This is a genomic window from Reyranella aquatilis (assembly GCF_020880995.1).
GTDB lineage: Bacteria > Pseudomonadota > Alphaproteobacteria > Reyranellales > Reyranellaceae > Reyranella > Reyranella aquatilis.
Genome location: NZ_JAJISD010000014.1, coordinates 1 through 107,925, shown reverse-complemented (window position 1 = coordinate 107,925; position 107,925 = coordinate 1). Strand labels below are relative to the sequence as shown.

The following is a 107,925-nucleotide window of genomic DNA, read 5'->3' as shown; positions in this document are numbered from 1 at the left end:
CTGTTCACGACAGCATCGGTCGGCACCGCCAAGGGACAGGCTGTCTTTTCAGGCGCGGTGAACGATGTCGCGCAGCAAGTTATCCGAGGCAATCGGCGCTTCCAGACAAACTTCTGTAGGTCCGTCGCTGACCCGTGTCTTCAAGCGGCGGATTACTGCACGTGGGCGCTTCAGAGGAAATGGGAGAAGGGCGACACGCGCTCATACGACCTGATCAAGGACCGCATAATCCACGAAGTGGATATGTGGTCGCACGGTACGGTGAAGTACTACTGAAAATGAAGTGCCGCCTACAATCCACGCTATCCAGTTAAGGAAGCGCCCGAGGGGGCTTATCGCGAGGTGAAGGCGGCATGGGGATAGTGCACGAGTTTCATTCAGGTTGCACGGCCTATATATAAGTCGTTCCGCCGCAGGTGCCGTCGCCAAGCAGCAATCGAAACGACCGCTTCAACTTCGGCCGCGCTCGGCTCCCTCAGCCCGAGCGCGAGGGAGGGACTCAGCACCGCATCTCGAGGCATATGCGATTGCCCTGCATTGGCCTTGGGGGAGCCGCTGCGGTGCAGCCGATCGCCGCGCCGTCAGACGGACGGGTCCATCGCGGTCCAGCGCAGGCCGGCGGCGTAGCGCCACGCCATGTGTCCGTCGTCGTCCAGCGCGAACAGGTTCAGCCAGCCCTTGTCGAACAGCGTGCGCACCGCATCGTGACGCGCAAGAACGCCCTCGATCGCCTCGCGTGGCGCCTCGATGCAGACCGACAGGCGCAGCGGCTCGTGCGCCGGGGTCTCGCCGTCATGTACCGACTGCCAGGGCAGGCCGGCGCGCAGCAGCCCGCCATTGCCCTCGATCACGCCAATGCCGCCGGTGACGTTGTGCAACAGCTTGTTGCCGCCGCCGAACGCGTCCGGCGCCACGGTCGAACCGTAGTATTGCAGGCTGATCCAGCTCGCCACGACGACCGGCGCGGTGAGGATCAGCTCCAGCACGCCGAAGCCCGCATCCTGCTGCCAGTCGTAGTCGTGCAGGAAGGCGCGGCCGGCCAGCGAGCGGCCGCCGGTGCGCGTCCGCGGCGCGGCGATGAAGGCGCTGCAGCCCGCCAGCCCCCATTCGGGCCGCGTCTCGGACCAGTCGTTGCCGCGCCGGGCGACGGCCGCCGCGCTGCCGGCCCGCGGCAGCCGCAGCGCGCGTTCGGTCCGCGTCAGCGTGCCCGCCGCCTCGAACCAGGCCCGCGCCTGCGCCATGTCGGCGCGATGCGCCGCCGACGGCGCATCGTCGTACAACGTGACGGTGTCCGCGGTCGTGTCGTGCAGCGCGCCGACGAATAGCGTGTCGTCGGGCACCGCGCGGCCGCGCGCGGCGAGGCCCGACCGCACGCCGCGGTCGTTCAGCAGCGCGGCCAGCAGCCGCGCATTCACTTCGCCGGAATAGCCGCCGCAGGCGCCGCATTGCAGGGCGCTGGCATGCGGATTGTTGACCAGCCGCGCCCCGTGCCCCGCCAGCACGACCAGCCGCGCGAAGGGCGGCGCGAGCGACATCGCGCCCAGGATCTTCTCCGCCGCGTCGATGCGCGCCGCGAGGTCGGGCGGCTGCCCGTCGTCGTGGGCATGCCCATGATCGTGCCCGTGATCGTGCCCGTGATCGTGACCGTGCGGTTGCGCGGGCACGAGGCGCGGGGCGGGTTCTTCGGGCGTCGCGCCGACGCGGCCGAGCGAATCGCTCAGGATCCGCCCGACATGCAGCGGTCCCGTCGCCTCGACGAAGGCGAAGGAGGAGACGGCGGCGAGCTTGAAGCGGCCCCAGGCCCGCTTGGCCCGCGCGGCGATGCGCGCCGAGCGGTCGGCTTCTGCGTCGGCATCGCTGCCGGCGGCGGAATGAAGCGCCGGCGTCAGCAGCACCGGCAGCCGCAGTTCCTCGACGTCGGAGGCGAAGCGCCGATGCGCGGTGGCGACGCCGAAGAAGCCCGCGAAGCCAAGCGTGCGGATGCCCGGATCGAGACTCTCCAGCGCGCGCCGGAACGGTTCGGAGCGCACGTCGATGCAGAACGCCGCCTGCAGCGACGGCCGCGCATCGGGCGAAGTGGAGGATGCCGGCGCGGGCGCGGCCAAGGTCGCGGCCAGCGCGCGCTGCGCGGCCCGTTCGGCCGCTTCCTGCAGGATCGAGTCGATCACCAGGTCGGCGGAAGGCGCGACCGGCGCGGCATGGGCCGCGACGGTCTCCGCCCAGCGCGCCGCGATCGCCGGGGCGTACCGCGCAAACAGCGCTTCCTCCCAGACCAGCCGGATCGCCAGCAGGTCGGTCGTCGTGGCATCGCTGCCGCCGGCCAGCTCGGCCTGCCACCGCTTGTAGCGCGCATACTGGGCCCAGCCGCCGAGGCTCATCAGCAGCCGGTGGAAGTAGGTTTCGAGTGCGGCGTCGGCGAGGCCGAGCCGTTCGCTTGCCCGCGCGATCAGCCGCAGCGGATTGACCGGCACTTCCGAGACGTGCAGCGCGAAGCCCGGCAGGCCCGCGATCTCGGGCGACAGGTCGTGCGTGGCCACCGCGCGCCACGCGGCATAGGCGCCCCGCGCATTGCGCGGCGCGGCCCACAGCGCCTGGCCCTCGTCGAAATGGCCGGCCGCCCAGGCGCCCAGCCGTTCGGCGATCAGGCCCGGCCAGTCGATGCCCGACACCCCGGCCGCGAGATCGGCGACGGTCGGCAGCGCGACCGGCGGCGGCACGTCGTGCTCGACCGCCTGCTTCAACGCGGCGAGGTCGGTCGGCCGGAGGTCCGGCGGTGCGTTCGACCAGGCCGCGAGGAGATCGGCCTCGGTGATCGCGCCGGCGGCGATCTTCGCGCGATACGTTGCCCGCGGCGGAGTGACGGCGGCGCCGGCCACCCGCGCGAGCCGCGCGCCGGCGGTGGCGAGATCCTCGCCGCTCTGGCCGAGGAACGGATTGACCGCGACGCTCGAGGCGAGCGGCCAGGCCGGCGGGATCGCCAGCGCCGCGCGATCGGCTGCCGTTGCGATGCGCTCGAATGCGTTGTCGTTGCCGTTGGCGGGAGCCGGCAGGGGAGCGTCGGTGGCAAGGGGCAGGGTGGCGGTCGACATGGCGTGAACTCCGGGTGTGGGGGCTGCGGTGCGGGCGTCAGGTCCGGGAGGGCGTGCTGCCGGTTGGCGGGCGATCGGTGCGCCAGGCGCCGATGATCCGGTCGAACAGCGCGCTGGCGTAGAAGCCGTTGGAGAGATGGACGCGCAGGCCGGCGGCGGCGGGGTGGTAGGCCCACAGCGGGAACATCGCCTGCACGATGGCCACCAGGCCGAAGCTCGCGACCGCCAGCACCAGCAGCCCCGCTTCGAGCGGCCCCGGCGCGGGCGTGACCGGCAGCACGCCCTGGGTGACGAACACCGCGGCCGCGTGCAGCGCGAAGTAGCCGAACGAGGTCGCGAGCGCATAGACCGCGGTGCGCCGCGTCAGCGCGCGCGGGGCGGCGTCGGCGAAGCCCTGCGCCAGCATGTAGGCCACGCCGAAGATCAGGATGGCGCCCAGCACCGCGGCCTGCGGCGACTTGTGGGTGAGGCCGAAGGCCAGACCCACCACCACGTAGATCGCGAGGGCGGCCCCGAAGGCCCGCGCCACGGCGGCGGCGTCGGGCACCGCCACGGGGCCCGGCCGCCGGATCGCCGCGACCCGCTCGACCGCCCCGCCCGCGGCCAGGAAGGCGTGCGCCTTGTAGAGCGAGTGCGCCACGATGTGCAGCAGCGCGAGCGGGAACAGCGCCAGGCCGCATTGCAGGATCATGAAGCCCATCTGCGCCACGGTGGACCAGGCGAGCGAGGTCTTCACCGCGGGCTGGGTCAGCATCACCAGGCTGCCGAACAGGGCGGTGAAGCCACCGACGACGACCAGCACGGCGAGCGCGCCGGGCGCCAGCAGCATCACGTCGGCGAAGCGGATCAGCAGGAAGCCGCCGGCATTGATCACGCCGGCATGCAGCAGCGCGGAGACCGGCGTCGGCGTCTCCATCACCTCGGTCAGCCAGCCGTGGCTGGGGAACTGCGCCGACTTCAGCAGCGCCGCGAGCGCGAGCAGGCAGGCCGCCGCCACGGCGAGCCCGCCGCCGTCGCCCTGCCGGGCCGCCGCCAGGATCGAGCCGATGTCACCGGTGCCGTAGGCCAGCGCCAGCAGCAGCGCGGCGGCACCCAGCGCCACGTCGCCCAGCCGCGCGGTCACGAACTTCTTGCGCGCCGCCCGCTGCGCCGCCGGCCGCTCGGGATAGAACAGCAGCAGCCGGTGCAGCAGCAGGCTGGTGGCGATCCACGCCGCGACCAGTTGCACTAGATGGTTCGCCGCGACCAGGCACAGCACGGCGGCCAGCGTCAGGCACAGCCAGCCGGTGAACGGGCCCTGCCGCGCCTCGCCGTCGAGATAGGTGCCGGCGAAGCGCACGACGATCCAGCCGACGAACGTCACCAGCAGCAGCATGATGGCGCTCAGCGCATCGAGCCGCATCGAGGGGCCGAGCCGGCCGGGGCCGAGCACGATCAGCGCCACCGTCAGCGCCAGCGCGGCCGCCAGCGCCAGCAGCGCCGCGACCTCCGCGAGGCGCGGCAGGTGCGGCGGCCGGCGGCGCCCGCCCTGCGCGAAGCCCAGGCACGCGACGGCCAGCAGCGGCACGAACAGCGGCAGCAGGATCAGCAGGACGGGGAGGGGCAGGAGCGGGAAGGCGGGCGGCACGGTCGGTCCCTTCGAGGCGCGGAGCGGGGTGTGGATCTGTCGGCGCTCTAGGTAGGGCCGCGGGCGGCTCCTGAAAAATTCATTGTTCCGTCGTTATCGTTCGCTTTAAGTGAACGATATGCGGGACCTCAACTTCAACCACCTGCGCTACTTCTGGGTGGTCGCCCACGAGGGCAATCTCACGCGCGCGGCGGAGCGGCTGAACCTGTCGCAATCGGCGCTTTCGGCGCAGATCCAGAAGCTCGAGCGCCAGATGGGCCATCCGCTGTTCGATCGCGTCGGCCGCCGGCTGGTGCTGACCGAGGCCGGCCAGATCGCGCTCGACTTCGCCGACACGGTGTTCGAACAGGGCGAGGAACTGCTCAGCACGCTGCGCGGCCAGCCGGCGGCCAGCCGCCCGGTGCTGCGGGTCGGCGCGCTCACGACGCTCTCGCGCAACTTCCAGCTCGAGTTCCTGCGGCCGCTGGTCGGCCGGCCCGACGTCGAGCTGATCGTGCGATCGGGTACGATGCGCGACCTGCTGGCGCAACTGGAGGCGCACGAGATCGACGTGGTGCTGGCCAACAGCGCCGCGCCGCGCGATGCGCGTTCGTTGCTGCGCAACCATCTGCTGGCCGAGCAGCCGGTCAGCCTGGTCGGCCGCCCGCGCCCGAAGTCGGCGCGCCGCTTCCGCTTCCCCGACGACCTGCACACCGAGCCATTGCTCCTGCCCAGTCTCGACAGCGACATCCGCGTGGCCTTCGATCGCATCCTCGAACGCGCCGGCATCCGCCCCGTGATCCTGGCGGAAGTCGACGACATGGCGATGCTGCGTCTGCTGGCCCGCGAGCGCGAAGGCGTGACGCTGGTGCCGCCGATCGTCGTGCGCGACGAGCTGAAATCGCGAGTCCTCGTCGAGCATTGCCGCATCGCCGGCGTCACGGAAAATTTCTACGCCATCGTGATGAAGCGCCGCTTCCCCAACCAACTGCTGGTCGACGTGCTGAACGCCGGCCGTTCCGGCGCGCCGAAGCCCACGAAGGCGCGACGGTCACCGACAGGCTGAGGCGGCCCGGTCATTCCTCTCCTGGTCGAGCGGCCGCCCACCTCATTTTGATCGCGGCCCTCAGGGCGCGGAACCGCCGCGATCGTCCCGTTCCTTGAAGCGCGGGATACAGGGCGAGTCGCGCTTCGCGAGCTCCTCGGCCAGCATCCGTTCCGCGAAGCGCCGTTGCGCTGCGTCGAGCTGCTCACCGGCAAGCTGCTTGCGGAGGTTCTCGATGTTCTTCTGACGGACGAAGTCCTGCATGTCGTGCCCCCTCGGCAGGAATGCAGTCGCATTACGCCGCCCGCTTCGTCGCAAGATCAACCGCAAGGAGCAGGGTCAGGCGGTTGTGTCCGGTTACGCACACGACGCCGCGCCTCAGCGCAGGATGCGCAGCGAGTCCATGAAGGCGGTCACGGTGAGATCGTCGCGGTCCTCGACGCGGGTCGCGGCCAGCATTTCGTAGAGCCGGCCCCCCATCGCGTAGACGCGCATCGCGATCGTGTGCGGGCCGTAACCGCGATTGGAATTGACGGTCATGGAGAAGGCGACGCCCTGCGCCGGCCCGCTCCGCACGTCACGGCTATCGGCAAGGAAGGAGTTGGGATATCGCGCCGCCAGGGCACGCTGTGCCTCGCGCATGTCGATCTGCTTCGTCGAGCCGGGCGGTGGATCCACGACCGCCAAGCTGATCACGTTGAACTGGCCGACCGCGTCCTTCCACATGTAGCTGTACTGCAGCATGGTGCCGCCGTCGGGCCGCGGCGAGGTCTTCGTGGTGTATCCCCGCGGCAGGTCGATCGAGTAGCGACCGTCGTCGCCGGTCACGCGTTCCATCGGCGCGGGTTGGGCGCGGACGGCGCCAGGCGTGAAGAGGGGCGCAAGGGCTGCGAACCCCACGCCGGCGAAAGTGCGTCTTGCGAGTGGCATGGTCTAGTTCCGGTGCCGGGACGTTAGACCGCCGTTCGCCGGATTGTCGAGAGGTTCGCCGCGTGCTCGCGTGCCGGTTGCGTCAGCTGCCGAACGCCGCGCCCAGCGTGCCGATCAGACCGGCGATCACCAGGAGATAGGCGAACGTCCCGAAGAGAAGCTGGCGCGAGCTGTCGTCCATGGCCGGTAGATCCTCAATCGTATTGCTGTGCCAATCGCTTCGTCGTGAACGACGCAGACTCCGCCGCGTTGCCACGCCGCTGCGCGGGCGCGGCCGGATGCGCTGGGCCTGTGGCCGCCGTGCCACAGCACCGGGGGACGGTAATGGGCGCGTTTGCCGCGCCCGGCGCAAAGCCCTAGGGTCTTCCGCACTGGCGCGTCCGCTCGCGCAAACCGGCGCGCGCCTCCCGGCCGCGGACGCGTCGCCCGAGGAGGGACCGCCATGACCGTCAAACCCATCATCCTGGAAGCCAGCGAGGAAGTTACGCTGCGCCGCGTCGCCTTCGGCGAATCGCCCGAGCGCACGCTGCGGCGCGAGGACATGGTGCGGCTGCGCGGCCTGCGCCTCGTCACCGACGGCAAGGATGGACCCTGCCTGACCGCCAGCGGCCGCGCCCATTTCGAGACCCTGGCCAAGCCGGTCGGCGCGGAGCGCGCGCCCGGCAGCTTCCAGGCCGAGATCGAGCGGATCCGCCGCATGGGGCCGCGCGAGGCATGATCGCGGCGACCCGCTACCGGCTCGACGTGACGCGCGGCCGCGGCGACCGGCCGTTCGGCTGGCGGGTGCTGCGCCGCGACGATGCCGTCGAGGTCGAGCGGTCGACCGAGACCTTCGGCTCGGGTCCCGAGGCGATGGCCCAGGGCGTCCGCCGCGCCATCGCCTGGGAGAGCGGCAGCCCCGGGTGAAAACGGGCCGCTGAGCGTCGCTCCTTGGGCGCTGCCATCACCCGGCGGGCGTGGATAAATTTTTTGCGGCCGCCAGCTTGAAGCCCTTTGAGGTTCGCCTAGATCGTTTTTCGGCGGCGCTGAAAGCGTGCCGCCCGGCGGTCGCCCTGCGGGGGACCGCTTCGCAAACCCATCGCTCAGGAGTGGAGGATGAACATGCGCACGACTTTCGATTTCTCGCCCTTTTACCGCGACACGGTCGGCTTCGACCGGGTGTTCCACATGCTCGATTCGGCGGTCAGCCAGGGCTCGCAGGGCTATCCGCCCTACAATATCGAGAAGGCGGGTGACGACAGCTACCGCATCGTCATGGCGGTCGCGGGCTTCGGCGAGGCCGAACTCAACATCACCCAGAAGGAAGACGAGCTTCTGGTGACCGGCAAGGCCCAGCCAGGCGCGGAGGAGAAGCAGTATCTCTATCGCGGCATCGCTGCGCGCGAGTTCGAGCGCCGCTTCCAGCTCGCCGACCACGTCAAGGTGGTGGGCGCGGGCCTCGCGAACGGTCTGCTGACCATCGAGCTGCGCCGCGAGATCCCCGAGGAGAAGAAGGCGCGCGCGATCCGAATCGAGACCGGCTCCGCGCCGCGCATTACCAAGCAGTAGGCCAGGCGTAGACAAGGGCGAAGGCCCACGTTGGGGGAGGGGCGTCCGTCGCGCCGACGCGACGGTCGCCTCCTCCGGACCGCGGTGCTTCGCCGGACACCCGGTCGCCCACACTCATCGTCGCTACACTCATTGTCGATTGTCGAAAGGAGGTTCGTCATGATCGCGAGGTCGGCAGCCTACCGGCCCGATTATTCGCCCGACCAGGTGCCCTCGACGGCATCGGTCCATCACGCCCCCGTTCTTCCGGCCCCGTTCGCCAAGACGCTCACGATCGACCAGCCGCCGCGCGGCCGGGTGCTGATCGTCGAGGACGAGATCCCGGTCGCCCTGGATCTCCAGAAGGCGCTGCGCGACGCCGGCTATCGCATCGTCGGTCCCGCCGGCAGCCAGGGCGAGGTCGAGCGGCTGGTGCGGCGCGGCCTGCTCGACGCGGCCGTGATCGACGCGGACAGCCGCGCTGCCATGCCGTTCGCCGTCGCCGACTGGCTGGCCGCCGAGGAGGTGCCGTTCGCCTTCATCGTCGGCGAGGGGACCGAACTGCCGCGCGAGCATGCGCTCCGTCCGCAGGTTACGCGGCCGGTCTCGCCCCAGGCGCTGATCGACACGGTCGAACAGATGATCGACGGCGATCCCGCAGCGATGCCGGTGCCGGCCGCCCGGTGGCCGCGTCTCTTCCCGCCGCTCTGACACGTGCCCCGCGCCCGCCGGACCCACCCGCGGGCGCGGGTTTCGGCTGGAAGAGAGCGCGCCGAGGCTCCCTTGAGGCCTGGATAATTGCAGTCGGCGGCCGGCAACGGCCGGCGTTTGCCGCCGACTCGAAAATACTCCGCTACCGCGCCCGTGAGCGCTCGCCCTCGCAATGCCGAGCGTCTAGGTTCCGCCGTGTCCTCCCTCCGGCGCGCGTGATTGCATGTCGACATCGAACACCGATGCACCTTCTCTCAGCCGCGTGACGCGGCCTGCTCCCAAGCGGCTGCGCATCCTGATCGTCGATGGCGACGAGACCTCGCTCGAGAAGGCGCGGCAGGCGTTGCAGACGGTGCTGACCGCCAAGCTGAAGTATGCCGCCACCGCCGCGGCGGCCAGTGCCTTGGTCGCGTCCGAGCGCTTCGATCTGGTGGTCGTCGATGCCGCGGTGACGGGCGGCTTCGCGCTGCTCAAGGAGATCAAGGATCGTCACCGCTGGGTCGCCACCCTGGTGGTGAGCGACGACCAGAGCCCGTCCTTCATGCGTCAGATCGTGAAGTGCCAGATCGACGGGCTGCTGTTCCGGCCGCTCTCGCGCGAGGAGTTCGTCGAGCAGGTCATGCTGCTGGCCTTTGCCGTCTCCGCCCGCCGCAAGCGCCAGCAGAAGCGGGTGCTGGCGATCGGCGCGCATCCCGACGACGTCGAGATCGGCTGCGGCGGGGCGCTGGCCAAGCACCATGCCGCGGGCGACCTGTTGCACATCCTCACGCTGTCGCGCGGCTCGGCCGGCGGCGACATCAATGTGCGCACTGTCGAGGCGCGGCACGCCGCCTCGCTGCTGGGCGCGGAACTGCACATGGGCACGCTGGTGGACACCCGGATCACCGACGGGCGCGAGACGGTCGCGCTGATCGAGGAGGTCATCCGCCAGATGCAGCCGACCCACGTCTATACCCACTGCAACGAGGACACGCATCAGGACCATCGCGCGGTCCATGCCGCGACTCTGGTGGCGGCGCACGACGTGCCGAACGTCTATTGCTATCAGTCGCCGTCCGCCACGGTCGACTTCAAGCCGCAGCGCTTCGTCGACATCACCGACTTCATCGGCGCCAAGCTGCAGGCGATCGACGTCTACGGCAGCCAGACCGAGCGCATGGCGGCGCTGGAGCCGGATGCCATCGTCTCGACGGCGCGCTACTGGGGCCGCTTCGCCGGCCAGATCCTCGCCGAGCCGTTGCGCGTCGTGCGCCAGAGCGACAGCGAGGATGGCCGGGCGTTCGACAAGGCCGGCCTCGGGCGCGTGTCGCTGCGCAAGCAGGCCTAGGCGAGCGCCGTCAGGTCGCGGGCGGTGTGCCCGGCGTGCTGGCGGCGTTGAGCAGCTGGGACACCGCCGTCAGCACCTGCGAGGGCGCGAACGGCTTGGTGATCAGGATGGAGTTGGGCACGCCGAGCGCAGACCAATCGACGCCTTCGGTCCCGGTCATGTAGACGACCGGCATCTCGGGCCGCAGCTGTCGCGCGTGCCGCGCGACGTCCCAGCCGGTGACGTCGCCGCCCAGCATGATGTCGGTGACGACGGCACGGAGGTTCTCGCCCTGGTCGTCGAGGGCCGAAATGGCTTCTTCGCCGGTGGCAACGAGGAAGACGTCGAACCCGCCCTCCTCGAATGTGTCCTGCAGGATATTGCGAATCTCGGCCTCATCCTCGGCGATCAGCACGAGGACCGACGTCTTCTCCATTATCCATACTCCCGAAGCCGATGCTCCGGAAAATCCGGACACCCCGCGGGGCTCGCCCACCTGAGCTCAACGAAACGACGCTATGTTTGTTCCCGCACCTATGGAGAGTGCGACGGGATCGACATCGACGGCGCGGTCCTGATCACTGACGATCGATAGCGACAGGGATTGCCGGCCGGCGACGGCAATCCCCCGCCCGATCTTCATCGTTCGACATGTTCGGGCATCTTCTTCAGCTCGGCCTTCGTCCACCCAGTTACCGCGTGCACTGTCCCGGCTTCGTCGCGCATGAAGTCGAGGCCTGTGAGTGGAACACCGACCGGCTTCGCCCCCAGCCCGAGGAATCCACCGACGTCGATCACGACCAGTGCAGACGGGCCGGTTCCATGAACATGGCCGACGCTGCCGATCTTCTCGTCGCCCGGACCGTAGATCGTCGCGTCGGCGAGGTTGTCCGGCGTGAGTTCGCCCGGCGTCAGACGTACATGCCTGCTGTGATCCATAAGCCTGTTCCTTTCTTCGAGTGTCCGCTCTCCCAACCAGCCCCGCAGGCCGTCGTTCCCGGATTTGCCCGAAGCTTCTGCCGGATGCTTGGCACGCCGACAGAGGAGGAATAGGGTACCGCTCTGCATCGGGCGGCGCGTTCTCGCCCCGCGTGTCGACGCTGAGGCGTTCGGGTCATGAGGCTGCTTCTCGCCCTTATCCTGGTACTCCTGCCGGCGGCGGCCTTCGCCCAGGTATTCCACGCAGCCGACAGCAATCTTCCCGATCACCCGACCGTGCAGGGGATCGATGCCCTGGACCGGGTCCTGCGCGAGCGTACCGGCGGCCGGCTTTCGATCGACATCACATCGGGAACCACCCATTCGGAAAGCTTCATGGTGGCGCAGATGCGGCTCGGCCGTCTCGACATGGCGCGGGTGAGCCTCAATGCGTTGAATGGCGTGGTGCCGCTCAGCGTCATCTCGACGCTTCCCTTCATGTTCGAATCCCGGGCCCAGAAGTGGCAGGTGCTCGACGGCGCCTACGGTCAGGCGCTGTTCGCCTCTCTCGAGTCCGCGGGCCTGGTCGGTCTCGGCTTGTACGATAGCGGGGCCTACTCGTTCTTTGCCCGCACCGGCTTCGTGCTCGGCCCGGGCGATCTCAAGGGCAAACGCATGCGCTTCCAGAAGGGCGACACGTCGGAGGCGATGTTCCGGCGGATGGGCGTGGAGCCCGTCATCGCGCCTTCGCCGGCGCTGCCCACGCTGCTGGCGACGGGCGCCGTCGACGTGGCCGAGGGAAGTCTGCCCGACTACCTGACCGCCAATCACTGGACACTCGCACCCTGGTTCACGGTCAGCCGGCACATCGAGCCGCCGTCGATCCTCGTCATGTCGCTCGGTGCATGGCGGTCGCTGTCCCCGCAGGACCAGGACCTGCTGCGCGATGCCGCGCGCCAGTCGCAGGCGGCGCAGCGTGCGCTGATGGCACGCCACGAGGCGGAGGCCGAGGCGCGGGTGCTCCAGACGGGCGCCAAGCTGTCGCTCGGCTTCGATCGCCAGTCGTTCAAGCGCGCCTTTGCGCCGCTTTATTCGCTGGTCGTCCGCGATCCCGCGCAGATCGCGTGGCTGCGTCGCCTCGCCGACGCTGCGGACCCCGGGCCGGCGAAGTAGGGGACGGGGACCGGCGGAGCCGGAGAATCATCCGGCTCGATGCTTCGACAGGGTCGCTACCGCCCGTGGTCGCCCAACAGGTTGGCGGGGCGCATCATGAGGAAGGCGACGAGCGTAAGGAGGATCAGCACGCCGATGCTGGCGAAGGCGAGGCCCCAGGCCATCGGGGACATGCCGCCGGCGAGGTCGAGGGTCCAGCCGATGATGAGGGGGCCGACGAAGCCGCCCGCGTAACCCAGTGTCGAATGGACGGCGAGGGTGGCGCCGCGGCGTGCAGGCTCGGCGTTGCCGGCGGCGCCTGCCGTGACCGACGAGGAATCGAGCCACACGACCATGCCGTAGGCGATCAGCAGGCCGACCGCGAGCCAGTAGCTGGTCGAACCGGCGAAGCCCACGATGGCGGCGAAGCCGATCGAGAGGATCATCGCGGTGGCGACCAGGCGGCGGCGTCCGAAACGGATCGAGGCCTCGTTGCCCGCGATGCTCGCCAGCGTGCCGAGCAGCGCCAGCACCGTCACGACGAGGGCAGGCGACAGAGTCTCGTCCTTAAGGCCTGTATGGGTGGCGACGAAGGCGAGGAAGGCGACGCCCCAGCCGCGCAGCGCGCTCATCTCGAGCGTATGCACGCAGTAGACGACCGAGTAGGCGAACGAGGAGCTGTTGCGGATCACAGGCCGGAAGTCGAACAGGCCGCCACCCGATGCGGGCTTGGCCGGTGTCTGCTGGCTGGTCGCGGGACGCGCACGACGTGACGGTACGACTGAGGCCACCATCAGCCAGGCGATGAAGGCGGTGGCGGCCGAAAACACGAAGGCCAGGCGCCAGCCGAACTGGTCGGCCAGCACATCGCCCAGCAGGTAGGAGACCGCGCCCGAGATGCCGATGCTCGCGGCGTGTCCGGTAACGGCACGCGACATGAGCTTCGGTGTCACCTGGTCGGCCAGCAGCTTGAGCCCCGTCATATAGGTGCCGGCCCAGCCCAGCCCGGCCAGCGCACGCGTGGCCATCGCCGACCAGAAGCCGTCGGCCGTCAGGCCGAAAAGAAGGTGCCCCAGCACGGTGCAGGCGACACCGAACAGGTAGATGCGCTTGGCGTCGACACGGTCGGTGAGCGTCACCAGCACCGGCACCGAGACCATGTAGGCGCCGAAGAAGATGGCGGTGATCCAGCCGGCCTCGCTGTTGGTCAGTCGCCAGTTCTCCATCATCTGCGGCAGGAGCGCGGGCCAGAAGCCGGCGCCGAGCTGCACGAATATCTGCGCCGCGCAGACGACGGCGACGAGCCGCGCACCGGAGACCAGTGCGGGCGTTGCGGGAGCGGGGTTGTCAGCTGGCATGAGACACCATGTGAGGAGTCGGTCGCCTGATGAGGCAGAGTGCCAGCATGGCCGAGAGGCTGAGCAGCGACGATACGACCAGCACTCCGGCACCAAGATGATCGAGCAGCAGCGCGAAGGCGAGGGGCGCGCCGGCCGAGAGGAAGCGCGAGGGGGCGCCGAGGATGCCGAGGCGATAGCCGTAGTTGGCCGGGCCGTAGAGCGAGAGCGGCACGGTCCCGCGCGCGATGGTGAGGATGCCGTTGCCCGAGCCGTGCAGCACCGCGAAGGCGCTGGCGGCGACGCCGCCGCCTGCCGCGAGGATGACGGCCGCACCGACGGGATGCGTCACGCAGGCCAGTCGCGCCGTCGTCAGAGGGTGGAAGCGGCCGAGCGGTCCGGCTTCGAGCAGGCGCGCGGCGACCTGCGCCGGTCCGATCAGCACGCCCGCGGCGATCGCCTGTGTGGGCGAGGCGCCCGCCGCTTCGAGGATGCGCGGGAAGTGTGCGGCCATGCCGGCCGACACGATCCAGACGGCGGAGAAGGCGAAGGCCAGCAGGATCATCGTGCGGTCGAGCGGCACGACTTCGCTTGCCGTTGCCTTGCCCGGCTGGCCGGCCGCAGCTGCCGCCGGGCGCGGCAGCATCCAGTAGTTGAGCGGCAGGCCAACGAAGAGGTGTACCGCCGCCCACAGGAGACAGGTCTCGCGCCATCCCAGCGTCGTGGCACCCCAGGCGGTGAGCGGCCAGCCGATGGTGCTGGCGAAGCCCGCGATCAGGGTGATGCCGGTGATCGGCTTGCGCGCCTCCATGCCATAGAGGCGACCGAGCGCGGCGAAGGCGGCGTCGTAGAGGCCGAGCCCCATCCCGACGCCGAGGACGATCCATGCCGCGACCAGCAGTGCGAGGGAATGTGCGGCGGCAAGGAGGCAGAGCCCGGTCGCGAACAGCACGCTCGATGCCGCCAGCACGCCATTGCCGCCGGCGCGATCAATCGCCCGACCGACGCGCGGGCCCAGCAGGGCCGACAGGATAAGGGAGGCCGAGAAGGTGCCGAACAGCCAATTGGTCGATACGCCGGTATCGCCCGCGATCCTGTCCGCGATGATCGCGGGCAGGTAGTAGCTCGAGGCCCAGGCCAGGGTCTGCGTCGATCCCAGGACGACGACCGTCAGGAACCGACTGTCACGCATCGAGGAGCGGCGCGATCACGCGACCTTGGGGCCGCAGCAACCCGTCGCCTGTGCGGCGGGCTTGGTGAGCGTGCCACAGCTCGACGAGGCTGCAGGCGAGGGCGCGGCACAGCCGGAGGTCGCCACGGGGCCGCAGCAGCCCGCTGCTGCGGCGGCAGTGCCCGCAAGTGCGGATGTGAGCGAGGCTGGGGCGCCGTTGCACACGCCGGTTTCCGGCAGGACCAGTTCGACCTTGCGGGCCGCCTCGTGGTCGCCCGCGATCTCGGCGGCAATCGAGCGGACCTGCTCGTAGCCCGTCATTGCCAGGAAGGTGGGCGCGCGGCCGTAGGACTTCATGCCGGCGAAGTAGAAGCCGGCCTCGGGCTGGGCGAGTTCGCGCGCGCCGTGGGGGCGCACGCTGCCGCAGCTGTGCTCGTTGGGATCGATCAGAGGCGCCAGCGCCGGCGGGCATTCGAGCGCGGGATCGAGGGACAGCCGGATCTCGCGCAGGAAGTCGAGGTCGGGCCGGAAGCCGGTCGAGACCACGAGCTCGTCGACCGCGACGTGACGGCCCGGGCAGCCGGCGGCCGCGACGACGATGCGATCGCCCTCGCGTGCGATGCGATTCACGCGGAAGCCGCTCTCGGTCTGGATGCGTCCGCTCGTCACGAGGTTGGCGAAGGCGATGCCCAGCGCACCGCGCGCCGACAGCTGGTCGGCCGCGCCACCGCCGAACGACTTTTCCGGAGACTCGCCGCGCAGCAGCCAGACGATCTCGGTCGCGGGGACTTCGTCCTTCAGCCGGGCGAGGTCGATCAGCATACCGACGGCGGAATGGCCGGCGCCCAGCACGGCCACGCAGCGGCCGGCATAGCGCGCTCGGTCGCGGCCCAGCACGTCGGGCATGCCGTAGGCGATACGGTCTTGCGCCTCGCGCTCGCCGATGGCGGGCAGGCCGTTGGCGCCGGCGGGGTTGGGCGAGAACCAGGTACCCGTCGCGTCGATGACGGCGTCGGCGCGCAGCACTTCCGGACCCTTGCCGTTCTGGTAGCGGATCTCGAAGGGTGCGGCGTCGCGGCCCTTGGTCTTCACCTTGTCGAAGCCGGCGCGGCCGATCGCCGTCACCAGGCTCTGCGTGCGGATGCGGTCCTTGAGCGGCGTGCGGGTCGCCAGCGGCTCGAGATACTGCTCCACCAGCTCTGCGCCGGTCGGATAGTGGTCGGGCTGCGGCCGGTTCCAGCCGGCGCCCGCGAGCAGCCGCTCCGCCGCCTTGTCGATGTTGTATTCCCAGGGCGAGAACATGCGGACGTGGCGCCATTGGCGCACCGCATGGCCCACGGCGGGGCCGGCCTCCAGCACGACGGGCTCCAGCCCGCGCTCGAGCAGATGCGCGGCGGCGGCGAGGCCGACGGGGCCGGCGCCGATGACGGCGACCGTCTTCGGACGGGTGATCGAATCGGGCATGTCTGGTCTCCTATACTTCTAGAATATTGGAAGGACTGGGCGCAACAAAACCGTCATCTAGGCGACACGCGTCGCCACCTTGGGCGGACAGACGCCGTCGGCGCAGCATTCCTCGGCCATGTAGCCGAGCAGCTCGTGCATCAACTCATAGTTGGCATGGCAGACGAGCGTCGCACCTTCGCGCACCTGCGTGACGAGGCCCACGATCACCAGTGACTTGATGTGATGCGACAGGGTCGAGGCCGCGACATCGAGCTTGGTCTGAAGCCGGCCGACCGGCATGCCCTCGGCACCGGCCCGCACCAGGGCGCGATAGATCTTCAGCCGGGTCGGATTGCCCAGCGCTTCGAGGCGGGCGGCGGCATCGTCGAGTTTCATACCGTCGAATGTAGGCACGCTACCGAAAGAGTCAACCATATTTCTAGAATGTTAGAAATACGATCGGATGTTGGCGGAGCCTTACGGCGCGCTAGACGACGAGGCCTGCCAGGGCCGTGGGGCCCTCGGGTGGGGTTGCCTGCCATGGCAGCATATAGAGTCGCCGCGCGAGGCCCTGCCGGACGCGGTCGATCTGCGCGCGCTCGCCGTGCAGGCGCCGGACGAGCAGAGGATCGTGCGTCCCGCTTCCCACCAGGCTGCGGTTGATGACCCACGCGTAGGGCTCGATATGGGCGCGGCGCAGATCTTCCTGTAGCGCGGCGGCCTCGGAGACGGGCGTCGTTTCGGGCAATGAGACCAGGATGATCCGCGAATAGTCCGGATCCTGCAGCCTCATCAGGGGCGTCACGATCCGTCCCGCGGCCGGGGTGCCCAGGGCGCCGGCGGTCCGAATCATCTCGCGGTGATAGGCGCCGGCTGCGTCCATCAACAGGAGCGTGTGCCCGGTCGGCGCGGTGTCCAGCACGACGAAGGCGCTGCGCGCCTCCATTACGATGCGCGAGAAGGCATGGAAGACCGCGACTTCCTCGGTGCAAGGGGAGGCAAGGTCCTCGCGCAGCAGGGCGAGCCCTGCCGAGTCGAGGTCGGCGGCGCGGGATGCCATGACCCGCTCGACGTAACGCTGCGTTTCCTCGCGCGGATCGATGCGATCGACCCGCAGGCCTTCCATCGTCGCTTCGATCGTCGAGGCGAGATGGGCGGCCGGATCGGTCGTGCTGAGGTGAACGCTGTGCCCGCGCTTCACCAGGCCCACCGCGAGCGCGGCGGCGATGGTCGTCTTCCCCACGCCGCCCTTGCCCATGACCATGATCAGCCCGCGGCCGGCCGAGGCGAGTTCGTCGACCAGCCGGCCCAGCGCCGGAATCGCCGTTTCCGCCGCTGGCTCCGCGTCGGTGACGGCTTCCACACGGAGTTCAGGCTCGCCGGCAAGGACCTGCCGCAGTGCGTCCAGCCCCACCATGTCGAAGGACCGCAGTGGTACGCGGTCCTGCGGCAGGCCCCGCAAAGCCTCGGGCAACGCGGCGAGGACCTGCTCGCCGAGCGCCTCGATCGATCGCGCGACGGCATCGCCGCGATCCGTCGCGACGAAGATGCCGTTGATGGCGAGATGCTGGTTGGTGAGGCCGAGCGCCTTCAGTTCGGCGCTGGTCCGCGCCGCTTCGCGCATGGCGCCACGATCCGGGCGGCTGACCAGGACGATGGTCGTGCTCTTCGGGTCGCCCAGCGTGGCGAGTGCGGCCTTGAATCTCTCCTCCTGCATCTTGAGGCCGGAATGCGGACCTAGGCACGAAGCGCCGCGGTCGTTGCCCTCCAGGAAGCCGGTCCACGCGCGGGGCAGGCTCAGCAGGCGCAGCGTGTGCCCGGTGGGCGCGGTGTCGAACACGACGTGATCGAACGCGTCGGCGCGGGTAGCCAGGAGGCCCACGAACTCGTCGAAAGCGGCGATCTCCATCGTGCAGGCGCCGGAAAGCCGTTCGCGCACGGACTCGCGTTCGGCGTCGGTGACATCGGCGCCGAGCTGCTCCAGGACGCGACGCCGATAAGACTCCGCGGCGGCTTCCGGATCGATGTTCATCGCCGACAGGCGGAGCACACCCGGCACCGGCCGCGGCTCGTTCGACAGCGTCGTGGCGAACATCTCGTCGAGGTTCGACGCCGGGTCGGTGCTGATCAGCAGAACCGACCGCCCCCGGTCGGCAAGCGCGAGGGCGGCGGCGCAGGCCAGCGTCGTCTTCCCGACGCCGCCCTTGCCGGTGAAGAACAGGTGGCGCGTGGGAGTCGCGAGGAGGCCCAGCGGGATCGTGGAAGGCATGTGTTGGCTCCGAGCGTGAACGGCCTGCCGGAAGGCCCATGACAATCGCGCCTTGGAACACATCAGTCGCACGACCGCCTTGCGCCAGCGCAAGGCAGTGCGGTGAGGGGTGCGACGGGCGTCAGGCCGTTCGCGGGCCGGGCACGTCGGCGCGCCGGGACGGCAATAGGAAGGTGACGATCCAGCAGGCCAGCAGCATCGCCGCCGAGGCGAGGAGGCAGCCCGCGATCCCGCCCCATTGATAGAAGAGTCCCGACAGCAGCGTGCCGGCCAACCGGCCGGCGGCGTTGGCGGCATAGTAGAAGCCGACGTCCTCGGCGGCCTTCTCCGAGCCGGCATAGGCCAGGATCAGGTAGGAGTGCAGCGAGGAGTTGACCGCGAAAGGCAGCGCGAACAGCGCGAGCCCCGCTGTGACGACGAGGTCGGGCCGCAGTCCCGTCGGCTCGGCGAGCAGCAGGGCGATCGCCAGCGGCACGGCGAGCAGGAGGCCCGCCCACAGGCGCGCGCCGGGCACTTCGCGGCTGAGACCGTCGGCGCTGCGCATCACGAGCGCGGGCGCCACGGCCTGCAGCCCGCCATAGGCGATCGTCCAGGCGGCGAGGAAGGCGCCCACTTCCACGAAGCGCCAGCCCGAAGCGTAGAGGAACACCGGCAGGCCGACGACGAACCAGACGTCTCGCGCGCCGAACAGGAAGATGCGCGCCGCCGCCAGCAGGTTCACGCCGGCCGACTTGGCGAACAGTTCGCGCATCGACTTCGAGGCCTTGGCCTTGCCAAGCTCGCGCGGCAGCAGGAGCAGCCCGGCGACGAGCACGACCAGCAGCAGCCCCGCCATGAGCCAGAGCGCGGGCCGGAAGCCCACCGCGTCGAGCAGCAGCCCGCCCAGGAAGAAGCCGATGCCCTTCATCGCGTTCTTCGAGCCGGTGAACCATGCCACCCATTTGAAGAGACGCCCCGCGCCGTCGCCGGCCGTCGCCTTGATGGCTGATTTGGAGGCCGTCTTGGTGAAGTCCTTGGCCAGTCCCGCGATGCCTTGTGCCGCGACCACCCAGGCGATGGAGACGAGGGCGGTCCAGGCCGGATCGAGCGCCGAGAGCAATAGCAGGCTCGCGATCTGCAACACCTGGCCCGTCATCAGCATGCGCGGGATGCCGAAGCGCGTCGCCAGCCAGCCGCCCGCGAGATTGGCGACGATGCCCGCGAACTCGTAGAGCAGAAACAGGAAGGCCAGCGTGAAGGGCGAGTAGCCCAGCTTGAAGAAGTGCAGCAGCACCAGCATGCGCAGCGCGCCGTCGACCAGCGTGAAGCCCCAGTAGGAGGCCGTGACGACAAGGTAGTTGCGCGCCGACGTTGCCATCACCGGCCCGCGTCGATCACCTGGCGGGCGAGGTCGACCATGCGGCAGACATAGCCGACCTCGTTGTCGTACCAGGCATAGACCTTGAGCAGCGTGCCGTCGGTCACCATCGTGCTGGGCCCGTCGACGATCGAGCTGCGCGTGTCGTTGCAATAGTCGGCCGAGACGAGGGGACGCGCCTCGAAGCCCAGGATGCCGGCCAGCGGTCCGCGGGCCGCGGCGCGGAAGAGATCGTTGACCTCTTCTTCGCTGGTGGCGCGCGAGAGTTCGAACACGCAGTCGGTGAGGCTGGCGTTCAGTACCGGCGCGCGCACCGCATGGCCGTTCAGCTTTCCCTTCAGCTCTGGATAGATGACGGTGATCGCCGTGGCGCTGCCCGTTGTCGTCGGCTGCAGCGACAGCAGGGCCGAGCGCGCGCGGCGCAGGTCCTTGTGCGGCGCATCGACCACAACGTTGGTGTTGGTCGGCGCATGGATGGTCGTGATCTGTCCGTGCCGGATGCCGATCTGCTCGTGCACGACCTTGACCACGGGCGCGAGACAGTTGGTCGTACAGGAAGCCGCCGTCAGCAGATGGTGCCGGTCGGGCTCGTAGAGCCGGTCGTTGACGCCGACCACGACGTTCAGCGCGCGCTCGTCCTTGACCGGCGCGGCCACGATCACCTTCTTCACGCCGCGGTCGAAATAGGCCTGGAGCTGCTCGGGCTTCAGGAACTTTCCGGTGCATTCCAGCACCATCTCGCAGCCGAGATCGCCCCAGGCGACGTCGCCCGGCGCGGCCGCCGCGCTGAAGCCCAGATAGGTGCCGCCGACCGCGAGGCCACGATCGCGATCGACCTCGAACGAGGTTTGCCAGCGGCCGTGCATGCTGTCGAACTCCAGCAGATGCGCCGTCGCCTCGACGCCGCCCTTGATCTCGTTGAGATGCACGACCTCGAGACGGTTGTCGCGCCGCGGATCGTCGGCGGGGCGAGGGATGCCGCCCAGCGCCGCGCGCAGCGCGAGGCGCCCCATGCGGCCCATGCCGTTGATGCCGATCTTCATCGCCGTCTCCGCCTCAGGCCGGCACGCGGGCGGTATCGCCGATCTCGTCGAGACGCTTCTTCAGCGCCATCCGGTCGAGCGAGGCATAGGGCAGGTTGACGAAGATCTCGAGGCGCCGGCGGATCATGCCGTAGAGCTCGTTGATCATGGTCGCGCGCTCGATCTCCGAGCCCATGAACTTGGCGGGATCGGGCAGCGGCCACGCGCCCGTCACCGGCCGCTCGCCGAAGTCGGGACAGTGCTGGCCCTGCAGGATGTCGCAGAGCGTGATGACGAAATCCATGCGCGGCGCATCTGGGCCGGTAAACTCGTCCCACGACTTGCAGCGCAGGCCCGCGGTGTCGTGACCGAGCGTCTTCAGCCGGGCTAGCACCTCCTGCATCGGCTGGCGTGCCGGATCGGAGCCAGCCGAGTAGGCGTTGAACCGGCCCTTGCCGACCTGGCCGAGGATCGCCTCGGCCATCAGGGAGCGGGCGGAGTTGTGCGTGCAGAGGAAGAGGACGTTGAAGGCGGGAGTCATGTGAACCTCGGGTTGATCCTCGGGGAGGAGTCGCGCCAGGTCGCCACAGAGGTCCGGTCGTCCGCCACAGCACGTCTCGGTCAGGAAGCTGAAGAGCGCGCGCAGGCCGGCGAAGCGGACCGCATAGATGATGTTGCGGCTCTGCCGGGTGGACTGGATGAGGCCGGACTGTTCGAGAGCGGCCAGATGGAACGACAGCGTCGAGGGCACCTGACCCAGGGCACTGGCGAGTTCGCCGGCCGCCATGCCGGACGCCCCCTTGCTCGCCAGAAGCCGCATCAGGTTGAGGCGGGTCTCTTGCGAAAGGGCGGCAAATCCGGCAGCTACGTCAGACGATTCCATAGTTCTCGAATAGTCCAAATGTGTGACATACGTATTACGCGGCCGCCCGGCGGGAGTCGACGGGCAAACGGCCGGGCGGGGGAGCGGGAGACGGCTGGATGTCCCTTTTCGAGCGTTACCTGACCCTTTGGGTCGCCGCCTGCATCGTCGTGGGCATCGGGCTGGGGCATCTGTTCCCGCAGGCGTTCCACGCCGTCGGCGCGGCCGAGGTGGCGCATGTGAACCTGCCGGTCGCGGCGCTTATCTGGCTGATGATCGTGCCGATGCTGGTCAAGGTCGACTTCACGGCCATCGCCGAGGTGCGCCGGCACTGGCGCGGGATCGGCGTCACCCTCTTCATCAACTGGGCGGTGAAGCCTTTCTCGATGGCGGCGCTGGGCTGGCTGTTCATCGGCCATCTGTTCCGGCCGTGGCTGCCGGCCGACCAGATCGACAGCTACGTCGCGGGCCTCATCCTGCTGGCGGCGGCGCCCTGCACCGCGATGGTGTTCGTGTGGAGCAACCTCTCGGACGGCGAGCCCGACTTCACGCTGACGCAGGTGGCGCTGAACGACGCGATCATGCTCGTGGCCTTCGCGCCGATCGTGGGTCTGCTGCTCGGCCTCTCCGCCATCGTCGTGCCGTGGCAGACGCTGATCCTGTCGGTCGTGCTCTACATCCTGGTTCCGGTCGTGCTGGCGCAGCTGGTGCGTCGCTGGGCGCTGGCCCAAGGCGGGCCGGCGGGGCTGGCGCGTCTATTGGCGCGCCTGCAACCCGCTTCTTTGGTGGCGTTGCTGGCGACGCTGGTGCTGCTGTTCGGCTTCCAGGGCGAGCAAATCATCACCCAGCCGCTGATCATCGCGCTGCTGGCGGTGCCGATCCTGATCCAGGTCTATTTCAACTCAGGCCTGGCCTATCTGCTGAACCGCGCCGCAGGCGAGCAGCATTGCGTCGCCGCGCCCTCGGCGCTGATCGGCGCCAGCAACTTCTTCGAACTCGCGGTCGCCGCCGCCATCGGCCTGTTCGGCTTCTCGTCCGGCGCCGCACTTGCCACCGTGGTTGGCGTGCTGATCGAGGTGCCCGTCATGCTCTCGGTGGTGAAGATCGTGAACGCGAGCAAGGGCTGGTACGAACGCGGCCCTTCCGTCGCCCGCCACCGCGACCCGGCCGGCTGAACCCGGCGCCGGCTTTGCCCTCTGCCCGGGCGGCGTAGCTGCCAATTGGACGAGGGAGGCCGGGAGCGCGCCGCGGTGACGGCGCGTGGATCGGCACCGGGTGTCGTCAGGCGACCGGGAAGGTGACCGTGAAGCGGGCGCCGTGGCCCGTGGGATGGTTGGTGGCGGTGAGAGTACCGGCGAGCTGGGCTGCCAGCGCGTTCACCACCTTCATGCCGAGGCCATTGACCGCCGAATCGGTGGGGACGAACCCGGTCGGGAGGCCCGGCCCGCTGTCGAGCACGCAGAGCTGGTGCTGCGTCGGGTCGATGCGCCGAAACATGACGCTGATTGGATCGCCGGCATGCTTGCGGGCGTTGGTGACCAGCTCGTTCACGATCAGGCCGATCGACAGGACCTGCGCCTTGGACACCTCGACCTCGTCGTGGCTCTCCAGCCGGATCTCGCTGCCAAGACTGCTCGACAGTTCCGCGCAGAGGGTGCGCAGATGGTCGAGGATCGGCACGCGGTCGGTCTTGCCGATCGTGGTGAAGGTGCGATGGACGCGCGCCACCGCCAGCACGCGATTGGCCGCCGCGCGCAACTGCTGCGCTGTCTCGGGCAGGACGGCGGCGCGGCTCTGCAACTGCAGCAGGCTGGCCACGAACTGCAGGCTGTTCATCGCCCGGTGATCGACCTCGTGGCTTGTCATCTCGGCCTGCGCCAGTGCGCGGCGCGCGGAGAGCCGCATCGTCAGCATGTCGGTCACCACGCCGCCCAGCGCGCGGAGCCGGCGCATCTGCTGCTCGTCGATGCGGCGCGAGCGGCGGTCGATCACGCACAGCGTGCCGATCTCGTATCCGTCCGCACAGTGCAGCGGCACGCCGGCATGGAAGCCGTTGGCGAACTGGGTGCGCAGCCACGGCGTCATGACCGGCGCGGCCGGATCGGCACCGCGGCCGGCCTGCGTCGCGTCGAGCCCGTGATGCGACTTGAAGAAGACACGGTCGGTGCCGATGAAGCCCAGCACGGCGATCGGGGCGCTGAAGAGTTCGGCGGCCAGCGCGGTGATATGGTCGAAGGCGGGCTCAGGCGGCGTGTCGAGGATGCCGTAGCGTTCGACTGCCGCGAGGCGCGCGGCCTCAATGCCGGAACGGAGCGCCGGGTCCAAGGAACCGTCGTGCGACGTCGGGCCCTGCGTGGGCGGTACGAGATGCAGCATGAAATGCGCCCCCCGGCGAACATCGCGGGAATGAAGTCCCCTGCCGCGACGCACCTAGACCTTAGGCCGTGCCGCCACCCGAGTCTGTCCAATACTGATCAGGATGACCGGGACCCAGCCCGTCTTCCACCTGGCTAATCCTGCAGCAGCACGGAGAGCAGCGAGCTGTGGACCTGCAGGTGGCCGTTATACTCGATGAAGCCCAGCTTCCTGAACTTATTCATGAAATGGCTGACCCGCGGTCGCGTCGTGCCGATGATCTCGGCCAGCGTCTCCTGGCTGATCTTCGTGGTGATCGGCTGCGGTCCGCCTTCCTTGCCGAAGTTCGCCAGCAGCAGAAGCGTGCGTGCCAGACGTTTCTCGCTGGAATTGAACAGCTGGTCGACCAGGTCCTCCTCGACCCGGCTGTTGCGCGTCAGCAGATGCCTCATGAACAGCTCGCCGAACGCCGGCTCCTCGTGCAGCACGCGCATCATTTCGGTCTTGTCGACCCGCATGACCTCGCAATCGACGAGAGCCTTGGCCGTCGCCAGCCGGAGCGGCTGGCCGATCAGGCAGCCTTCGCCGAAGAACTCGCCGGCACCCATGATCCCGACCACGGCTTCCTTGCCCTGCTTGGACGTGACGACCATCTTCACGCGGCCGCGCATGACGTAGAACACCGCATCCGCCGGCATGGTCTGCCGGAAGATCACGCCGTTCTTGCGATGCTCCGCCACCGTGCGGCCGCGGCTCACCGTGGCCAGGAAAGCCTTGGGATCGAAGCGGTCTGCTGCTTTCTTGGACATGGAGTCTCCTGCGATAGTGACCCCCGAGCCCGCAATGTAGCCTTTCAGACATAGCCCGTCCGATTAATCGCTGGCTTTTGCACGGTCGCATCCCCATCTTGGGGGAACGCGCCGCACCGCGGCCCGAACAGGCCTGCACGTCCGTTCGACGTCCAGGCCGAGCCATTTTCAGAACACCTCCCGGGGAAAATCCATGACTGCTAAGGAAGTCCGCTTCGGCGGCGACGCGCGCGCGCGCATGATGCGCGGGGTCGACATGCTGGCCGATTCCGTCAAGGTCACGCTCGGCCCCAAGGGCCGCAACGTCGTGCTCGCCAAGTCGTACGGCGCGCCGCGCATCACCAAGGACGGGGTCACCGTCGCCCGCGAGATCGATCTCTCCGACCGCTTCGAGAACATGGGCGCGCAGCTCGTGCGCGAGGTCGCGACCCGCACCTCCGACACTGCCGGCGACGGCACCACCACTGCCACCGTGCTCGCCCAGGCGATCGCCCGCGAGGGCGCCAAGTCGGTCGCCGCCGGCATGAACCCGCTCGACCTCAAGCGCGGCATCGACCTCGCCACCGGCTGGGTGATCGAGGAGCTGAAGCGCCGCGCCCGCAAGGTCTCGACGAGCGAGGAGATCGCCCAGGTCGGCACCGTGTCGGCCAACGGCGAGAAGGCGATCGGCAAGATGATCGCCGACGCCATGAAGAAGGTCGGCAACGAGGGCGTCATCACCATCGAGGAGGCGACCACCCTCGACTCCGAGCTCGAGGTCGTCGAGGGCATGCAGTTCGACCGCGGCTTCCTCTCGCCCTACTTCGTGACCAACGCCGCGAAGATGAGCTGCGAGCTTGAGAACCCCTACATCCTGATCCACGACAAGAAGCTCTCGGGCCTCTCGACCGTGCTGCCGCTGCTCGAGCTTGTGGCGCAGTCGGGCAAGCCGCTGCTGATCATTGCCGAGGATGTCGACGCCGAGGTGCTGGCCACGCTGGTGGTCAACAAGCTGCGCGGCGGCCTCAAGGTCGCGGCCGTCAAGGCGCCGGGCTTCGGCGACCGCCGCAAGGACATGATGGGCGACATCGCCATCCTCACGGCGGCGCAGGAGATCTCCGAGGATCTCGGTGCCAAGCTCGAGGGCGTGACGCTCGCGATGCTGGGCACCGCCAAGCGCGTCGTCATCGACAAGGACAACACCACGATCATCGACGGCGCCGGCAACAAGAAAGACATCGAGGCGCGCGTGAAGCAGATCCGCGCCCAGGTCGACAAGGTCGAGTCCGACTACGATCGCGAGAAGCTGCAGGAGCGGCTGGCCAAGCTCGCGGGCGGCGTCGCCATCATCAAGGTGGGCGGCGGCTCGGAGTTCGCGGTCAAGGAGAAGAAGGACCGCGTCGAGGATGCGATGCATGCGACCAAGGCGGCGGTCGAGGAGGGCGTGGTCGCCGGCGGCGGCGCGGCGCTGCTCTACGCCACCCGCGTGCTCAAGGATTGCCGCGGCGCCAATCCCGACCAGCAGGTCGGCGTCGAGATCGTGCGTCGCGCGCTGCAGGCGCCGGTGCGCCAGATCGCGCAGAACGCCGGCCATGACGGCGCGGTGGTGGCCGGCCACATGCTGGACCAGAAGGACGCCAACTTCGGCTTCGATGCCCAGAAGGGCGAGTACGGCGACATGATCAAGGCCGGCATCATCGATCCGGTGAAGATCGTGCGCACCGCGCTGCAGGGTGCGGCGTCCGTCGCGGGCCTGATCGTCACCACCGAGGCGATGATCGCCGAACTGCCCGGCGAGGGCGGCGGCATGCCGGGAGGCATGGGTGGCGGAATGGGCGGCGGCATGGGCGGCATGGGCTTCTAGCGCGGGGCGTCGTCCGGTCGGATCGACCGGACGTGGCCCGGGCCAGGGACCTTCACCGTCGTGCGCGGCGCGAAGCGTGATCCAGACACGACGGTGACACTTGCCGAATCCGAACTCACGTCGCTCCGGGGCGCGCACACGATCCGGCAAACCCCAACCGAGAGGTCCCATGACCCTGCGTCCGGAATATTCGCTCGGCCATTCGGCCTACAACGACTTCCTGTTCGGCTCTCTGGGCCCGGGCGAGGGCGGGACGGAGATCACCGTCCTGTCCGCGCTGTCGCGGCTCGGCATCGATCCGTGGCAGGAGGCAGAGCGTCTCGCGGCGCTGCCGCGCGAGGCCGCTGCGCAGGCGCTGGCTGATACAATCGCGCGCCTGCCAGCCGGTGCCTTCGCGGCATCGCCGGAAGCGGGAGGCGCGATCGCGTCGCGATTGGTCGCGCTGCTGCCGGCGGGTGTCGTCGCGGCGGTGCCGCAGACCGAGGAGGCGCGCGTCGCTTCGCTCGCCGTCGCCCGGCCCGGCCGTGCGGTTAAGGCGGCTCCGGTCGCGAAGCCGCCGGTCGAGGCGAAAGCGCCGGCCGCGAAAACCGGTTTGACCTTCTGGCTGATATGGGCCGGGCTGGGACTCGCCTTCTATTTCCTGATCCTGGCGCTGACGCCCGGCAACAGTTTCGATTCCTACGAGCGCGTGTCGCCGCCGCCCGCTTCCTCGACGCCGTGATGCTTCGGCGTCGCCGCCGCGCGCGGCTCAGGCCGGCAGGCGGTGCCGCAGGAAGAAGCGCACGAACTCGGCGCTGGCATCGGGGCCCTTCGGATCGGTGAACGATCCGTCTGCGCTGCCGCCCGACCAGGCATGGCCCATCCCCTCCAGCAACCAGTACTCGCCGATCGAGTGATCGCGCGCGTCGTGGCGGACGGTGCGTGTGTAGGCGACGCCCTGCGCGGAGAGCCCGCGCGAGACGTCCGTGCGTCCGCCCGGTCCGCCCGACGCCTGTTCGCTCGCCTGGTCGCCGTTGACCGGGCTGACCGTCCTGTCGCGGTCGCCGTGAAAGACGATGGTCGGAACGATCCGTTCGTTGTGCGCGAGCGTGGGCGCGGCCGGCGCGCCGCTGCGCATGGCGGAGAAGGCGCCCGGGATGTCGCGCGCGGCGCCGCAGGCCAGGCCGGAATGGATGCCGACCGCGGCATAGAGATCGGGATAGGTGGCGCCCATGATCGCCGCCGCCGCGCCGCCAGCCGAGAGGCCCGCCACGTAGATGCGCGCCGGGTCGACGGCATGATCGAACACGATTTGTCGCGTGAGGTCGGCGATCATCTGCGGCTCGCCCGCGTCCCGGCCCTGGTCGCCGGCATTGAACCAGTTCCAGCACTTGTTGGGGTTCGCCGACTTGGGCTGCTCGGGAAAGGCGACGAGGAAACCGTGCGCCTCGGCAAGCACGTTCATGCGCGTGCCCGCCGCGAAATCCTCCGGCGACTGCGAGCAGCCGTGCAGCATGACGATCAGCGGCACCGGCTGGCCACGAAGGCCGGCGGGGACGTAGAGCCTGAACCGGCGGCCGCCGCCCGCGCTCCGCACGGTGTGATAGTCGAACGATGGCGCGGCTTGCTGAGCGGGCGGGACGAGGGCGATCGCGGGTGCGCGCGGCGGAGCCGCAAACAGGTCGATGAACGGAAACAGCATCTGCGGGAACAGCATCGGGGTACTCGCTTTACGCTTTTGGAAAGAACTCTTCGAAGAAGGCGTGTCCCCGAACAGACATCGTGGTGGTAACTGTTCCGATGGCGCTGGAGTTCCCATCGGCTTCCCGGGTGTTCTCGCGCATCGGCCCGTCGCGCGCGCCGCGCATGAACGGGCAGCGGGCGCACAAAGAACTGGCCGTGAGCGTCCCTCGTCCCCATGTAGGATGGGCGCGGACCGCGATCGCGCTCCCATCCGTCTGATCTGTTGCATGCTCCGGTGAGGGCCGTCGCCCGGCTCCTTGGTGTTCGCAATCCAAGGAATCCCATGACCGTCCGTCCCGACTATTCCCTGAGCCGTGCGCGCTACACGCCCTTTCTCTTCACCGTGGTCGGCACCGAGACGCCCGAGGCCAGCAACCGTGGCGAGGACATCACCATCCTGACGGCGCTGTCGCGGGTGGGCGTAGATCCATGGCAGGAAGCGGCCCGCCTCGCGCGGCTGCCGCGCGGCGACGCGGCGCGTTCGCTGGCCGACACCTTCACGAAGCTGCCGGATACGCATTGGGCCGAGGGCGACGCCCAAGGAACCGCGCATCGCATGATCGACACGCTGCCCGAGCAGGCGTCGGAGGCACCGGCCAAGCTCGGCGTCTGGATCTTCCTGACCTGGCGCTTCTGGGCCGCCGTGGCGCTGGCACTGGCGATGGTCGCGCTCAATGCCTTCGCCGAGAACCTTGGGCCGCTGATCTGACCTGCGGCGACCGGACCGAATCCATTCGTCACTGTCTTCCTGCGGACGAGGAACGCGACGACAGGGGGCACGTAGGGGTGCATGTCCCATGAATCGTCGATGCAGGTGAAAGCCAAGAGGGCGATGGCGGAACGCGCCCGGCGCCTCTCCAATGGCGTGGCAGAGGCGGATCGTCTGCGACTGCTGGAGCTTGCGGTCGAACAGGAGGACGAGGCCGATGCGCTCGAGCGCAGCGCCGACTGTCCTCGTCGCGGCGGTACGCCCTCCTAACCCACGACGTGGGGGCGCGTATGTTTCTTCACAAGATCGTCGCCCCGCCGCGTGCGGATGGGCATGCGCGACAGTCCGGTGCGTTCGATCAGGCCCAGTGCGCGCAAGCGGATCTCGATGTCGATCGAGGGACGTCGTTGCCCCATGGTGCCGTCGATCGCCCGCAATCCGGCGAGCTCCTCCGGCGTGAGATCTGGCTCGCTCACTAGACGGGCGGCGTCCGCAGCAGGGCGTAGGAGACGATCAGCACGGCGAGAATCACCGGCAACAGGAAGGGTGGATCGTACCAATGGTTCATGCGTGCTCCTCCGGGAGGCGGGAGCACATGCATCTCTCAGCCATCGCAAGCCAGGGACGTGGGCGATGGTGCTCCTGCTTACACGCTGTGCTGCGCCGTGTCGATGAAGCCCGCCGACCGTGACGGTGTGCTCGCGAACGGAGCCGCGAGGTTTACGCCACGAGCAAACCGCTGCCGGCGGTGCTGGTGAAGTCGAGCTGGACGATCAGGTCGTTGAAGTCGCGGTCGCCGCCGCCGTGCAGGTCTTCCCAGCCCCAGGTATTGGCGCCGTAGTTCCAGAGATGGGCAATGTGCTCGCCGCCGACCATCTCGTTGGCCTGGCTGAAGGCCCAGAAGGTGTCGCCGTTGGTGACGTTTGTGAGCTGCATGGCGATCAGGTCGCCGGCATCGACGCCGGTGATCTGCGCCTGTCCGGCATTGCCGTCGCCCGGTCCCGCAATGGTGGTGCCGCCGCCGCCGAGCACGGCATAGGCCCGGCCCGCGGCGGCTGCGGCGTAACCGGCCTGGTCGGGGGCGAGGCCGCCGATCGTGCCGTTGTAGTCGTCGACCTTGTAGAGCATCAGCGAGAGGTCGGCGCCCGCGACCTGGCGCATGCGCACCACGACGTTGACGTCGTCGAGGCCACCCGCGGTCTCGGCGACGGCGACCGCCTGCGCGAGGCGGACGGAGTTGGTGGCATCGGAGAAGAAGTCGGCAAAGCCGAACGAGGCGCTCATGCCGGCCTGCGCGGCGACCGTTGTATTGCCGTTGAAGGTGACGGAGACGCTGTCGCCGCTGGCGACGACGGCCTGCGCGAGCGCTCCCTGTGCCTGACCGTCGAACAAGGCCAGCAGGTCGCCGTCGAAGTCGCTCTGCAGCGACTGCTGCGCCAGCTGGCTGGTCCAGGCGTAGGTGCCGGACGCCGCGCTGCTGGCGTCGGTTGAGCTCGATCCAGTATCGACAGTGGCGGTCACGCTTGCGGTGGCCGTGGTCTGCAGCAGCAGCGTCTGCGCGGCGCCGCTCGTCCAGCCGCCCGATCCGTCTGAATCGACGACGTCTGGCGTGGCGCTGAAATAGACCTGCGAATGGGCGATCTCGGTCAGGGAGCGGGCGAGCAGCAATCCGTTGGGCGAGCCCAGGCCGGAGGCGAGATCGTAGCCGGCGGAGGCCTCGTAGCCGTAGCCCGTGGGGTTGATGCCGCCGTAGTTGGCGCCGCCCAGCGTGAAGCTGGACGTGTTGTTGCCCAGCGTCACGTCGTTGAACGAGCCGGGCGCGATGACCGACGCGAGATAGAGCAGGTCGGTCATGTAGCCGAGGTTGGGCAGGCCCTGGTCGTTGAACACGTAGTTGATCTGCGTGATCAGGCCTGCCCAGAACGGCGTCGCAGCGCTGGTGCCGCCTTCGCCCACCAGATTCTCCATGTTCGCGTCGGGCGTCGTGTAGAACATGTTGCCGCCGGCAGGGGCCACCACGTCAGGCGTGCCGCGGCCGCTGAGGCCGAGGGCGGTGTAGATAGCCGAAGTGAGGCCGTAATCGATTTGGTAGCCCGGCGTGGCCTGGGTCGTGTCCATGCCACCGGAGCCGGAATTGTTCACTTCGTAGGACGAGCCGCTGAAGAAGGTCTGGTGGTCCGTGGTCTCGTACTCGTTCCACACTGTCTCGACCAGCCAATCGGTCGAAAGGGCCGTGCTCGGCAGATGGTTGAGGCCGCCGCTCATCAGGCGCCACAGCGTCGCGGCATCGCCGGCCATGGCGAGATTGTAGATCGGCGTGAAGTTGGCGTCGGTGCCGTTCAGCGTCGGATCCTGCGCCGCCGTGCCGAGGGTCGAGAGCGACGAGCCGCCGACGAGGATGTTGTAGGGACTGGTCTGGTTGTTCTCGACGGTGGTGAGGCCGTTGGCAGTCTGGAAGCCCGAGCCGCCGTCGCCCAGCGCGATCATCGTCGTCTGGTTGATCAGCGCCGCATCGACGTAGAGCTGCATGTAGGCGTAGTAGAATGGCGAGTCAGGAGCGAGGTATTGGCCGTCTCCCCACGAATCGGTGGTGACAGGCGCCGGTCCCACGGACTGCGTGTTGCCGAGATTGGACGCCGTGCCGAAGATCGAGCTCTGGATGGCGGTGAAGACGCCCGCCTGGGCGTTGCCGTTTACCGCGTTGTCGCCCGAGCCGTTGTAGAGGGCGAGGTTGCTGTTGGGATTGACGGCCGCGACGATGCCCACGTCGAGCGAGCGTTCGCCGGAGTTGCTGCTCTGGCCATTGATGCCCCGCACGAAGACGGCTCCGGTGCCGCTGGTGCTGACGGCGGTCAGATAGGCGGTCAGCCGTGACTCGAATTGAGTGCCGCTCTCGTCGCCGGTGAGGGAGGTGCCGACGCCCGGCTCGATCAGGCCGATCGTTCCGGTCTGGTAATCGGCGCCGTTCAGGGGAAAGTCGTAGAGCTCGCCGAACCGCTGCGGGTGGGTGCTCGGGACGTCTGCTCCATTCCCGATGCTCTGCCACCCCTCTGGCAGCGTGACGGAGACGCCCGGTGCCATGTCGCTTGCCGCGGGTGCCGTGGACTGGTCGAGCCAAAGGCCGGCGACCGTAAGCTCGCTCGGCAGCGACAGCGAGCCGTTCCAGTACCAGACCTCGCCCTGCTGGCCGCCGGTCGGCGAATACTTCAACGGCGTATTGGGACCGAACAGCGCCTTCCATTCGGCCTGGGTGTTGATCTCGACCCAGATGGTGCGCGAGGCGGCGGAGGAGATGTAGTTGCTGTTGCTGCTGTCGAGGACCGTAAGTCCCAGCGTGTTCTCGATGAAGGCGACGGAGTTGTTGTACTGCGTGGCGTCGGCGCCGTAGGTCGTCCACAGCGAGTTGGTGTTTATCAGTGGCTGCAGCACCGCCTGCCGGCTGCCCCAGTCGCCGGCCAGCATCGCGGTCGGATCGTTCGCCCGTTCCAGCACCAGCGCCACGTTGATGCCGTAGGAGCTGCCATTGGGGAAATCCCCGCCGTCGGTCATTTGATAAGCCTGCTCGACCGTCTGGTTCTGGTCGGCGATGCCGTAGCCGGCGTATTCCAGGAACGTCGAGTTATCGATGGGATTGTACGTCGTCATGGCGGCACTCGCGGCAGGTCAGGTTGACCGGATAATGCCCAGTCAGCATTTACAGTGCCAAGACAAAGCAGATCGACGGCGATGAATCGGCTACACTTGAGATGCTGGTCGCACATGGAGTGTGGTTCGGCGCCAGCGCGTCGCCGCGTCGACCATGAGGCGGACGAGCGTGCCTCGTTCTCCGAGCCCTGCCTCGATCGTGCCGGTCAGGCCACCAGCAGGCCGCTGCCGGCGGTGCTGGTGAAGTCGAGCTGAACGACGAGGTCGTTGAAGTCGCGGTCGCCGCCGCCGTGCAGGTCTTCCCAGCCCCAGGTGTTGGCGCCGTAGTTCCAGAGATGGGCGACATGCTCGCCGCCGACCATCTCGTTGGCCTGGCTGAAGGCCCAGAAGGTGTCGCCGTTGGTGACGTTTGTGAGCTGCATGGCGATCAGGTCGCCGGCATCGACGCCGGTGATCTGCGCCTGGCCGGCATTGCCGTCGCCCGGTCCCGCAATGGTGGTGCCGCCGCCCAGCACGGCATAGGCCCGGCCCGCCGCCGCGGCTGCGTAACCGGCCTGGTCGGGGGCGAGGCCGCTGATCGTGCCGTTGTAGTCGTCGACCTTGTAGAGCATCAGCGAGAGGTCGGCGCCCGCGACCTGGCGCATGCGCACGACGACGTTCACGTCGTCGGCGCCGCCGGCGGTTTCCGCGACGGCGACCGCCTGCGCCAGGCGGACGGAGTTGGTGGCATCGGAGAAGAAGTCGGCGAAGCCGAACGAAGCACTAAGATTGGCCTGCGCCGCGACGGCCGCGGCGCCGTTGAAGGTGACCGACAGGCTTTCGCCGCCCGCGACGATCGCCTGTGTGAGCGAGCCCTGCGTCTGGCCGTCGAACAGCGCGAGCAGGTCGCCGTCGAAGTCGCTCTGCAGCGACTGCTGCGCCAGCTGACTGGTCCACGCATAGGCGGCGTGCGCGGCACTGCCGGCGTCGATCGAATCGCCACCGGCCGTGACGGTGGCGGTGGCGTCCGCACTCGCGGTGGTCTGCAGCAGCAGCGTCTGCGCCGTGCCGCTGGTCCAGCCACCGGCGTTCGCATCGATCACATCGGGCGTCGCGCTGAAGTAGAGCTGCGAATGCGCGATCTCGGTGAGCGCCCGCGCCAGCAGCAGGCCGTTGGGCGATCCGAGGCCCGAGGCGAGGTCGTAGCCCGTACCGGCTTCGTATCCATATCCCGTCGGGGTGATGCCACCGTAGTCGGCGCCGCCCAGCGAGAAGCTCGACGTGTTGTTGCCCATCGTCACGTCGTTGAACGAGCCTGGCGCGATCACCGACGCGAGGTACAGGAGATCGGTCATGTAGCCGAGGTTGGGCAGGCCCTGGTCGTTGAACACGTAGTTGATCTGCGTGATCAGCGAGGCCCAGAACGGCGTCGCGGCACTGGTGCCGCCTTCGCCGACCAGCGCCTCCATGTTGGGACCGGGCGTGGAATAGAACATGTTGCCGCCGGCCGGCGCCACCACGTCCGGGAGGGCACGACCGTTGAGACCGAGTGCGGCGTAGATCGCCGAGGTGAGGCCGTAGTCCTCCTGGTAGGCCGGCGTGGCCTGGGTCGTGTCCATGCCGCCGGCGCCGGTGTTGTTCGTCAGATAGGAGCTGCCGTCGGGTCCGTTGCCGCCGACGAAGGTTTGCTGATCGGTGGTCTGGTATTCGTTCCATGCCGTCTCGACCAGCCAGTCGCCGAGTGCGGCCGTGCTGGGCAGATGCGAGAGGCCGCCGCTCATGAGCTGCCAGAGCGTTGCGGCGTCACCGGCCATCGCGAGACTGTAGATCGGGGTGAAGCTGGCATCGGTGCCGTTCAGCGTCGGATCCTGGGCCGCCGTGCCGAGGGTCGACAGCGACGAGCCGCCGACCATGATGTTGTAGGGGCTGGTGTTGTTGTTGCGTGGCGTGGCGAGGCCGCCGCCGGTTTCGAAGCCCGAGCCGCCGTCGCCCAGGGCGATCAGCGTCGTCTGGTTGATAAGCGCGGCGTCGATGAAGAGCTGCATGTACGCCCGGTAGAAGGGCGAGTCGGGTGCCAGGAACTGGATGTCGCTCCAGGAGCTGGTGGTGACGGGCGCTGGTCCCACCGACTGCGTGTTGGCGAGGTTTGACGCGGTGCCGAAGATCGAGCTCTGGATCGCGGTGAAGACCGAGGCCGAGGCATTGCCGTTGGCCGTGGTGTCGCCCGAGCCGTTGTAGAGGGCGAGGTCGCTGTTGGGATTGACGGCCGCGACGATGCCGACGTCGAGCGAGCGCTCGCCGGAAGTGCCGCTCTGGCCGTCGATGCCCTGGACGAAGACGCTGCCGGTGCCGCTGGTGCCGACGTCGGTCAGATAGTCGGTAAGGCGCGTCTCGAACTGGCTGCCGCTCTGGTCGCCGGTGAGGGAGGTGCCGACGCCCGGCTCGATCAGGCCGATCGTGCCGGTCTGGTAGTTCGCGCCGACGAGGGGAAAGTCGTAAAGGTCGCCAAAGTCCTGCGGGTTGGTATTGGGTACGTCGGCCGCGTTGCCGATGCTCTGCCAGCCCTCGGGCAGGATCACGGAGACGCCCGGCGCCATGTTGTCCGGTACCGGCACGGTGTCCTGGTCGAGCCACAGCCCGTCGACCGTGAGCTCGCTGGGCAAGGACAGCGAGCCGTTCCAGTACCAGACCTCGCCCTGCTGGCCGCCGGTCGGCGAATACATCAGCGTGCTGCCGGAGCCGAACAGCGCCTTCCATTCGGCCTGGGTGTTGATCTCCACCCAGATCGTCCGTGATTCCGCCGAGCTGACATAGTTGCTGTTGCTGCTATCGAGGACCGTCAGTCCCAGCGTGTTCTCGATGAAGGCGACGGAGTTGTTGTACTGCGTGACGTCGGCGCCGTAGGTGGTCCAGAGCGCGTTGCCGGTGTCCAGCGCCTTCAACGCGGTCTGCCGGCTGCCCCAGTCGCCGGCCAGCATCGCGGTCGGATCGTTCGCCCGCTCCAGAACCAGCGCCACGTTGATGCCGTAGGCGCTGCCATTGGGGAAGGGCGCACCATCCGTCATGTCGTAGGCCTGCTCGACCGTCTGGTTCTGGTCGACGATGCCGTACCCAGTGAATTCGAGGAAGGTCGAGTTGGCGATCGGATTGTACGTCGTCATGGTGGGGCTTTCGCGGGAGAATCGGAAGGCGAGCGATCATGCCGAAGATGGCTTTGCCGCGCCAAGTGGGAGCCCGCCGGACTGCCGCGACCTCCCTGTGCACCGCTGCCTCGAGCGTGCCGGTCAGGCCACCAGCAGTCCGCTGCCGGCGGTGCTGGTGAAGTCGAGCTGGACGATCAGGTCGTTGAAGTCGCGGTCGCCGCCGCCCGCGAGGTCTTCCCAGCCCCAGGTGTTGGCGCCGTAGTTCCAGAGATGGGCGATGTGTTCGCCGCCGACCATCTCGTTGGCCTGGCTGAAGGCCCAGAAGGTGTCGCCGCTGGTGACGTTGGTGAGCTGCATGGCGATCAGGTCGCCGGCATCGACGCCGGTGATCTGCGCCTGTCCGGCATTGCCGTCGCCCGGTCCGGCGATCGTCGTGCCGCCCCCCATCACCGCATAGGCCCGGCCCGCGGCGGCCGTGGCGTAACCGGCCTGGTCGGGGGCAAGGCCGCCGATCGTGCCGTTGTAGTCGTCGACCTTGTAGAGCATCAGCGAGAGGTCGGCGCCGGCGACCTGGCGCATGCGCACGACGACGTTCACGTCGTCGGCGCCGCCGGCGGTTTCCGCGACGGCGACCGCCTGCGCCAGGCGGACGGAGTTGGTGGCATCGGAGAAGAAGTCGGCGAAGCCGAACGAAGCACTAAGATTGGCCTGCGCCGCGACGGCCGCGGCGCCGTTGAAGGTGACGGAGACGCTGTCGCCATTGGCGACGATGGCCTGCGTGAGCGTCCCCTGGCTCTGGCCGTCGAACAAGGCCAGCAGGTCGCCGTCGAAGTCGCTCTGCAGCGACTGCTGCGCAAGCAGGCTGGTCCAGGCGTAGGTGCCGGACGCGCCGCTGCTGGCGTCGGTCGCGGTCGTGCCGGTGTCGACGGTGACGGTGGCACTTGCGGCGGCCGTGGTCTGCAGCAGAAGCGTCTGCGCCGCGCCGCTCGTCCAGTCGCCCGACCCGCCGGCGTCGATCAGGTCGGGCGTCGTGTCGAAATAGTACTGCGAATGGGCGATCCCGGTCAGGGCGCGGGCGAGCAGGACGCCGTTGGGCGTTCCGAGGCCCGTGACGTAGTCGTAACCGTTGCCGGCACTGTATCCCTTGTCCGTCGGCGTGACGAGATAGCCATCGACCGTATAGGTGCCGTCGGCCGAATTGTAATAGAAGGACGAATTGTTGTTGCCAATAGTGACGTCGTTGAACGACCCGGGCGCGATCACCGATGCGACGTAGAGCAGGTCGTTCATGAAGCCGAGATTGGGCAGCCCCTGATTCTGAAAGATGTAGTTGAACTGGATGATCAGCGAGGCCCACATCGGTGCCGCCGCGCTCGTTCCCCAGGCGCCGCCGATGCTGGAAAAGTTCCCGTTTGGCACGAGGTAGTGCATGTTGCCGCCGCCGTTCAGTGAAACGTCGGGCACGCCGCGTCCGCTTGCCTGCTCGGAGTCCGACGTGACCGGCGAGAGACCGTACGCCGTCTGGTACCACGGGGTTGGCTGAGTGACGTCGACGCCGCCGCCGCCGGAACTGTTGCTCGCATAGCCGCTGATGGTCATGTCCGCGTTCGAAACGGTGTACTGGTTCCAGACAGTCTCGACGAACCGGTCGAGGTCGCCACCCGAGGCCGGTAGTATGGTCAATCCACCCCGGATGAGTTGCCAAAGGGTGCTTAGATCGCCTGCCAGGGCCCCCGCGGTGTATGTGTCCAGCGTCTGGTCGGTCATGGCCACCGGCTGGCCCGACAACGAAGTGCCGCCGACCACGATGTTGTAGGCCTGCGCCTTCGTCGTGTCGCGCACGTTGGTCAGGCCGTTGTCGACCAGCCCACTGGACCCGCCATCGCCCGCGGCAGACACGGTCGTCTGGTTCTTGAGCGCCGCGTCGATGTACAGCTCCCAATAGGCCTTATGATAGGGGGAGTCGGGGTGCGGGATCGCTGGGTCAGCGAAGGAACTCGACGTAACCTCCGGCAGCACCCCGTTCACGCCGCCCCAGATCGCGGCCTGCACGGCGGTGAAAACCGTGGCGCCTGCGTTCGGGTAGACCGCCCCTGATCCGTTGAACAGCTGGATGTTGGAGTTTGGATTGACCGATGCCGCAATCGCGACGTCGAGCGTGCGCTCGCCGGAACTGTCGTTCAGGTCGGCAAGTTGTTGAGTATTGGGACTGGCATTCTGCCCCAACAGTCCCTGCACCGAAACCTGGCCAGTCCCGGCAATGCCGAAGCGTTGAAGATAGGAATCAAGGTCCGACTGAAACTGCGACCCGTAGGCATCGGCCGTGGAAAGCCAACTGCCGACGCCGGGTTCCATCAATCCGATCGTTCCGGTTTGCACATTGAGCCCGGCTAGCGGAAAGTTGTAGAGCACGGCGACGTCGGACGGCAACAGATCCTCATGGTTTCCTGAATTGCCCTGGCTCTGGGGCCCGTTCTGCAGGGGCGCCGCCAGATCGGTCGTCAGGTCGCTGGCCGCGGGGATATACAGTTGGTCAAACCACAGTCCGGCGACCCTCCAGTCCGACGGTAGGGTGAGGTCAACGTCCCAGTAGCACATGCCGTCGGTGCCGGCCTGCTGCAGCACCTGATCGGTTGGCCCGGAGCCGAAGAGGGTGTTGAATTGCGCAGGCGAGTCCAGTTGCACCCAGATAGTGCGATTTTCGTAACTCGATGTGTAGTAGCTGTTGGCGCTGCTGGTCCCATTCGGGATCAGCGTGAATCCGGCGTCGGTGAGGTCCTGAACCACCTTGTCGTAATGCGTGTGATCCGCCCCGTACTTCGACCACAGGTCCGGATCCTGCAACGCCTTCTGCCGACTGGCCCAATCGCCCGCCAGCATGGCGGTCGGATCCTCCACCCGATGAAGCATGATGGCCACGTTGATCCCGCAGGTCGTGGCCGGCCCTCCGTTGGTGATGTCGAAGGCCTCGACCGCCGTCGTGGCCGACGTGGTCCGATACCCGACAAACGACATGAAGTCCGACTTGTCGATGACAACCGCATTTTCCATGGCGTGGTGTCTCCCCCCAGAAGCGCTCGACTCGTTTTTCCTCATTATCAGCGACTATTCCAACTGCAAGGCTGCACTTCCGTTCGCGCAGATTATTCACCGCAGGCTCTTTTGTGAGCCACGACACGCCAAGGCCGCAACGAAGCGCCGACGCCGACGTTCTGCCCGCACAGAACAGGAGGCGTGCCGTGGGTTTGCTCGATGTCTTGACGGGAATGCGCAACGGTCCGCACGGCGGCGGGCGCGGCATGTCGCCGATCACCATGGCCCTGCTGGGGCTGCTCGCCTACAAGGCGGTCAAGGGCTTTAGCGCGAGCAAGCCCGCGGGGCCGGGCATGGCGCCGGCCGGCGCGGGATTGGGGGACTTACTGAAGGACGCATTCGGCAATGCCCGGAAGGGCGGCCTGGGTTCGATCCTCAATGGCGGGCTGGGCGACCTGCTGAAGCAGTTCCAGGGCGCGGGCAAATCGGACGTCGCGGAGTCCTGGATCGGCCGCGACGCGAACAAGGAGATCGGTCCGGGCGAACTTGGCCGGGTTCTCACTTCCGAGCAGATCGAGTTCCTGAGCGAGCGCACGGGGCTCACGCGCGAGCAGCTCCTGGCGGGCCTCGCCTTGCAGTTGCCGGCGGCGGTCGACGAGCTGACGCCGCAGGGGCGTCTGCCGGCGCCCGGCGAGCTGGACAGCCCCGCGGACAAGACCGGCTGACGGAGCAACGCCATGGGCCTTCTCTGGATCGTCGTCATCGGCTTCGTCGCGGGCATCGTCGCCCGTCTCGTGTCGCCCGTCTCCAACAAGCCGTCGGGGTTCCTGCTGACCACCTTGCTGGGCATCGCCGGCGCCTTCGTCGCGACCTTTCTCGGCCAGGCGGCTGGCTGGTATCGCGCCGATCAGGGGGCGGGCTTCATTGCCGCTACGCTGGGGGCGCTGCTCGTCCTGTTCATCTGGAACCGGTTTGCGTCGCGCCGGCCTACGCCCTGAGCCCTGAGCCCCGATCCCGCACTTCAGGCCGCTTCGGCCGGCCCGAGCGTGGGATCGTGGTAGTAGAACTCGACCTGCATGCGCAGCTTCGACAACGGCTCGACGCGATGCGCCTGCTGCGGGTGAATGACGCCAGGGCAGGATGGCGTGAGGATGGTCTCGCCGCCGCCGTCCGTGAGGACGAGCTTCAACTCGCCCTCGAGCAGGCGGATCACGCCCCATACGCCGTCCTTGGTGCGATGCTCACGCTTCAGCGCCTCCGGAAGCGTGGTCTCGTCGAACACCGGCGTCGTGCGGTAGGGCGCTGGCGGGAACATTTGGTACCTCTTCCGTCGACACTTCCCACCCTGTGCGGGAGGCTATGTCCGGGCGTTACCCCGGTCGGGCTTGGCTCACCCTAGGCCGCCATCCGGATGTCGTCGGCATGGGTGGGGTAGGGGGCCGTCGCCACCGCCGTGGGGCGGCCAGCCAGCACGTCGGCGAAGCCGTGGTTGACGTCGCGGTGATGGGCCTCGTCGGCCCGCACCACCAGCACCACGTCGCGCAGCGTGGCGTCGTCCGGCAGCTTCCAGTAGTGTCGCGCGATGGCGGGCGCCGCACCGTTGGCCGTGCGGCCCTCGTCCAGCTCGGCGAGGAAGTGGGTGTAGCTGATCACCGCCTCCTCCTCGAAGTAGCCGACGACGCGGTGCGCCGTGCGCGCGCTCACCAGATAGAGTGTGAAGAAGGCGAGGTAGAACACCCATTGTACGCCGAGGATCACGCAGCGCTCGAACAGCGTGGGCTTCGCCACCTCGATGAAGGTCATGAGGTGCATGCGCTCGTTCTCGGCCTCCTCCATCAGCGTGCGGATCCAGCCCTGGTCGTCGCACATGTTCCGCAGGCAGCGCAGGTGTGTGAGCGTCGCGCCGACCATGCCGGGCACCGCGGCCACCGTCTCCAGCACGATGGCGCGATGGCCGTAGCGCCTGGCGAAGAAGGTGTCGGCACAGAAGCGCAGGGTCTTCGTGAAGCCGTAGGCCAGCCGGTCGCCGAAGCCGCGTGCCTTGTGGTGCACGCCGAGATCGACTTCGGGGATCCGGGGGGCCGTCTGGTGGGCGATGGTCATGACACTCTCCTTGCTCAGCGTATGCCCGCGAGCGCCCGGCTTCCGAGCGCCAGCTTGAAGTTCTCCGCGATGCGGCCGGCCTTGGCCTGCATCGAGCGCGCGGCCGCGGGCGGCATCTCTGCCTCGGTGGCCTCGCGCCACAAGGCGAGCCAGCGGTCGAACATCGCCGGCGTGATGCGGTCGCGGTGCCGCAGGTGCGCGGCCATCGGCATGCCCTTGTAGCGGCCGCTGCCCAGCATCAGGGACGACCAGAAGGCGGCGAGCCTGCCGAGGTGGTCGGGCCAGTCGTGGATGGCGTCGTTGAACAGCGGCCCGATCATGTCATCGGCGCGGACGGCGGCGTAGAAGCGATCCACGAGGCGGGCCAGGCCCGCTTCGTCCACGCCGTCGATCTCACCGTCCAGGCCGTCCATCGCCCGCTCCACAAAATATGTATCTTTGATACATATATTATCCTCGACTAAACATGTAAAGCCAATACATGTATTATGAACGCCCGTTCTCCAACGTGTCGCAGGACCCGACCGATGCGCCTGACCCGCTACACCGACTACGCGCTGCGCGTGCTGACCTATCTCGGCGCCCAGCCCGACCGGGTCTGCTCGATCGCCGAGATCGCCCGCGCCTATGGGATCTCGCAGAACCATCTGATGAAGGTGGCGCACGACCTCGGGAAGGCGGGCTACATCGAGGGCGTGCGTGGCCGCGCCGGCGGCATCCGCCTCGCCCGGCCGGCCGATCGGATCGGCGTCGGCGCCGTGGTCCGCCAGACCGAGGAGGGGTTCGCCCTGGTCGAGTGCGGCGCCTGCGCGATCGCCCCGGCCTGCGAACTCACCGGCGTGCTGGACGAGGCGCTGGCCGCCTTCATGGCGGTGCTCGACCGTTACACACTGAGTGATCTGGTCCGACGTCCCGCGAAACTTATGCGCCTGCTGGACATCCAGGCCTCTTGAATTGCCAGTGCAAAGTCTTAGCCTGCGTCCAGATGTTCTTTCGGCCCACCCTCGTGCTGCTTCTCGGCGTCCTGGTCCTTGCGGCTTGGGCGTGCCTGTTGCCGAGCACAGCCGAGGCTCAGCCCTGCCATCCGCACATGCACGCCACCAGTGAGCCCTCGCCTGCACCGCCGCTCGAGGCCGAGGTCCCGGCGTCGCGCACCACGGCTATGGTCTTCGCTCATGTCCACGCGACGCACTTGCCGGTCGCGTTCGACGAGGTTCCGGCCATCGCCGGCGAAACCCAGGTGCACCCCGGCCCCGTCGTCTCGATGGCTGACCGGAGCTGTTGCGGCGCAGGCTGCAAGAACGCGCAGTGCGTCGGCGGCAAGAGCGCCACTGTTGTTTCGCTCGCGGAGCGTTCCTTTCCGGTCAGCGCACGGGGGTTTTTCGCGGCCGAGCCGGTCCCGCTCCTCGGCCGAATGCCCGAAGGCCTCAGGAAACCGCCGAGATCCGTCGTCTGATTCGCCCCTGTAGGGGGATTTCCCGCACGAATCACGACCGAGGGTCATTGTCATGTTCACTGTACGCGCCGTCGCGCCTGCGCCGGCTCCGTTCCCGTGTCCGGCGGAGTCGTAGGCCATGCCGTTGCACTGGACCATCGATTCACGCAGGTCTCTCTTCATCGCCACAGCGGAGGGCTTCGTCGACCGGGCGGATGCCGATCGGATGTTGGATGTGCTCGCGACGTCGAACATCCTGCATTATCGCAAGATGTTCGACGGCAGCGCCGGCGACACCCGGCTGACTGCGGTCGACATCCTCTCCTTCGGCGTGCGCATGCGCGAGCTGCATGCAAGCGGTCCGATGGGACCGCTGGCCGTCGTCCTGCCGCCCGACAAGTACGTGCTGCTCTCGCGTGTCCTCGGCATGCTGGCCGCCGCTAAACGACCGATGCGAATCTTCACGGATCGTACGAAGGCGATGGAGTGGCTGGAGTCCCCGGCCATCCGGGCAAGTACGCCGGTGCCGCACATCGACGGCCCTCCCCGCGGCGACGGCTGATGGACTGGCCGTTCCCGTACCGGCTCAGGGATCCCGCGGACGGGGCCTCGTGGCGGCTTCCGGGCTGTACTCGCGGCGGCGCCAGCCTGCCGGAGTGCTGCCGGCGCGGCTGCGAAAGGCACGGGTGAAGGCGGCGGCGTCGCTGTAGGAAAGCATCGCCGCGATCTCGCGCACCGGAAGGTCGGTGGCGGCAAGCAGCTGCCGCGCCATCTGGAGCTTCACGCGCTGCAGTTCGTAGCGCGCGGTCGTGTTGAAGACCGAGAGGTGGCGATTGAGCGAGCGATGGCTGAAGCCCGCGAGCTTGGCCAGGCGCCCCACGCTGGCGTCGCCGATCACGATCGCGGTGACGCAGGCGCGGCGCACCCGCAGCGGCAGATCGACCGGGTGTGCCTTCGCCATCTCGGCCAATGCCTCGGTGCGCGCGTCGTTCCGATTCCGCACCGGCCGCGACAGCCAGCGGCGGTCGAAGACCAGTGCATTGTGGTCGGCGTCGAAGCGGACCGGCGCCCGGAAGATCCGCCGGTAGGGTTGCGGATCGGCCGGGGCGCGTCGGGCGAGCTGAACTTCGCGCGGCCGCCAGTGGGGTCCGGCCAGCTCGCGCACCAGGTTGTGGCAGGCCATCATCGTGAGGTCGGCGACCTCGGGCCCGCCGGCGGCCAGTTCAGCCAGGGGCACGGTGCTGAGAATGGCGGTGTCGCCGGCCGCGGCAAGATCGGGAACGGTCGCGCGGTCGTGCAGGTGCAGCGCCAGGATCAGCCCGCGCAGGGCTGCGCCGACACTGACCGCCTGGCGCGCGAGCGAACCGATCGCGCCCAGCGTGTCGAGCCCGAACGATTCGCCGACATGCAGGCAGAGATGGGGACAGGCAGTGCGCTGGGCACAGGCGGCGAGCAGCCGTCCCGCCTCCTCGATCGATACGGGCGCCTCCGGGTCCGCCACCATTTCGGCCGGCAGGCCGAGCTCCGCACAGATCGCGTCGAAGGAGAGGCCGAAGTCCGCCACGACGCGCGGCAGGGCGCCGAGCGGCGCCGCGCGCAGCATGCCCTCCTGCAGGATGGGAAAGCCGGTGAGATCATTGATCATGGGTCGTGGCCCGTCAGCCCGTCATGCGCCGCCGTCGCGCGGTTTATTGCAGCGGTGGCGCAAAAGGACAAGTCCCGGGAGGGCTGGGCGGATAGTCTCGGGTTCCTTGGAGAGGACCGATAATGGCGAGAAAGTTCAACGTATCGCGTGCGTTCTTCGCGGCGGCCGCGCTGGTCGTGGCGGTGGCTTCGGCCCCCGCCTCGCAAGCGATCGCGCAAACCACAGCGGCGCCTCCGCCATCGACCGCCTTGAAGGATCCTTGCGAGGTCCGCGCGCTGAACTGGCGTGGCAGGGCCTTCTACGAAGTGCTGTTCATGAACCGCGTTCCCGGCGGACCGGGCGGGAGCGGCAATTACTTCAACTCAATCGGGAGCCCGCTCGAAGCGCCCGGCGAGGTGACGGATGCGCGGTTCCGGGAACTGAACGCCGAGGCGCTGCGGCATGAGTTTGGCAGCGACGGTGTCTTCTTCAACGGGCCCCGGCGTTTCGTGGCGAACGGCGTCACCGGCATCGCCTACAACAACTGTGCGCCGCGGGTGATGAACTCGATCACCTTCTATCTATATGGAACCTTCGAAGTTCCCAATCTGGAGGCATTCGTCACCACCGCGCCGCCGGCCTACCGGCCGTTGGTTTCCAAGCGCACCAATACCTTCATCTTCAATGCCGGTGAGCAGGTGCACGAGTTGATCACGCCTGAGGGCGAGGTCTACACGATGTTCAGCCTCTCCCTGAAAGTGGATCCTGCCAACTCCCTCGAGAGGCTGGCGACCCTTGGGGAGCGCCTGACCTTGCCGGCGGGATGGCGGTACCGGGTCCGGACGCTGGACCGGGAATTGACCCTGTCGTCCAGCTACGACGCCAACCCGCCCAACACTATCGTTCTCGACCAGTTCCAAGGCAACTACCAGCACAACCCGGGCCAGCGGTAGTGGCCTGCATGCCGAGCGGCGATCACCTCTGACCTCAGCGAGACCGGCGTCACACCGGCCTCGATCAAGGCGATGATGGAGGGGCTGCGGTAGACGCGCGACTGACGCCGCGCCCGGCGGTCACGGCTGTCCCGAAAAAGCCCCCGTGCCGCGTCGCCTGGATCACGTCGGCGGGATCGGCTCGGGTCAAGGGGAGAAGCGGCGACCAGCGCGGATGGCCTCAGGTCGCGAAGCGGTCGCGCGCGCGCGTTTCCTCGCGGGACGCGCCGGTTTTTCGCGCGACGACGGGAGAGCGCCACGTTCCCGCGTCGATTTCGGCAATCTGCCGCGCCATCTCGCGCGACACCACGCGCGCGAAGGGGCCGAGGTGGAGATAGAAGGCGGCCATCGTGCCCACCGCCTGGAGCGCGCCGGGATTGACGCGGTGGCAGTCGACCAGCGCCTTGACGTAATGCCCGATCAGCAGCGGATGGTGCCGCATCGCCGCGCGCAGCAGCCGGTAGAGCGAGATCCAGTCGCCGCGGCCGAGGCCCAGCACGCGCCACGGCGGCTTCGCGCCCGGTATCGACTGGCGCGCGGGCCAGAAGCAGTCGAGCTGGCGCGCCGCGCGGCTCACCCGCCCGAAGAAGGCCTGCGGCGTGTAGATGCGATCGATCACGCTCTTGTAGTCGGCAAGCACGTCGCGCCGCTGCCGGAGCGTCTCGAAGTTGAGCCCGAGCAGGCACTGGTCGCCGCCCTCGCGCAGTTTCTTCTGCGTCCAGTCCTCGGGAAACATACGGTTCTCGCGTTCGAGTCGCCGCGTGAGCTGGGTGTTGGCCAGCGCCGTGAGCAGCCCCGCCATGCAGATCGCGATACCGGCATCCTCGATGCAGTCGACCATGCCGTCGGCGACGCCTGCCATCTCGCTGTCGAAGCCCACGATGAAGCCCGCGATCACGAACATCCCGTGGCGATGGATTCGCGCGACGCTGTCGCTCAGCGCCCGGCGGGTGTTCTGCTTCTTCTGCATGGACACCAGCGTATCGCCGTCCGGACTCTCGATGCCGACGAACACCACGAAGAAACCGGCCTCGCGCATCAGCGCCAGCAGCGCCTCGTCGTCGGCCAGGTTGACCGACGCCTCGGTCGAGAAGTTGAACGGGTAGTCGTGCTGCTTCTGCCAGGCGATGAGCGCGGGCAGGAATTCCTTCACCGCCTTCTTGCTGCCGATGAAATTGTCGTCGACGAAATCGACATGGCCGCGGTAGCCGCTGCGGCGGATCGCCTCCAGTTCGGCCAGCATCTGCGCCGTCGTCTTTACGCGCGGACGGCGGCCGTACAGCTCGATGATGTCGCAGAACTCGCAGGTGAAGGGACAGCCGCGCGAGAACTGGACGGCGAGATAGAGATAGTCGCCGCGCTTTAGCAGGTCATAGCGCGGCACCGGCGTCGTGGTGACGTCGACCTTGAACTTCTCCGCTGTGAAGGTGCGGCTCCGATCGCCGGCTTCCCAGGCGGCGATGAAATCGCGGATCACGGTCTCGGCTTCGCCGACCACGACGAAGTCGGCATGGGCATAGACGTGAGGCTCGGAACTCGCATCAGGTCCGCCGACGACCACGGGCTTGCCTCTGCGCTGCGCCAACCCGACCAGTTCGAGGCAGTCGGGCCGTTGCACGTTCATTCCGCCCGTCATCACGAGATCGGCCCAGTCGAGATCGCTTTCCGCGACATCGGCAACATTTCGATCGATCATCCGGCAGGTCCAGCTGGAAGGCAGAAGCGCTGCGACCGTCAGCAGGCCCAGTGGGATTGCGGTATGACGCGCGCCGCCAACCTCGCTGAGTGCCTTGTTGTTCCAGAAGGTGGTGGCCGGAAAGCGCGGCGACACCAGCAGGACGTTGCAGCGTTCATCCGGAATGTGGGCGCTCCCCTGCAGCCAAGAGACCAATGACCGGGCAGCCGATAAGTTGCCGTCCGAACAGGCGCGTCCCTCCAAATGTCGGAAGGGGGACACAAAGGACGAGGGGAGAATGCCGATTTGCTTCTTCTATGCGGGCAGGGGCATGTCCTTCAGCAATTTGTCGAGCGTGATGGGGTAGTCGCGCACGCGGATGCCCGTGGCGTTGTGGATGGCGTTGGCGATGGCGGCGGCGACGCCGCAGATGCCGAGTTCGCCCACGCCCTTGGCCTTCATCGGCGAGGACATGGGATCGGTCTCGTCGAGGAAGATCACCTCCTGGTGCGGGATGTCGGCATGCACCGGCACCTCGTAGTGCGCGAGGTCGTGGTTGACGAAGAAGCCGTGGCGCGCGTCGATCGCCAGTTCCTCCATCAGCGCGGCGCCGGCACCCATGGTCATCGAGCCGATCACCTGGCTGCGCGCGGACTTCGGGTTAAGGATGCGGCCGGCGGCGCAGACGACGAGCATGCGGCGCAGGCGCACCTCGGCGGTCGCGGCATCGACACCGACCTCTACGAAATGTGCGCCGAAGGTCGACTGCTGGTACTTCTTCGCAAGGTCGCCGAACTCGATCGCGTCCTCGACAACCAGCTCGCCGCCCTTGGCCGCGTCGCCGAGCGCGATCGCCCGGCTGCCGGAACGGACCTCGCCGTCGACGAATTGCGCGTCGGCGGCATTGAGGCCAAGCTTCTTCACCACCGCCTCGCGCAGCTTCACACACGCGGCATAGACGCCGGCGGTCGAGGAGTTGGCGCCGAACTGGCCGCCGGAGCCCGCGGACACCGGGAATGTCGAATCGCCCAGGCGCACGACGACCTTCTGCAGCGGCAGGCCCATCATCTCCGCCGCGGTCTGGGCGATGATCGTATAGCTGCCGGTGCCGATATCGGTCATGTCTGTCTCGACCGTGACGATGCCGCGCGCATCGAGCCGCACGCGCGCCGCCGACTTCATGACCGGGGCGCCGCGATAGGCCGCCGCCATGCCGAGCCCCACCAGCCATCGACCGTCGCGTGCCTGCATCGGCTTCCTGCGGGCGGCCCAGCCGAACTTCTCGGCACCGGTGCGCAGGCATTCGGTGAGCTGGCGCTGGGAGAACTTGCGCTTCGGGCTTTCGGGATCGACCTGGGTGTCGTTGCGGATGCGGAACTCCACCGGATCGAGGCCGAGCTTCTCCGCCATCTCGTCCATGGCGATCTCGAGCGCCATCATGCCGGGCGCCTCGCCGGGCGCGCGCATGGAGTTGCCTTCGGGCAGGTCGAGTTCGGAGAGCCTGAGCCGCGTCAGCCGGTTGGCGCCGGCATAGAGCAACCGCGTCTGCAGGACGGCGGTTTCCGGCTTGCCGTCGGGGAGGTCACCCGACCAGCTGTCGTGACCGATCGCCGTGATCGTGCCGTCCCTTGTCGCGCCGATGCGCAGACGCTGGATCGTCGCCGGACGGTGGGTGGTGTTGTTGAACATCAGCGGACGCTGCAGCGCCACCTTGACCGGCCGCCGCGCCGCGCGCGCGCCCAGGGCGGCGAGCAGCGCGTCGGCGCGGACCCACAGCTTGCCGCCGAAGCCGCCGCCGACATAGGGCGACATCAGGTGGATCCTGTCCTTGGCGATGCCCAGTGTCTTGGCCATATCGCCCACGCTCCAGGCGATCATCTGGTTCGAGGTCCACAGCGAGAGCTTGTCGCCGTTCCAGGCGGCGGTGCTGGCATGCGGCTCCATCATCGCGTGGGCCTGGTCGGGCGTCGTGTAGGTGGCATCGAGCTTTACCGGGGCCGCGCCAAAGGCGCCGTCGAAATCGCCGACCGAACTGTCGGCGGGCTCGTCGTCGGTGCCGGCCGGCTTGGCCTTGTCGCGGGACGCGGCGAGGTCGTAGGCGCCCTTGGCCGGCGCATACTCGACCTTGATCAGCCCCGCCGCATGGCGCGCCTGCTCGAAGGTCTCGGCGACGACCAGCGCGATGGCCTGGTGATAATGCTGGATCTCCGGCCCGCCCAGCAGCCTGGCGGTGTTGTACTCGCCCTTGCCGAGCTTGCCGGCATTCTCTGCCGTGACGATCGCCAGCACGCCGGGCGCTGCCTTGGCGGCGGCGAGGTCCATCGACTGGATCCGACCCTTGGCGATGGCGGCGCCCAGCACATGGCCATAGGCCGCGTCGGGTGCCGCGTCGTGACGCTCGTAGGCATAGGGCGCGGTGCCGGTCGTCTTGAAGCGGCCGTCGATGCGGTCGACCGGCTGGCCGACGACCTTGAGCTGGTCGATGGGATTGGTGGTGGCGGGCGTGTCGAATTTCATGGCTCAGCCCCTCGCATCGGCCAGCACGGACGCGAGCGCGCGCTCGGCCAGCGGCAGTTTGAATGCATTGTGTTCCGTGGGTTTGGCGTCCGCGAACAGCTTGCCCGCGACCGCCTTGGCGCCGCGCGGCATCTCCGCGTCGGCGGCGTCGAGGCGCCACGGCTTGTGCGCCACGCCACCCAGCGCGACGCGTCCGCTGCCGTCGGGCTGCACGATGGCGGCCACCGACACCAGCGCGAAGGCATAGGAGGCGCGGTCGCGCACCTTGCGGTACTGCTGCGAGCCGCCGACCGGCCTGGGCAGCGTCACGGCGGTGATCAGTTCTCCGGCTTCCAGCACGGTCTCGACGTTCGGCGTGTCGCCGGGCAGGCGATGCAGCTCCGCGATCGAAATCGTGCGGGTGGCGCCCTGCGGCTTCACCGTCTCGATGCTGGCGTCGAGCACGCGCATCGCCACCGCCATGTCGCTGGGATGGGTGGCGATGCAGGCCTCGCTGGCGCCGACCACGGCATGCTGGCGGTTGATGCCGCCGATCGCCGAGCAGCCGCTGCCGGGCCGGCGTTTGTTGCACGCCATGTTGGTGTCGTAGAAATAGGGACAGCGCGTGCGCTGGAGCAGGTTGCCCGCCGTCGTCGCGCGATTGCGCAACTGGCCCGACGCGCCGGCCAGCAACGCGCGCGACAGTACCCCGTAGTCGCGCCGCACGCGTTCGTCGGCCGCTAGGTCGGTGTTGCGCACCAGTGCCCCGATGCGCAGGCCGCCTTCTTGCGTCGGCTCGATCGTGTCGAGCTTCAGCCCGTTCACGTCGATCAGATGCGCCGGCGTCTCGATCTGCAGCTTCATCAGGTCGAGCAGGTTGGTGCCGCCGGCGATAAACTTCGCCTCGGGCCGGCGCGCCGCCGCCGCCGCGGCCTCCGCGGGCGAACCCGCGCGTTCGTAGGTGAAGGGCTTCATGCCTTGCTCCCCGCGACTTCGGTGATCGCGTCGACGATGTTGGAATAGGCGCCACAGCGGCAGATGTTGCCGCTCATGCGCTCGCGCAGTTCGGCGCCGGTGAGTTGCGGTTTGGCATTGAGGTCGGTGGTGACGTGGCTCGGAATGCCGGCCTCGATCTCGGCCAGTACGGCGACGGCGGAGCAGATCTGGCCCGGCGTGCAGTAGCCGCACTGGTAGCCGTCATGCTTCACGAAGGCGGCCTGCATCGGGTGCAGCCTGTCGGGCGTTCCCAGTCCCTCCACCGTTGTGATGTCGGCGCCGGGATGCATCACGGCGAGCGTCAGACAGGAATTGATGCGCCGCCCGTCCAGCAGCACCGTGCAGGCGCCGCACTGGCCGTGGTCGCAGCCCTTCTTGGTCCCCGTGAGGTTCATCCCCTCGCGCAGGGCGTCAAGCAGGGTGGTACGTGGATCGAGTTCGAGGTCGCGCGGCTTGCCGTTCACGGTGAACGACACCTTGAGCGTCGTGGCCTTCGCGGCTTCTGGCGGCGTTTCGGCGGAAGATTGTGCCAGGGCGGCTGGAACCGTTCCGATCGCTGCCGTGGTCGCGGCTGCGGCGATCATGCTGCGGCGGCGCAACTCCTGTTGCGGGGGGCTTGCCATGGCTGGCTCTCCTTCTGAGGGGGCGCCGGCAATGGATGGCGCTGCGTCGGCCAAACGCACGGCGCGATGCGATCGTTGCGCGGCATTCTTGCCACATCGGCGCGTGCCGCCTGCGAGGAGGGGGCCTCGGCATTTGACATGGCGCAAGGCGGATTGCCTGCCGGGAGCTCATGTTGGACGGGCGCCATCCGCGGAGGAACCCAGATGCGAGCCAGCGAGATCATGACGACCAACATCGTCAGCGTGAACCTCAAGGACACGGTGTTCGATGCCGCCGAGATGCTTCTCGGCGCGCGAGTCAGCGCTGCGCCGGTGGTCGATGACGAGGGACATGTGCACGGCATCGTGAGTGAGGCCGATCTCATCCATCGCGCCGAGCTCGCCACCGGCTCGCGCAAATCCTGGCTGGGGCGCCTACTCGAGACGAACGCCGACGCCGCCCGTGAATTCGTGGCGACACACGCGCGCAAGGTCGCCGACGTGATGACGCGCAACGTCGTAACCGCCTCGGGCGATGCGACGCTGGGCGACCTCGTGGCCCTTATCGAAAAGCACAAGGTCAAGCGCATCCCGATCGTGCGCGACGGGCTGCTGGTGGGCATCGTCAGCAGGGCCAACCTGCTGGAAGCGCTGCTTTCGCGTGAACCGGACGGTGCAGCAACCGCTTCCCCGACCGACGACAAGGCGTTGCGCGACGCAGTATCGAAGGCCGTCGAAGGGCAGCCCTGGTCTTCGCGCTGGCCCACCACCGTCGTCGTCAGCGACGGCGTGGTGCATCTCTGGGGATTCGTCGAGGGGGACGCGGTGCGGCAGGCCTACAGGGTCGCCGCCGAAAACATTCCCGGCGTGCGTCGCGTCAAGATTCACCTGCGTACGATGCCTGCCAGCGTGGGCATGGGTACTTGAGCCCACCGGCGACGAGCTACATGGCTCCCATCGCGCCGAGATCGGCAATGGCACCGGCGATCAGCCGCGTGCCGATGGCCATGAGCAGGATGTCGTTGGCGACGCGCACATACTGGTAGCCAGCGGGCGCCGGCGTAAGCTGGCCGAGGAGGGGTCCGGGCAGCGCATAGAAAGCGACGCTGGTCGGCAACGGCTGGCCGATTGCCCAGAGCTTCTTGGCCTGACCCGGGGGCAGACAGCCATTGTTCTTCTTCGCGAGACCGGGCGGGCAATTGCCCGCTGCGTACAGCGGTTGGTAGTAGCCGTAGATCGCCGTCCGGTCGCGATCCGTAACGATGACGGCAGGTGCGGAAGCCGGGTTTGGACCATTCCCCGGCGCTGCCCCGGCCGCACCTTGGCCGGGATTTCCGGGGGACTGAACCTTGTCCGGTCCTTGCCCGCGACCCTGTCCGGGGCCGTCTTGCCCGGTTGTCTTCGGGCCGCCTTTGTCGGCTTTGTCGGCGCCACGACCGTGGCCTGGATTCTGGGCGGAGGCAGGAGCCGCGAACGTCGTGAAACACACGAGGGCGAGCGCCAGGCTGATCGGCTTCATACAGGGACCTCCAAACAGGCCGACATAGACAGGTACGACTGCATCCGCGCCATAGCTGTGCGTGCCTTGTGGTCGGCACCGAACCAACGTCGCCGGCCGGGAAAGGTTTCGGCTGCGAATGGCTCGCAGGTTGTGGCGAGCAGGAAACCTTCCCATGAGGCAGTCGTTTGATCTGCATCACATCCCGCCTTGAGGCGTCAGGCTAGCGTATCGACCATCGGAAGGAGCCCTCATGCGTAGGCTGCTGCAGATCGCGAGAACAGGCTTGGCGTCCTTGGCGCTGACCTTGGCCTTTGGCGGACCGCTGCGGGCGGAAGGCGGTACCTGGACCGTCGAGCGTGATGTAGTTACACCCAGCTACGCCTTCATCGAACCCCGCACCAGCGACTTCAACATCGATACCGTCGTTCTCGCCTGCGAGCAGGCCGATGAGCGTCGGGTCGTGCAGCTTCAGCTCTACTTGTCCAACGAGGGTCCACTCGTTCCCGCCAACGCCAGGGCCGACCGGCTGAAGACCAACCCGCGCGCGGAAGTCTCGATCGATGGCAGGGTCTTCCCGATCGACATCCTCTTCGCGGGTGACCATGTCGTACTGGCCGACGAGACCGATCGCATGTTTCCCGGGGTGTCGGATCGGCTTCTGGACTCGCTGCAGGAAGGCCAGGTGATGAAGCTGCGGCTGGATCTCGTCGCCGAGCCTGGCCGTGACTCCGACGCCTTCGACGGCGAGACCGTCATTGACCTGCGCGGTGCGGACAGCCGGAGCGTCATCGCCGCAGTGCGCCGGTGTGGTGCCGAAAGCGACCTGCAGAGCGCCGCGCTGGAGCCGCCGCACCGCTGAAGCCGCGCTCACACCTTGCGGTGTGAGGCGCGGAGAATTTCAGCGAAACACCAGCACGGGGATTGTGCTGTGGGTAAGGACCTTGACGGTCTCGCTCCCCAGGATGAGCGCTGCCGCGCCGCGACGGCCGTGCGAGGCCATGGCGATGAGGTCGCATTGTTTGTCTTTCGCCACGTCGATGATGGCTTTCCAAGGCAAGGCCTGTGTGACCTGTACCAGTTCGTGCGGCACGCCAAGAGCCTTTGCCGCGCTGCCAGCTTCCGCGAGATGGCGGTCGGCCGCCTGGCGCGCGTGAGTCTCGTATTCCGCTTTCGTGTCTGATAGCTGGGTGCTGTCCATGGAGAAAATCTGGAACGGCTCCAGCACGGTCAGGACCGTGACCTTTGCGCCTGCATCGCGTGCGAATGCCATCGCATTCTGGACGGCCGTCATAGAGAGCGCCGAGCCGTCCGTGGGAACGAGAATGTGCCGATACATGATCTGAATCCTCCCTCCTTGTATTCCGCGATGCTACCTGTACTGCCGGCCCGCCATATTGATCTGGGTCAATCGCAAGTTGCGGTCACCTCAGCCGCAGGCGTACGGCGCGGGCGCATGCTCTCGCGACCACTGTGAGTGTTCGCGCCTGGGGCAGGTCAGCGCTTGATGATGCTGATGCGGCCGTCGGCTTCGATGTACGCGGCCTTGATCTCGCGGCAGTCCTCGCAACCCTCTTCGCGGATCTGTGCCATCAACTCTTCCTCGGTGACGAATTCACGACGCATGTTGTTCCGAAGCAGGCGTCCATCCTCGACCAGCTTGAGCTTGGGGTCGCGGGTCAGGCGTTCGAAGGCGGGAAACCGGTACTGCAGCCACTCGATGATGTAGCTGCACGACAGGATCACCAGGATGACGATGGCGCTGTCGATCACCGAGCGAGAGTCGGGCAGGAACCCCTGGCCGGCCACTTCCGACACCAGAACAATCACGAGGACGTCCATCGTGCCGATGCCCCCGACATTCCGCCGCAGCACCAGCCGCAGCAGCACGAACACGATGACATACATCAGCACGCCCCGAACAAGCAGCTCGGCCAGCCCTAGTTCGGGCATGAAGATGGCACGCCAGTCGATAGAGAACAGCCCAGGCACTGCTCGCTCCTCCGCTCCAGCGCGCGGCATCAACGTCATGGGCTGCTCAACGTTGCCCGCTCGCGCGCTCGGCCGGCGAGGTTCGTCCGCAAGCGGACAACGTGGGGCAGTGCGTTGCCGCGGCCGCAGCGCTGTCGGGACGAGGCCGTTGTGGCCGCATGTTGGAAACAGAATTAGAAGCACAGGCGCGTGGCAGCGGCGCGGCAGAAGATGCGGAGGACCTGCGGGCGTTGGCGGCGCGGATCGACGCATCTCCGCTTTTGCTCGAGGACGACGCGGATGAGCAGCAGCTGGAGGCGGCGGCGCTCGAGCTGCGCCGTCACTGTCTCGCGCGTGCCCATCGCCAGGCCGATCCCAAGCTGAAGAGCCCGTGCGCGGGCACGGTGGCGCGCCTGCCCTGCGGCAGCCGCGTGTCGCTGGGCTACGAACGCGATCTCGACGTGTCGGCGCTGGAGCAGCGCGGCGGCGAGGACTATCCCACGCCGCCCGGCTGGCGCTCGCTGCGCGTGCTCTGCCGCAGCGGGCAAGCGGCGCTGGCCTGCCTGCTGCATCTCGCCTTGTCGACCGCGCGGGATGGCACGCTGCGCACCCGGCACGCCGGCCGATACTTCGAGACCAAGGCGCTGCTCGACCTGTGGCCGCGCAGCGTGCTGCCGCGCGTGCCGGCGGAGGCCAGTGCCTTCGATGTGCAGGACGTCGACCTGCTGATCGGCGAACCCGCCGCGTGCAGCGGCGGCTTCGAGGTCGCGCGACCCGAAGCGCTGCCGCGGGTGCGCCACGTGCTGCTGCTCGACACGACGATGAGCGGGCCGGCGGTCGATCTCGCCCCGTGGTTCGCACACCACGACGGAGCGATCGCCGCGGTCTTCCGCTCGGGGCTGAAGCTCGACCAGGCCGGCCTGGAGCTGGCCAATGTCGGCATCGTGCAGCTCATGGTGCGCGAGGGCTCGGGGCTCGATCCCGAGGCGCTGGCCGAGAAGCTGCGCCACATCCGCGGCCTCACCGCCACCGGCCTGACGCTCGACGAGCTGGGCGCGCTTTCCGCGCCGTGGTTCCTCGATCGCGACTACTTCCGCCGCTACACCGAGCGCCTGTTCGCCCACAACGCGGCACTGGCGCAGGCGATCGGCCGCGATTCGCCGGTCTTCGAGCCCGACTGCCATCCCTGTCTTGTCTCAGAGACCGCGCCGCCCGCTGCCTTCTGCGCGCTGCGGCTTCGCGACGGCGACCTTGCGGCCCACCGCCGCCTGCTGGCGTGCGTCGAACACGAAGTCGGGCGGCGCGGGATCGTGGCGACCAAGGGCGGCTCGTTCGGCTTTCGCGGCATCCGCTACGAACTGGTCGAGCCGAACCCCGAGGACGGTGCGCCGTTCCTGCGCGCGGCGCTGGGCTTTCGCGGCGGCGCCGGCGTCGCGGCGATGATCGAGCTGTTCGGCGAACTGGCGCGCGGCAACTTTACGGCGGGCCGCGACGTTCATAGCCTCGCATCAGCGAGGTGAAGCATGAGCAGTCTGGATGACGCTGTCAGGGTGGCGAGCGCCCTGCGCGAACAGAAAAAATATCCCGAGGCGATCGACCTGCTTCAGAGGGCGCTGGCTGCCGCCGCTCCCGACGACTTCCACCGCCTCGCCGCCAACCGCGAGGGCGTGCGTGCCGCCGAGGAAGCGGGCCTTCCCGCCGTCGCCAAGCGCTTCGCCGACGCCATCGCGATCCGCGACGAAGAGGGCGAGGAGGAGGAGGCTTAGCCTCTCCTGCCTAGCCGCGTGACGACCCGGCGCGCGTCGCGAGATGCCGGGCCAGCTTGTCCAGGGTCTGGCCGCCATAAGCCACGGCGCCGAAGCCGATGGCCGTGGCGCGGCGCTCCTTCGAGGGGTGCATCTGGCGCAGCGTCAGCACCGTCTTACCGTCGCCCTGCTGGTCGAAGGTCACGAGCATGTGGAACCGGTCAGGATCGGGATCCTTGTCGGATCCGTGCTCTACCTCGATGAAGGATGGCGCTTCGAGGCGCAGGAAGACCATGCGGTTGCCGTAGCGTGTGCCGTCGGGCGCCACCATGTCGAAACGCCAAATGCCGCCCGGCCGGAGGTCGATGGCGTGGGTCTCGACGGCGAAGCCCTCGGGCCCGAACCAGGCCCGGATCTGCTCCGGGTCGGTCCACGCGGCATAGACCAGCTCGCGCGGCGCATCGATCAGGCGCGTGAGTACGATCTCGCGGTCGAGCGGCCAGTCGCGCCACGGGGAAGTGGCCGGTCGGGCAGCGTCCTTCGGGGAGGAATCGCTCATGGTCTCAATGCCTCTTCGTCTTCATGCGGTGGATGTGGGCCTCCATCCGGTCTAGGCGCTTCTCCCATTCGGTCACGTGCCGGTGGATCCACGATTGCGCTTCCTGTAGCGCGCGCGGCTCGATCCGGCAGGTCCGCACCCGCCCGGTCTTCTCGGAACTGACCAGCCCGCTCTGCTCGAGCACGCGCACGTGCTTCAGCAGCGAGGGCAGGGCCATGTCGAACGGCCGGGCGAGTTCGCTCACGGATTGCGGTCCCTCGCACAGCCGGCTGACAATCGCCCGCCGCGTCGGATCGGCGAGTGCCGCGAAAGCACCGTCGAGATCGGATGAATACTTAGCCATATGAGAAAGTATTAACCGATGCCCGATCCCGGTCAATAACAGTTTCACGAATGGATAACTATTGCGCCCCGCCGGACGACACTGCCTGCGCTACGCTCGGGCGGGCAGCGCGCCCTTAGAGGCGCGGATCTGGGCGACGGCCTGATCCCAGGCGGCGAGGCGCTCGGGGCCGGCGGGATGGGTGTCGAGCAGGCCGGTATCCTTGCGATCGGAGGCGCGCGCCATGGTGACCAGCAGGCCGCGCGCCTTGTCGAGATCGACGTTCGAGCGATAGAGGATCACCGCGGAGAGATAGTCGGCCTCGCGCTCCTGCGACTTCGAGAAGGAAATGCGGCCGACGGACCCGCCGGCGCGCGCGCCCGTGCTCGTCATCGAGGTGATCAGCGATTGGGGCAGGTAGGTGCTGGAGGTCGCGACGCCGACCGCCGCGCCCAGCACCGCGCCGATGAGCGCGCCGGTCCTCTGGTTGGTCTGGTTGTTGGCGATATGGTTCGCTGCCTGATGACCGATCTCGTGACCGAACGCCATGCAGACTTCTTCCTCGTTCGCCGTGTATTCGACGAGGCCGCGATTGACGTAGATCAGCCCGTTGGAGCCCGCGCCGGCATTCATCGCGCGGCTCTGCGACGAGGTGATATTCCAGTTGCAGACGCCGACGTTCATCTCACCGCACATCTGCTGGGCCGTCGGCCGGATACGGGCGAGGGCCGAGGCCATGATGTCGTTGACCTGTTCGTCCGTCAGTTCGCGGCGCGCCGGCGGCCCACCCGACGCCTTCACTTCGCTCTGCGCCAGGCTGAGGTTGTTGTCGTTGATTTGGGGCAGCTGATGCACGGCCCCCGCGCAACCGCACAAAGCACAGGCGCCGCCCAGCGCGAAGAAAGATCGCCTCTTCATAGCTCCCCCGTGCTGCCCGTGGTTGCAGCGTCCCGGCGCACGCTACCCAGAGGTATGTCGGCGAGTCAACGACGGCCCGCGCCGGCATCCTGTTTTGTATCAATCGTAACCGGGCGGCGCCGCGTGCGTCCCGGAAACGGCCGTCCGTGATATTCTGTCCACAGCGGTTGCGAGGGTTGCCGGTGACCAGGGACGACAGAAGACTTGCCGAGCTCGAGAAGGGCCTCAATCAGTTGCGCGACGATCTCAACGATCTGTCGAAGGCGCTGAACGTCAATCCTCGGAACACCAGCCTCGTGATCCGGCGCGTCAACCTGATGGGCCGCATCGTGGCCACGCAGTCCAGCGTCGAACAGCTGCGCGGCACGCTGCGGCACGCCTGATCGCCGCGCCTGATTGCCAGGCGATTTCCATTCGACACCTTGCCGCAGCGAAGGGCTCGTCGTCGCACTTCACAGCCGCGTTTCAGCGGTTATAAGGTGCCGATGTCCGATATCGAAACCCTGCGTAAGTCGCTGGCCCATTCCTCCGAAGGGCTCTCCTCCGAAGACAAGAAGAAGATGGCCGTTTCCGCCATCACCACGATCCTCGACGCGCTGGGGCGCGGCGTCGGCCCGTTCGGCGAGTGGGAACAGCGTTGCCTGGCCGCGTCGATCATCGCGCTGCGTGCGAGCAAGTACGACGATTCGCGCGCGCTGGCGCGCCGGGCGATCTGGCCCGAGGAAAACCGCCGCAATTCCGGCGTCGCGCGCCTGCTGCTGCGTCCCGGCATGCTGACGCTGGACGAACTTGCCCGCGAACTGAAGATTGCCCAGGCGATGCCGCCGCGGCGCTTCCAGGCCGCCGCCTAACCAGAACCGAATCGACGTCCGGCGCGCGCTCCTTCCGTCACGCGGAGGAGGGCGCCGGCATTGGCGCGTCCGCCTCACCTGTGTAGACGGGACGCGTCATGTCGACCGGCGATCCAGCACGCGCGAAGACGATGGCCGCAGCGACGGAGAGCGTGCCGCCCGGCCGGTGGACGCTCGCGCGCTGGGCGATCGCCTCGTCGACGCTCGGCTTCCCGCAGGCGGCAGGCCCCGTCGCCTTCGCGCTGGTGGCCGTCGCCCTCACGGGCGACGCAAGCGGCGGCGCGGCGATGATCCTCGCCATGACGCTGGCGCAGGTGGCCGGCGCCATTCCCCTGACGCGGCTCGGCCGCCGCTTCGCGATGGCGGCGTTCCTGCGGCTGCTGGTGATCGCGCGCACCGTGGCGCTGGTGGCGATCGCCGCAAGCGCCGCCTCCGGAGTCTCGCTCGCCTGGCTCATCGCGCTCGCCGCCGCCGCGGGGCTGGTGAACGGTGCGGCCTATGGCTATCTGCGCGCGGTGCTGAACCGGATCGCGCCCGCCGCGGGCCTGTCCCGCGCCCTGGGGATCTCCGCGACGCTGAACGAGCTCACCTACGTGGCCGCGCCCGTGGTCGCCTCGGGACTCGGCTCGATCTCGCCGGTGCTCGGCATCGTGGCGATGGCGCTGGTCGGCGCGCTGCCGGCGCTGCTCGTTCCCAACCTCGGCCCGGCAACGGCCGCTCCGCCGGAGGCGGCGCCGCGCCGCGGGGCGGGCTCGATCCTGCGGCCCGCGATCCTGCTCTGGTTGCTGTGCGCGGCGGCCGGCGGCGCGACCGTGGCCGCGATCGAGATCGGCGCCGTCGCGCTGGCGTTGAAGTTCGGCTACGAGCCCGCGCTCGCGATCCTGTTCACCGTGCCGCTGTGCATCGCCTCGGTGGCGGGCGGCGTGTGGGTCAGCGTGCGCAACCGGCGCGCGACGCGCGGCGTCGTGGTGGCGCAGCTGCTGGTCATGAGCGCGGGCGCCGCGCTCGCCGCCTCGGGTCTTTCCGTCGCCACCACGCTCGCGGGCGCGATCCTGATCGGCCTCGTGCTGGCGCCGCTCGCCACGCACTATTCGCTGGCGCTCGACGCGCTCGCGCCGCCGCACCGCCGGCCCGAGGTCTTCGCCCTCCTGCGCACCGCCAATGCGTGCGGCGTCATCCTCGCGAGCGCGCTGCTGACCGCGGTGTCCCTGTCGACGGCGCTGTCCGCCATCACGGCGGCGATGGTCTTCGCGACCGTCGCGGCAGGCATTGCCTCCGCGAAACGGCGCGAACCCGTGCCGCCGTCGCGCGAATGATCGTCCATACGTCGCCGGGTTGTTCCGATCGGCAGTTTTTCGGCAATCCGCTGGCGTCACATTCGTCCGGCACGTTAGAAGAAGCGCCGGGAGGAAACTGGATGCGAAAGTTTGCCTTGCTGGTGGCGCTGGCGCTGGCCGTCGGTGCCTGCCAGCCGCGCTCGGCGCCGTTGATGGCGACGGCGGACTACGAGCAGCAGGTCCGCAGGATCGCCGCGCCGCCGTCCGACCGGGCGCGTCTCTACATCTTCACCGGCAAGCACCAGGCGCACGCGCTCCTGACCACCTACACGCTGCACGACGTCACCGCGGACCTATACGTCGACGAGACGAAGATCGGGACGGTCAATCCGAAGGAGGCGATGGTGGTCGACATCGTGCCCGGCCGTTACAGCCTGCACTGGCTGCCGCTGAACAACACCGAAGGGCTCCTGTTGAAGAGCAAGCGCTTCGAGACGGAGTTTGCCGGCGGCACCGCGCATGTCCTGTTCGCCAACATAGAGCCGCCGTTCGGTCCCGAGATTGCGCCGGGCATCGTCGTGACGCCGACCAATCCAGGCCCGGCCAACAACGTGATCCCGCCGCTGTTCAAGATCGTGCGTCCCGCCTCCTGTCCGCCCACGATCTGCCTGCCCTGACGCGGCCGCGCCCGTTGCTCCCTGCGGAAATGGATCGGCGTCCTCGCGTTCCCTGACGCTTCCTGCCTGCTATCCTCCTCTCCAATACGAAGAGCGTGGGGACGGAATGGATTTCCAGGAACTGGTGCACAGCCGGCGCAGCGTGCGCGGCTTCGCGGACAGGGCGATATCGAAGGCGACGATCCACGAGATCATCGAGGACGCAAAGCGTGCGCCGTCGTCGATGAACAGCCAGCCCTGGCACGTCCACGTGCTGACCGGCGCGCCGCTCGACGAGGTGCGCCGGCGCAACATGGAGGAGATGGCGGCGGGCAAGCCGTCGAAACGGGACATCTTCACCCACGGGCCCTACGAGGGCGCGCATCGCCAGCGCCAGGTCGACATCGCCAAGCAGCTGTTCGCCGCCATGGGCATCGCGCGCGACGACAAGGCGATGCGCCAGGACTGGGTGATGCGCGGCTTCCGCCAGTTCGATGCGCCGGTGTCGCTGGTGCTGACCTACGACCGCGTGCTCGATCCCGGCGCCACCTGCCACTTCGACCTCGGCGCGCTGTGCTACGGCATCGTGCTGGCCGCGTGGAACCGCGGCATCGGTGCGGTGGTGAACGGCCAGGGCATCGCCCGCTCCGACATCGTGCGCGAGGTCGCCAGCATCCCCGACGACGAGGCGATCATGACCTGCGTGGCGCTGGGCTATCCCGACGAGTCCTTCGCGGCCAACGCCGTGCGCTCCGAGCGCGTGCCTGCCGAGGAATTCGTGCGCTACGTCGGGTTCGACTAAGAGTCCCGGTCCACGTCGGCCCCGGCCGTTGTCTCGCTGAGATCGACCAGCAAGACAAGGAGCATCGCGCCGAAGCCCAGGATCGTGATCGGCGCCGCGAACTCGACGTTCGCGAGGTTGGCGGCGATCCCCCCAGCGCGGCGAGGTTGCCGAGGCCCAGCGGCGTGAACAGCCGGGCGCCGATGGCCGAGGCGGCGCGGCCGAAGAGTTCAGCGGCAACCATCAGGGTAAGGCGGTGACGGTGACCGTCGCGCGGACATCGCCGCAACTATGTGGACGACGCCGCAATTCACGATGACTGATCAACCACCATGCCGCAGCTCGGAGATCGCGCGGTCGTCGCATCCTAATCAAAGGAACCTTCGCTGCGCTCAGAATGACACGCGCCTCCGCATCGGCGCACCCGTGCAGCTTCCGACAGCAGTGTCATCGCGAACGATGCGAGGGATCGTTCGCTGACGCGCCTCAGCCGCGGCCCATCGCGTAGAACTCGGGGTTGGGGCGCATGCTGGTGACATTGGCCATGCGGTTGGACAGGCCGAAGAAGGATGCGATGGCGGCGATGTCCCAGACGTCTTCCTCGTCGAAGCCGTGGCCCTTCAGGGTCTCGATGTCGGCGTCGCCGACGAGGTGCGCCGACTGGCTCACCTTCACCGCGAAGTCGAGCATCGCCTTCTGGCGCGCGGTGATGTCGGCCTTGCGGTAGTTGATGGCGACCTGGTCGGCGATCAGCGGGTCCTTGGCGCGGATGCGCAGGATCGCGCCGTGGGCGATCACGCAGTACTGGCACTGGTTGAGGTTCGAGGTCGCCACCACGATCATCTCGCGCTCGGCCTTGGTGAGGTTGCCCTTCTTGTCCATCAGCGCGTCGTGATAGGCGAAGAAGGCGCGGAACTCCTCGGGGCGATGGGCCAGCACCAGGAAGACGTTGGGCACGAAGCCCGACTTCTCCTGCACCCTCTCGATGCGCTCGCGAATGTCGGCCGGCAGGTCGGCGAGACGCGGGACGGGGAAGCGGCTGATGGTGGCGGCTTCGGCGGTTGCTGACTCTGGCGCGGACATGGCGGAGCTCCGGGACTCTCGTGATGCGGCAGGGGGCGGCGGGCGGCGGCCGCGCGCCCCTCAGCGTTCTTCTTCGTCGTCGCTGTCGAGGCGTTCGACGATGCGGACCATGCGGCCGTCCTCGTCGAACAGGATTTTCAAGCTGTCATATTCGGTCCCGCCGTCCGTGTCCTTCAGGTAATGCCAGTGGGCCACAATTCGATTGCCTTGGCCCTTGACGCGTGTGGCCTTGCCGAACTGCGCCACGGCGTCCTGATAGGTCGATTGTCCAGGCTTCAACCGGTCGACGGCGTCGACCTCCAGCGGCTGGCCAATCTCCCGGGCGCAGGCCCCGAGCACCAGCAGACAGGCGATGGCGGCTAAACTCCGGCGGGAACGCAGGGAAAGGAACGGGCTGAGGGGCAAGCCGGAATCTCCTTGGGGGCTCGGCGGTCGCAACGTCGTCCGACAGAGATAGGAGGCGATCGGCCTGGTGCAAGCCGCCCGCAACGCGCGTGCCTCCGGCTGCGTTGAGGCGGATGGACATTCAGGATTTTGCCGGCTCCTTGCCGGAGCTTCGGCCGGAGCTTTTCCTCGTCGGTGAGTTGGAGGGCTGGGGCATCATCGAGCGCGTGACCGGAGGACTGCAGCAACGCTTCACGGTGAAGGCGCACGGTTCCTGGGACGAGGCGGTGCAGCTTCTCACCTTCACCGAGACGTGGATCTTCGACGACGGGCGGCAGGATACGCTGTCCTGGCGGATCGCCCGCCGGCCGGATGGACGCTATGCGGGCGAAGAGCCACGGCTCGAGGGCGAGGCTGAAGGGGAAGCGCGGGGCTGTGCCTTTCATTGGCGCTACACGCGCGACACGCCGCAGAAGGGCGAGGAGCCGGGCGATCGGTCGTCCATGGTCCTGAACTTCAACGACTGGTTCTACCGCATCGACGAGCGCGTGGTGATGGTCCGCGCCAGCGCCGGGCGGGCGGGGCTTCCCTTCGCTTTCATCCACGCGACCTATCGGCGGATCTGACGGCTGGCCACGTCACGAGCGCAGCTGCCCAGGCGTGGCGGATTCGCGCCCGCAAGCCAGTCTCGGCTTACGCGTTGCGCACGCAAGTGATGCCCAGGCTTGTCGGGTGCTCGCGGCGAGTTCATTCTCATCAACTTGCGTCGTCTCCGCACTGGACCCTCGGCATGCCCCTGCACTGGACCATCGATTCGCGGCAGCAGCTGTTCGTGGCCACCTGCGACGGCGACGTCGAGCTCGCGGAAGTCCACGAGATGATCGACGTGGCCGTGGGATGCAACGCCCTCGGCTATCGCAAGATGTTCGATGGCACCCACGGCGATACCCGGATCGGTCCTCTGGACATTCTCGGCATCGGCGTTCGAATGCGTTCGCTCGAGGGCCTGACGGACACGCACGGCCCCCTCGCCATCGTCATCCCGGAAGACAAGCACCTGCTCCTGACCCGCCTGCTCGGCATCCTCGCTGCCTCCAATCGGCCGCTGCGGGTGTTCAAGGATGTCGAACGGGCGCGCAAGTGGCTGGACGCCGTGGCGGCCGGCGAGGGCGTGAGCAAGCCCGAATCGGCCCGTGCCGTTCTGGCCTAGCCGGCGAAGGATTCCGCTGTCAGGTCCGACATCGACGCCTTCTGCGCTTCCGTAAGCGCGACGCTTCGCCGGGTCCCGGCATCGACATAGACGTGCACGAAATGGCCCACCGCGGCCGGCGTGTCGCTTCCCTTCGGGAAAATGGCGAGTTCGTAGCGCAACGAGCTGTTGCCGATGCGGCCGAGCCGGATGCCGACATCGACCGTCTCGGGAAAGCCCACAGGGGCCAGGAACTCGCAGCCGCTGGCGATGCAGAGGCCGATCGAGGTCTGGCCGGGCGCGCGCAGGATGCCGCGCTCGATGGCCAGCGTGGTGAGCGCCGTGTCGAACCAGTTGTAGTAGACGGCATTGTTGACGTGGCCGTAGGCGTCGCAGTCCGCCCAGCGGCTGGCGACCGGCATCCACCATCGGTAATCGTCCCGCCGCTCGTCCTTCGCCGCCTTTGCGCCCGCCATCACGAACTCCTTGGTCCTCGTCCCGCACTCTCCTGTATCATCGAAGCCGGTCGAGGAGTGGTGTGCAAATGAGCGTTACGGTGCGGAGCGAACAGGCGTGCTTTGGCGGCACGATCGGAGTCTACAGCCATGCGTCGCGCGAGACGGGCACCGAGATGAGGTTCTCCGTCTTCGTGCCGCCGGGCGCGGCGGCGCGGCCCCGTCCGGCGCTCTATTTCCTGGCGGGGCTCACCTGCACGGAAGAGACCTTCATGATCAAGGCGGGCGCCCTGCGCCATGCCGCCGACCACGGGTTGGTCCTGGTGGCGCCCGACACCAGTCCGCGCGGGCTCGGCCTGCCGGGCGAGGAGGACAGTTGGGATTTCGGCACCGGCGCGGGCTTCTATCTCGACGCCGAGGCCGAGCCGTGGCGGCCGCACTACCGGATGTATTCCTATGTGACGCGCGAGCTGCCCGCGCTGATCGAGGCCGGCTTCCCGGTCCAGGCCGGGCGGCGCGGCGTGTTCGGCCATTCGATGGGCGGGCACGGCGCGCTGGTGATCGGGCTGCGCAATCCCGAGACCTATCGCTCGGTCTCGGCCTTCGCGCCGATCTGCAATCCCGTCGCCGTGCCGTGGGGCGAGAAGGCGTTCGGCCACTATCTCGGTCCCGATCGCAGCCGCTGGACGGCCTGGGATGCGAGCCTGCTGATGCGCCAGCGGCCGTTCCCCGATTCGATCCTGGTCGACCAGGGGATGAAGGACCAGTTCCTCGACGGGCAATTGCGGCCCGAGTCGCTGGAGAGCGCGGCCGCCGCCGTGGGCCAGAAACTGGTCCTGCGCCGGCACGAGGGCTACGACCATTCCTACTGGTTCATCCAGAGCTTCATCGCCGACCATCTCGCCTGGCACGCCGAGCGTCTCGGCACCTGACGCGGTTCAGGTCCCAAGCGTGGGCATGCGGAAGAGGAAGGCGGTGGCGTCCGTCGTCGACGTGGCCGTTAGCGTGCCGCCATGGGCACGCGCGATCTCGCTGCAGATGTAGAGGCCGAGGCCCAGCCCCTGCTGGCTGGCGCGGACCTCGCCGCGAAAGAAGGGCTCGAACAGTCTTGCCAGCGCCTCGGCGGGGATCGGATCGCCGTGGTTGGTCACCGACAGTCCGAACGTGCCGTCCTCGATCCTGGCGTCGATCGCGATCGGGGTGCCCGGCGCGCCGTAGACGACGGCGTTGCCGAGCAGGTTCGACAGGAGCTGGCCGATACGGCCGGCATCGCACGAGACCGGCTGGTCCATCGCGATGTGGCTGACGAAGCTGCGGTCGGGCGAGGCCGCGCGCAGCTCGTCGACGACCTGGGCGAGCAGGGGCGTCAGAACGACGTCGTGCCGCTCGAGGTCGATGCCGTTGCCCAGCCGGCCGCGCGCGAAGTCGAGGATGTTGTCGATCAGCGTCGACATGCGCGAAATGCTGCCCTGGGTGAGATGCAGCATCTCGTCGAGCGTGAGCCGGCCGCGCTTCACGAGGTCGGCGCCCGCCTGGATGGAAGCCAGTGGATTGCGCAGGTCGTGACCCAGCACGGCGATGAACTGCTCGCGCAGCTCGGACTCGCGGTTGGCGTGGGCGAGCCGGGCCGACGTCGATTCGGCGCGGGTCTCGGCCTTCTCGCGGGCGATGCGCTCCATCGCGTTCAGCCGGCGCAGTTCGATCATCTTCATGATCTGCCGCGCGGTCAGGCGCAGCAATGCCTTCTGGTTCTCGTCGAGCTCGCGCGGCTGGTAGTCGAGCACGCAGATCGTGCCGAGCGGCAGGCCCTCGGGCGATTCGAGGAGCGCGCCGGCATAGAAGCGCAGGTGCGGCTCGCCGGTGACCAGCGGGTTGTCGGCGAATCGCGCGTCCTCCAGCGTGTCGGGCACGATGAAGAGATCCGGCTGCAGGATGGCGTGGGCGCAGATCGAGGCGGGCAGCGGCGTCTCGCGCACGCCGAGGCCGAGCTCGGCCTTGAACCACTGGCGGCTCGAATCGATCAGGTTGATGACGGAGATCGGCGTGCCACAGATCGCGCTCACGACCCGCACCACTTCGTCGAACTCCTCCTCGCGGGGCGTATCGAGGATGTCGTATGCCCGAAGGGCGGCGACGCGCCGGATTTCGTCGGAGTGTCGGCGGGCTTCCATCAGCCCGTCGTAACAGATCGGTCCGCCTCAGTCCTCTCCACCGGCACCGGTTCGCCGGTCAGCTCGTGCACCGCGCGTGCGACGATCTCCAGCGTGTAGGGCTTCTGGACGACGATCCGGCTGCGATGCTCCATCGGCAGCTGGGCCTGCTCGCCGTAGCCCGTGGCAAAGAACAGCGGGATGCCGAGATCGTTCAGCCGGTGGGCGATCGGGAAGCTGTTGCGGTCGCCCAGGTTGATGTCGAGTAGGGCGAGGTCGGGCCGCGCGGTCTCGATGGCGTCGAGGGCGGCCTCGATGGTCGCCGCGGTGACGACGCTCTCGGCCCCCAGCCGGTACAGGATGTCTTCGGCGTCGAGCGCGATGATCAGGCTGTCCTCGACCAGCAGCACCGTCTGGCCCTTGAGGATCGGTCCCGGCAGCGCCTGCGGATGATCGGGTGCGGAGCGCTTCAGGCGCACCGGCCGCGCCTGGCCGGGACGCGGTTCGACGACGTGGCGCGCGGGGATGCTGAACTGGGCGCGGATGCCAGCGGGGTCGTAGGTGATCTCCGCGGTGCCGCCGAGGTCGTAGGGGATCGAGCGCTCGATGATGGTGGTGCCGAAGCCCTTGCGCTTGGGCGGCGTCACCGGCGGGCCGCCGCTCTCGGACCATTGCAGTTGCAGGTCGCCCTTGGCGTCGAGATGCCACCCAAGCCGCGTGCGGCCATCCGGCACCGACAGGCTGCCGTACTTGGTCGAATTGGTGACGAGTTCGTGCAGCAGCAGCGCCAGCGTCGAATAGGCCTGCGGCTTGAGGAGCAGGGGTTTGCCCTCGGAGACCAGCCGTTCCTTGTCGCCCACGATCGCCGCCGTCTCCGCGTCGATCAGCGCCTGCATCGGCGCGGGCCCCCAATGGTCGTCGGTAATCTGATTGTGGGCGCGCGCCAGTGCGTGAATCCGGCCATCCACCAGTCGCACGAAGTCGCGCACCGCGGGTTCGTCGGGTTGAGACTGGCGGATCAGGCCGCGGATCACGCCCAGGATGTTGCGCACCCGGTGGTTCAGCTCCGCGATCAGCATCTCCTGCCGCGCGCTGGCCTGCTGACGCTCGGCCGTGGCCTCGTCGGCCAGGCGCAGCACCACCTCGATGAGCGTGGCGCGCAGCGTCTCGGCGACGCGGAGCTCGGCGGGACTGAAGGGCTGCGACTTGCCCTGCACCAGTTCCTTCCATTCCTCGAAGCTCTGGCGCGGCGTGAGGCGCGGGCCGTTGGGCCCGTACTCGACCGGTTTGTGCGGATCGCCGCCCCAGCGCACGGCGCGCACCAGCTCGGAACGGAACAGCACGACGTAGTCGCGCGGCGAGCGCGAGATCGGGATGGCGAGCATCCCGGCCGCGGTCGAGGCGAAGGCACCGGCGCCGTCGAGGATCGAGCCGATATGGTCGGTGGCGAACACCTTGCCGGCCGCCGTACCGTTCAGCGCGCGGATGATGCGGCGGAATTCCTCGGTCGGCGGGGTGACGCCGGAGAACGCATAGGAGCCGGCGATCCAGATGCCCATGCCGTCGGCCGGGATGGCGCGCATCAGGATGTCGGCCAGCCATTCGGGGTCCTGCAGCAGCGTCTCGTTCGAGGCGATGGCGCCCAGTAGCTGGTCTGAGATGTCGCGCGCCCGCCGTTCGTAGGCCACGTGCTCCTGCCGCTCGCGCGCTTCAAGCCGCATCGAGAACATCTGCGAGAACAGCTCGCAGACGGAACGGCGCTCGAAACTCGGGCAGCGCGGCGAATAGTGATGGCACGCGAACAGGCCCCACAGCCGGCCCTCCACCATGATCGAGATCGACATCGAGGCGCCGACGCCCATGTTGCGCAGGTATTCGATATGGATCGGCGAGACCGCGCGCAACATCGACAGCGACAGGTCGAGCGGCCGGCCCGTCGGGTCGAGCTGCGGCACGATCGGCACCGGCTCGGCGTCGACGTCGGCGATGACGCGCAGCAGGTTGCGCTTGTAGAGTTCGCGCGCCTGCTGGGGAATGTCGCTGGCGGGATAGCGCAGGCCGAAGAAGGTGCCGATGCCGGCCTTGCAGGCCTCGCCCACGACCTCGCCCGAGCCGTCGGGCGCGAAGCGGTAGACCATCACGCGGTCGAAGCCGGTAAGGCCGCGCACCTGGCGGGCGCCTTCGCGGAAGAAGGTGTTGAGATCAGTGCACTGATCGAGGCGGCCGATCATCGAGCGCACGAGGCTGGTGGAATCCTGGTGCTCGCCGGAAGAGGGCTCGCCCTCGATGACCACGCTACCGCCCGACAGGTGGAGCGCGATGTCGAGGGGCGGGCGGCCCGGGACCACCTCGACGCTGAACAGCCGTTCGACGGAATCGGGGCCGCGCAGCATGATGGTGCGGTTTCGCAGATCGTGGATGGCCTCGGCGCAGAACACGTCCGCCAGCGGCCTGCCGAGGATTTCCTCGGGGCCCTTGCCGAGCCACGTTTCGACATTCGCCGAAGCGCGCGCCACCATCCAGTCTGAGGTCAGCGCGATCAGGAAGCCGATCGGCTGGATGGCGCCCAGGATGTGAATGGGCTCACGGTCGCAATTTGTGAGATCTACACTCTGAAGCGGCTCGTTCACCCAGGACTCCAAGGTCTGCTCCGGGAGCGAGGCCGATTCAAGTCGCATACCCGTATCCACGCTCCCCCGAGCGCTCAATAACGCGGCGGGGCAGCCGAGGTTGCCGAGGGATAGCCGTCGCGTAGATTGTGGGGATGCTCGCCGCGCTCGCGATCCTCGCCATTTCCGCCGTCTATGCCAGCGTCGGCCAGGCCGGAGGGACTGGCTTTCTCGCCGTGATGGCGGTTTCGGGCATTCCGGTGGACCAGCTTCGCCCGACCGCGCTGGCCATGAACGTCGTGGCGGCGGCCTACACGAGCTGGCGTCTGCACGTCGCGAGGCTGATCGACTGGCGCCGGCTGGCCGCGCTCTCGGTACCCGCGCTTCCCGCCGCGTTCATGGGCGGGCTGATCGCGCTGTCGCCGGGAGTCTACACGGCGGTCACGGGTGTCCTGCTGCTGGGTGCCGCCACGATGATGGTGGCACGGCCAAAGGGAGCGCTGTGGGCCGGTGGCGCGGCCTCGACACGGGAGCCGGGGGCGGGATGGACGGCGCTTGGGGCGGCGGCGGGTCTTCTGTCGGGCCTGTCCGGGATCGGCGGCGGCGTGTTTGTGGCGCCGGCCCTGATCGTGCTGGGGTGGGCGCGTCCGCGCGAAGCGGCCGGCCTGTCCGCGCCTTTCATCCTGGGCAATTCGATCACCGGCCTGGCTGGCGCCCTTCTGTCGGGCCAGCAACTCGCCCCGGACTTTGGCCTGTTCGCGGCTGCCGCGCTGCTGGGAGCCGCCGCCGGCACCGTCTTCACGCGACGCCTGTCGGAGCGCGCGATCCGCCTCGTACTGGCGGGTATCGTGGCGATCGCGGGCATTCGCCTGCTCTCGCGGTGAGCGGTTGGCGAGTGCGGATCAGTGATCGCGCGGTTTCAATCGGCGTTGCGGCAGGATCGGGCTGCGATCGTTGCGATACTGGATGCTGCTCACATTCGGCCACAGCGGCTTCGCCATGCTTTCCCCCAACGCCCTTTTCGGTCTTGCGGGAACGATGACCCCTCGGGCTTACGCACTGCTTACGATCCCGAACGAGCCGCCGTCCCGTTCCGAGTCCTGAAACGCCGAGGCTCGCCCCTCACTGCTACAGTCCGGCCGGAACAGCGCCGTGGGCACCGCGTTGGAAGCTTTCGCGTTCGAGAGGGTCAATGAACAATCTCTATCCGATCGTCACGGCGCTGTGCGTCGGCGGTGCGGTCGCCCTCGCGGCATGGCTCGCCCGCCGACGCGCCTGGCCGCAGCGATTGGGTCTGGGCCTAGCCGCCGCGGTGATCGTAACGCTCGTCTTCACCGCCGCCCGGCCGGAGGTTGAGCGGTTCGCCTTCGAGCGCAGCGACGCCTATGCTTGGTCGGTGGTGCGCGCGCGGCTGGTGGCCCAGGACCCGGTATTGCTCGACGTGTTCGCCCTCGATCCGTCGATCGAGGCTGAGTTGAGCAGCGGCCTGTTGTCGGTCCTGCGCGAGTCCCGCATCGGCATGGACGATCCGGCCATCCTGCCGGCTGCCTCCAAGGCCGCCGCCGCGGTGTATCGCGCCAAGGTGCTGCCGGTGGCCCAGCGCGGCTCGGACGAGGCGGTCGCGGCCTGGGGCGACGGCACGGCGGCAACCCTGCAGGCGTTCCGCACCGTCTCGGACGAGGCCTGTGCCGACTACGCGATGACCGGCGTCAACCGCACCCCGCCCAACCTGCGGGTCGATGCGGCGCTGTCGGCGCGCCAGCGGGCGATGGTCGCGGCGTACAGGTCGAGCAATCCCGGCAGCAAGCTACCGTCCGCCGAGGAACTGGGGGCGGCCTACGAGCAGGCGCGCACCCTGGCCGAGCCGCCGTTCGAGGAGGCCGACATGGCCGCGTTCCGCGATCTGAAGGATCAGCCCAAGGCGCGTCAGTGCGATCTGATGCTGCGCCTATTCGGCGCCATCGATCGCCTGCCGCTGAAGCAGAAGGCCGCGATCTATCGCACCATCATGGCGAACGGCTGAGCGGCGCCGGACCTGGCGGCACCCTTACTGCGGCGAGAGCCTGACCGCTGTGATGTAACGCTGGCGGTAATAGTCGGCGTCGAGGTTCGTGACCATGACCGGCGAGCCGCGATGCGTGGCGTGAACGAACTGGTCGTTGCCGGCGTAGATACCGATGTGGGTGAACGTGCCGCGATAACCGAAGAGCACGAGGTCGCCGCGCTGCAGGTCGCTGCGCGCCACCGGCGTGCCCTGGCGCACCATCTCGTGCGGCATGCGCGGGATGCGCTGCCCGAAGACGGCGCCATAGAGATAGTAGACGAAGCCGCTGCAGTCGAAGCCGGTCTGTGGAGACGTCCCGCCGTAGCGATAGGGCGTGCCGAGATAGTTCATGGCGCGCGAGACCAGCTTGTCACCCCACTCGGTGGCCACGGCAGGCTTGGCGCCGGTCGCCGCCGAGGAAGCGGGGACGGAATAGGAAACCGCCTGGACCGTTGCCGGCGCCGGCGTCGCGGCGGTGAAGCCGGCGAATGCTGCATTGTCCTGCTGCCACTTGGCATTGAGCTGGTCGGCCATCCTGTCCGTCGGATCCGACTGGACGACGGGACGCGCCTTGGGCTTCGCGGCCTGCTTCACTTGGGGGGCCTTGACCTGGGCACTGGCGGGAGCGAGTGCGCCGGCCACGCCGAATGCCGCGAGCGTGGCCAGGATCGTAACGGAAAAGGCTTTCGCCTTGAGAAGGGGGCGTGCGCGGAAGAGGGGGCGTCGTCCGTTTCTCAAGGTCATGAAATTCATCTCCGGTTGGAACCACGGGGGTGGGCCTACGGCCGGAGGGCATAGTGACCAAGCGAGCTACCCACGTCCAACAAATGTTGCAAATTTGCCACATTGGTCACAGGCGGGTTAACTAACTGTAATTATTGGATATTTTGCGACATTTCCACAGGCCAGCGTATCAATACGCAGGGTGTGCCAAGGCATACGGAAGCGTCCTATGCCGCAATCGGGCGGCTCGTAACGGCAGCCGCTTCACCGTCATTTGCAGCGCACAGGTCCGGTGACGCTCGCCAGCCGCTTCAGGTCGTCGCGACCTTCTCCCGGCGACGCATCGACCAGTTGCTCTGGATCCGGATCTCCGGGTTTGGAACGGTCCAGCAGGCCCCGCCTTCGTCCAGGAAGACCACCCACAGAAGGTGCGATTCGGGGCCGTAGTCGATGACGAAATGGGCCAGGCCCGGTCCCTTCGACGTCTCGAGCGGCAGGGGCGGATTTAGCTGGGTGATCATCCTGGTTGAACGGAAGCGCACGGCTTCCGTTCCGAATTCTGGTGAAGAAGGGGCCTATCGATCGCGGGTGCTGTTCGATCGGGGCTGGCCAGACCGCGACGACGGCTGCGCAACGCTGCGACGAGGGGGCCGTTCGGGGCGTGGAACGACCGGTTTTCAATGCAACAAGGCAAGGAGAAGACAATGAACAACAAGACCCTCACCGGGATCGCCGCGGCGACCATGCTGTACGTTCTCCCACTCGCGGCGGCGGCTCAAACACCGTCGGTGCCGGAGCGGTCCGGCGTCAACGCGACAATCGGCGTGGCACCGTCCACGCAGGACTTCGTGACCAAGGCCGCGATCAGCGACATGGCCGAGATCGAATCGAGCAAGCTCGCCGTCGCCAAGGGGGACGCGAAGGACAAGGCGTTCGCCGAGAAGATGATCAAGGACCACACCGAGACCTCGAACGAACTCAAGCAGCTCGTCACGTCGGGCAAGGTGAAGGTCAACCTGCCGACGGCCATGGATACCGCGCACCAGTCGAACATCGACAAGCTCAAGGGATTGAGTGGTGCGGAGTTCAAGAAGGCCTACGACGGGATGCAGGTATCGGCGCACATGGATGCAGTCGCCCTGTTCGAGCGCTACGCGAAGAGCGGAGACAATGCCGACCTGAAGGCGTTCGCGGCGAAGACGCTGCCCCATCTGCAGATGCATCTGAAGATGGCGCAGGATCTCGACAGGTAGCCAAGGCCGGCGGTGGCCGTTCCCTTACAGGAACGGTTTGCCGCCGGTGACTGCGATGGTCGCGCCGGACGTGTAGCTCGAAAGAGGATCGGCCAGCATGACATACGCGGTCGCGAGTTCGGCCGGTTGCGCCGGGCGTTTCATCGGATAGTTGCTGCCGAAGCTCGCCACCGTATCGGGGGGCATCGTAGAGGGAATGAGCGGCGTCCACACTGGTCCCGGTGCAACCGCGTTCACCCTGATTTCTTTCCGGGCCAGGATCTGCGCCAGCCCTCCGGTGAAGTTGTGGATGGCGCCCTTAGTGGTCGCATAGGGCAGAAGGGTGGGATTGGGCACGTCGGCGTTGATCGAGGCCGTGTTGATGATCGCGCTGCCGGGCTTCATGTGCGGGACGGCCGCACGCGCGAGCCAGAACATGGCATGGATGTTCGTGCGGAACGTGAGTTCCCATTCCTCGTCGGTGATCTCCTCCAGCGTCGGGAAGGTGGCCTGGTGGGCGGCATTGTTCACCAGGATGTCCAGGCCTCCCAGATCGGTCACCGCCCGATCGACGAGAGCGCGGCAATGGGCCGAGTCCTGGATGTCGCCGGCCATCACGACGGCCTTTCGCCCCGCCTGCTCGACCCAGCGCTTGGTTTCCGCCGCATCCTCGTCTTCGCTGAGATAGGAGATCAGGATGTCGGCGCCCTCGCGTGCGAAGGCGATCGCGACGGCGCGGCCGATTCCCGAATCACCCCCGGTGATCAGCGCGCGCTTGCCCGCGAGCCGGCCCGCTCCCTTGTAGCTCTCCTCGCCGTGGTCGGGCCGCGGTCGCATCGCATCGGTGAGCCCCGGCCTTGCCTGCTGCTGCGGCGGCTGGACCCAGTTCTTTTGCTCGTTCTCGGCCATGTCTCTTCTCCGTTTGATTCCAACGATCGTCCACAAGGGACGCGGGATCGACGGGTTGCAGCCTGAAAGGCACACTGCCAGGCTCGCCTTGCCAAACCAGCGCCGCCGAGTCGCTGCAGAGGGGCAACCTTCCGAACGTTCGACGATTGATGGGGCGATACTTTCTTCGGAGGCTCCCCATGAAGCTGGCACTTACGAGCGGCGCGGTTCTCCTCATCGGGGCACTGGGCGCGCAGGCACAGATGGCCAACGCGCCCGCTGCTGCAGTTCCGTCGCTGTCCCTTTCGTGTCACCTGCTCTATCGCGGCGTGCCCATGAAGGAACCCACCACCTACGAGGTCATCGGGAAGGACCTCTATGGCGTGAGCGGTCCCCTCAGGACCAGGCTGTCGGAAGAAGGTACGGCGATCAGTCTCGGCAAGGCCAAGGAAGCCGACGGCACGGTGGTCGAGTCGTTCGCGTCCCATAGGCTGAACGGCACGACGCTCGAGCGGACCGTGTTCTGGAAGAAGGGGAACGGGCTGATGCAGCAGGCGTTCACCGAAACCTACGACTTCCGGGCGCGGACCGTCAGGAGTTCCAGCGACAGGGCCGATTTCTGCCACGCCGACGGCAAGTAGGGACCGCGCCGGTTTCGCCGCAGGCGTCAGTCCAGTATCTTCAGGGCGCGCCTGATGTCCGATGCCGCCGCAGGCCAGCGCCGGATTGCCTCATCAGCGGTCAGGACTTCGGTTTCCAGGCCCGACTTCGCATAGATCAATTCCCCATCCTCGTTCACTTCGAGCTTTCCTTCGATACCGGACACCGCAATCTGCTGAGCCATCGCCACCTCCTGCTCGAGCTACTACGCCGCCGCTGCCGATCTGTTGCAGCGGGCGCAGCGCGCACGACGCATGAAGGAACGGCGCGGGTTGCCGTTCGGGGTGGCACGACTGGAGAAGGTGCGTTATCACCACGGCATGGCGGCAGAAGCGACACGTCAATCTCTTTCCCAGCGCGTACATCGCTTCGTGCTGGTGCTTGAACGCTACAAGCGCAATCCCAATCGCCGGGAGGCCTATCACGTCCTTTCGGCGATCGATTGCCTGAAGGAGGAGCGTTACGACGCCGGGATGGCCGCGATTCGCGCCGCCGAGCATGTCGAACCCATTCCCGACGGGGTGGTCCTGATGCGCGGCCTGCATGACGACATCACTGTTGCCGAGTTGCGCGAAGCGCTGCGGAAGGTGGTGAGGGTTCCGGACACTTCGGAATCGTGACCGGCGTCGACCCTCGGTCGAGACTGCGGGCGCGGTCGGGATAGGGCCCCGTACCTGATCCCTGAACTGCGCCCCGTAACAGTCCGCTGGGGGGCCAGCCACCGTGCCCATCCCACCGGCTCAACCTGGCTGCCGGGCCGGCCGACCACCGTCCTGAAGAGCTCGGCGGCCTGTTTCTCGGGAGTGATCTTCGCCAGGCGATTGGCGGCCTCGCGCGCCCCGTGCCTTCTCGCTTCTGGTGCCGTCCGCCGCGCCGACCGATTTTGCGTCGGCGTTGCGGCATCGTCGCCGGGCTTTTTCGCCCTCGGTCTCGCGCACCTTGAGGGCGTCATGTCGGCCCCATGCCTCGACTTTATCACACCGATCGACGCAACCCTGGCTCGAACCTCCCGTTGCCAAACCGGATTTCTGTAACCGGAGAGCGCCATGCCAGACACATTCAATTCCTCGGTCGGCATGGAACTCGCTGCGTTGCGCGCGCTGGGTTCCCTCCGCCGCCGCGTTTCCGCCCGGGACAGGCTGCTCCGCGAACGCTGCCAATCTGCGCCGATGCATCGGAAGCCCGTAGCGGAGCCTGTGCGGTTGGAAGAGTGGGGCGCGGACGATTGAGCCACATCAGAAGGCACGAGTCATGGCCGGCGGAGGCGTCGCGCCGGGCGGCCGGAAGTGGACCATGAGCAGCCGCGCGATGGCCGATACTGGTTCGATGCGAGGCTTGGACTCCCGTTCGGGAAGGCAGCGGTATGGCGCGTAATGTCTGGAGAGAGATCGGGGCGAGGCCGGCCGAGGCCTTTCTCATCGTGGCGGAGATCGGACCGGACTTCGGTGGCGGTGCGCGAGAGGACGATCCTTTCGACACGGCGCGTCTGCGGTTCGCCGCCAACCTCATGGTGCGCACCTGCACGCACTCGAATCTCAGGGGCGACTTCGCAGTGCAGCCTCTGCGGGAACCGCAGGCACTGGTCATCCACTGCGCCGTGACGGACGCCGCCGACTTCGCCCAGCTCCGTGAAGTCGTGGGCGCGACAGAGATTGAGGCCGGCCCGTGGCGCGGTCGATGCGACGTCCTGTTGGACGAAGCCCGGCACGAGCGGCTCCTCGCCATCGCCGGCCCGCCGGATTCGCGCGGAGCAGGGCGTCGTGCGCGCGTGGCCCGCGAGCGCGAGTCGGAAGACCCTCGGCACTGGGGGCGAATCTGACGGCGGGACTGGCCTTTTCACTCGATACGGGCTCGACGCTTCATCTCTGCATCGACATGCAGCGTCTGTTCGCCGAGGAGACCCCATGGCGGGTCCCTTGGTTGTCCCGCGTTCTGCCAGCCGTACGCGAGATCGCGAGTCGGCATCCAGCGCGTACCGTGTTCTCGCGCTTCATGCCGCCCACAACTGCCACTGGAGCAACCGGGGCCTGGCGTGATTACTACGCGCGTTGGCCGCAGATGACTCGTTCATCTCTCGACCCGGGCCTGCTGGAACTGGTCGAACCCCTGGCGCGACTGGTTCCGCCGGCCCGCGTCGTCGACAAGCCCGCCAACTCGGTTTTCTCGCGCGCGGGCTTTGCCGCAGTCTTGAGGCGTCGGGGCATCAGGACGATCGTGATGACGGGCGGCGAGACTGACGTCTGCGTGCTGGCTACCGTGATGCAGGCGATCGATCTCGGCTTCCGAGTGGTGCTTCCGGTCGACGCCCTGTGCAGCACGAGTGACGGGGCCCATGACGCGCTGGTCGATCTTTTTCGGCGGCGCTTCTCCGCGCAGGTCGCAGCGACGACCACCGCAGAGGTTTTGCAGCGCTGGCCGCGCAACCGGGAAGAGCGAAGCTCCGTTCTTCTTGAGCAGCCTGCGGCTTGATCCCGTCGCATCTCCCCCAAGGCTGCTTCCTGACGCCCGCTCCGCTCGACGCGGAGCGGGCACTTCTCCGCCTCGCCGGATGCCAGAGCTTCGCGGTTCGCTGGCAACGCCCGGCGAACGGGGCGACTTCCCGTCTCGTGGTCGCTCGCGAACCACGCTGCATGTCTGAGATTGTCCGTGTGCTTGCGGACCATGTTGGCAAGCCCGGTGATGTGCGGTCGCGCGAGTTTCGACGACGACAAGTCGTACCGGCTCAATGCGGCGGCGAGGGCCTCCCACGCCACCGGATCATTTTCCGAGGTTTCGAGCGTGCGCTGACAAGCCGTCTCCAGCAGCTCGACCTGGCTCGACAGGTCGCCCTTCACATTCATGATTGCTGTGACCTTTTCAGTCGGGAACCGAACAATCCGGCGGGACCTCCTCAAGCAGGAGGCTGCGCAGCCGACGGCGTCTTGCCCTATCCAACCTCCGGAAGGGAGGTCGATTCGAGCGCTGTCAGAGAGCACCTCTCGGCGCGCGAGGGCCGACGTGACGGGTGTTGCCCTTCATTGAGCAGGTCGAACGGAAAGGCCGAGGCAAATGGCAGCGAAACTGAAATTATGCCGGATTTACTTGTCCAACTTGACGCCCCTCGCTCCAGGAAGCGACGGCTGATGTCATGAGGATGGGAGGGTACCTGCATCGGCCGGGCGCGGCGGGAGACCGGTAAAGACGCCGCCTCGGGTTGGTCGCCCGCTTCTTGGCGTCGTTCGCTGGGGACGCGGATGACGAGAATTTGGGGGAACGTCAAAACCTTCGCGCGAAAGCAAATTGGTGATGCATGAACGCTTGAGGCAAGCGGACGACGATTCTAAAATCACGCCATGCGCAAGCGATCGGTCACAATCGACGGGCACCGCACCAGCATATCGCTGGAGGATGCTTTTTGGACCGAACTGGTGCGGCTGGCGCGCGAGCGCTCGATGTCGCTCAACATGCTGGTGGCGGAAGTCGACCATGGCAGAACGTCGGACGACGTGAACCTCTCGAGTGCGTTGCGACTTTATGTGTTGAGCGAGCTGGTGAAAAAGCGCGACTCTATTCCCGCCGAGTTGGTCCCGCATTGAGGTTGCCGCCCGGTGGGGCGGGTCAAACGTGCGATCGCGGCGTAATAGGCGCCATGCAGTCGATCCTTCAGCGGGAGCACCGCTTGGCCGTCCAGCGCGCGCGTCGGGCAGCGGTGCTGGTGAATGGTGCGTATTTCTTTGAGGCCGTGCGCTCGGCATGCTTGGCATCATGGCCACGCATCTCGGCCTCAGCCTGCGCGAGCGGCGCAGCCAGGCGATGGCCTTGCTCAACATGCTGGAACGACGGGACAGGCCGACCGTCGCGCTGGGCGACTTCACCGACTGGTTCTGCGGTTCGGTGCGACGCAGTCTTGAGCACGCACTACCCGGGGTAATCAGACACCGCACATTCCCCGAGTGTCTTCCGATCTTTCAGCTCGATCGCGTTTATGTGACGCCCGCTTCCGCATGGATCGATCGAACGGATCATGCCCGCGCCATGTCTTCGACCATCTTCCGGTCATCGCGGAGATCGCACTCTAGAGGCAGATGTCAAATCTGCCTTCATGAACGTTCGCGTTCTCGAGACTCTGTAGTAAGTGTCGAACATGAGCGGACCGTCCAAACTCTCGCCGTGTCACGCCCCACCCGGAATCGATGAACAGGCCTGGAGCGTGCTTACGCCGGACGTGCGCAGGACGCGTGTCAGCGCTGGCCAAAGAGTGCGTACCAGCGATGTCGAGCCCTCGCTGACGTTCTTTCCCATCAGCCTACTGCTGAGCTTCGTATCGCCGCAGAGCGGTGTCGAGATACTCAGCCTCGGCGCAGGAGGTACGAGCGTACCGGATCTTTTGCTCGGGTCCGACGCTCTCGGCCTCGACGCCGTCGTGACCGTCGAAGGCGAGGCCTGGTCGATCCCGACTTCCATTTTGCGCCAGTTGGCTGCAGAGCATCCACCCGTGGAGAAGGCGATGCGTGCGCAGGGCGGTCTGGCCTTGCGCGAAGCGGTGCGCCACGCTGAAGAGCGAACCCGCTCGCTACAGATCTCCAACCTCGCGCGCTGGCTCAGCCGTGCGGTGGCGCTGACTGGTCAGACGAGCTTTGCTCTCACACACGAGACGCTGGCGCGATTGCTGGGCACGCGTCGTACGTCGGTCACGGAAGGGCTCGCCTATCTGGCCGATCGCCGCTTCCTGCTCATCGGCCGCCGCTGGATCACCGTCGTCGATGCCGCTGGTCTCGAGCGACAGAGCCGGGCGGCGCGAGGCAACCATGCGTTGCCGGCATCCGCGGAGCGCAAGCTCTCAGACCCTCCACTCAAGGCCGCGCCAGACGTCGAAGCCTGCTGACAGCCGGCGTCGTCAAAGCCGCTCGCGTGACGAGACGCGCCAGCGCAGGCTGCGATCCTCACGCTCTGCCGTCTGGCGTTCGCGCGCGCGGCGGCCTGCTCCACGGGTGTCGGGCGCGCCGGCTATCTGCAGCAGATCGCGGTGGAGTGGTTCGTCCAGCACAAATTGGGCCTGCGCCTTCCATTCTCCCGCGGAGACAGGTCTGCTCGCCGTCACCAGCCGCAGTCGCTCGAAATCAGCGCTGTCGCCCGTTGCCAACTTGACGAGCGTATCGCACCCGTCGCGGCCACCCTGGAGTGCCACGGGCCCACGCACCGGAAGTCCGCTGCAATAACGCGCCATCAGATTCACCGCGAACCTCACGCGTGCCGTATCGAACGGATCGCTTTCGCAAGGCCCATCCCCGAAGCTATTGTGAAGGCGCCCGAGCAGGAGATGCCAGGCGCCCGGCTTCGCCGCCACCTCAGACCAGGACGTCTTCGCCATTGAGCCCCCCTGTGTTGCTTGTTGCCACGGACTCTTTCAGTAGCCGTTGCTGCCGATCGCGTGCGGAGCGTTCGCGCCGCATGCGTCCCATGGAACGCAGCGATCGCAGTTCCAGCTGAAGGGCATCGCGAGATTGCCGTACCGGCGATGGAGCCGCGTCGGACTGACGGGGTGAAGGGGCCCGTGCTTGCGCAGGTACATGCTGTCCTCTTGTCTGCAGGCGGCTGCAGCCAAACGGTTGCAACGATAGCGAATCAATGAACCGTGAGCGGACGGGTTGCCGTCCGGTAGCGGACGCTTCTCCTACCCGCCTCGACTTCGCTCGTGTCTGCCTCAGTCGAGCTTCCGGGTCGTGAAGAACACGAGGAGCAGGACGCTCACGGCCAGAAGGGTCGTGACGATGACGATCGGCCAAAGCATCGCGAGGATGACCTGCAGCATGTGCATCCAACGGCGCTCGTTGCGGGTTCGTTGCAGCGACAGGTCGGGCCCTCGAACATGACTGATCCGACGGAGCAACCTTTGCGCCAAAGCGCGTTGATGGCCCGCGGCTGAGCTCTCAGCCCTGTTCCAATCAACGACCAATCAACGAGAGGTCACGTCATGAAGAAGATTTTCGCCGCCGCCGCGTTCGCCACGATGATCGCCGCCGCTCCGTCCTTCGCCGCCACCGATGCCGAGTGCGCGGAGATGTGGAAGAAGGCCGATGCCAACAGCGACGGCAATGTCTCGGGCGGGGAGGCCATGCGGTACATGTCGTTCATGCGCGTGGCGGGCATGACCGTCGCGACGGAAGGCACGATCACGCAGACCGAATTCATGAACGCCTGCAAGGCGGACGCCTACAAGGTCAAGCAGGCCGATGCTGGCGCCCCGCTGAAGGGCTCGAACTCGTTCACCGAGGGCCAGGCGAAGGACCGCATCATTGCCCAGGGCATGGACAACGTCACCGGTCTTACCAAGGACGGCGACGGCATCTGGCGCGGCACCGCGCAGCAGGCCGGCAAGCCGGTGCAGGTGGCCGTCGATTACAAGGGCAACGTCGTCACGGCGAACCAGTAATTCCCCCAATCATCACAAAGGACAACAAACATGAAGACCGTTAGCCGCGCTTACGACAGCTATTCCCAGGCCCGCGCTGCCGTCGACGCCGTCGAGAAGGCGGGCATCCCGAGCAAGGACGTCAGCATCGTCGCCAACAAGTATGTCAGCGCTGAATATGCCGACGTCGATGACGTGAACAAGGCCGCTGCGGGTGCGGGCATCGGTGGCGCCGTCGGCGCTGGTGCGGGCCTGCTGGCTGGCCTCGGCCTGCTGGCGATCCCGGGCCTAGGTCCCGTCGTCGCGGCCGGCTGGCTCGCGTCGACGGCCGCCGTGGCCGCGGGCGGCGCGGCCGCCGGTGGCATCGTCGGCGCACTGGTCGATGCCGGCACGGACAAGGAGCACGCCGAGGTCTATTCGGAGTCCGTGCGCCGCGGTGCCACGCTGGTGACGGCGCGCGTCAACGACGCCGACGCCAGCCGCGTCGAGGCGATCCTCGCCAACTATCGCCCGATCGATCCGGTCGCGCGCGGTGCGGACTATCGCAAGGAAGGCTGGACCACCTTCGATCCGAAGGCGCCGGCCTACCGCCCGAACCAGACCGAGATCGACCGCATGCGCGCCAACTGGCCGGGCTGATCCCGCACGTTTCGCCAACAAGGCAGGCAGGAGAGGCCCGGCATCGCCGGGCCTCATTTCGTTGGGTCAGACCAGTTCGCGAACGTCGACGAGGGCGCCGGCGAGGGCAGCGGCCGCGGCCATGGCCGGCGACAGGAGGTGGGTGCGCCCTTCAGGTCCCTGTCGTCCCTCGAAGTTGCGGTTGGACGTGCTGGCCGCGCGTTGTCCGGGCAACAGCCGGTCGCCGTTCATCGCGAGGCACATCGAGCAGCCGGGCTCGCGCCATTCGAAGCCCGCCTCGACGAGCAGGCGATCCAGTCCTTCCTGCTCCGCCTGGCGCTTCACCAGTCCGGAGCCCGGCACCACCAGCGCCCGCACGCCGGGGGCGACCTTGCGTCCGCGCACCACCGCGGCGGCGGCGCGGATGTCCTCCAGGCGACCGTTGGTGCAGGAGCCGATGAATACGACGTCGACCGCCAGGCCGATGAGCTTCTGGCCCGGGGCGAGACCCATATAGTCGAGCATGCGCCGATGCTGGGCGCGGCGCTGCGGATCGGGCTCGTCGTCCGGACCGGGCACCGCGCCGGTGATCGGCACGACTGCCTCGGGATTGGTGCCCCACGTCACCATCGGCGCGATCGCGGACCCGTCGATCGTCACCGTCCGGTCGAAGCGCGCACCGGCATCGGTCGGCAGGGTGCGCCACCAGTCGATGGCGCGGTCGAGCGCGTCGACTGTCGGGGCGCGCTCGCGGCCGCGCACATAGGCGAAGGTGGTCTCGTCGGGCGCGATCAGGCCGGCGCGGGCGCCCATCTCCACTGACATGTTGCAGACCGTCATGCGGCCCGCCATGTCGAGTGCCGCGATCGCATCGCCACAGAACTCGATCGTATGGCCGTTGCCGCCGGCTGCGCCGACCAGTCCGATCATCGCCAGCGCGAGATCCTTGGCCGAAGTGCCGAAGGGCAGGCCACCCGTGGCTTCGACCTTCATGTTGCGGGCCTTGTCCTGCACCAGCGTCTGCGTCGCCAGCACCTGCTCGACCTCCGACGCGCCGACGCCGAAGGCAACCGCTCCCAGCGCGCCATGCGTGGAGGCATGCGAATCGCCGCTCACGATCGTCTGCCCCGGCAACGAGAAGCCCAGCTCCGGCCCGATCACATGGACGATGCCCTGGTGCCGGTCGAGCAGGGGAATGTACGGCACGCCGAATTCGGCGACGTTCGCCTCGAGCGCCGCGACCTGCGCCCGCGACTGCGGCTCGGCGATGCCGCCGCGCCGGTCCCCCGTCGGGACATTGTGATCGACCACCGCGAGCGTGGCATTGGGACGCCGGACAGGCCGGCCGGCGCGGCGCAACCCGTCGAAGGCCTGCGGACTGTGAACCTCGTCCAGCAGGTGACGATCGACGTAGAGCACGCATGTCTCGCCGCTCAGCTGCTCGACGACGTGTGCGTCCCAGATCTTGTCGTAGAGAGTGCGCGGTCCCGGCGCCGTCATGTCCTGCTCCCGTTCGCGCCAACTTGGCGAAGGCGCTTTGCCCTTGCAATCGCCGAGTCCGGTTCATCAGGAACCGGCATCGTGGCTGATGAACCCGATGTCCCTCGCGAGCCCGCCCTCGATCCGCTCGGCATCGAGGTCGGGAGCTTTGCGCATGACCCGCTAGGCTTTGTGCTGTTCGCCTTCCCGTGGGGCGAGGCGGGCACGCCGCTGGCGCACGACCCAGGGCCCGAGCCGTGGCAGCGCGAGGTGCTGTCCGAGATCGGGCACTCCCTCGGCACCTTGCCCGACGCCATCCGCATCGCCGTCGCCTCGGGCCACGGCGTCGGCAAGTCGGCGCTGGTGGCCTGGATCATCGTCTGGGCGCTGGCCACCTTCCGCGACACGCGCGGCATCGTCACGGCCAACACTGCGACGCAGCTCAAGACCAAGACTTGGCCCGAACTCGTCAAATGGCTGCGGCTCGCCGCCTGCGCGGACTGGTTCGAGGTAGCGGCCACTGCGATCCACAGCGTCGAACCCGCGCACGAGCGCACCTGGCGCATCGACGCGGTGCCGTGGAGCCTGCGCGCCACCGAGGCCTTTGCCGGCCTGCACAACCAGGGCCGCCGCCTGTTCGTCGCCTTCGACGAGGCCTCGGCCATTCCCGATCCGGTGTGGGAGACGATCGAGGGCGCGCTGACCGACCGTGACACCGAGATCCTGTGGCTGGCGACCGGCAACCCGACGCGCAACACCGGCCGCTTCCGCGAATGTTTCGGCCGCTTCCGTCATCGCTGGCATCGCCACCAGGTCGACGGCCGCCAGGTCTCGCTCACCGACAAGGAGCAGATCGCGCGATGGGCCGCCGACTATGGCGACGACAGCGACTTCTTCCGTGTGCGCGTGAAGGGTGAGTTTCCGAGGGGAGGCGCCATGCAGTTCATCGACAGCGAGACGGTGGAGGAGGCGACGCGCCGTCCCGCCGAAAGCCATCTTCGTCAGCCACTGGTGATGGGCGTCGACTGCGCGCGCGGCGGCGACGACCAGAGCGCCATCTGGTTCCGCCGCGGCCGCGACGCGCGCACGGTCCCGGCGATCAAGCTGCGGGTGAGCGACCTTATGCTGCTCTCGGGCAAGGTGGCGGAGCAGGCGATGCACCATCGCGCTGCGGCGGTCTTCATTGACGAGGGCGGCATCGGCGCCGGCGTGGTCGACCGGGTGCGTCAGATGCTGCCGGGCCATCTCGTCGTCGGCGTGAACTTCGGCGGCCGCGCGGATCGCTATACGCTGGGCGACGGCATGCCGCTCACCGCCAACAAGGCGGCCGAGATGTGGGCCTCGATGCGCGCGTGGCTCAGGACCGGCGCCATCCCCGATGATCCGGAGCTGAAGGCCGAGCTGACGGGGCGCGAATATGGCTTCGACCTGCATAACGCCATCCGCCTCGAGAAGAAGGAGGATATGAAGAAGCGCGGCCTGGCCTCGCCCGACAATGCCGACGGCCTCTGCCTCACCTTCGCCTATCCGGTGGCCGACCTGCCCGACGATGCGCGGTTCGACGGGCGCGGCGCGGGGGAGGGCGGAAGCGTCGCCGCCAACACCATCCAGTCCGATTACGACCCGCACGGGGACCTGTAGGCCGGCCGGTTACGCTGGACTCACACCGACTGCAATGGCAAGGTCGGACCAACCGTCCCCAGAGGCGGCAGGGAGGCATCCTGGGAGACCGTTTCGACCGGCCGCCCCGATGTCTGGAGGCCCGCCGTTCTCATCATCCCCGATTGAACGGCGGGCCTTTTCAGTTGGTGCCGCCTAGCCCTTCAAAGCAACTTTTCAGCTGACCGCACGGCGAGCTGATAATGTCCCGGTACTGTCGAACGGTCCGGGAAGAACTCCGATGCTGAAGCGCAGGCATCTGTTGGTTGGCGGAACGAGTGCCGTGGCACTGGCCATGGCAAGAGGTGCTCCGGCTCAGCAGCCGCCCGGCCCCGAGCGCCGCTTACTGAGGCTTACCAACCGCATCCTTGAGGTAAACGGCAAGGCGGCCAAGCGATATGGCGTCGAGCAGCCTTCCGGCGCCTTTGGCCTGACGCTGAACGAGGGGGATATCTTCGACGTTCGACTGGAGAACGGGTTGGACGTGGAATCCGGAGTCCATTGGCATGGGCTGAACCCACCGTGGCGACAGGACGGCGTGCCGTATCTTTCCGGTCCGCCGATCGCGCCGGGTCGATTCGCCGACTACCGCTTTCCGGCCCTGCCGGTGGGTACGCGCTGGATGCACTCTCATTTCGGCCTTCAGGAGCAGAACCTCCTGGCCGCGCCCTTGATCGTGCGCGAAGAGAGCGCCATCCGCAGCGGCATGCAGGAGGTCGTGATCCTCCTCGAGGATTTCTCGTGGACTGAGCCGCGCCGGATCTTCGACGATCTACGTCGCCCCAGGCCTGAAGGCGCGATGAACGGCACGGGCATGAACATGGCGGCTGCCCGACCCGATCTCAACGATGTCACCTACGATGCCTTCCTCGCCAACGACCGCACGCTCGCCGATCCGCAGGTGATCGACGTCGAGAAGGGCGCCGAGGTGCGCCTTCGAATCATCAATGGCGCGGCCTCGTCGAACTTCGTGATCGATCTCGGTGCCGTGAGCGGTACCGTGCTGACCGTCGACGGAAATCCGGTAGAACCGCTTGTCGTGCGCCAGTTTCCGTTGGCGATTGCGCAGAGAGTTGACATCGCGGTGCGCCTGCCCGCCGATGCTACGGCGTTGCCGGTACTGGCGCGCTGCGAGGGGCGGATGTCTCAGACCGGCATTGTGTTGCGCCCGCGCGGCGCCGCCGTCGCCCGTATTCCAGAAATGGCGGCGATGGCCGCGTCGGCACTCGATCTCACGGATGAAGCGAGGCTTCGTGCCCAGAAGCCGCTGGTCAGCCGTCCCGTGGACCGCTCCGTACCGATCGATCTGACCGGGAACATGATGGCCTACTCCTGGGGCGTCGGCGTCCATGGACTCGAAGGCCTGCCGGTAAACGTCGAAAAGGGGGAACGTGTCGAGCTCGTGATGCGCAACACGACGATGATGTCGCATCCCATGCATCTTCATGGCCACTCCTTTCAGGTCAGGGAGATCAATGGGCAAACCCTTGCGGGCGCGATGCGCGACGTCATCCTGGTCCCGCCGCGCACGGTCGTGAAGGTTGCGCTCGATGCCGACAATCCCGGCCTATGGGCCTTTCACTGTCACAACCTCTACCACATGGCCGCGGGCATGTTTGCGACGCTGGTTTACCGCGGCTTCCTCTAGCATCGACTCTTTCCCGGACGGTGCCGCAAGCAAGCAGCGCTTGTCCTGAAGAGAAGATGAGATCTGACCGCTCCCGTCGACGGCTCACCTTTTTCCCTCTTGCATCTCCAAAGTCCGCTTCATCAGTAACTCAGGGGCTCGCTTCTCACAGGAGAGAACCCCTTGGGAATATTTGGTGGCGGCCAGGCCGCTTTTCCTCCGATCTCGCCGCCGGCTCTGCCGCCGGCACCGCCGCCTGTTCCCTCGATGGCCGATCCCTCGGTGCGCGAGGCGCGCGAGGCGCAGAAGAAGCGCGCCGCGGCCATGGCGGGCTATGCCTCGACCATCGCCACTGGCGGGCTGGGAGTCACCGGTAACGCCTCGACCACTGCGTCGGGCGCGTTCGGCGGGGCGGGTGTCGGTGGCGCTGGCGGTGCCGGCGGCAAGACCCTGTTGGGAGGCTGAGCGATGGCGCACGATCCCGCGCTTCGCCGCCACATCGACGCCCGCCTCGCGGTGCTGAAGCGTCAGCGTCAATCGTGGGAACCGGGCTGGCGCGACCTCTCGCGCTTCATCAACCCGCGGCGCGGCCAGTTCTTCACCTCGCCCAACCAGGGCGGGCGCGGCGCGCAGGCCAACGGCGCGATCCTCGACCCAACGGCGCTGTTCGCGCTGCGCACGCTGGTCGCGGGCCTGATGTCGGGTGTCACCTCGCCGGCACGGCCCTGGTTTCGGCTCACCATTGCCGATCGCCGCGTGGCGTCGCTGGCGCCGGTGAAGGTCTGGCTCGACGAGTGCGCCGAGCGCATGCGCATGGTGTTCAACGCCGGCAACCTCTATTCGGCGCTTCCGCTGATCTACGAGGAGTTGGGCCAGTTCGGCACTGGCTGCGCGATCGTCGAGTTCGACCGCGAGGACGTGATCCGCCTCTACACGCTGTCGATCGGCGAATACTGGCTGGGCCTCGACTGGCGCGGCCGGGTCGACACGCTGGCGCGGCGCTTCATGTATTCGTACCGCCAGATCGAGGAGCGCTGGCCCGATCACGGCATCGCCGAGATCACGGACAAGGCGCGCGGCGACGACGCCGACAGCGAGATCGCGATCCTGCACATGGTCGAGCCCAACGCGGGCTTCGAGAAGGGCCGGCTCGACTGGGCCGGCAAGAAGTTCCGCTCGGTCTACTGGCGCGAGGGAGCGGGGCAGGCGGACGGCGAGTTCATCCATCGCGGCGGCTATTCGGAGTTCCCGGCACTGACGCCGCGCTGGGCGCCGGTCGGCAACGACGCCTATTCGAAGGGGCCCGGCCACGACGCTTTGCCCGACGTGAAGTCGCTGCAGATCCTGAAGAAGCGCGAGCACAACGCGGTCGACAAGCATGTGAACCCGCCGATGGGCGCTCACATCAGCCTGCGCGGCTCGGCCTCGTCGGTGCTGCCGGGTGCCATCAACTATTTCACCACCCAGGAGAGGGGAGCGGGGATGTGGCCGCTCTACCAGACCGCTCCCGGCGCCATCGCCGAGGTCGAGCGTCTGGTCACGCGCACCCAGGCCGTCATCAAGTCGGCCTTCTTCGCGGACCTCTTCCTGATGTTCGACCAGATGGAGGGCGTGCAGCCGCGCAACCAGCTCGAGATCAGCACGCGCCGCGAGGAGAAGATGCAGATGCTGGGGCCTGTGCTCGAGAACCTGCACGACGACCTGCTGCAGCCGCTGGTCCAGCGCACCTTCACGATCATGGGCGAGCACGGGCTGTTCAGCGAGCCGCCGCGCGAGCTTCACGGCTATCCGCTCGACGTCGAGCTGATCTCGATCCTGGCCCAGGCGCAGAAGGCCGCGGACCTCGGCAGCGTGGAGCGGCTGTGGGCCTTCGCCGGCAACATCGCGGCGACGCGCCCCGAGGTGCTCGACAAGCTGAACGCCGACGAAAGCATCGACGTCTATGCCGACAAGCTCGGCGCTCCGGCCGCCATAACCGTGGCCGATGACGTGGTCGCCCGGCTGCGCGCCGAGCGGGCGCGCCAGGCGCAGGCGGCTCAGGCCCTGCAGACGGCGTCGGCCGTCGCGCAGGGTGCCAAGACGCTCAGCGAGACCGAGGTCGGGGGCGGCCGCAGCGCGCTTCAATCCATCCTGGGAGTCTGAGCGATGCACGATCCGAACGATGCGCGGCAGGTTCGCCAGGCCGAGCAGCGCGAGAAGCTCGGTCGCGAGCGTGCCGCCGACGATCTCCACGCGGTGATGGAGACCGAGTACGGCCGCCGCTTCGTCCATGGGCTGCTGGGCCTCTGCAATCTCCGCAGCGACGGCTACGTCCCGGGCGGTCCCGAGGCGCAGCGGCACCAGGACTACATGGCCGGCCGCCGCAGCATCGGCATCGAGCTGCTGGGCGAACTCGAGCGGCACGCGCCGCACCTGACCGAACGGATGAGCGAGGAAGCCCGCCTGATGCAGGTCGAGGCGGAACTGGCCGACCTGATCGCAGAGGAGCAGAACGATGGCTGATACGATCGACACGAACACGTTGCCGGCATCGACGCCGGCACCCGAGGCGGGACCGGGCACGCACACGGCCGCCGTCCGCGAGGATGAGGCCCGACAGGCGCCGGCGCCCATGGACGCGGCAGTCGATGAAGCGGCGGCGGCTGCGCCGGCCGACTACTCCGGCCTCGCGCTGCCGGAGGGCTATCGCGTCGACGATCCGGTGTTCGGCGAGGCCATCAAGCTGTTCGAGGGCGAGAAGATCGCGCCCGACACGGCGCAGCGGCTGATCGACTTCACGATCGAGCGCGACAAGCAGATCGCACGCGCGGTCAACGAGCACGCCACGACCTCCTGGACGAAACAGACCGCCGAGTGGCGTACCACGTCGGAGAAGGAATTTTCACCCGAGGCGCTGGGCAATGCCCGCACCGCGCTTGCCCGGGTGTTCGATCGGCAGACCATCGCCACGCTCGAAAGCCTGGGCTTCACCAACCATCCCGGCCTGATCCGAGGGATGGTGAAGGTGGCCAATGCCATCAGGGACGACTCGTTCGTGGGCGGCAATGCCGGCCGCGGCGGCGGCGCGATGGATCCGAAGTCCCTCTACCCCAACTCGCAGCACAATTAGGAACCACGCCCCATGGCAACGCTTTCCGTGACCAACCCGACCCTGGCCGACTGGTCCAAGGTCCTCGACCCCAACGGCGGCATCGCGCAGGTGATCTCGCTGCTGTCGCAGATGAACGAGATCACCGACGACATGGTGTGGAACGAGGGCAACCTGCCCACCGGCCACCGCACCAGCGTGCAGACCTCGCTGCCGACCGGCACCTGGCGCCGCTTCAACGAGGGTATCGTGCCGACCAAGAGCACGAGCACGCAGATCACCGACTCCTGCGGCATGCTGGAGACCTACTCGGAGATCGACAAGGCGCTCGCGGACCTCAACGGCAACACCGCCGCCTATCGACTGTCCGAGGACCGCGCCTTCCTCGAGGGGCTGACGCAGCAGCTCGCCGGCGTGCTGTTCTACGGCAACACCGCGACCAATCCCGAACGCTTCATGGGATTCTCGCCGCGCTACAACACGACGTCGACCTCGACATCGCAAACCGCCAACAACTTCATCTCGGCCGGTGGCGCCGGCTCCGACAACACGTCGATCTGGCTGGTCGGCTGGGGCGACCTCACCGTTCACGGCATATTCCCGAAGGGCAGCAAGGCCGGGCTGTCGATGAAGGACCTCGGCGAGCAGACGTTGCTCGACGCCGCCGGCAACCGCTACCAGGGCTATCGCACGCACTACAAGTGGGATGCGGGCCTGACGGTGCGCGATTGGCGCTACGTCGTGCGCATCGGCAACATCGACGTCTCGGATCTCGCGGGCTCCACGCCGGCCGACCTCGTCAAGCTGATGATGCGGGCGATGAACAAGATCCCCAACATCAAGATGTGCAAGCCCGCCTGGTACATGAACCGTACCGTCAAGCAGTGGCTCGACATCCAGCGCAACATCGGCGCCGCTGTCTCCAGCACCACCAACAACAGCAACATCCGCCGTACGCTCGACGAGAGCGACGGCCGGATCTTCGACAGCTTCGGCGGCATCCCGATCCGGAAGTGCGACCAGATCACGCTGGCCGAAGCGACCGTGTCGTAGGCGGCCGACCAGGAAAGGAACCCGCTCCATGATGTACGACAAGCTCAATACGTTCGGCACCGACCAGGCGGTCACCACGACCGCCGCCTCGACCGACATCATCGACCTCGGTGCCGCCCGCGACATGGGCAACGGCGAGCCGCTCGAACTGGTGATCCTCGTTACCGAGACGGTCACCGCCGCCGGCGCCGCGACCGTCTCCTTCACCCTGGAGACCGACGACAATGCCGGCTTCTCCTCGACGCTGGTGCTCGCCAGTTCGGGCGCCGTCGGCAAGGCGGCTCTGACCGCCGGCACCGAGGTGTTGCGCGTGAAGGTGCCGCTCGATGCCGAGCGTTACCTGCGCACCAACTACACGGTGGCCACCGGCCCGCTCACGGCCGGCAAGTTCACCGCCTTCCTCGCCCACGATCGCCAGGCCTCCAGGGCCTACGCGCCAGGCTTCACCGTGACCTGATCGGAGATACCCAGATGGCCCCGAAGAACGACAAGAGCGAGAAGGCCGACAAGCCCACGGAATACGTGGTGGTCGACAATCCCTTCTACGACGGCGTGCAGCTCCATCCGATCGGCGCGCGCATCCTGTGGTCCGGTCCGCCGGGCCTGTCCCTGGTGCCCGTCGACGCACCGCGCCGCCGCGGCGGCGCCGAGGCGCCGATCTTCGGCGATCCGCTGGCGGGCCGCGGCGACGGCGCGCCGGTCAAGGCCGCCCGGCCCGGCGACCAGGTCGTCCTCGTTCAGTGAAGAAGCAGGGGCTGGTCGAGAGGGCCGGCCCCACCTCTCCCCAGGAGAATTGCATGGCTCAGGATATCGCCTACCAGTCGTCGATCGGCCGCAGCAACGTGGCGGTCTCCGAATCGCGGCCGCTGCCGGTGGTGCTCACCGCCCTCACCGGTACGGCCTTGACCAGGTCGACCGTCACGATGACGGGCGTATCGGCGCCGCTGGTCGCCGCCGACACCACCCGCCGCGTCGTGATCGTCTGCAGCGCGCGGGCCAACGGCGAGGCCGCTTTCGATCCGACCGGCGGCACCTGTGCGCTCGACGCCGGCATTCCGCTGTCGGGAGGCGACACGGTGCAGATCACCGGCAAGGAAGCGCAGAGCGCGATGACGCAGTTCGGCACCAACGGGCAGCTGCTCACCGTCTACACGGGGGCATGACCATGCCTGTCGCGTACCTCAATCGCGTCCGCGGCGGCGCCGGCCGTGCCTTCGACGCCGACGTGCTGTCGTGGGAGGCGGCGGTGGTCGCTGCCGGCGGCTCGGTGTCGCTCGCACGGCGCATCGTGGTCGACCAGTTCGTCTTCAGTGAGAAGGCGTCGGGCGCGTGGGCGCTGACCGACGATTATTGGGGGCTGTGGGCCGAGAATGCCGTGCAGGCGCTGGTGTCGCTCAAGCAGAGGCGGACCGCCTCGACGGTCAATACGCCGGCCTTCACGGCGGACCGTCACTATGCCTTCGACGGCGCGGCCAGCTACATCAACACCGGCTTCGTTCCGGGTACACACGGGATCAACTATACGGGTGCCAGTCAGCGCATTGCCGCTTACGAGCGCGTCAACCTGGCATCTTCCGGCGCGGCCGCCGGCGCCCGCACGGGGACCTCGTCGTCGATCTCGATTTCGCCGCGAAATGCAGGCTCCCTGACCGGTTCGACCAACCACACGGCTGGTGCCGTCAATTTCATCCTCTCGCCCGCCGACAGCCGTGGCTTCAAGGCGATCAGCCGCGCGGGCGGCACCACGGCGCTGGGATACGACCGCGGCGTGCGACTGACCGACGTCACCGGTCTGACGATTGGCGGCTCCTCCGCGCCGACCGTCGCACTCTTCATCGGTGCCTTCAACAGCAGCGACACGCCGGTCTCCTTCCGCGCCGCATCAATCGGCCTGGTCGCCATTGGTGGTCCGCTCTCCGATGTCCAGGAGCTGGCGCAGCACAACGCCGTACAGGCGTGGGCAACCTCGATCGGAGCCAACGTATGAGTCGCTTCATTATCCTGACCGCCCAGCAGGCCGACGCGGTGCGCGGTCCGACGGTACCGCCGGCCGCGCTCAACCCGATCGGGCGGCAGGGCAGCGTGTGGATTCTCGGCGAGGCCGTGCTTTGGGATCCCGCGCACGCAATGCACCACGATGTGCTGGCCGGCTTGCCGCAGATGGATGCCACAGATCCCGCCTTCTCCGCGGAGATCGGCGTATGAGCGGCGGCCGTTACCCGATCGTCCTGCCGCGCGAGGCGCTCGACGCCCTGCTGGAGGATGCCGCCGAGCGCGGCGCGCGCAAGGCGCTGACCGGCATCGGTCTGGGAGATGACAAGGCGCCGGAGCACATCCGCGGCCTGCGCGACCTGTTCAACATGTACCGGACCGTGCGCGATGGCGCGCTGAAGCAGATCGGGCAGGGGCTCGCCCTCGTCCTGATCGGCGCGTTGGTCTTCTTCGCCTCGACCAAGCTCCCCGGCAAGTAGGTGAACGATGAGCAACGCCGCCAATTCCGGGCTCGTCATGTCGAATGCGGGCCTCGCGCTGGTGAAGCGCTTCGAGGGCCTGGAGACCGTGGCCTATCCCGACCCCGGCAATCGCGTCACCGGCGAACCCTGGACCATCGGTTACGGCCATACGCGCGGGGTGCGTCGAGGCGACACCTGCACTGAGGAGCAGGCCACGGCCTGGCTGCGTGAGGACCTGCAGGCCGCCGAGGGGGCGGTGAAGGATCTCGTCGATGTGGTGCTGATGCAGGGCCAGTTCGATGCGCTGGTGAGCTTCGTCTTCAACTGCGGCGCGGCGGCCTTCGGTAACTCGACGCTGCGGCGGTTGCTCAATGGCGGTGACAGGGCGGGCGCCGCCGAACAGTTCAGGCGCTGGAACCGTGGTGCCGACGGCGTGCTGCCGGGCCTCGTGACCCGCCGTGCTGCCGAGCGTGACCTTTTCCTTTCGCAGGAGGCCTAGATGCCGTTTCTTCCCTTGCTGCTCGGCCTCGCGCCGACCGTCGCCTCGTGGATCCTGGGCGACAAGACCGGCGCCGCCGTGGCGAAGGTGACGGGGATCGCCCGTGACATGCTCGGCACCGACAGCGCCGAGGGCATCGAGCGTGCAATCGCGGCCGATCCCAACCTCGCGCTGCAGTTCCGGATGGCCGTCATCCAAGCCGAAGCCGATGCCCGCCGACAGGAGTTCGACACGCTGCAGGCCCGGCTCGCCGATGTGCAGAGCGCCCGCCAACAGACGGTCGAACTCGCCAAGGCCGGTTCGGCCATTGCCTGGGGGGCGGTCGCCGTCAGCGTGCTGGTGACGACGGCCTTCATGGCGGCGCTGTGGTTCGTCGTGCGCCAGGAGATCCCGCTCGCCTCGCGCGAGATCGCCTACATCCTGCTGGGCACGCTGGGCGCCAAGTTCGGCGACATCGTCGCCTACTGGGTGGGTTCGAGCTCGGGCTCGGCGCAGAAGAGCGCCGCGCTCGAGAAGGCCGTCGTCGGGGGAGGGCGCTAGATGCCGGCCGACACCGACATCGGCAACATGGCGCTGAGCCGTCTCGGCACGCGCGCCACCATCGCCGACCTCACCGAGAACAGCACCGAGGCGCGCCAAATCAATCTCTGGTATGCGACCGTGCGCGACGATCTCCAGTCGCTGGTCGACTGGAATTTCAATCGCGTGTCGCAGGCGCTCGCCGCTTCCGGAGCGCCCCCGGCGCGCTGGGCGTCGAGCTACGCCTATCCGTCGGATTGCCTGAAGATGCGGCGGCTCGATTTCGGCGCCGCGAGCTGGGTGGCCGGCGATCCGGCAAGCGGTTTCGAGATCGCCTCCAGCGGCAGCGGTACCTTCCTCTACTGCAACGAGGACAGGGTCTCGGCGGTCTACGCCCAGAGGGTGACCGATCCGGCGCGCTTCACGCCGGGCTTCATTCTGGCCTTCGTCGACTGCCTTGCTGCGGCGGTGGCGCATGCCATCACACAGAAGTCCGACCTCGCGGAGATGCTGGCGAAGCGCGCAGCGGAGCGGATCGAGCGCGCCCGCGCCGACAGTGCGAACGAGGGCATCGCGCAGGCCGAGGCCGACCGGCTGGCGCAGAGCCTGGTGGCGCGCGATTTCGACGGGCTGGGCGATGCATGGGGAGGCGGCGCATGACCACGCCCATCATCCTGCCGAGCTTTGCCGCGGGCGAGCTGGCGCCGGCGCTGCAGGGCCGCGTCGACAACAACAAGTATCAGGTTGGCCTCGCGACCTGCCTCAACTGGTTCATCCACCCGTTCGGCGGCGCCAGCACGCGGGCCGGCACGTCGTTCGTTGGCGAAGTCCTGGACTCCGCGACGCGCAGCCGGTTGATCCCGTTCAGCTTCAACACCCAGCAGACCTACGTGCTGGAATTCGGCGACCGCAAGATGCGCGTGGTGAAGGAGGGCGGGTACGTCCTTGAAGCCGCGGTGGCGGTTTCCGGCATCACCAGGGCCAGCCCCGGGGTGGTGACGACGTCGGCGCCGCACGGTCTGTCGACCGGTGACGCGCTGTGGATCGACGGCGTCGCGGGCATGACCCAGGTCAACCGCCGTCGCTTCTCGGTGACGGTGCTGGGCGGCTCGAGCTTCTCGATTGGCATCGACACCTCGGACTACGGCGTCTGGAGCGCGGGCGGTAGCGCGGCCCGCCTCTATACGATCGACACGCCCTATGTGGCAGCCGATCTGGCGCGGCTGAAGTTCGTGCAGAGCGCCGATACGATGACGCTCACCCATCCGGGTTACGCGCCGCGCAACCTGACGCGCACGGGCCATGCGGCGTGGACGCTGACGGCGATCGGCTATGCGCCGACCCAGCAACCGCCGACCGGCGTCCTATCCGACTATCCGGGCTCGGCCTTCGACTATGTCGTCACGGCGGTCAGCGAGGAGACCGGCGAGGAGAGCGTGGCGTCCGCCGTGGCGAGTTCGGCCGACCAGACCTCGACCGTGCTCTGGACGAACGCGCCCGGCGCCAACTCCTACAACGTCTACAAGGGCAAGAACGGCGTGTACGGATTCATCGGTCGCGCTGGGAGCGGCTCGCCGGGCTTCACTGATACGACGGTCGCCCCGGACACCTCCGACACGCCGCCGGAGAGCAAGAACCCGTTCGACGCGGCGGACAAATATCCGGGCTGCTCGACCTATCACGAGGGGCGGCAGTGGTACGCCCGCACCAACACCAAGCCGCAGACGCTCTATTCGTCGGCCTCGGCGGCTTTCAACAACATGAACACCAGCTCGCCGTCCAAGGACAGCGACGCCATCACCCGTACCATCGCCAGCCGCGAGGTCAACGAGATCCGCTTTCTGCTGAGTCTCAACGTGCTGCTGGTCTGGACCTCGGGCGCCGTCTGGAAGGCCTGGGCGGGCCAGCAGGGCGACGTGATGACGCCGGCTAACTGCGCGGTGAAGCCGCAGAGCTACGAGGGTATCGCCGAGATCCCGCCGATCGCGACGGAGAGCAGCGCGCTCTACGTCACGGCCTCCACGCGCAAGGTACGAGATGTCGCCTACGAGTTCACATCGGACAGCTTCCAGGGCCGCAACGTGTCGATCTTCGCCGGGCACCTGTTCGAGGCGCACGGGATCGAGGAGTGGACCTATGCACGCGACCCGCACGGCATCGTCTGGTGCGTGCGCGCCGACGGCGTGCTGCTGGCGTTCACATACCTGAAGGAGCACGACGTCTACGCCTGGTCACGGCACATCACCGACGGTGCGGTCGAAAGCGTGGCCGCCGTCCAGGAAGGCGCGGAGACGATCCTGTATCTCGCGGTGAGACGCACCGTCGGGGGCCAGACGCGACGCTACATCGAGCGCATGTCGTCGCGATATTTCCCGGACGTCCAGGCCGCGTGGTGCGTCGACAGCGGCGTGCGCTATGACGGATGGAACGACGAGTCCAGCCGGCGACTCGCCATATCGGGCAGCCGCTATGAGGCGGGTGATACCGTCACGTTGTACGCGGTGGGGCACGCTCCGTTCGGTGCGGGTTCGGTGGGTTCGAAATACATCCTGCGCCGCGGGCAGAACCAGGTGACGGTTTCGATCGTGTCGTCGAGCGGTCCGGGAGAGGCCACCGCCACGCTCGACATCGCGCCGCATGTCAGTCTGCAGAACGTGGAGACGCCGGATTGGGCGCTCGCCTCCCTCGCGCTGGACGGCCTATGGCATCTGGAGGGCCGCGCGCTCGCGGTGCTGGCCGACGGATCGGTGCAGCCGACCGCCACGGTGCGCAACGGCTCCATCGTACTGCCGCGCGCGTCGGGCGCCATCCTGGCGGGCCTGCCCTATGTCTGCGATCTCGAGACGCTGAACCTGGAGGCAGGGCAACCGACCTTGCAGGGGCGGCAGAAGGTGGTGAACGAGGTCGTGCTGCGCGTGAAGGACACTCGCGGTCTCAGCGCCGGGCCGACCGCGAGCCGACTGGTCGACATCAAGGAGCGTACGTCGGAGCAGCCTGGGTTTGCGACGGCCCTGACGACCGGCGACCAGCGCGTGCTGATCGATCCGGACTGGAGCGCGGCGGGTCGCGTCTTCGTCCGCCAGTCCAATCCGCTGCCGGCAACCCTGCTGGCGATCATTCCCCGACTCGAAGCCGGAGCCTGAGCCATGGCCCTCACGAACATCGATCGCAAGGTGATCCACACCGGCAACGGCAGCGCCGTCGTCTTTCCCTATGGCTTTCCCGTTCTCGACGCCGCACATCTGTCGGTGATCTACACCGACGCCACGGGCGCGGAGACCACCCTCGCGCCCTCGCTCTACGGCGTGAGCGGCATCGGCGCGTCGGCCGGTGGCAGCGTGACTTATCCGCTTGCTGGCAGCCCGATCGGCCCAGGGACCAAGCTGACGATCGTCCGAACCGTTCCCTACACCCAGACCACGGTCCTCTCCAACCAAGGTGGCTACTACCCCGAAGTCGTCGAACGACGCTTCGACGAGATATACATGGCGCTGCAGCAGATCGCCGAGGTCGTCGGACGCAACACGGTCAGCAGCATTAGCGACCCGGCGACCGAGCAGACCAACTATGGCCTGATTCAGTCGCTGCAAACCTCGCTCGGAGATATGCACAGGCTTACGTCGGCCGGCGATCTCCTGACCCGCGACGGGAGCGGGTACAGGCGGTTGCCGCGCGGCACCACGGGCCAGTTTCTCGGCATCAGCGGTGCGGATGTGGCCTGGCAGGTCCCGTCCTATCCGATCTACTCCGGGGTACGCCAGACGGTGAGCGGAGGCCCCATCACGTCGGCGGGCTTGCCGAACTTCCTGCCAGCCACGACGAGCGGGACGTTGACGGTGCAGACCCAGAACGTTTCGTCGAGCTATCCTCTGGCTGCTACCGCTGCCGCAGGTTGGTCATCCGCCACGGGTGCTCCGCTCGATTCGGTCGGTGTCGCTACCGGTAATCTCACCTGGCCCGCATTGATCGCCGGCCGCGCTGCAACGACGCCTAACTTTCTCTATCTGGCGATCGCAGCGGGAGTGCTGACTCCGGCGTCGACGGTTCTCGCGCCCATCTATCAGTGGGCGGGCACCCCTTCCACTGCCGCTGGCCAATTCACCTTCAATATCTCGGAGATGCGCGGCTATCTCGGCAACGGCGCAAGCGCGCCGCCGGCCACCCTCGTATTCGTCGGGGAAGCGGCAACCGATACAACGAGTGTAATCTCGACAATCGCATACGCATACAATGGGAGGTTCGAATCGGGATTCACTCCGACACTACCCGGAGTGGCAACAATTGTCTCAGCTAGTCATGGAATTGGAATTATCCCCTGCCACAGTGACTTTGTCATTGAATGTACCGCAGCTGATCGAGGCTATAGCATTGGAGATCAACTAACGAAGCAGAGTATTGGGATCTATGACGGAGTTAATGTCGCTCCACTAGCAATGTTCAGAACCTCACGATCGATTGCCGTTACGAGCGGTGCTTCGCAGGCATTTCATGCCGTGACTAAGACAACTGGTGTTCTTGAGGGTGTGCTTACTTTAAGCAAGTGGAAATTCAAGTTTACTGCAGGACGTGGATGGTGATGTCTTTCCATGCCCCGATCTCCCCGGATATTGTGGAGCTTGCCAGTTGCTTGCGAAGAGCGGACCTCGCGGAGGTAGTGGCGCTTGGCCGTGCGCCAGCCGCCGCCTTGGCCGATGGTATCCGGACTGCACGGGAGGCCTGGACGGTGCGGGACGCCGAGGGGCGCATCATCTGCATGGCCGGAGTGTCGCCGTACAGCCTGATCGGCAACACGGGAGTGCCCTGGCTCCTCGGTACCGAGCTGGTGGATCGGCACAAACGCGCCTTCATGGTCGAAACGCGGCGGGTGGTGACACGCTGGCTGACGATGTTCGACGTCTTGCGCAACGTCGTGGACGCGAGGTACGTCGCCGCACTTCGGTGGCTCGACTGGCTTGGGTTCGAGTTCGGTCCCCCCTTTGTCCTGGCGCACGGAGTGTTCCGCCGTGTCTGGAAGGAGTCACCATGAACATCCAATCCAGCAGTATCGCGGAGTTGACGAGCGACGTCCGTCTCCCGCTTCTGCTCGATGAGTATGCGCGCGAGTGCTCGATCGAAGGGTTGCCGCCACCGCAGGCGCGGTTCGAAATCTATCGCGAGCTCGAGAAGCGCGGGTTGCTACATGTACTGGCGGCGGCTCATGACGAACACCTTGTCGGCTTTCTGACCCTTCTCATGCCGACTCTGCCACACTATGGCATTGCCGTTGCCGTAAGTGAGAGCTTCTTCGTGGCCCGCAACCACCGCTCCACAGGTGCCGGGATGAAGTTGCTGCGTGCGGCCGAGGACCTGGCGAGGCGGCTCGGATCGCCGGGGCTCCTCGTCAGCGCTCCCTATGGTGGCGACCTGTTCAAGGTGTTGCCGCGGGTCGGGTATGTCGAGTCCAACCGAGTGTTCTTCAGGAGGGTTGCCAATGAATAGTCTGCTGGCCCCTGACATGAGGATCGAGGCGATGGGCCCGGCGGCGATCGAACGGGTGCGTCGACTGGAAGCGCTGGCACTGGCAATGCCTCAACACCGGATCGAAACGAGGCACGTCTTTCACGCAGGTCTCTATGCGCGCACAGTGATGGTTCCCGCGGGTGTCATGATCACCGGTGTGCTTATCAAGGTTCCGACGCTGCTGATCGTACAGGGGCATGCCGTCGTCCATGTGGACGAGGGGCCGCACGAACTGCAGGGCTACAACGTGATCACCGCAGCGGCAGGCCGAAAGCAGGCCCTCTTCGCCGTTGCCGACACGCATCTTACCATGATCTTCGCCACCGACGCCGGCGATCTCGAATCGGCCGAGCGTCAGTTCACCGACGAACTCGATAAACTCATGACGCGCAAAGAGGACAAAGCATGTCGGGTCTAAGCGCAGCAACCATGATCTCACTCGGTCTGTCGGCTGTGAGTACCGCGGCCGGGTTCGCAGGGCAGTTGAAGCAGCAGGAGGCGTCTCAACAGCAGGCGAACCAGGCGCAGGCACAGGCGGTCTACCAAGCGCAGGTGGCGCGGCAGAACGAGGCAGTCGCCCAGCGGCAGGCTGCCGACGCGCTTCAGCGCGGCCTTGTCGCCGAGATGAGCCGACGCACCCAGCTGCGGCAGCAGCTTGGGAGCCAACTGGCCCGCCTCGCCGGACAGGGCACCGATCTGGAGGGCAGCCCTGCGGACATCCTAGGCGATACCGCGGCCGCCGGTGAGCAGGACGCTATGACCTTGCGCAGCAACGCGATTCGCGAAGCCTATGGGCATCGCCTGCGGGCGATCGGCTTCGGCGGCGAGGCCGCATTGCACAACGCGCGGACCGGCAACGCTGCTTCCGCCGGGAGTACCCTCGGTGCAGGTGCGTCTTTGCTCGCGGGTGCTTCCGCGCTGGCAGAAAAGTGGAACCGGTTTAAGTAGAGGAGAGGATCCTGGGAAACACCCAATGGCCCATCATTCTTTCCTAGGATCGGCCGACGGTGGAAGCCAGGACGTCGAAGCCCGGTGTCTTGCCGAACGACCGGCCGCTCGGTGCTTTCGGCAATCCTGGTTCAACGGCTACGCGGTTCTATGCGATCGGTTAGGCTCTCATCGGCTCCTCGGGAAGACTGCGTGCCGCAGCAAGAAGTCAAGGTCTTCCAGGAATCTGAACGGGAACTGGTTCTTCAGCGGTTGTTGAACAGCCTCCTGGGCGGGCTGTAGGACACTACCTGGCTGTCCGACGACGCTTTTCTCGAGAAGCCGGGGAAGCCGAGATAAATAGCGTGCCGGCATTCGTCGAAACTCTCGAAAGTCTGAGGGACGGGCTCTCGCGGCCGGCCGCGAGCGACGGCGATTGATCGAGGCGCAGGCCATGATCGACTTTCCCGACACGGAGAAGAACGACGGAGGTGCGCGCGTCGGCCGATGCGGCGATGGAGGAGGCGCTTTGGTAAGCGAGGCCGACACTCTCGAATGACGATTTCCGTGACCTCGTCAGGTTCAGGGAAGCGGTAAAGGAAGGCAATGCCGCAATGGTCTCGACGGCCGCACAGGTTCAGTCCGCTGTTCAAGAGCGCTTTAGGTCCTTCAGCCGAACGGCCGACAGGCAAGCGACATGGGAGCGAATGCAGGAGATCACCGGAAGGTCCGGTGACGAGTACGCAAATCCCGCGACGTCGGCCCCTGCCCAATACAGACAACCCGCCGAATAGGCCGTCGGCAAGGGAGAGCGTGGGCCGCGGATCATTCCGACTGGCACTCTAGACAATCGGGCTGGTCCTGGCTCCCGGTGTGGGGACTGGCGAACCCTGGTCTACCCTGTCCAGCGATCATCGCGAGTGGCTACTTCGCCGGCCCGAGCATCGACCCTTTGCCGGGCGGGCAAGGACATGGTTAGTGCCCGACGTGTTTGTGTAGGAGGGAGAAAGATGGTCAAGCCAGTACGCCGTATCGTGACGGGGCATGACGAGAAGGGTAGGTCCGTATTCCTCGAGGATGGGCCTGCACCGTATCCATTCTCGCCATCTCACTCGCCCAATGTCGGACTGACCAACCTCTGGGTCCTCGACTCGATCCCCGCCTCGAATGAGGCCGGCCGTCCTGATCCGACGGCGCGACCTTTCAGGCTCGAGCCGCCGGGAAACGGCAACGTCGTGCGTGTCGTGGAGTTTCCGCCCGACCGGGAACGCAACTATGGCAACCAAGCCGAGGTTTTCAGCCAGTACGGCGCTTCCCAGGCGCATGACAGTGCCGCCCGTCATCCCGGGTTCCACAGGACCCTGAGCGTCGACTATGCGATCGTCATCGAAGGCGAGATCTGGGCGCTGATGGACGTCGGCGAAACGCTCATGCAGGCGGGCGACGTGCTGATCCAGCGCGGCACAAATCATGCCTGGGCCAATCGGAGCGACCGGATCGCTCGCGTTCTCTTTGTGCTGAACGGGGCCGATCCGCTCTAGGAGCGGGGCCATTGCGACGCGCGCGCTGGCAGCTGTCGGCTCGCGACCGACGCACGCGATATGCGGCGGTCGGAAGCCAAACCCGAAGTCGAGTGCGGCTGCAGTCTCTTTGCCGCGAACTCGGGTCAGGCTGCCTCCCGCGGCTGAGCCGCCTGCCAGGCAGCGGCGGCCTCGCGTGCGATGCGGGTGAAGTTGCGGACGAGGCCAGTGGCGGTGCCGGTGCGCCAGGCCATTGCCATTGCCAGCGGCACGGGGGTCTCGGCGATCTGAAGGATGCGCAGGCCGGGCATGTTGAACCGCGTCACCGTCGAGGGCGCTATGGCAACGCCAAGCCCCGCATCCACGAACCCCGCCACCGTGTGGATCTGGTCGGCATATTGGACGATCCGCGGGGAGAAATGCGCGCGCCGGCACATGTCCATCACCCGCGCATGCAGGAGCGGCAAGCCGGCACGTGAGTACATCACGAAAGGCTCGCCGGCGAACTGGCGAAGCTGCATCGCTCGCCGGGCGGCCAGCCTGTGGGTTGAGGGCACCAGCGCGAGGAAGGGTTCGCGGATCAACGTCACGATCTGCAGCGATCGCGAACTGAGGGGTGGCCGGAGCAGCGCGACGTCGAGGCTTCCCGATTCCAGTGAGGTCACCAGGTTCGAGGTCGTGAGCTGCCGCAACTCCAGTTCCACGTCGGGATAGGCTGAACGAAAGCGTGTGACGACGGGGGGGAGAAGCGTGAAAGCATTGGAGGGCGCGAAGCCCACGGTGAGGCGTCCCGTTTCGCCGCTTCCCAGCCGTCGCACATCGTCCACGGCCTGGTCGGCACCGTCGAGAAGACGCCGCGCCCGCTCATAGAGGAGAAGGCCCGCCTGCGTCACCTCGAACTTCTTCTGGGTCCGGTGAAGGAGCTCTATCCCTAGTCGTCGCTCGAGGTTCTGGATCTGGCGGGTCAGCGGAGGCTGGGCGATGCCCAGCGATGCGGCGGCGCGTCCGAAATGACCTTCCCGCACAACCGCGCAGAAGTATCTCAACTGTCTTAGGTCCATTGTCGATACCCAGAAGGTATTGAAGGCGGGTTCCGCGATATTGGACGTGTCCCGCTCAAGTTGGCAACGTCGGGTTGCAGTGCAAGTGATTGAACGATGGCAGAAGTGGGCCTCGTGACGGGAACAGGCGGGTGTAAATTGCGTTCAGAAAGCAATTTACCCGTGGCGAAAGCGACTCTTGCGCGTGATTTGGGCCGGACTTCCGCATTTGGCTTGAACGGCCCGGCACTGTCGGTGATACCGAGGCGGTGACAGTTGGTTGGAGCCTGGCTGGGCTTCCGGCGCGTATTGCGTAGGACCGTCGAAAAGGAAGAAGAACACGAATGGCAAAATCGCACCCAGTCGATGCCCACGTCGGCACTCGCATGCGCCAGCGCCGCACCCTCCTTGGCATGAGCCAGACCAAGCTTGGCGACGCGGTGGGTCTCACCTTTCAGCAAGTGCAGAAGTACGAGCGCGGCTCGAACCGGGTGGGCTCCAGCCGCCTCTACGAGTTCGCCAAGGCGTTGGACGTACCGGTTTCCTATTTCTTCGACGAGATGCCGGGCAACGTCCTGGCGGGTCGACCCATGGCGGCCCGCGTCAAGAAGGGTAGCGGCTTTGGCGAGGCTGGCACTCCCTTCGCCGTCGAGAAGGATCCGCTGGTCAAGCGCGAGACGCTGCAGCTCGTGCGCGCCTACTACAAGATTCGAGAGCCTTCGGTGCGCAAGCGCATCTACGAACTGGTCAAGACCATGGGGTCCTCCGGCTCCCACACCGAGCGCGCAAGAAAGTAAGCTGGCGGTCGGCGCGGACCGGGGTATCCGGCTCGCGACGACCCGCGGCTTCGGCGACCGGCGGCGCCAGGCTCATGCCGCCAGCAGATGCTCCGCGATCTGCACGGCGTTCAGCGCCGCGCCCTTCAGCAACTGATCGCCGGCCACGAAAAGCGAGATCGAATGACCGCTGGGATCGCCGAGATCCTGGCGGATGCGGCCCACCAGGATGTCGTCCTGATGGCTGGCGTCGCGCGGCATGGGGAAGACGTTGCGCTCGCGGTCGTCGACCAGGCGCACGCCCGGCGCGTTGGCCAGCAGAGCGCGCACCCGCGCCTCGCCGATCGGCCTTTCGCACTCGAAGGTGACGGCGGCGGCATGGGCGCGCAGGACCGGCACGCGCACGCAGGTCGCCGACAGCCGCAGGTCCGGATCGCCGTAGATCTTGCGGGTTTCCCGCATGACCTTGGTCTCCTCGTCGTTGTAGCCGGTCTCGGGATCGATCGCGGTATTGTGGCTGAACAGGTTGAAGGCATAGGGGTGCGGCAGCACCTTGGGCTGGAAGGCGCGGCCGTCGAGATAGGCGCGCGTCGAGTCCGCGAGCTCGTCCATGGCGGCGGCGCCGGCGCCCGAGGCCGCCTGGTAGGTGGCGATGGTCATGCGCCGGATGCGGTTGTGCTGGTGGATCGGCCAGAGCGGCGTGATGGCGATGATGGCCGCGCAGTTGGGGTTGGCGACGATGCCCTTGTGGCCTGCGATGGCGCCCGCGTTGATCTCGGGGATCACCAGCGGCACATCGGGATCCATGCGGAAGGCCGAGGAATTGTCGACCACGATGGCGCCCGCCGCGACCGCGATCGGAGCGTAACGCTTCGAGATGCCGCCGCCCGCCGAGAACAGGGCGATGTCGACGCCCTCGAAGCTCTTCTCGGTGAGTTCTTGGACGACCAGCGCCTTGCCGTCGAACGAAAGCTCACGGCCCACGGAGCGGGCGGAGGCAAGCAGGCGCAGCTCCTTCACCGGGAAACGCCGCTCGGCAAGGCAGCGCAGGAACTCGACGCCGACGGCGCCGGTGGCCCCGACGATGGCTACCGTGAGAGGTCTCGAACTCATGTCTGTCTCCTTCGTTGAAGCCGGGAGACGGACGCCTGGAAAGACAAAGGCCCCGTCCGAAACCGGCGGGGCCTTGAGGTTGTCCTATGTCACGTTCGACTCTACGCGCACGTCCTCGCCGGCCCACCGAAGGTGGTCGTTTTGGTCGTGGTGGTTTTGGTCGCGAAACGCATCATGGTGGCAGAGGATATAGGGCAGAGGGGCCGGGGCTGTAAAGAGGAGGGCTTCTCCCGATCGTCCCGACCGAAGCCGGGCGCCGCGGGTTGGAGTGGAGAGACATACTCTCCACGATTGGCCTGCACTTCGTTGAGGGAGGGTCTCTCCGCGTTGCACCTGCGGCGCTCCGGTCGGGACGACGGATTGGAGGAGTGCGGAAGGAAGCGGACGCTAGTTCTTCCGCAGGAACGGCTTGTCGCCGCACACCGTGACGCGGTGGCCGTACCGCCGGTGCGGGAAGTAGTCGAACATCGCATGGTGCTGGACGCAGCGATTGTCCCAGAAGGCCACCGAGTTGGGCTGCCACTTGAAGCGGCACTGGAATTCCGGCGTCTCGATGTGGCGGTAGAGCATCTCCAGCAGCGCATCGCTCTCGTGCTTGCGCAGTTGCGGGATGCGCAGCGTGAAGCCGCGATTGACGTAGAGGCTCTGCTTGCCGGTCACCGGATGGGTGCGCACCACCGGGTGCTCGGCGTTGGGGAACTTGATGTCGTCGCGGTCGGTGGCCTTCACGCGATAATAGTGCGCCTTGGAACTGTCGTGCAGCGCCGTCAGCCCCTGCAGCAGCTGCTTGATCGGCTCGGAGAGCGTGTCGTAGGCGCGGTACATGTTGGCGAACAGCGTGTCGCCGCCGCCCTCGGGCGGCACCTCGGTGAGATAGAGGATCGAGCCCATCGGCGGCTCGACGTCGCACGACACGTCGGTATGCCATTCCTCGCCGGCGACGTGGCGCGACTTCTCGTCGGCCTTGATGACCAGGATCTCGGGATGTTCGGGCAACTCGATCGGCGCGTTGGGATGGACGTGCAGAGGCCCGAAGCGGCGGCCGAACTCCTTGTGCTGCTCGACCGACATCTTCTGGTCGCGAAAGAAGATCACCAGGTTCTCCATCAGCGCGTCGTGCACTTCCTGGAACTGCTGGTTGCCGAGCGGCTTGCCGAGATCGACACCGGAAATCTCCGCCCCGATGCCGGGCGTCAGCTTGCGCACTTCGATCGACTGGTAGGCCATTGGTTTCCTCCCGGAACTGCCGTCCGTTGTCCGAAGGATACGCCCCGCGGCCGGCTGCCGCAGGAGAATTTTGCAGGAGTCCGTGTGGCGGACTCCGGACGGGCCGGAGGATTGGGGCACCGCATGGGCCACCGGCTCGGAATCCGCTAGGATGGCCCGGTGATGAAGATCGACGTCGACCATTATCTCGTGCTGGGCGTGCCGCGGACGGCGGACGCGGCGACGATCCGTGCCGCCTATGTCGATCTCGCGAAGAAGTATCATCCCGACGTCGCCGCCGGGAATCCCGAGTTGGCCGCCTACAATTTCCGCCAGATCACCGCCGCCTATCAGGCGCTGAGCGATCCCGACGAGCGCGCCCGCTACGACGCCAGGGTCCAGTCGGCGCTGGATGCCGAGCGCGCGCGCCGCGAACAGGTGTCCCGGGCGGCGGCGACCGCACGCGCGGCTCAGGCGGCGGTCAAGGCCCGCTCACACCAGCGCCTCGCGGCGATCCTGCTCGGCAAGGCCCGCTCGGCGCCCCAAGCAGCGGCTCCCCGTCCGGCTCAAGGAGCCCGCTCGTTTCCGCCTGGGCCGTTCCAACCGCCAAGCCCCCTCGTGCCACCGGTGGCGCGGCTGTTGCACGCCGACGCGATGGCGCGCCGGCGGGCGGCGGTGATGCTTGCTGCAGTGCTGCTGGTTTTCGTCGGCGTCGCCGGCTACCTCGCGCAGCGCTACGTCCGCACGCCGGGCCTCGAAGTGATGGCCGCCTCCGAAGCGACGCGGCGCGCGGTCGAGTCCCCGCCGGACAAGCCCCGACCGGTGCCGGTGCCGCCGATGCAGCAGCCCAGCCAGTACGGTATATCTCCCGATCGACCGCCCTCGGCACCGATGCCGGGTGTAGTGGCCGATCGCGCGGCCGTCCCGAGGCCGGCGCCGGTCGAAATCACCGATGGGCAGTCAGTCTGCGTCTCCGACGACGGTGCGAAGTTCGCGATCATCAACCGGGGCGGCGAACCGACCGTGATCTACAACGGCGCCGCGCCTGTACGCGCCTCGATGCTGTTTGCCGACCGCCACTTCGTGGTCCTGACGGGGATCGTGCCAACCGACACGATCATAATCGGGATCCGGCGCGGCCAGGAGAACGGTACGCACGTCTACTATGCCGATCCCCGCGGCGCGATCCTCCAGACCTTCGTCGCGCGCTGCGAGGGACGTGCGTACTAGGGTCTTTCCGGTCGAGAAGAGTCACCAGTATAACGACCACCTCACCCTGAGGAGCGCTCCGCAGGAGTGCGTCTCGAAGGGTGGGCGCGCGCACCCCGTTGGGTGCCCATCCTTCGAGACGGCGCTTCGCGCCTCCTTGTATCAAGAGACGGCCGCGTCGGCGTAGAGTTGCGGGCGCGGTCTCGGTGGAGAGCCCGGAGGCTCCTGGGGCCTACAAGCCCGTTCCTGAGCTCGGTGCCTCCACCGTTGATTTTGTGATCCCGAACGGTCGCCTGGGCCGAACCGCGAGCCCGCATGCGCAAGGATGGGAGCCAAGATCCATGT

Annotated in this window: 116 protein-coding genes (1 of these 116 only partly in view); 67 read left to right on the top strand and 49 right to left on the bottom strand. The window is 67.5% G+C overall.

What is annotated here, in order from left to right:
* A protein-coding gene (locus LJ725_RS25710; RefSeq protein WP_230553813.1) for a DUF3800 domain-containing protein crosses the window boundary here: on the top strand, positions 1 to 276 show its end. Its footprint begins 387 nt before the window's first position; the window shows 276 of its 663 coding nt (coding positions 388-663); its start codon lies beyond the left edge, outside the window; the stop codon is at positions 274 to 276.
* A 305-nt stretch (positions 277 to 581) separates the two neighbouring features.
* Here the strand turns inward: LJ725_RS25710 and LJ725_RS25705 are convergent, their stop codons facing one another.
* Positions 582 to 3,089 carry a YbcC family protein gene (locus tag LJ725_RS25705; protein WP_230553812.1) on the bottom strand — a complete coding sequence of 836 codons (2,508 nt, stop codon included), beginning with the start codon at positions 3,087 to 3,089 and terminating at the stop codon, positions 582 to 584.
* Positions 3,090 to 3,126: 37 nt separating this feature from the next.
* Entirely contained in the window at positions 3,127 to 4,716 is a 1,590-nt protein-coding gene (locus tag LJ725_RS25700) for an NADH-quinone oxidoreductase subunit L (protein ID WP_408015774.1), read from the bottom strand.
* A gap of 118 nt (positions 4,717 to 4,834) precedes the next feature.
* Here LJ725_RS25700 and LJ725_RS25695 point away from each other — a divergent pair, with 118 nt between their 5' ends.
* A complete protein-coding gene (locus tag LJ725_RS25695) occupies positions 4,835 to 5,761 on the top strand; it encodes a LysR family transcriptional regulator (protein ID WP_230553811.1) in 927 nt (308 codons plus the stop codon).
* 60 nt (positions 5,762 to 5,821) lie between these two features.
* Here LJ725_RS25695 and LJ725_RS25690 read toward each other — a convergent pair whose 3' ends face one another.
* Together LJ725_RS25690 and LJ725_RS25685 are read right to left on the bottom strand one after the other, a co-directional pair.
* Positions 5,822 to 6,004 carry a hypothetical protein gene (locus LJ725_RS25690; protein WP_230553810.1) on the bottom strand — a complete coding sequence of 61 codons (183 nt, stop codon included), beginning with the start codon at positions 6,002 to 6,004 and terminating at the stop codon, positions 5,822 to 5,824.
* 114 nt (positions 6,005 to 6,118) lie between these two features.
* Positions 6,119 to 6,670: a hypothetical protein gene (locus tag LJ725_RS25685; RefSeq protein ID WP_230553809.1), complete on the bottom strand. Its 552-nt coding sequence runs from the start codon at positions 6,668 to 6,670 to the stop codon at positions 6,119 to 6,121.
* A gap of 442 nt (positions 6,671 to 7,112) precedes the next feature.
* Between LJ725_RS25685 and LJ725_RS25680 the strand changes: the two genes are divergently transcribed.
* From LJ725_RS25680 to LJ725_RS25660, 5 genes are all read left to right on the top strand, one after another.
* Entirely contained in the window at positions 7,113 to 7,388 is a 276-nt protein-coding gene (locus tag LJ725_RS25680) for a hypothetical protein (protein ID WP_230553808.1), read from the top strand.
* Positions 7,385 to 7,576 (top strand): hypothetical protein, encoded by a 192-nt coding sequence (locus LJ725_RS25675; RefSeq protein WP_230553807.1) that lies wholly within the window; start codon positions 7,385 to 7,387, stop codon positions 7,574 to 7,576. Before LJ725_RS25680 ends, LJ725_RS25675 begins: the two co-directional genes overlap by 4 nt.
* Before the next feature lie 195 nt (positions 7,577 to 7,771).
* The gene (locus LJ725_RS25670) at positions 7,772 to 8,218 is read left to right on the top strand and encodes an Hsp20 family protein (RefSeq protein ID WP_230553806.1); all 447 of its coding nucleotides are present in this window, start codon (positions 7,772 to 7,774) and stop codon (positions 8,216 to 8,218) included.
* 159 nt (positions 8,219 to 8,377) lie between these two features.
* Complete coding sequence (locus LJ725_RS25665) at positions 8,378 to 8,908, top strand: response regulator (protein ID WP_230553805.1); 531 nt, start codon at positions 8,378 to 8,380, stop codon at positions 8,906 to 8,908.
* 223 nt (positions 8,909 to 9,131) lie between these two features.
* Entirely contained in the window at positions 9,132 to 10,235 is a 1,104-nt protein-coding gene (locus tag LJ725_RS25660; RefSeq protein ID WP_230553804.1) for a PIG-L family deacetylase, read from the top strand.
* A 10-nt stretch (positions 10,236 to 10,245) separates the two neighbouring features.
* On the opposite strand, the gene LJ725_RS25655 is transcribed toward LJ725_RS25660, so the two are convergent.
* Positions 10,246 to 10,650: a response regulator gene (locus tag LJ725_RS25655; protein ID WP_230553803.1), complete on the bottom strand. Its 405-nt coding sequence runs from the start codon at positions 10,648 to 10,650 to the stop codon at positions 10,246 to 10,248.
* A 203-nt stretch (positions 10,651 to 10,853) separates the two neighbouring features.
* Complete coding sequence (locus LJ725_RS25650) at positions 10,854 to 11,153, bottom strand: PRC-barrel domain containing protein (RefSeq protein ID WP_230553802.1); 300 nt, start codon at positions 11,151 to 11,153, stop codon at positions 10,854 to 10,856.
* Positions 11,154 to 11,330: 177 nt separating this feature from the next.
* Here LJ725_RS25650 and dctP point away from each other — a divergent pair, with 177 nt between their 5' ends.
* Positions 11,331 to 12,305: a TRAP transporter substrate-binding protein DctP gene (gene dctP, locus LJ725_RS25645; protein ID WP_230553801.1), complete on the top strand. Its 975-nt coding sequence runs from the start codon at positions 11,331 to 11,333 to the stop codon at positions 12,303 to 12,305.
* 56 nt (positions 12,306 to 12,361) lie between these two features.
* On the opposite strand, the gene LJ725_RS25640 is transcribed toward dctP, so the two are convergent.
* From LJ725_RS25640 to LJ725_RS25605, 8 genes are all read right to left on the bottom strand, one after another.
* A complete protein-coding gene (locus tag LJ725_RS25640; RefSeq protein ID WP_230553800.1) occupies positions 12,362 to 13,642 on the bottom strand; it encodes an MFS transporter in 1,281 nt (426 codons plus the stop codon).
* The gene (locus LJ725_RS25635) at positions 13,632 to 14,813 is read right to left on the bottom strand and encodes an MFS transporter (RefSeq protein WP_230553799.1); all 1,182 of its coding nucleotides are present in this window, start codon (positions 14,811 to 14,813) and stop codon (positions 13,632 to 13,634) included. The genes LJ725_RS25640 and LJ725_RS25635 overlap by 11 nt, the downstream gene beginning before the upstream one ends.
* Positions 14,814 to 14,828: 15 nt before the next feature.
* Positions 14,829 to 16,256 carry an FAD-dependent oxidoreductase gene (locus tag LJ725_RS25630; protein ID WP_230553798.1) on the bottom strand — a complete coding sequence of 476 codons (1,428 nt, stop codon included), beginning with the start codon at positions 16,254 to 16,256 and terminating at the stop codon, positions 14,829 to 14,831.
* Between the two features lie 57 nt (positions 16,257 to 16,313).
* The gene (locus tag LJ725_RS25625) at positions 16,314 to 16,634 is read right to left on the bottom strand and encodes an ArsR/SmtB family transcription factor (RefSeq protein ID WP_230553797.1); all 321 of its coding nucleotides are present in this window, start codon (positions 16,632 to 16,634) and stop codon (positions 16,314 to 16,316) included.
* Positions 16,635 to 16,725: 91 nt separating this feature from the next.
* Positions 16,726 to 18,507, bottom strand: a complete 1,782-nt coding sequence (gene arsA, locus LJ725_RS25620; protein WP_230553796.1) for an arsenical pump-driving ATPase — start codon at positions 18,505 to 18,507, stop codon at positions 16,726 to 16,728.
* Positions 18,508 to 18,628: 121 nt separating this feature from the next.
* Entirely contained in the window at positions 18,629 to 19,864 is a 1,236-nt protein-coding gene (gene arsJ / locus LJ725_RS25615) for an organoarsenical effux MFS transporter ArsJ (protein WP_230553795.1), read from the bottom strand.
* Positions 19,864 to 20,907, bottom strand: coding sequence for an ArsJ-associated glyceraldehyde-3-phosphate dehydrogenase (locus LJ725_RS25610; RefSeq protein WP_230553794.1), 1,044 nt, complete (start codon positions 20,905 to 20,907; stop codon positions 19,864 to 19,866). Before LJ725_RS25610 ends, arsJ begins: the two co-directional genes overlap by 1 nt.
* Before the next feature lie 13 nt (positions 20,908 to 20,920).
* Positions 20,921 to 21,769, bottom strand: a complete 849-nt coding sequence (locus LJ725_RS25605) for a metalloregulator ArsR/SmtB family transcription factor (protein ID WP_268990874.1) — start codon at positions 21,767 to 21,769, stop codon at positions 20,921 to 20,923.
* 98 nt (positions 21,770 to 21,867) lie between these two features.
* On the opposite strand from LJ725_RS25605, the gene arsB reads away from it, so the two are divergent.
* Positions 21,868 to 22,923, top strand: coding sequence for an ACR3 family arsenite efflux transporter (arsB, locus tag LJ725_RS25600; RefSeq protein WP_230553792.1), 1,056 nt, complete (start codon positions 21,868 to 21,870; stop codon positions 22,921 to 22,923).
* A 106-nt stretch (positions 22,924 to 23,029) separates the two neighbouring features.
* Here arsB and LJ725_RS25595 read toward each other — a convergent pair whose 3' ends face one another.
* Both LJ725_RS25595 and LJ725_RS25590 read right to left on the bottom strand, forming a co-directional pair.
* On the bottom strand, positions 23,030 to 24,124 hold the full coding sequence (locus tag LJ725_RS25595; protein WP_230553791.1) for a sensor histidine kinase: 1,095 nt from the start codon (positions 24,122 to 24,124) through the stop codon (positions 23,030 to 23,032).
* 134 nt (positions 24,125 to 24,258) lie between these two features.
* Complete coding sequence (locus LJ725_RS25590) at positions 24,259 to 24,912, bottom strand: Crp/Fnr family transcriptional regulator (protein WP_230553790.1); 654 nt, start codon at positions 24,910 to 24,912, stop codon at positions 24,259 to 24,261.
* A 193-nt stretch (positions 24,913 to 25,105) separates the two neighbouring features.
* Here LJ725_RS25590 and groL point away from each other — a divergent pair, with 193 nt between their 5' ends.
* Both groL and LJ725_RS25580 read left to right on the top strand, forming a co-directional pair.
* Complete coding sequence (groL, locus tag LJ725_RS25585; RefSeq protein WP_230553789.1) at positions 25,106 to 26,755, top strand: chaperonin GroEL; 1,650 nt, start codon at positions 25,106 to 25,108, stop codon at positions 26,753 to 26,755.
* Positions 26,756 to 26,924: 169 nt separating this feature from the next.
* Positions 26,925 to 27,476: a hypothetical protein gene (locus LJ725_RS25580; protein WP_230553788.1), complete on the top strand. Its 552-nt coding sequence runs from the start codon at positions 26,925 to 26,927 to the stop codon at positions 27,474 to 27,476.
* Positions 27,477 to 27,503: 27 nt separating this feature from the next.
* On the opposite strand, the gene LJ725_RS25575 is transcribed toward LJ725_RS25580, so the two are convergent.
* The gene (locus LJ725_RS25575) at positions 27,504 to 28,451 is read right to left on the bottom strand and encodes an extracellular catalytic domain type 1 short-chain-length polyhydroxyalkanoate depolymerase (RefSeq protein ID WP_329958392.1); all 948 of its coding nucleotides are present in this window, start codon (positions 28,449 to 28,451) and stop codon (positions 27,504 to 27,506) included.
* 309 nt (positions 28,452 to 28,760) lie between these two features.
* Between LJ725_RS25575 and LJ725_RS25570 the strand changes: the two genes are divergently transcribed.
* Positions 28,761 to 29,186: a hypothetical protein gene (locus LJ725_RS25570; RefSeq protein ID WP_230553787.1), complete on the top strand. Its 426-nt coding sequence runs from the start codon at positions 28,761 to 28,763 to the stop codon at positions 29,184 to 29,186.
* A gap of 81 nt (positions 29,187 to 29,267) precedes the next feature.
* The gene (locus LJ725_RS25565) at positions 29,268 to 29,456 is read left to right on the top strand and encodes a hypothetical protein (RefSeq protein WP_230553786.1); all 189 of its coding nucleotides are present in this window, start codon (positions 29,268 to 29,270) and stop codon (positions 29,454 to 29,456) included.
* On the opposite strand, the gene LJ725_RS25560 is transcribed toward LJ725_RS25565, so the two are convergent.
* From LJ725_RS25560 to LJ725_RS25545, 4 genes are all read right to left on the bottom strand, one after another.
* Positions 29,453 to 29,662: a hypothetical protein gene (locus tag LJ725_RS25560; protein ID WP_230553785.1), complete on the bottom strand. Its 210-nt coding sequence runs from the start codon at positions 29,660 to 29,662 to the stop codon at positions 29,453 to 29,455. The genes LJ725_RS25565 and LJ725_RS25560 overlap by 4 nt on opposite strands.
* 244 nt (positions 29,663 to 29,906) lie before the next feature.
* Positions 29,907 to 32,831, bottom strand: a complete 2,925-nt coding sequence (locus LJ725_RS25555; RefSeq protein WP_230553784.1) for a DUF4114 domain-containing protein — start codon at positions 32,829 to 32,831, stop codon at positions 29,907 to 29,909.
* A 206-nt stretch (positions 32,832 to 33,037) separates the two neighbouring features.
* Entirely contained in the window at positions 33,038 to 35,971 is a 2,934-nt protein-coding gene (locus LJ725_RS25550) for a DUF4114 domain-containing protein (RefSeq protein WP_230553783.1), read from the bottom strand.
* A gap of 123 nt (positions 35,972 to 36,094) precedes the next feature.
* On the bottom strand, positions 36,095 to 39,004 hold the full coding sequence (locus LJ725_RS25545) for a DUF4114 domain-containing protein (protein ID WP_230553782.1): 2,910 nt from the start codon (positions 39,002 to 39,004) through the stop codon (positions 36,095 to 36,097).
* Positions 39,005 to 39,192: 188 nt separating this feature from the next.
* Between LJ725_RS25545 and LJ725_RS25540 the strand changes: the two genes are divergently transcribed.
* Positions 39,193 to 39,711 carry a YidB family protein gene (locus tag LJ725_RS25540; RefSeq protein ID WP_230553781.1) on the top strand — a complete coding sequence of 173 codons (519 nt, stop codon included), beginning with the start codon at positions 39,193 to 39,195 and terminating at the stop codon, positions 39,709 to 39,711.
* A gap of 12 nt (positions 39,712 to 39,723) precedes the next feature.
* Entirely contained in the window at positions 39,724 to 39,984 is a 261-nt protein-coding gene (locus LJ725_RS25535; protein ID WP_230553780.1) for a GlsB/YeaQ/YmgE family stress response membrane protein, read from the top strand.
* A 23-nt stretch (positions 39,985 to 40,007) separates the two neighbouring features.
* Here the strand turns inward: LJ725_RS25535 and LJ725_RS25530 are convergent, their stop codons facing one another.
* The 3 genes from LJ725_RS25530 to LJ725_RS25520 all read right to left on the bottom strand — a co-directional run bounded on the left by LJ725_RS25530 (position 40,008) and on the right by LJ725_RS25520 (position 41,502).
* A complete protein-coding gene (locus tag LJ725_RS25530; protein ID WP_230553779.1) occupies positions 40,008 to 40,301 on the bottom strand; it encodes a DUF1971 domain-containing protein in 294 nt (97 codons plus the stop codon).
* An 80-nt stretch (positions 40,302 to 40,381) separates the two neighbouring features.
* On the bottom strand, positions 40,382 to 41,089 hold the full coding sequence (locus LJ725_RS25525; protein WP_230553778.1) for an alternative oxidase: 708 nt from the start codon (positions 41,087 to 41,089) through the stop codon (positions 40,382 to 40,384).
* A gap of 14 nt (positions 41,090 to 41,103) precedes the next feature.
* The gene (locus LJ725_RS25520; protein ID WP_230553777.1) at positions 41,104 to 41,502 is read right to left on the bottom strand and encodes a group III truncated hemoglobin; all 399 of its coding nucleotides are present in this window, start codon (positions 41,500 to 41,502) and stop codon (positions 41,104 to 41,106) included.
* Between the two features lie 114 nt (positions 41,503 to 41,616).
* Between LJ725_RS25520 and LJ725_RS25515 the strand changes: the two genes are divergently transcribed.
* The 3 genes from LJ725_RS25515 to LJ725_RS25505 all read left to right on the top strand — a co-directional run bounded on the left by LJ725_RS25515 (position 41,617) and on the right by LJ725_RS25505 (position 43,086).
* The gene (locus LJ725_RS25515; RefSeq protein WP_230553776.1) at positions 41,617 to 42,042 is read left to right on the top strand and encodes an Rrf2 family transcriptional regulator; all 426 of its coding nucleotides are present in this window, start codon (positions 41,617 to 41,619) and stop codon (positions 42,040 to 42,042) included.
* A gap of 32 nt (positions 42,043 to 42,074) precedes the next feature.
* Positions 42,075 to 42,545, top strand: a complete 471-nt coding sequence (locus LJ725_RS25510; protein ID WP_230553775.1) for a hypothetical protein — start codon at positions 42,075 to 42,077, stop codon at positions 42,543 to 42,545.
* Positions 42,546 to 42,663: 118 nt separating this feature from the next.
* Positions 42,664 to 43,086, top strand: coding sequence for a hypothetical protein (locus tag LJ725_RS25505; RefSeq protein ID WP_230553774.1), 423 nt, complete (start codon positions 42,664 to 42,666; stop codon positions 43,084 to 43,086).
* Positions 43,087 to 43,110: 24 nt separating this feature from the next.
* On the opposite strand, the gene LJ725_RS25500 is transcribed toward LJ725_RS25505, so the two are convergent.
* Positions 43,111 to 44,169, bottom strand: coding sequence for an AraC family transcriptional regulator (locus tag LJ725_RS25500; RefSeq protein ID WP_230553773.1), 1,059 nt, complete (start codon positions 44,167 to 44,169; stop codon positions 43,111 to 43,113).
* Positions 44,170 to 44,291: 122 nt separating this feature from the next.
* Between LJ725_RS25500 and LJ725_RS25495 the strand changes: the two genes are divergently transcribed.
* Positions 44,292 to 45,101, top strand: a complete 810-nt coding sequence (locus tag LJ725_RS25495) for a hypothetical protein (protein WP_230553772.1) — start codon at positions 44,292 to 44,294, stop codon at positions 45,099 to 45,101.
* 220 nt (positions 45,102 to 45,321) lie between these two features.
* On the opposite strand, the gene LJ725_RS25490 is transcribed toward LJ725_RS25495, so the two are convergent.
* The 4 genes from LJ725_RS25490 to paoA all read right to left on the bottom strand — a co-directional run bounded on the left by LJ725_RS25490 (position 45,322) and on the right by paoA (position 50,930).
* A complete protein-coding gene (locus LJ725_RS25490) occupies positions 45,322 to 47,031 on the bottom strand; it encodes a B12-binding domain-containing radical SAM protein (RefSeq protein WP_230553771.1) in 1,710 nt (569 codons plus the stop codon).
* A gap of 99 nt (positions 47,032 to 47,130) precedes the next feature.
* Complete coding sequence (gene paoC / locus LJ725_RS25485; protein WP_230553770.1) at positions 47,131 to 49,332, bottom strand: aldehyde oxidoreductase molybdenum-binding subunit PaoC; 2,202 nt, start codon at positions 49,330 to 49,332, stop codon at positions 47,131 to 47,133.
* A gap of 3 nt (positions 49,333 to 49,335) precedes the next feature.
* On the bottom strand, positions 49,336 to 50,286 hold the full coding sequence (locus LJ725_RS25480) for an FAD binding domain-containing protein (protein WP_230553769.1): 951 nt from the start codon (positions 50,284 to 50,286) through the stop codon (positions 49,336 to 49,338).
* Positions 50,283 to 50,930, bottom strand: a complete 648-nt coding sequence (gene paoA / locus LJ725_RS25475) for an aldehyde dehydrogenase iron-sulfur subunit PaoA (RefSeq protein WP_230553768.1) — start codon at positions 50,928 to 50,930, stop codon at positions 50,283 to 50,285. The genes LJ725_RS25480 and paoA overlap by 4 nt, the downstream gene beginning before the upstream one ends.
* A gap of 222 nt (positions 50,931 to 51,152) precedes the next feature.
* Here paoA and LJ725_RS25470 point away from each other — a divergent pair, with 222 nt between their 5' ends.
* Positions 51,153 to 51,836: a CBS domain-containing protein gene (locus tag LJ725_RS25470; protein WP_230553767.1), complete on the top strand. Its 684-nt coding sequence runs from the start codon at positions 51,153 to 51,155 to the stop codon at positions 51,834 to 51,836.
* 16 nt (positions 51,837 to 51,852) lie between these two features.
* On the opposite strand, the gene LJ725_RS25465 is transcribed toward LJ725_RS25470, so the two are convergent.
* Positions 51,853 to 52,428 carry a hypothetical protein gene (locus tag LJ725_RS25465; RefSeq protein ID WP_230553766.1) on the bottom strand — a complete coding sequence of 192 codons (576 nt, stop codon included), beginning with the start codon at positions 52,426 to 52,428 and terminating at the stop codon, positions 51,853 to 51,855.
* 232 nt (positions 52,429 to 52,660) lie between these two features.
* Here LJ725_RS25465 and LJ725_RS25460 point away from each other — a divergent pair, with 232 nt between their 5' ends.
* Complete coding sequence (locus LJ725_RS25460; protein WP_230553765.1) at positions 52,661 to 53,269, top strand: hypothetical protein; 609 nt, start codon at positions 52,661 to 52,663, stop codon at positions 53,267 to 53,269.
* Positions 53,270 to 53,308: 39 nt separating this feature from the next.
* On the opposite strand, the gene LJ725_RS25455 is transcribed toward LJ725_RS25460, so the two are convergent.
* A complete protein-coding gene (locus LJ725_RS25455; protein WP_230553764.1) occupies positions 53,309 to 53,746 on the bottom strand; it encodes a universal stress protein in 438 nt (145 codons plus the stop codon).
* A gap of 158 nt (positions 53,747 to 53,904) precedes the next feature.
* Positions 53,905 to 54,399: a DUF421 domain-containing protein gene (locus LJ725_RS25450; protein ID WP_230553763.1), complete on the bottom strand. Its 495-nt coding sequence runs from the start codon at positions 54,397 to 54,399 to the stop codon at positions 53,905 to 53,907.
* A gap of 230 nt (positions 54,400 to 54,629) precedes the next feature.
* Between LJ725_RS25450 and LJ725_RS25445 the strand changes: the two genes are divergently transcribed.
* Both LJ725_RS25445 and LJ725_RS25440 read left to right on the top strand, forming a co-directional pair.
* On the top strand, positions 54,630 to 55,898 hold the full coding sequence (locus LJ725_RS25445) for a hypothetical protein (protein ID WP_230553762.1): 1,269 nt from the start codon (positions 54,630 to 54,632) through the stop codon (positions 55,896 to 55,898).
* Between the two features lie 3 nt (positions 55,899 to 55,901).
* The gene (locus tag LJ725_RS25440; RefSeq protein ID WP_230553761.1) at positions 55,902 to 56,144 is read left to right on the top strand and encodes a hypothetical protein; all 243 of its coding nucleotides are present in this window, start codon (positions 55,902 to 55,904) and stop codon (positions 56,142 to 56,144) included.
* Positions 56,145 to 56,154: 10 nt separating this feature from the next.
* Here LJ725_RS25440 and LJ725_RS25435 read toward each other — a convergent pair whose 3' ends face one another.
* The 3 genes from LJ725_RS25435 to LJ725_RS25425 form a co-directional block, all read right to left on the bottom strand.
* Positions 56,155 to 56,682, bottom strand: coding sequence for an SRPBCC family protein (locus tag LJ725_RS25435; RefSeq protein ID WP_230553760.1), 528 nt, complete (start codon positions 56,680 to 56,682; stop codon positions 56,155 to 56,157).
* 4 nt (positions 56,683 to 56,686) lie between these two features.
* Positions 56,687 to 57,025, bottom strand: a complete 339-nt coding sequence (locus LJ725_RS25430) for an ArsR/SmtB family transcription factor (protein WP_230553759.1) — start codon at positions 57,023 to 57,025, stop codon at positions 56,687 to 56,689.
* Positions 57,026 to 57,115: 90 nt separating this feature from the next.
* Positions 57,116 to 57,922 carry a M48 family metalloprotease gene (locus LJ725_RS25425; RefSeq protein ID WP_230553758.1) on the bottom strand — a complete coding sequence of 269 codons (807 nt, stop codon included), beginning with the start codon at positions 57,920 to 57,922 and terminating at the stop codon, positions 57,116 to 57,118.
* A gap of 182 nt (positions 57,923 to 58,104) precedes the next feature.
* On the opposite strand from LJ725_RS25425, the gene LJ725_RS25420 reads away from it, so the two are divergent.
* The 5 genes from LJ725_RS25420 (at position 58,105) to LJ725_RS25400 (ending at position 61,508) form a co-directional block, all read left to right on the top strand.
* Entirely contained in the window at positions 58,105 to 58,305 is a 201-nt protein-coding gene (locus LJ725_RS25420) for a hypothetical protein (RefSeq protein ID WP_230553757.1), read from the top strand.
* A gap of 102 nt (positions 58,306 to 58,407) precedes the next feature.
* Complete coding sequence (locus LJ725_RS25415) at positions 58,408 to 58,773, top strand: hypothetical protein (RefSeq protein WP_230553756.1); 366 nt, start codon at positions 58,408 to 58,410, stop codon at positions 58,771 to 58,773.
* A 98-nt stretch (positions 58,774 to 58,871) separates the two neighbouring features.
* The gene (locus LJ725_RS25410; protein WP_230553755.1) at positions 58,872 to 60,089 is read left to right on the top strand and encodes an MFS transporter; all 1,218 of its coding nucleotides are present in this window, start codon (positions 58,872 to 58,874) and stop codon (positions 60,087 to 60,089) included.
* A gap of 101 nt (positions 60,090 to 60,190) precedes the next feature.
* On the top strand, positions 60,191 to 60,727 hold the full coding sequence (locus LJ725_RS25405) for a hypothetical protein (RefSeq protein WP_230553754.1): 537 nt from the start codon (positions 60,191 to 60,193) through the stop codon (positions 60,725 to 60,727).
* A 106-nt stretch (positions 60,728 to 60,833) separates the two neighbouring features.
* Complete coding sequence (locus LJ725_RS25400) at positions 60,834 to 61,508, top strand: nitroreductase (protein WP_230553753.1); 675 nt, start codon at positions 60,834 to 60,836, stop codon at positions 61,506 to 61,508.
* A gap of 465 nt (positions 61,509 to 61,973) precedes the next feature.
* Here LJ725_RS25400 and LJ725_RS25395 read toward each other — a convergent pair whose 3' ends face one another.
* The gene (locus tag LJ725_RS25395) at positions 61,974 to 62,570 is read right to left on the bottom strand and encodes a peroxidase-related enzyme (RefSeq protein ID WP_230553752.1); all 597 of its coding nucleotides are present in this window, start codon (positions 62,568 to 62,570) and stop codon (positions 61,974 to 61,976) included.
* 60 nt (positions 62,571 to 62,630) lie between these two features.
* A complete protein-coding gene (locus LJ725_RS25390; protein ID WP_230553751.1) occupies positions 62,631 to 62,975 on the bottom strand; it encodes a hypothetical protein in 345 nt (114 codons plus the stop codon).
* 113 nt (positions 62,976 to 63,088) lie between these two features.
* On the opposite strand from LJ725_RS25390, the gene LJ725_RS25385 reads away from it, so the two are divergent.
* Positions 63,089 to 63,580: a DUF3833 family protein gene (locus tag LJ725_RS25385; RefSeq protein WP_230553750.1), complete on the top strand. Its 492-nt coding sequence runs from the start codon at positions 63,089 to 63,091 to the stop codon at positions 63,578 to 63,580.
* 164 nt (positions 63,581 to 63,744) lie between these two features.
* A complete protein-coding gene (locus LJ725_RS25380; RefSeq protein ID WP_230553749.1) occupies positions 63,745 to 64,164 on the top strand; it encodes a hypothetical protein in 420 nt (139 codons plus the stop codon).
* On the opposite strand, the gene LJ725_RS25375 is transcribed toward LJ725_RS25380, so the two are convergent.
* The gene (locus LJ725_RS25375) at positions 64,161 to 64,619 is read right to left on the bottom strand and encodes an acyl-CoA thioesterase (RefSeq protein ID WP_230553748.1); all 459 of its coding nucleotides are present in this window, start codon (positions 64,617 to 64,619) and stop codon (positions 64,161 to 64,163) included. The genes LJ725_RS25380 and LJ725_RS25375 overlap by 4 nt on opposite strands.
* A 68-nt stretch (positions 64,620 to 64,687) precedes the next feature.
* Here LJ725_RS25375 and fghA point away from each other — a divergent pair, with 68 nt between their 5' ends.
* Positions 64,688 to 65,530, top strand: coding sequence for an S-formylglutathione hydrolase (fghA, locus tag LJ725_RS25370; protein ID WP_230553747.1), 843 nt, complete (start codon positions 64,688 to 64,690; stop codon positions 65,528 to 65,530).
* A gap of 6 nt (positions 65,531 to 65,536) precedes the next feature.
* On the opposite strand, the gene LJ725_RS25365 is transcribed toward fghA, so the two are convergent.
* Positions 65,537 to 66,769: a GAF domain-containing sensor histidine kinase gene (locus LJ725_RS25365; RefSeq protein WP_230553746.1), complete on the bottom strand. Its 1,233-nt coding sequence runs from the start codon at positions 66,767 to 66,769 to the stop codon at positions 65,537 to 65,539.
* A complete protein-coding gene (locus tag LJ725_RS25360; RefSeq protein ID WP_230553745.1) occupies positions 66,769 to 69,378 on the bottom strand; it encodes an HWE histidine kinase domain-containing protein in 2,610 nt (869 codons plus the stop codon). Before LJ725_RS25360 ends, LJ725_RS25365 begins: the two co-directional genes overlap by 1 nt.
* Before the next feature lie 134 nt (positions 69,379 to 69,512).
* On the opposite strand from LJ725_RS25360, the gene LJ725_RS25355 reads away from it, so the two are divergent.
* Positions 69,513 to 70,241, top strand: a complete 729-nt coding sequence (locus LJ725_RS25355; protein WP_230553744.1) for a sulfite exporter TauE/SafE family protein — start codon at positions 69,513 to 69,515, stop codon at positions 70,239 to 70,241.
* Between the two features lie 308 nt (positions 70,242 to 70,549).
* On the top strand, positions 70,550 to 71,380 hold the full coding sequence (locus tag LJ725_RS25350) for a hypothetical protein (protein WP_230553743.1): 831 nt from the start codon (positions 70,550 to 70,552) through the stop codon (positions 71,378 to 71,380).
* A gap of 24 nt (positions 71,381 to 71,404) precedes the next feature.
* On the opposite strand, the gene LJ725_RS25345 is transcribed toward LJ725_RS25350, so the two are convergent.
* Positions 71,405 to 72,145, bottom strand: a complete 741-nt coding sequence (locus LJ725_RS25345; protein ID WP_230553742.1) for a C40 family peptidase — start codon at positions 72,143 to 72,145, stop codon at positions 71,405 to 71,407.
* Positions 72,146 to 72,435: 290 nt separating this feature from the next.
* The gene (locus tag LJ725_RS25340; RefSeq protein ID WP_230553741.1) at positions 72,436 to 72,645 is read right to left on the bottom strand and encodes a hypothetical protein; all 210 of its coding nucleotides are present in this window, start codon (positions 72,643 to 72,645) and stop codon (positions 72,436 to 72,438) included.
* A gap of 183 nt (positions 72,646 to 72,828) precedes the next feature.
* Here LJ725_RS25340 and LJ725_RS25335 point away from each other — a divergent pair, with 183 nt between their 5' ends.
* Complete coding sequence (locus LJ725_RS25335; protein ID WP_408015773.1) at positions 72,829 to 73,377, top strand: DUF4142 domain-containing protein; 549 nt, start codon at positions 72,829 to 72,831, stop codon at positions 73,375 to 73,377.
* A 24-nt stretch (positions 73,378 to 73,401) separates the two neighbouring features.
* Here the strand turns inward: LJ725_RS25335 and LJ725_RS25330 are convergent, their stop codons facing one another.
* On the bottom strand, positions 73,402 to 74,265 hold the full coding sequence (locus tag LJ725_RS25330; protein ID WP_230553740.1) for an SDR family oxidoreductase: 864 nt from the start codon (positions 74,263 to 74,265) through the stop codon (positions 73,402 to 73,404).
* Between the two features lie 179 nt (positions 74,266 to 74,444).
* Between LJ725_RS25330 and LJ725_RS25325 the strand changes: the two genes are divergently transcribed.
* On the top strand, positions 74,445 to 74,885 hold the full coding sequence (locus LJ725_RS25325; RefSeq protein ID WP_230553739.1) for a hypothetical protein: 441 nt from the start codon (positions 74,445 to 74,447) through the stop codon (positions 74,883 to 74,885).
* Between the two features lie 26 nt (positions 74,886 to 74,911).
* Here LJ725_RS25325 and LJ725_RS25320 read toward each other — a convergent pair whose 3' ends face one another.
* Positions 74,912 to 75,088, bottom strand: coding sequence for a hypothetical protein (locus LJ725_RS25320; protein ID WP_230553738.1), 177 nt, complete (start codon positions 75,086 to 75,088; stop codon positions 74,912 to 74,914).
* A gap of 70 nt (positions 75,089 to 75,158) precedes the next feature.
* On the opposite strand from LJ725_RS25320, the gene LJ725_RS25315 reads away from it, so the two are divergent.
* The 5 genes from LJ725_RS25315 (at position 75,159) to LJ725_RS29255 (ending at position 79,768) form a co-directional block, all read left to right on the top strand.
* The gene (locus LJ725_RS25315; RefSeq protein WP_230553737.1) at positions 75,159 to 75,524 is read left to right on the top strand and encodes a hypothetical protein; all 366 of its coding nucleotides are present in this window, start codon (positions 75,159 to 75,161) and stop codon (positions 75,522 to 75,524) included.
* Between the two features lie 743 nt (positions 75,525 to 76,267).
* On the top strand, positions 76,268 to 76,723 hold the full coding sequence (locus LJ725_RS25310) for a hypothetical protein (RefSeq protein ID WP_230553736.1): 456 nt from the start codon (positions 76,268 to 76,270) through the stop codon (positions 76,721 to 76,723).
* Positions 76,708 to 77,373, top strand: coding sequence for a cysteine hydrolase family protein (locus LJ725_RS25305; protein ID WP_329958397.1), 666 nt, complete (start codon positions 76,708 to 76,710; stop codon positions 77,371 to 77,373). The genes LJ725_RS25310 and LJ725_RS25305 overlap by 16 nt, the downstream gene beginning before the upstream one ends.
* Positions 77,374 to 78,236: 863 nt before the next feature.
* Positions 78,237 to 78,479, top strand: a complete 243-nt coding sequence (locus LJ725_RS25300) for a ribbon-helix-helix domain-containing protein (RefSeq protein ID WP_230553734.1) — start codon at positions 78,237 to 78,239, stop codon at positions 78,477 to 78,479.
* Positions 78,480 to 79,141: 662 nt separating this feature from the next.
* The gene (locus LJ725_RS29255; protein ID WP_230553733.1) at positions 79,142 to 79,768 is read left to right on the top strand and encodes a Crp/Fnr family transcriptional regulator; all 627 of its coding nucleotides are present in this window, start codon (positions 79,142 to 79,144) and stop codon (positions 79,766 to 79,768) included.
* A 12-nt stretch (positions 79,769 to 79,780) separates the two neighbouring features.
* Here LJ725_RS29255 and LJ725_RS25290 read toward each other — a convergent pair whose 3' ends face one another.
* Positions 79,781 to 80,254 carry a hypothetical protein gene (locus tag LJ725_RS25290; protein ID WP_230553732.1) on the bottom strand — a complete coding sequence of 158 codons (474 nt, stop codon included), beginning with the start codon at positions 80,252 to 80,254 and terminating at the stop codon, positions 79,781 to 79,783.
* Between the two features lie 603 nt (positions 80,255 to 80,857).
* On the opposite strand from LJ725_RS25290, the gene LJ725_RS25285 reads away from it, so the two are divergent.
* Both LJ725_RS25285 and LJ725_RS25280 read left to right on the top strand, forming a co-directional pair.
* Positions 80,858 to 81,316 (top strand): hypothetical protein, encoded by a 459-nt coding sequence (locus tag LJ725_RS25285; RefSeq protein ID WP_230553731.1) that lies wholly within the window; start codon positions 80,858 to 80,860, stop codon positions 81,314 to 81,316.
* 30 nt (positions 81,317 to 81,346) lie between these two features.
* Positions 81,347 to 81,934 carry a hypothetical protein gene (locus LJ725_RS25280; RefSeq protein ID WP_230553730.1) on the top strand — a complete coding sequence of 196 codons (588 nt, stop codon included), beginning with the start codon at positions 81,347 to 81,349 and terminating at the stop codon, positions 81,932 to 81,934.
* A gap of 66 nt (positions 81,935 to 82,000) precedes the next feature.
* Here the strand turns inward: LJ725_RS25280 and leuC are convergent, their stop codons facing one another.
* Complete coding sequence (gene leuC / locus LJ725_RS25275) at positions 82,001 to 83,413, bottom strand: 3-isopropylmalate dehydratase large subunit (protein WP_230553729.1); 1,413 nt, start codon at positions 83,411 to 83,413, stop codon at positions 82,001 to 82,003.
* An 81-nt stretch (positions 83,414 to 83,494) separates the two neighbouring features.
* On the opposite strand from leuC, the gene LJ725_RS25270 reads away from it, so the two are divergent.
* The 23 genes from LJ725_RS25270 to LJ725_RS25160 all read left to right on the top strand — a co-directional run bounded on the left by LJ725_RS25270 (position 83,495) and on the right by LJ725_RS25160 (position 102,257).
* Complete coding sequence (locus LJ725_RS25270) at positions 83,495 to 85,033, top strand: terminase (RefSeq protein WP_230553728.1); 1,539 nt, start codon at positions 83,495 to 83,497, stop codon at positions 85,031 to 85,033.
* Between the two features lie 259 nt (positions 85,034 to 85,292).
* Positions 85,293 to 86,699, top strand: a complete 1,407-nt coding sequence (locus tag LJ725_RS25265) for a multicopper oxidase family protein (RefSeq protein WP_230553727.1) — start codon at positions 85,293 to 85,295, stop codon at positions 86,697 to 86,699.
* A 162-nt stretch (positions 86,700 to 86,861) separates the two neighbouring features.
* The gene (locus tag LJ725_RS25260) at positions 86,862 to 87,143 is read left to right on the top strand and encodes a hypothetical protein (RefSeq protein ID WP_230553726.1); all 282 of its coding nucleotides are present in this window, start codon (positions 86,862 to 86,864) and stop codon (positions 87,141 to 87,143) included.
* A 3-nt stretch (positions 87,144 to 87,146) separates the two neighbouring features.
* Positions 87,147 to 88,820, top strand: coding sequence for a portal protein (locus LJ725_RS25255; RefSeq protein ID WP_230553725.1), 1,674 nt, complete (start codon positions 87,147 to 87,149; stop codon positions 88,818 to 88,820).
* Positions 88,821 to 88,823: 3 nt separating this feature from the next.
* On the top strand, positions 88,824 to 89,180 hold the full coding sequence (locus LJ725_RS25250; RefSeq protein ID WP_230553724.1) for a hypothetical protein: 357 nt from the start codon (positions 88,824 to 88,826) through the stop codon (positions 89,178 to 89,180).
* A complete protein-coding gene (locus LJ725_RS25245; RefSeq protein WP_230553723.1) occupies positions 89,173 to 89,787 on the top strand; it encodes a hypothetical protein in 615 nt (204 codons plus the stop codon). The genes LJ725_RS25250 and LJ725_RS25245 overlap by 8 nt, the downstream gene beginning before the upstream one ends.
* Positions 89,788 to 89,799: 12 nt before the next feature.
* Complete coding sequence (locus LJ725_RS25240) at positions 89,800 to 90,819, top strand: major capsid protein (RefSeq protein WP_230553722.1); 1,020 nt, start codon at positions 89,800 to 89,802, stop codon at positions 90,817 to 90,819.
* A 28-nt stretch (positions 90,820 to 90,847) separates the two neighbouring features.
* Positions 90,848 to 91,276: a Bbp16 family capsid cement protein gene (locus tag LJ725_RS25235; RefSeq protein WP_230553721.1), complete on the top strand. Its 429-nt coding sequence runs from the start codon at positions 90,848 to 90,850 to the stop codon at positions 91,274 to 91,276.
* Between the two features lie 14 nt (positions 91,277 to 91,290).
* Positions 91,291 to 91,563 (top strand): hypothetical protein, encoded by a 273-nt coding sequence (locus LJ725_RS25230; protein WP_230553720.1) that lies wholly within the window; start codon positions 91,291 to 91,293, stop codon positions 91,561 to 91,563.
* 53 nt (positions 91,564 to 91,616) lie between these two features.
* Positions 91,617 to 91,982, top strand: coding sequence for a hypothetical protein (locus LJ725_RS25225; protein ID WP_230553719.1), 366 nt, complete (start codon positions 91,617 to 91,619; stop codon positions 91,980 to 91,982).
* 2 nt (positions 91,983 to 91,984) lie between these two features.
* Positions 91,985 to 92,806, top strand: a complete 822-nt coding sequence (locus tag LJ725_RS25220) for a hypothetical protein (RefSeq protein WP_230553718.1) — start codon at positions 91,985 to 91,987, stop codon at positions 92,804 to 92,806.
* Positions 92,803 to 93,024, top strand: coding sequence for a hypothetical protein (locus LJ725_RS25215; protein ID WP_230553717.1), 222 nt, complete (start codon positions 92,803 to 92,805; stop codon positions 93,022 to 93,024). The genes LJ725_RS25220 and LJ725_RS25215 overlap by 4 nt, the downstream gene beginning before the upstream one ends.
* Entirely contained in the window at positions 93,021 to 93,290 is a 270-nt protein-coding gene (locus LJ725_RS25210; RefSeq protein WP_230553716.1) for a DUF6127 family protein, read from the top strand. Before LJ725_RS25215 ends, LJ725_RS25210 begins: the two co-directional genes overlap by 4 nt.
* A gap of 7 nt (positions 93,291 to 93,297) precedes the next feature.
* Positions 93,298 to 93,771 carry a lysozyme gene (locus tag LJ725_RS25205; RefSeq protein ID WP_230553715.1) on the top strand — a complete coding sequence of 158 codons (474 nt, stop codon included), beginning with the start codon at positions 93,298 to 93,300 and terminating at the stop codon, positions 93,769 to 93,771.
* Entirely contained in the window at positions 93,772 to 94,311 is a 540-nt protein-coding gene (locus LJ725_RS25200; protein ID WP_230553714.1) for a hypothetical protein, read from the top strand.
* On the top strand, positions 94,312 to 94,950 hold the full coding sequence (locus LJ725_RS25195; RefSeq protein ID WP_230553713.1) for a hypothetical protein: 639 nt from the start codon (positions 94,312 to 94,314) through the stop codon (positions 94,948 to 94,950).
* Positions 94,947 to 97,433, top strand: a complete 2,487-nt coding sequence (locus LJ725_RS25190; RefSeq protein WP_230553712.1) for a ubiquitin-activating E1 FCCH domain-containing protein — start codon at positions 94,947 to 94,949, stop codon at positions 97,431 to 97,433. Before LJ725_RS25195 ends, LJ725_RS25190 begins: the two co-directional genes overlap by 4 nt.
* Before the next feature lie 3 nt (positions 97,434 to 97,436).
* Entirely contained in the window at positions 97,437 to 98,867 is a 1,431-nt protein-coding gene (locus tag LJ725_RS25185) for a hypothetical protein (RefSeq protein ID WP_230553711.1), read from the top strand.
* Positions 98,867 to 99,316, top strand: coding sequence for a hypothetical protein (locus LJ725_RS25180; RefSeq protein WP_230553710.1), 450 nt, complete (start codon positions 98,867 to 98,869; stop codon positions 99,314 to 99,316). The genes LJ725_RS25185 and LJ725_RS25180 overlap by 1 nt, the downstream gene beginning before the upstream one ends.
* A complete protein-coding gene (locus LJ725_RS25175; protein WP_230553709.1) occupies positions 99,313 to 99,768 on the top strand; it encodes a GNAT family N-acetyltransferase in 456 nt (151 codons plus the stop codon). Before LJ725_RS25180 ends, LJ725_RS25175 begins: the two co-directional genes overlap by 4 nt.
* A complete protein-coding gene (locus LJ725_RS25170) occupies positions 99,761 to 100,207 on the top strand; it encodes a hypothetical protein (protein WP_230553708.1) in 447 nt (148 codons plus the stop codon). Before LJ725_RS25175 ends, LJ725_RS25170 begins: the two co-directional genes overlap by 8 nt.
* The gene (locus tag LJ725_RS25165; protein WP_230553707.1) at positions 100,195 to 100,737 is read left to right on the top strand and encodes a virion core protein, T7 gp14 family; all 543 of its coding nucleotides are present in this window, start codon (positions 100,195 to 100,197) and stop codon (positions 100,735 to 100,737) included. Before LJ725_RS25170 ends, LJ725_RS25165 begins: the two co-directional genes overlap by 13 nt.
* 989 nt (positions 100,738 to 101,726) lie before the next feature.
* Complete coding sequence (locus tag LJ725_RS25160) at positions 101,727 to 102,257, top strand: cupin domain-containing protein (protein WP_230553706.1); 531 nt, start codon at positions 101,727 to 101,729, stop codon at positions 102,255 to 102,257.
* A 125-nt stretch (positions 102,258 to 102,382) separates the two neighbouring features.
* On the opposite strand, the gene LJ725_RS25155 is transcribed toward LJ725_RS25160, so the two are convergent.
* Positions 102,383 to 103,297 (bottom strand): LysR family transcriptional regulator, encoded by a 915-nt coding sequence (locus LJ725_RS25155; protein ID WP_268990873.1) that lies wholly within the window; start codon positions 103,295 to 103,297, stop codon positions 102,383 to 102,385.
* Between the two features lie 323 nt (positions 103,298 to 103,620).
* Between LJ725_RS25155 and LJ725_RS25150 the strand changes: the two genes are divergently transcribed.
* A complete protein-coding gene (locus LJ725_RS25150; protein WP_230553704.1) occupies positions 103,621 to 104,073 on the top strand; it encodes a helix-turn-helix domain-containing protein in 453 nt (150 codons plus the stop codon).
* 72 nt (positions 104,074 to 104,145) lie between these two features.
* Here the strand turns inward: LJ725_RS25150 and LJ725_RS25145 are convergent, their stop codons facing one another.
* Together LJ725_RS25145 and LJ725_RS25140 are read right to left on the bottom strand one after the other, a co-directional pair.
* The gene (locus tag LJ725_RS25145; RefSeq protein WP_230553703.1) at positions 104,146 to 105,165 is read right to left on the bottom strand and encodes an aspartate-semialdehyde dehydrogenase; all 1,020 of its coding nucleotides are present in this window, start codon (positions 105,163 to 105,165) and stop codon (positions 104,146 to 104,148) included.
* Positions 105,166 to 105,552: 387 nt separating this feature from the next.
* Complete coding sequence (locus LJ725_RS25140; protein ID WP_230553702.1) at positions 105,553 to 106,392, bottom strand: TauD/TfdA dioxygenase family protein; 840 nt, start codon at positions 106,390 to 106,392, stop codon at positions 105,553 to 105,555.
* Positions 106,393 to 106,554: 162 nt separating this feature from the next.
* Here LJ725_RS25140 and LJ725_RS25135 point away from each other — a divergent pair, with 162 nt between their 5' ends.
* Complete coding sequence (locus LJ725_RS25135) at positions 106,555 to 107,601, top strand: J domain-containing protein (protein ID WP_230553701.1); 1,047 nt, start codon at positions 106,555 to 106,557, stop codon at positions 107,599 to 107,601.
* Positions 107,602 to 107,925: the final 324 nt, after the last annotated feature.

Excerpts from the sequence above, each read along its gene's own strand:
- LJ725_RS25470 (WP_230553767.1), top strand. The coding sequence starts at position 51,153 with ATGACGACCAACATCGTCAGCGTGAACCTCAAGGACACGGTGTTCGAT.
- LJ725_RS25375 (WP_230553748.1), bottom strand. The coding sequence starts at position 64,619 with ATGGCGGGCGCAAAGGCGGCGAAGGACGAGCGGCGGGACGATTACCGA.
- LJ725_RS25580 (WP_230553788.1), top strand. The coding sequence starts at position 26,925 with ATGACCCTGCGTCCGGAATATTCGCTCGGCCATTCGGCCTACAACGAC.
- LJ725_RS25595 (WP_230553791.1), bottom strand. The coding sequence starts at position 24,124 with ATGCTGCATCTCGTACCGCCCACGCAGGGCCCGACGTCGCACGACGGT.
- LJ725_RS25155 (WP_268990873.1), bottom strand. The coding sequence starts at position 103,297 with ATGGACCTAAGACAGTTGAGATACTTCTGCGCGGTTGTGCGGGAAGGT.
- LJ725_RS25355 (WP_230553744.1), top strand. The coding sequence starts at position 69,513 with ATGCTCGCCGCGCTCGCGATCCTCGCCATTTCCGCCGTCTATGCCAGC.
- groL (WP_230553789.1), top strand. The coding sequence starts at position 25,106 with ATGACTGCTAAGGAAGTCCGCTTCGGCGGCGACGCGCGCGCGCGCATG.
- LJ725_RS25250 (WP_230553724.1), top strand. The coding sequence starts at position 88,824 with ATGCACGATCCGAACGATGCGCGGCAGGTTCGCCAGGCCGAGCAGCGC.
- LJ725_RS25655 (WP_230553803.1), bottom strand. The coding sequence starts at position 10,650 with ATGGAGAAGACGTCGGTCCTCGTGCTGATCGCCGAGGATGAGGCCGAG.
- LJ725_RS25220 (WP_230553718.1), top strand. The coding sequence starts at position 91,985 with ATGCCTGTCGCGTACCTCAATCGCGTCCGCGGCGGCGCCGGCCGTGCC.
- LJ725_RS25185 (WP_230553711.1), top strand. The coding sequence starts at position 97,437 with ATGGCCCTCACGAACATCGATCGCAAGGTGATCCACACCGGCAACGGC.
- LJ725_RS25440 (WP_230553761.1), top strand. The coding sequence starts at position 55,902 with ATGAGCAGTCTGGATGACGCTGTCAGGGTGGCGAGCGCCCTGCGCGAA.
- LJ725_RS25365 (WP_230553746.1), bottom strand. The coding sequence starts at position 66,769 with ATGGAAGCCCGCCGACACTCCGACGAAATCCGGCGCGTCGCCGCCCTT.
- LJ725_RS25685 (WP_230553809.1), bottom strand. The coding sequence starts at position 6,670 with ATGCCACTCGCAAGACGCACTTTCGCCGGCGTGGGGTTCGCAGCCCTT.
- LJ725_RS25675 (WP_230553807.1), top strand. The coding sequence starts at position 7,385 with ATGATCGCGGCGACCCGCTACCGGCTCGACGTGACGCGCGGCCGCGGC.
- LJ725_RS25640 (WP_230553800.1), bottom strand. The coding sequence starts at position 13,642 with ATGCCAGCTGACAACCCCGCTCCCGCAACGCCCGCACTGGTCTCCGGT.
- LJ725_RS25605 (WP_268990874.1), bottom strand. The coding sequence starts at position 21,769 with ATGGAATCGTCTGACGTAGCTGCCGGATTTGCCGCCCTTTCGCAAGAG.
- LJ725_RS25500 (WP_230553773.1), bottom strand. The coding sequence starts at position 44,169 with ATGATCAATGATCTCACCGGCTTTCCCATCCTGCAGGAGGGCATGCTG.
- LJ725_RS25385 (WP_230553750.1), top strand. The coding sequence starts at position 63,089 with ATGGACATTCAGGATTTTGCCGGCTCCTTGCCGGAGCTTCGGCCGGAG.
- LJ725_RS25330 (WP_230553740.1), bottom strand. The coding sequence starts at position 74,265 with ATGGCCGAGAACGAGCAAAAGAACTGGGTCCAGCCGCCGCAGCAGCAG.
- LJ725_RS25510 (WP_230553775.1), top strand. The coding sequence starts at position 42,075 with ATGTTCTTTCGGCCCACCCTCGTGCTGCTTCTCGGCGTCCTGGTCCTT.
- LJ725_RS25160 (WP_230553706.1), top strand. The coding sequence starts at position 101,727 with ATGGTCAAGCCAGTACGCCGTATCGTGACGGGGCATGACGAGAAGGGT.
- LJ725_RS25215 (WP_230553717.1), top strand. The coding sequence starts at position 92,803 with ATGAGTCGCTTCATTATCCTGACCGCCCAGCAGGCCGACGCGGTGCGC.
- LJ725_RS25415 (WP_230553756.1), top strand. The coding sequence starts at position 58,408 with ATGTCCGATATCGAAACCCTGCGTAAGTCGCTGGCCCATTCCTCCGAA.
- LJ725_RS25140 (WP_230553702.1), bottom strand. The coding sequence starts at position 106,392 with ATGGCCTACCAGTCGATCGAAGTGCGCAAGCTGACGCCCGGCATCGGG.
- LJ725_RS25525 (WP_230553778.1), bottom strand. The coding sequence starts at position 41,089 with ATGACCATCGCCCACCAGACGGCCCCCCGGATCCCCGAAGTCGATCTC.
- LJ725_RS25175 (WP_230553709.1), top strand. The coding sequence starts at position 99,313 with ATGAACATCCAATCCAGCAGTATCGCGGAGTTGACGAGCGACGTCCGT.
- LJ725_RS25515 (WP_230553776.1), top strand. The coding sequence starts at position 41,617 with ATGCGCCTGACCCGCTACACCGACTACGCGCTGCGCGTGCTGACCTAT.
- LJ725_RS25335 (WP_408015773.1), top strand. The coding sequence starts at position 72,829 with ATGAACAACAAGACCCTCACCGGGATCGCCGCGGCGACCATGCTGTAC.
- LJ725_RS25590 (WP_230553790.1), bottom strand. The coding sequence starts at position 24,912 with ATGTCCAAGAAAGCAGCAGACCGCTTCGATCCCAAGGCTTTCCTGGCC.
- LJ725_RS25340 (WP_230553741.1), bottom strand. The coding sequence starts at position 72,645 with ATGATCACCCAGCTAAATCCGCCCCTGCCGCTCGAGACGTCGAAGGGA.
- LJ725_RS25430 (WP_230553759.1), bottom strand. The coding sequence starts at position 57,025 with ATGGCTAAGTATTCATCCGATCTCGACGGTGCTTTCGCGGCACTCGCC.
- LJ725_RS25520 (WP_230553777.1), bottom strand. The coding sequence starts at position 41,502 with ATGGACGGCCTGGACGGTGAGATCGACGGCGTGGACGAAGCGGGCCTG.
- LJ725_RS25145 (WP_230553703.1), bottom strand. The coding sequence starts at position 105,165 with ATGAGTTCGAGACCTCTCACGGTAGCCATCGTCGGGGCCACCGGCGCC.
- LJ725_RS25235 (WP_230553721.1), top strand. The coding sequence starts at position 90,848 with ATGATGTACGACAAGCTCAATACGTTCGGCACCGACCAGGCGGTCACC.
- LJ725_RS25285 (WP_230553731.1), top strand. The coding sequence starts at position 80,858 with ATGAAGAAGATTTTCGCCGCCGCCGCGTTCGCCACGATGATCGCCGCC.
- LJ725_RS25200 (WP_230553714.1), top strand. The coding sequence starts at position 93,772 with ATGCCGTTTCTTCCCTTGCTGCTCGGCCTCGCGCCGACCGTCGCCTCG.
- dctP (WP_230553801.1), top strand. The coding sequence starts at position 11,331 with ATGAGGCTGCTTCTCGCCCTTATCCTGGTACTCCTGCCGGCGGCGGCC.
- LJ725_RS25205 (WP_230553715.1), top strand. The coding sequence starts at position 93,298 with ATGAGCAACGCCGCCAATTCCGGGCTCGTCATGTCGAATGCGGGCCTC.
- LJ725_RS25255 (WP_230553725.1), top strand. The coding sequence starts at position 87,147 with ATGGCGCACGATCCCGCGCTTCGCCGCCACATCGACGCCCGCCTCGCG.
- LJ725_RS25705 (WP_230553812.1), bottom strand. The coding sequence starts at position 3,089 with ATGTCGACCGCCACCCTGCCCCTTGCCACCGACGCTCCCCTGCCGGCT.
- LJ725_RS25280 (WP_230553730.1), top strand. The coding sequence starts at position 81,347 with ATGAAGACCGTTAGCCGCGCTTACGACAGCTATTCCCAGGCCCGCGCT.
- LJ725_RS25425 (WP_230553758.1), bottom strand. The coding sequence starts at position 57,922 with ATGAAGAGGCGATCTTTCTTCGCGCTGGGCGGCGCCTGTGCTTTGTGC.
- LJ725_RS25310 (WP_230553736.1), top strand. The coding sequence starts at position 76,268 with ATGGCGCGTAATGTCTGGAGAGAGATCGGGGCGAGGCCGGCCGAGGCC.
- LJ725_RS25245 (WP_230553723.1), top strand. The coding sequence starts at position 89,173 with ATGGCTGATACGATCGACACGAACACGTTGCCGGCATCGACGCCGGCA.
- LJ725_RS25195 (WP_230553713.1), top strand. The coding sequence starts at position 94,312 with ATGCCGGCCGACACCGACATCGGCAACATGGCGCTGAGCCGTCTCGGC.
- LJ725_RS25405 (WP_230553754.1), top strand. The coding sequence starts at position 60,191 with ATGCGAAAGTTTGCCTTGCTGGTGGCGCTGGCGCTGGCCGTCGGTGCC.
- LJ725_RS25650 (WP_230553802.1), bottom strand. The coding sequence starts at position 11,153 with ATGGATCACAGCAGGCATGTACGTCTGACGCCGGGCGAACTCACGCCG.
- LJ725_RS25630 (WP_230553798.1), bottom strand. The coding sequence starts at position 16,256 with ATGCCCGATTCGATCACCCGTCCGAAGACGGTCGCCGTCATCGGCGCC.
- LJ725_RS25545 (WP_230553782.1), bottom strand. The coding sequence starts at position 39,004 with ATGGAAAATGCGGTTGTCATCGACAAGTCGGACTTCATGTCGTTTGTC.
- LJ725_RS25570 (WP_230553787.1), top strand. The coding sequence starts at position 28,761 with ATGACCGTCCGTCCCGACTATTCCCTGAGCCGTGCGCGCTACACGCCC.
- LJ725_RS25535 (WP_230553780.1), top strand. The coding sequence starts at position 39,724 with ATGGGCCTTCTCTGGATCGTCGTCATCGGCTTCGTCGCGGGCATCGTC.
- LJ725_RS25695 (WP_230553811.1), top strand. The coding sequence starts at position 4,835 with ATGCGGGACCTCAACTTCAACCACCTGCGCTACTTCTGGGTGGTCGCC.
- LJ725_RS25530 (WP_230553779.1), bottom strand. The coding sequence starts at position 40,301 with ATGTTCCCGCCAGCGCCCTACCGCACGACGCCGGTGTTCGACGAGACC.
- LJ725_RS25550 (WP_230553783.1), bottom strand. The coding sequence starts at position 35,971 with ATGACGACGTACAATCCGATCGCCAACTCGACCTTCCTCGAATTCACT.
- LJ725_RS25680 (WP_230553808.1), top strand. The coding sequence starts at position 7,113 with ATGACCGTCAAACCCATCATCCTGGAAGCCAGCGAGGAAGTTACGCTG.
- LJ725_RS25495 (WP_230553772.1), top strand. The coding sequence starts at position 44,292 with ATGGCGAGAAAGTTCAACGTATCGCGTGCGTTCTTCGCGGCGGCCGCG.
- LJ725_RS25575 (WP_329958392.1), bottom strand. The coding sequence starts at position 28,451 with ATGCTGTTCCCGCAGATGCTGTTTCCGTTCATCGACCTGTTTGCGGCT.
- LJ725_RS25300 (WP_230553734.1), top strand. The coding sequence starts at position 78,237 with ATGCGCAAGCGATCGGTCACAATCGACGGGCACCGCACCAGCATATCG.
- LJ725_RS25190 (WP_230553712.1), top strand. The coding sequence starts at position 94,947 with ATGACCACGCCCATCATCCTGCCGAGCTTTGCCGCGGGCGAGCTGGCG.
- arsJ (WP_230553795.1), bottom strand. The coding sequence starts at position 19,864 with ATGGCAACGTCGGCGCGCAACTACCTTGTCGTCACGGCCTCCTACTGG.
- fghA (WP_230553747.1), top strand. The coding sequence starts at position 64,688 with ATGAGCGTTACGGTGCGGAGCGAACAGGCGTGCTTTGGCGGCACGATC.
- arsB (WP_230553792.1), top strand. The coding sequence starts at position 21,868 with ATGTCCCTTTTCGAGCGTTACCTGACCCTTTGGGTCGCCGCCTGCATC.
- LJ725_RS25665 (WP_230553805.1), top strand. The coding sequence starts at position 8,378 with ATGATCGCGAGGTCGGCAGCCTACCGGCCCGATTATTCGCCCGACCAG.
- LJ725_RS25165 (WP_230553707.1), top strand. The coding sequence starts at position 100,195 with ATGTCGGGTCTAAGCGCAGCAACCATGATCTCACTCGGTCTGTCGGCT.
- LJ725_RS25320 (WP_230553738.1), bottom strand. The coding sequence starts at position 75,088 with ATGGCTCAGCAGATTGCGGTGTCCGGTATCGAAGGAAAGCTCGAAGTG.
- LJ725_RS25400 (WP_230553753.1), top strand. The coding sequence starts at position 60,834 with ATGGATTTCCAGGAACTGGTGCACAGCCGGCGCAGCGTGCGCGGCTTC.
- paoC (WP_230553770.1), bottom strand. The coding sequence starts at position 49,332 with ATGAAATTCGACACGCCCGCCACCACCAATCCCATCGACCAGCTCAAG.
- LJ725_RS25240 (WP_230553722.1), top strand. The coding sequence starts at position 89,800 with ATGGCAACGCTTTCCGTGACCAACCCGACCCTGGCCGACTGGTCCAAG.
- LJ725_RS25565 (WP_230553786.1), top strand. The coding sequence starts at position 29,268 with ATGTCCCATGAATCGTCGATGCAGGTGAAAGCCAAGAGGGCGATGGCG.
- LJ725_RS25380 (WP_230553749.1), top strand. The coding sequence starts at position 63,745 with ATGCCCCTGCACTGGACCATCGATTCGCGGCAGCAGCTGTTCGTGGCC.
- LJ725_RS25435 (WP_230553760.1), bottom strand. The coding sequence starts at position 56,682 with ATGAGCGATTCCTCCCCGAAGGACGCTGCCCGACCGGCCACTTCCCCG.
- LJ725_RS25395 (WP_230553752.1), bottom strand. The coding sequence starts at position 62,570 with ATGTCCGCGCCAGAGTCAGCAACCGCCGAAGCCGCCACCATCAGCCGC.
- LJ725_RS25265 (WP_230553727.1), top strand. The coding sequence starts at position 85,293 with ATGCTGAAGCGCAGGCATCTGTTGGTTGGCGGAACGAGTGCCGTGGCA.
- LJ725_RS25505 (WP_230553774.1), top strand. The coding sequence starts at position 42,664 with ATGCCGTTGCACTGGACCATCGATTCACGCAGGTCTCTCTTCATCGCC.
- LJ725_RS25480 (WP_230553769.1), bottom strand. The coding sequence starts at position 50,286 with ATGAAGCCCTTCACCTACGAACGCGCGGGTTCGCCCGCGGAGGCCGCG.
- LJ725_RS25345 (WP_230553742.1), bottom strand. The coding sequence starts at position 72,145 with ATGACCTTGAGAAACGGACGACGCCCCCTCTTCCGCGCACGCCCCCTT.
- LJ725_RS25465 (WP_230553766.1), bottom strand. The coding sequence starts at position 52,428 with ATGAAGCCGATCAGCCTGGCGCTCGCCCTCGTGTGTTTCACGACGTTC.
- LJ725_RS25135 (WP_230553701.1), top strand. The coding sequence starts at position 106,555 with ATGAAGATCGACGTCGACCATTATCTCGTGCTGGGCGTGCCGCGGACG.
- LJ725_RS25635 (WP_230553799.1), bottom strand. The coding sequence starts at position 14,813 with ATGCGTGACAGTCGGTTCCTGACGGTCGTCGTCCTGGGATCGACGCAG.
- LJ725_RS25325 (WP_230553739.1), top strand. The coding sequence starts at position 74,445 with ATGAAGCTGGCACTTACGAGCGGCGCGGTTCTCCTCATCGGGGCACTG.
- LJ725_RS25210 (WP_230553716.1), top strand. The coding sequence starts at position 93,021 with ATGAGCGGCGGCCGTTACCCGATCGTCCTGCCGCGCGAGGCGCTCGAC.
- LJ725_RS25230 (WP_230553720.1), top strand. The coding sequence starts at position 91,291 with ATGGCCCCGAAGAACGACAAGAGCGAGAAGGCCGACAAGCCCACGGAA.
- LJ725_RS25460 (WP_230553765.1), top strand. The coding sequence starts at position 52,661 with ATGCGTAGGCTGCTGCAGATCGCGAGAACAGGCTTGGCGTCCTTGGCG.
- LJ725_RS25610 (WP_230553794.1), bottom strand. The coding sequence starts at position 20,907 with ATGAAGATCGGCATCAACGGCATGGGCCGCATGGGGCGCCTCGCGCTG.
- LJ725_RS25225 (WP_230553719.1), top strand. The coding sequence starts at position 91,617 with ATGGCTCAGGATATCGCCTACCAGTCGTCGATCGGCCGCAGCAACGTG.
- LJ725_RS25690 (WP_230553810.1), bottom strand. The coding sequence starts at position 6,004 with ATGCAGGACTTCGTCCGTCAGAAGAACATCGAGAACCTCCGCAAGCAG.
- arsA (WP_230553796.1), bottom strand. The coding sequence starts at position 18,507 with ATGCCTTCCACGATCCCGCTGGGCCTCCTCGCGACTCCCACGCGCCAC.
- paoA (WP_230553768.1), bottom strand. The coding sequence starts at position 50,930 with ATGGCAAGCCCCCCGCAACAGGAGTTGCGCCGCCGCAGCATGATCGCC.
- LJ725_RS25455 (WP_230553764.1), bottom strand. The coding sequence starts at position 53,746 with ATGTATCGGCACATTCTCGTTCCCACGGACGGCTCGGCGCTCTCTATG.
- LJ725_RS25670 (WP_230553806.1), top strand. The coding sequence starts at position 7,772 with ATGCGCACGACTTTCGATTTCTCGCCCTTTTACCGCGACACGGTCGGC.
- LJ725_RS25180 (WP_230553710.1), top strand. The coding sequence starts at position 98,867 with ATGTCTTTCCATGCCCCGATCTCCCCGGATATTGTGGAGCTTGCCAGT.
- leuC (WP_230553729.1), bottom strand. The coding sequence starts at position 83,413 with ATGACGGCGCCGGGACCGCGCACTCTCTACGACAAGATCTGGGACGCA.
- LJ725_RS25290 (WP_230553732.1), bottom strand. The coding sequence starts at position 80,254 with ATGGCGAAGACGTCCTGGTCTGAGGTGGCGGCGAAGCCGGGCGCCTGG.
- LJ725_RS25350 (WP_230553743.1), top strand. The coding sequence starts at position 70,550 with ATGAACAATCTCTATCCGATCGTCACGGCGCTGTGCGTCGGCGGTGCG.
- LJ725_RS25150 (WP_230553704.1), top strand. The coding sequence starts at position 103,621 with ATGGCAAAATCGCACCCAGTCGATGCCCACGTCGGCACTCGCATGCGC.
- LJ725_RS25170 (WP_230553708.1), top strand. The coding sequence starts at position 99,761 with ATGAATAGTCTGCTGGCCCCTGACATGAGGATCGAGGCGATGGGCCCG.
- LJ725_RS25555 (WP_230553784.1), bottom strand. The coding sequence starts at position 32,831 with ATGACGACGTACAATCCCATCGATAACTCGACGTTCCTGGAATACGCC.
- LJ725_RS25625 (WP_230553797.1), bottom strand. The coding sequence starts at position 16,634 with ATGAAACTCGACGATGCCGCCGCCCGCCTCGAAGCGCTGGGCAATCCG.
- LJ725_RS25660 (WP_230553804.1), top strand. The coding sequence starts at position 9,132 with ATGTCGACATCGAACACCGATGCACCTTCTCTCAGCCGCGTGACGCGG.
- LJ725_RS25315 (WP_230553737.1), top strand. The coding sequence starts at position 75,159 with ATGAAGGAACGGCGCGGGTTGCCGTTCGGGGTGGCACGACTGGAGAAG.
- LJ725_RS25410 (WP_230553755.1), top strand. The coding sequence starts at position 58,872 with ATGTCGACCGGCGATCCAGCACGCGCGAAGACGATGGCCGCAGCGACG.